Here is a 115343-nt window from a genome sequence, read left to right on the forward strand (position 1 = left end):
TTCCGTTCACCTTCGTTACGCTTCTTGGCATCTTTATTCATCTCCTAACCGATTTCACCGTCGTACGAATCCGTGTCTACATACAGCGTGCAGTCCGGATGCCGCCGGAGGATGGTCGAAGGGCATTCCGTCGAAATCGGGCCGCCGAGCGTTTGGCGCACGGCCGCGGTTTTCGTCGCGCCCGGCACCATGCAGTATAAATGAGCGCCCGAGAACAGGGTGGGGATCGTCAGCGTAAGGGCGTGCGTCGGCACGTCTTCCAGGCTGGCGAAGCAGCCGTCGTTGACCTGCTGCCGGCGGCACGGCATATCCAGCTCCACGCTCTTGACGAGCGCGCTGTCGTTAAAATCGGCGACAGGCGGATCGTTGAAGGCGATATGGCCGTTCTCTCCGATGCCCAGCGCCACGATGTCGACCGGTGCTTCGCCGAGCAGCGCCGCATAGCGCTTGCATTCGGCTTCAATGTCGCCGGAGCTGTCGATCAGATGAACTACGCCCGGATTCACCCGATCGAACAGCCGCTCGCTCAGAAACGAGCCGAACCGCTGCGGCGCTTGCGGGGCGAGCCCGATATATTCATCCATATGGAACACGGTGACGCGTTCCCAGTCGATGCCCTCAGCGCTGCATAAAGCTTGCAAAAATTCATTTTGCGAAGGCGCTGCGGCGAAGATCATCCGGATACGGTTTTTCGAGCTTAGCAGCTCTTTCATTTTATCCGCGACATGGCTTCCGGCGGCCGCTCCAAGCAGCTCTCTGTTTGCATATATGTTCACCTTCAGCCGATCGACGGTTTTCGTGTGCAGCGGTTGTACGGTTTCATTCATGATTCGGTTTCTCTCCTATCACTTGTAATATGGCGCTGCGGATGACGCCTTCCGTTCGGGGATGAAACGGCGACGGCAGGCCGAAATACGGGACCGAGTCTCGCGCTTCGTAGCCTCCCTGGACAAGCTGCTCTTCGGTGGGCACATAGCCGATCATGCCGTTCGTATAGCCGAGCGGGAGCGCCTTGCCAAAGGAGGCTTCCTTGACAAAGCGGCCGTAATCGGCGACCATCTCCGCATTAAAGGCGACAAGCGACAATTTTTCGGCCAGATCGAGCCGCGTAATTTCCAGCGGAATGCTCTCCTGCCTGCGCTGCGGCTCCCGCAGCAGGAGGCGGGCGCGTTCGCCGTATATATCGGTCTGCCGGGCCTCGGCTTCCAGCTCTTCGCTCGCTGGAACCGACTCGAAGGGCAGCGGCAGCTCTACGGTTCGGCTCCCGAGCCCGGCCGGCGTGAGCTGCCGCATAGGCAGGCTGCTCACGCGCAGCACTTCCTCGCTCAGCCAGCTTCCGAAGCGCTCCACCTCCATGCGGCAGCCTCGGTAAAATTCGCCGCCGCTGACGAGCGCGGGGCGAATATCCCCGCAGCAGCCTTGCAGGAAGGCGCCGACGGCCCCGCCGCCGAGCGCTTGCTCGACGCGCTCCAGCGCCGCCCCGCAGTACTCCGACGAAATTTCGTTATCGCCGGTCGTCGTCGGGTGGCATGTATAATGAACGAACAGCGCTTTGACCGCGCCGCCGGAGGCGCGAAACCGGATGACGGTAACGGCCGGATCGACAGGCCCGTTCACGTCGGGCGCCATCGCGATCTTCCCGCCGACGTTCTTGCGGCGGTTGACGCCGATCCGGCATTGCCCTGCGCCCCGTTCTATCGTGACCGGCTCCATCGTCCGCAGCGCCTGGCCGATCCCTTCGAACAGCCGCCGCTCCAATTCCGCCGTATATTCGGCGTCGGGCTTGCCGAGCGCATCCGTGAAGCGGCCGCTGGTTTGCGGCCCGCAATGGGTATGGGTCGCATGGAGCAGCACGGTATGAAAGCCCCAGCGTTCCTTAATCTTGGGAACCAGCTTCTCGACGAGATCGCTTCCCCACCAGATCAAATCCGCGGAGACCAGTAGGGCGGAGGCGGTGTGCCCCGAGCCGTCCGTCCGCTCGAAAGCGTGAATTCTGGCGAACAAGGGGCGGGCGATATGCTCGAACGGCCCTTGCCTATGCGCAAATCCGGCCAGCGGAACGGGCTTCGCCGGGGTGATGTCCGCTTTGGCGGAGCCGAGCTTGATTGGCGATGTCATCTCACCGGACACCTCCGCCGGCGGTTTCCGAATGGTTCGCATACAGCTCGATAATCAGCAGCACATTGCGGATAATATGGAACGGATCTTTGACCGGCAGCGCCACGACTTTGTCCAGCGGATGGCCTGCCCGGTCTCGAATCTGAATCCATTCACCGATGCGCCGGTCGGGCTGGGGGAAGGTCCGGAAGACGTATTCATGCGTTTTCAAATACAGCTCTTTCAACGCCGCTTTGTCTTCGGCTTTCCCGGCCAGCTCGTAAGCGAGCAGCGTGCTGTACAGCGCCTCGGAATGCGGCCACCACAGCTTGGAATCCCAGGTGTCCATAATGAGCGTTTCGTACGGATCGCCGGTGCGCTGTCCCGCGGGAGGCCCGCCGTCCCGATCGACAAAGCGCAGCAGGCCGCCGTGCTCCGTATCCCATCCGAGCTCGAACGCCCGGCGGATGACCGGCAGCGTCCGCACGGCCAAGTCGCTTTGTCCGAGAAGCCCTGCCGCATGAATGACGAACCACATGCTCTCGAGCGTATGCCCGGGATTGACATGGCGGCAAAGAACGGTTGACGGCGCCTCGCCGGGCTCAGCCGGAAGCAGCTCGGCGATACGCTGATCGGGCATAAGGAATTCATTCATGACGCTCTCGGCGTAGGCAAGGCAATCCTGCCGCACACGCTGACAGGCGGGATGGCGGAAATGCGCCAGCGTCTCTGTCAGCTGACCGGAAATGTTCAGCAGGATCATATGAACGGAGTGCGATTTCAGCCCTTCCGGTATCGGGTAAGGCTCGCTGCGGATACGCCCGCCGCTTAAGCGGGCATGAATCCGGTCGTACAAGGCGAGCGCTTCTTCAATCATGTCGTTACGCTCGTTCAGGAGGGCGAGCTCGGCCAAGCCCAGCACGACGAAGCAATCCGCATAGAAGCTCGTATCGAAGCCTTGCCCGGGAACGCTCTCCTTCTTCCGCCCGTCCTCCGTCAGCAGAAAGGCGCAGTTCCCGTTGTCCAAGTAGACGTGGTGCCGGAGAAAATCCGCGGCCTGCTCCGCCTCCCTCCGGAAAGCCGAAGCGTCCCCCGGCAGAACGCCTTGCCCGATCAAGCGCGCGATCCGCGACCATATCCATATATATCTGCCCTGCGACCAGGTGTATTTATCCGTGCTGATCCGCTCGTCCCCCGAGTTCGTGAAGCAGGTGAACATGCCGCCGTAGCGCCGGTCCACCGCCTTGCTCCAGAAGGGCAGCAAATCTTCCAGCAGATGACGTTGATAAAAAGCTTGCAGCGTTTGTGCGCCCCATATTTCGTGCATGATGTTCCTTCCTTTCCTTAAGGTTGCCGGACCTGCGGTCGATAGAAGTTTCCGCTCGCTGTTATAGCCGGATTTTTTTCATCTTGAACCGCTAAAGCGGAGAAAATCCGTCTATAAAGGCGACCGCTTACGCTTTTCCAGATTCAAATGGCCCCTCCGCTCTTTTTCAACACGCTTTTAAAGCCGTATTATGTTTCAGCTTTCATAGCGCCGATCGGTTATGCCTTGAATCCCTGCTGCGGGGAATTGGCATCTTGGGCGTCGGAGCTCAGCGAATCGAGCAGCTGCTCGACCTTCGGCGATACCGGCGTGCTGCCCTTCAGCCAGCCCATGCCGATAAACAGGATGGCCGACACGACGACAGGGGAAGCAACGAGTGTGGCCGTGCTGACGGTAAGCACATACTTGACGATTACGAACGTGACGATACCGGCAGCCCACGATACGATGGCCGCTGTGGAGTCGCTTCGCTTGAAGGCAGGAATCAGGCCGAGCAGCATCGGGATCGAGATCGGACCTACCAGAGCGCCGAACCAGACGATCAGCAGATTCAATATGCCGCCGAACGTGCTGGAGTAGACGGCGATGATCAAGGTAAGCACGACGAAGGTAATCATCGCCCCGCGGGCTACGCGCAGCGCGGTCTTTTCGCTGAGCGTACGGTACTTGGAGGAGATGACGGGCAAAATATCGCGCGTAATGACCGCCGTAATCGCATTGGCGTCCGAGGTGGTCATCGCCATCGTATGGGCGAACATGGACGCGAGCACCAGACCGATCAAGCCGTGCGGCAGCAAATCCATTGTCATCATCGAATACGATTGCGTCGGATCTTTCAAATCTTGATAGAAGAGAGGAGCGGCCCACATCGGGAAGAACAGAATCAGCGGCCAGATGAGATATAAAGCGCCGGAGAGAAGAGCGGCCTTGCGCGCTTCGGAACCGTTCGGAGAAGCGATGTAGCGCTGCGCCAGGTTCCAGGTGCCGCCGTTGTAGCTGAGAAAATCAATAAGGATGTAAGCAAGGACGAACCCCATCGTATACGGGCCGACCAGAGGCTGGCTGTGAGAGGCGGGGAGTTGATCCCAGATACCGGTAATCGAGCCGATGCCGCCCAATTTCATGACGACAATGACGAACATGGCGACTCCGGCGATCAATTGAACGATGAATTGGGCGAAATCCGTCCAGGCGTCGGCCCATAGGCCGCCGATAGCGGAGTACAGCAGGGAGATCGCGCCGGATAAGAAAATGCCTACGTTCAGCGGAACTCCCGCGAACACGTTTAGGATGACGGCGATGGCCGCCCATTTGGCCCCGACGTCGAAGAGCTTGAGCAGCACGCCGCTCCAAGCCATCAGCTGCTGCGTAGGCACGTTATACCTGGTAGACAGGTATTCCATAGGGGATTCGATGTTCATCCTCTGACGCAGCCGGGCCCAGCGCGGAGCGATCAGGGCGGCGCCGACAAAGACGGCGATGGACACCGGGATAGCCCACCATACATACAAGGTAAATCCGTAGGTGTAAGCGACGCCTGCATAGGCGACGAATACCGCCGCGCTGTAGCCGGACATATGGTGAGAGATGCCGGACAGCCACCAAGGCATTTTCCCGCCTGCCGCAAAAAAGTCCTGAGTACCGCTGATTTGGCGGAACGACCATACCCCGATACCCACCATAAGAAGGAAAAACAGCCCTAACACGATCCAGTCCAACATTGACATAATGGAGTTCACCCCTGCTTTGTAATGTGATTCGGATCAATTAATCCTAAACTAGGACTAATTGTTAATATTAAATTAACACGCCCATGTTTCGGGTGTCAATCGTCTATTCAAACTTTTGTCACATTTTATTCGGCGCAGAAAAAAAGCCGTCATTCTTTTTCAAAATCAAGAATAACGGCGAACGCAGCTCCGATGCTGGAGGCGTAGCGGCTTTTGATAAAGAGGATTTTCGTTTGCTCGGTCGGATATTTCAGCGCCCGGCTTTCCACTGTAGAAAGCACCGATTGCTTAAAGGCGTCCAGCTTGTCCAGCGGACTGTCGACGACGATATAGCCGGGATTGAGCAGCGCGATGACGGGCGCGAGCGCGATGCCGACATACCGTCCTGTTTGCCGCATAAGCTCGTCGGCGGAAGAGAGCCCGGCCGCGTCCTCTGTCCAATAAGCGTCAAAGTCGCCTTCGGCGCGGACTTCGGGATACAGCTCCCGGAGCTGCTTGGCCAGTGCGGGGAGGCTGACCATCGCTTCCAGACAACCTCTCTGACCGCAGGTGCAGAGCGGGCCGTTCGGCTCTACGCACAGATGGCCGACTTCCCCGGCCGTCCAGCTGGCGCCGTTATAAATGCTGCTGTCGATAATATGCGCCCCGCCGACGCCTTCGTCGATACGCAAATAAAAGGAGTTGGCGGCGTGCTCCGCCGGCATCCCGGAGGACGGAGCGAGCGCCGCGGCCTTCACCAGGTTCAGCACCTTCGTTGCAACCGGCAGCCGCGCGTCCATCCGGTCCTTGAGCCGGACATTCCGCCAGCTCAAATGGGACGAGAAGTGAACGACCCCTTCGATCGGATCGACCAGAGCCGGGACGGCGACGCCGATACCGAGCACCTCCGGATGCCGTCCGATCAGCTCGCCGCATAACCGAATCAGCGTGCCGATGCATCGGTCGGGGTCGTTGGCGTCCGTCACGATGCTGCCTTGGTCCAGAACGGCGGAGCAGTAATCCGTGACGACATATTGAATGTACGAGTGCTGGATCAGGATGCCGATGCTCTTGTACGCCTCCGTCTGCAAGCTCAGCTGAATCCGCGGCCGCCCGACGCTTCCTTGCTCATCCGATCCGACTTCTTTAATGACGCCTTCTTTTATAAATTTATCGACAATTAATGAAATCGTATTTTTACTTAAACCCAAGGCTGCGGCAATCTCTTGTCTGGAGCTGATTTTTCCTGCGCGAAGAAGCGCTAGCGTCCGCTTTTCATTTTGCTGCCTCAGCAGGGCCGTGCCTTTGCTCATGAATCGTGGCGCCCCTTCCGTCATTGTGTGCATCTATCATGCTCGCGAAAATCGAATCTCTGAATCTCATGATAGCATATTTCAAAATGACCTAGCCAATCTTCGCGCGGTCGGACCTCGAAGGGGCCCTGCATGTTTTCCGGCTTGCGCGGGGAACATTTGTATTGCCGATGAGAATGATTATCACTATAATGTTTTTATTCGGATACTACGCGCAAGGAATGGAAGAAGGGGAACGGATCATGCCATTTCAGGATCATATGCTGCTGTGGAATCATGCGGCTCTTCGGGTATTGGACGTCAGACATGCCGTCATAGAACCGGGCGGCCGCCTGCGTTCTTACCGGCTTCCGGCCAACGTATTTTTGTTTGCGCCGCGCGGCAAAGCCAGAGTATTGCTAGACGGGACCGAATATGCCGCGGACAAATGCTTCGTCTGCCATGCAGGCAAAGGCGCCTATTTGGACGTCGTTCAGGTGACGGAAGCCTTCGAATATTTTATGGTGTATTACAATGCCGTCCTGACGCTGCCATGCCGTAGAGAACTGGTCCGTCTATATAAGGAAAGCAGTCCGTTTCAGCTGCAATACGGATTGACGCCGCAATACCCGATTCCGCTTTTCAATACGATCGAGCAAATGGACCGGGAATGGCAGCAGGGCGGCCCTCTGCAGAAGTTTCGTGTCAAAGGATTGTTCCATCAGTTCGTTTACGAGCTGCTCGGCCAGCTGCAGGCGCAAGGCGGCCAGACCGCGCGGCCGAATGCGGCCGCTCAAGCCGTCCGGTATATCGACGAGCATTACGCCGAGCCGATCACGCTTCATTCCTTGGCGGCCTTGTTCCACTGCAGCGTGCGGCAGCTTCAGCGGCTGTTCAAAGCGAGACTGCAGATGGGGCCGATGGATTATCTGATCGAGGTCCGGATGCAAAAGGCTCAAGCGATGCTGCGGCATACGGACGCTTCGCTGCCGCATATCGCCGAATCGGTCGGCTATACGGACAGCTATTATTTCAGCCGGATGTTCAAGAAATATACCGGCGTTTCTCCGCTTCATTTTAAAGAGCGGGCAAGGCCCGCGGCAGGGACACGTCGCCTAAATCCATCCCGTCTGTCGCGATTTCCCATTGGCGCAGGGAGGCCGCGATTGTATAGTCGTATTGACGATGAAAATCATTATCAATACAAAGACGGAGGAATTACACCCATGTACAAAAATTTCATAGCGATGCCGACGGTGGGTTTTATGCTGGCATTACTGCTGCTGCTCGGAGCTTGCTCCAGCGCCGCTACAAGCAGCGCCGGGGCGGGAGGCGGAGGGGCGAGTCAGGTTGCGCCGCAATCGGCCGCTTCAGGGAGCGCAGATTCTCAAGGGGCCGCCAAGTTAAGCTCTCCCGTAACGATCAAGCATATGAAGGGTGAAGTAACGCTGGAGCGACGCCCCGAGAAGACGGCCGTTCTGGACGCCCAGTTTGTCGATCAGCTGATCGCTTTGAACGAGAAGCCTGCCGGCACGGTCATTACGACCGCCGATAAAGAGCAATTTCCCGACTACCTGAGCGATAAGCTGGGGGACGTCAAAGTACTTGGAACCAAGGACGAGCCTAATCTGGAGGCCATTATCGCGATGGAGCCGGATTTCATTATATGCACGGAGTTTCAGGAAAAAATTTATGACAGCCTCGTCAAGATCGCTCCGACGATCATGATGGACCGCAATGAAGATTGGCGCGATTCGCTGACGACGCTCGGGAAAATGTTCGGCAAAGAGAAGGAAGCGGAGAAAGTACGCAACGACTACGACCAGAAGGTCGGCAAGCTGAAAGCGGAGCTGACGGCCAAGCTGAACGGGCAGACCGTCGCTCTAATCCGTCCGCGGGATAACAATATCCGGCTGCATACGACGACGCATCGCACCGCATCCATTTTATACAAAGATTTGGGGCTGACCCCGCCGAAACAGGCCGTGAACGATAAGGATACGAGCATGATGATCACGCTGGAAGCTTTGACCGAGGTTAACGCGGATCACATGTTTTTCCTGACGGACGACCAGTTCCAGCGGCTGGCGGAACAGTTCCAAAGCACCGCCGTATGGAAAAACTTGAAGGCCGTCAAGGAAAATCACGTCTATCCGGTGAATGCGACCTTATGGATCGGCTATTACGGGCCTATCGCGATGAATATGGTCGTCGATCAGATTGCGAAAGCGTTTAACGTCGAGCTGAAGCTGTAGAAAGGTACCGGAGAAGCCGATGAAGGAATATAACGTACTGGAACCGCGGCAATGGGAATATTTGGACCGCCATTTTCAGTTGTCCGTCTGCGCGGATGCGGATTCGGCCGGCTTCATGGCTGTGGCCGGTTTGCTCGATGAAGGAGAGTGCGCGGCGTACTTGGACCGGCTGTCGGATAAAATGCAGGCCTCATCCAGAAGGGTTGCCGCCTCGCAGTTTGTCAAGCGGTACGCCTTCCTCTGCGCCGCTTCCGGCTTATATGCCATGACGATGTATAATCGGGGGCTGGATCTGTCGCTACAAAACAGCTTCCTTTCCGTCCCGGAAGGCGCTTGGGGCAAGTGGCAGCCGTCGTTAAGCTTCAAGAACGGCCGCATCACCTCGCCGGCTGAGGGGAAGCGGGGGGAATGGCGTGAGGAAGTGGTCGGAACTCTTTTCGGCGGGCATGTCGGTCCTTTGCTTCGCTCCATATCCCAAGCGGCGGCCATACCGCTGCCCGTCCTATGGGAGAACATCGCCGTCCGCATCTATTCGCTCTATGAGAAGCGGCTCGGCGAAGGATGCGGTTCCGAGGAAGCAGCCTGCATTAGCGACGACTACTATTATTTGGTGCATGAGGCCCGGCCGGATTTGTTCGGGGAGAAGGACAATCCGTTAGCCGTCTTCTACGGAAAGCCGTCCGGCGGCGCGTTTCCGGAGCCTGCGGTTCGAATGAGAAAAACATGCTGTCTGTACTACAAGATCGCCCCGGATCAAAGCTGCTGCGACGCCTGTCCTATCGGTTAGGACGGGCGCGTCTTAAGAAGGCTTCTCCGATTTTAGGAGAGTCTTCTTTGCCGTTTCCGAGATGTGGCGCCGCTTCTAATGCCGAAGCCATTACGTTTGGCACCGAATATGCTAGAATAGAGTCATACATAGGTTACTAGTTTTGGAGGCATACCATATGACGTTAATTAAAAGCCTGGTCAATCAGGATGAATTTGTCGGATTTTATTTGTTGAAAGAGCTGGAGGTCAAGCAGACGAACGGGACGCCGCCCAAAGATTATTTCGATATTGTCATGTGCGATTCGAGCGGTCAGCTGTCGGCCAAATATTGGGACGTTTCGGCGGCGGATAAAGAGACCTTTTTTCCGATGGGATTAGTTAAAATTCGGGGGATTGTTCAGACGTACCGCGAGAGGCTGCAGGTCAAAATCACCCGCATCCGCAAGGCGACGGAGAACGATGGCGTATCGCTCACCGATTTTATCCGTTCGGCGCCGATTCGTCCCGTCGATCTGGTCTATACGATCAAGCAGGTAATGGCGTCGATACAGGATGACGGGATCAAGACGCTCGTCTCTTACTGCGTGAATAAAGTAGACGAGAAATTAATGCACTACCCCGCGGCCAAAACCCATCACCATGCCTATTACGCCGGTTTGGCTTATCATATGGTCCGCATGCTTGAAATCGCCGATTTCGTATGCAAGCAGCGCCCGTTTTTGAACGCCGATCTGCTTAAGGCGGGCATCATATTGCATGATATCGCCAAGCCCGAGGAGATGATCGCCCAACTCGGCATCGTGACCGATTACAGCGTGCAGGGCAAGCTGCTCGGCCATATCTCGATGGCCTCGAATTGGATTACCGAGGCCGCCATTCACAGCGGTATCGATCTGCAGTCGGAGCGGGTCATTGCGCTTCAGCATCTCGTCTTGTCCCATCACAACCTGGGCGAGTGGGGCAGCCCCGTACAGCCGCAGACGGCGGAGGCCGTCGCGCTGCATCATATCGACGCGCTGGACGCCAAGCTGCAGATGGTCGAGGACGCGCTCGATTCCTTGCCGGAATCGGAAGCGTGGACGCCGATGATCCGCGGGCTGGAGAACAAGCCGATCTACCGGACGAAGCTGTAGCCGCCTTATTCGGATTCCGCTCCCGATGTACGGGGAATCCACCCGGTCAGCCTCGCGCCGCCTTGCGGATGGTTGTCCGCCGTCAAATCGCCGCCGTGCGCCCGGAAGATGCGTCTCGCTATCGTGAGTCCGAGGCCGGTTCCGCCGGACTCGCGGTTTCGCGACGACTCGCCGCGGTATAAGGGCTCGAACACGCGCTCAAGATCGGCCTCCGGAATACCCGGACCCGAATCCAGGACGGTCGCCGTCGCCTTGTCCGGCGTAGTGGAGCAGATCACTTCAATGACGCCGCCATGCGGCGTATGCCTGACGGCGTTATCGAGCAGGTTGTTGAACGCCCGTTCCAGCAAATAAGCGTCCCCGGTCACAAGTCCCGAACTGGCATCGGCCGGAGGGATTCGGAGGCGCAAGGCGATCGATTTGGCTTCGGCCGCATGACGCACGGTCTGAGCCGATTGTTGAACCATGTCCGCGAGCTCGATCGAATCTTGCCGGTGCAGGCTCTCCATATGATCCGTTTTGACGAAGGCGAGCAGATCGGAGACCAGACGGTCCAATTGCTCGGATTTTTGTTTGCATACCTTCACATAATGATTCCTCTGTTCAGGGCTGGAAGCGACGTTGCGCTCCAGCCCTTCCAAATACCCTCTGAGCGCAAACAGCGGCGTGCGCAAATCATGCGCGATGGCGCCGATGAAAAACCGCCGTTCTTCTTCCAGCGCGGATTGCTGCCGGACGGACTCGCGCAGCCCGGCCGCCATCTTATCGAAGCCGCGGCGAACCTCCGCAATCTCCCGGACCCCCGAAGGCGGCAGCTCAATATCCAAATTTCCCTCCGCAATTTGCCCGGCGGCTCTGCCCATCGCCTCCAAAGGCTCGATGATCCATTTGCGAAAGCCGTAACCGAACACGGCAATTGCGGCCAGAAAGCCGACGGACGCAGCCAGCCATATCCCGATTCGGCTCGGCCCTTGTTCCGCACCGATCTGTATCGATTTGGTTTCGATGAGATGAACGACGACGTAAACGATCCAAGCAAGGCTCGAGATCATAAACAGCGAGCCGAACAGCACCGTGCGAACCTTAAACGCCCTCATTGCGGTAGTCCCTCAAACCGGTATCCGATTCCCCAAACATTCGTGATGTACGGCGGCTGACCGGGTTCGGCCTCGATTTTTTCACGCATTCTCGCCATGAGCACCCGCACGGTATGTTTATCTCCGACCCCGTCCCAAAACTGGTCCAATAACTGTTCATAAGTAAATACTTGCCGGGGATGCTCGGCCAATAGTCGGAATACTTCAAATTCCTTGGGGGTCAAGAATACCTGTTCTCCGTTAACGCTGATTTCCCTCGTGGCGAAGTTTAGCTGAAGCCGCCCGTAATCGATGACCTTTCCGGCTGTCTGTCCGGTCCCCTGCCCGGACGCTGCGGCACGGCGCAGCACCGCCTTGACCCGGGCGATCACTTCAACGGGGGAAGCGGTTTTCACGATATAGTCGTCTCCCCCGATGCCGAGTCCCCGGATTTTGTGAATGTCGTCGTCCCGTGCGCTTAGAAACAGGATCGGGACATTGCTCGTCTCGCGGATTTTTCGGCACAGCTCGAATCCGTCTTGCCCCGGCATCATGACGTCCACAATGAGACAGTCCGCCGGTTGCCGGCGGAACGCGGCCAAGGCGGAGTTCGCATCATGGGCCGTGACGACCCGAAACCCGTCATTGATCAAAAAGTCTCTCATCAGTTCGACGATGCTGACATCGTCGTCGACGACCATAATTGTTTTCGGCTGATTCATGGAAACCACGACCTTTTCGGTACGACATAAGCGTGTCTACACACACTGACAGTATATCATGTTCCTTTGAGACGGCGCATACGATGACCGGTTAGAGACCGGTTAGAGACGGTTTTGTGACAGTTTCGGTCCCCGTTCTGCAACAGATTCGGGTTATGCTGGAAGCGCGGTGAAAAACGAGCGGAGGGGCCATTTGAATCTGGAAAAGCGATAGCGTTCGCCTTTGAAACCGGATGTTCTCCATGTAAAAAGAAAGTAACCATTTACAAAATCCGGTTTCAACAGCGATTGGAGGATCAAATGGGCGCAGCGGACTTTTTCACCACACTTCAAAGGCCGGATAGGAAATCGGTCAAGAAAGGAGCAGACATGTATGAAACAGGGAAAAGGTCCAAGCCGGGCCCATTTGAAGCAGACGGGAGAGGAGCCGGATGAGTAGGAAGCGCCTCTATCAAGCCGTGGCGGCGCTCGCGGTCGTTTCTATTGTATGGGCGCTCTTGAACCGGTATGTATCGGACCCGGGCGCAGCGGAATTCCTGGCCCGCAAGAGCGGCCTCAGGCGCGCGGTTCATGTACCGGCATGGCTCACCATGCTGGATGTGCATATTCTTTTTGCTTCCGTCGCTTTGCTGGCTGGCGCCGTGAATTTCTCGAATCGGCTGCTTCGGCAGTATCGGAGCGTGCATCGCTTGAACGGGTACGTTTATTTATTGAGCGTGCTTGCGGTGCTGCTGACATCCGGGTACTTGGCGCCGTATGCGACGGGAGGGAAAGCCGTCAGCGTCATGTTTAACTTGTGGAACATCGTTTGGTTTGCTGCGACGCTGACCGCATTTGTGTACATCAAACGGAAAAAGATAGCCGAGCACCGCCGTTGGATGATGCGAAGCTACGCCTTTTGTTTCACTAATCTGGCGATTCATTTATTTATGCTTTTGTTTGGCGACGGGCTTGGCTTGGAATATGAGACAGCCTATTCCTATAGCGTCATGGCGGCCATGCCGTCGCTGCTGCTGACCGCCGAAGCGGCTATCAGGACAGGCGGAGCCGGCGGTCATGCATGAAAGAAAAGGGGAGAGTAGCGATGTTCAATATTCAAATCGTTTTATTCGATGGCTTTGATCTTATGGATGCGATCGGTCCTTATGAAGTGTTTACGGCCGCGAACATGCTGAGCGGAAGCGATTTTCAAGTGAATTTCGTCAGTGCGGAAGGGACGAGAATCGTCCCGAGCGGCATGAACGGTCCCGGATTGCCCGCTTCAGGATTCATCGATCCGGATTGCGGCGGTATTCTGCTCATTCCGGGCGCTATGGGCAAGGTCGGGCCGGAAGATACGAGCGAGGATAGCGTAATGACGCAGCTGCTGCGGGCGAAGGAGAGCGCGCTTATGCCGATGCTGCGGCAAGCGGTAAGCAATGAGAAGATGACGGTCTCCACCGTATGCGGCGGAGCGATGCTGCTCGCCATGGACGGCCTGCTTGAGGACCGTTACGCCGTCACGCATGTTCTGGGGATGGAGGCGCTCCGCGCCATGGGGGCCAAGCCCGTATCCGCAAGAGTCGTCGTGGACGGCAGGCTCGTCACCGGCGGCGGGGTCACATCCGGACTCGATGTCGCCTTATACTTGGTCGAGCGGGAATGGGGGCCCCGAATCTCGCATGCGGTGGAGCAGCTGTTTGAATATGAGCGCAGGGGGACGGTATGGACCGAAGCGGGCATCGCGCCGCTGGAGCACTCGAAGCCGGGCGATCCGGGAGACGAGCGAGAGCTTGATCCTGTACGGCCGGAGAGGACGAAAGAATCGCTGCGGGCCATCGAAGGGATATGGGATTTGACGATCTCCACTCCGGTCGGCAAGCTTCCGGTCGTGATGACGATCTCCAAGGCGAACGGCACGGTTCGAGGCACGTTCCGGCAGGGCGACGAAATATCCGAATGCACGGACCTGCATATTCAGAACGGCAGCGAACTGACATGGTCGCTTCGCGTGAAAAAGCCGATGCGGCTGCAGTTGAAATTTGCCGTTACCGTAGACGGGGACCGGCTATCCGGTACGGCAACGGCGAAGATGCTGCCGTCTTCGAAAGTTCAAGGCATTCGCAGACGCGAACCGTCTTAGCGCGGAACGGCTGCGGTTACCCATGGCCGCATGCGGAGAAAGCGATGGCATCGGCGAGCGGACGCAGAAGGGCGCGCGTCCCGGACCGCCGCCGTCCGATCATCGGCCGTTCTCCGCAGTACAGGACTTGCCTTATAGCATGTCCGCGATGTCGCCGGCGAGCATCGAGCCCGTGGAGCGACGCTGCGCCTGCGCCCGGTCTCCTGCGGCGCCGTGGAGATAGACGCCGAGCCCGGCCGCCTGCTCCGCCGTAAAGCCTTGCGCCAGCAAGCTCGCAATGATGCCTGCCAGCACGTCTCCCGAGCCGCCCGTCGCCATTCCGGGATTGCCGTTCACGTTAATATAGACCGAGCCGGCGGCGGTTGCGACGACCGTGCGAGCGCCCTTCAGCACGAGCGTCACCCCGTGCTTCATCGCATAGCGGCGGGCGAGACCGATCCGGTCGTGCTGCACCTCAGGCGTGCTAACGCCGGCGAGCCGCGCCATTTCGCCGGGATGCGGCGTAAGCACCGTCGGCGACGGACGTCTCGGCCAGGCGGCGAAGTTCTGCGCATCCGCCAGCATATTCAACGCGTCCGCGTCGATAACGAGCGGCGACGCGACGGACTCCCATGCCGCGCGCAGCCAGGCGCTGTCGCCCGGAAAGCGGCCCATGCCGGGGCCGATCAGCATGGCCTGTTTGCCTTCGGCGAGGGAGAGCAGCGCTTGCTCCGCTGCGCCGATCGTTCTCTCGGACGGCCCGGCGTCGCTTCCGTCATGTGAGGCGGCCGGGGCAGTAGTGCCTTCTCCCAGCGAGCCCCATTCTCCCGTACCTCCGTCGGGCACGGCGGCCAACATCAGCTCGGGAATCTGCCCGATGAGCGAATCCAGCAGCCGGTCGGGCACCGCCAGGGTGACCAGGCCGCAGCCGGCGCGCAGCGCGGATTTGGCGCTGAGCAGGGCCGCGCCGCTCATACGGCGCGAGCCTGCGGCGATCAGCGCATGCCCGTAGGTCCCTTTATGCGTATTCTGCCGGCGCGGCATGGCGGGATCGACGCCAAGGATACGCCGCAATACGCTCTCGTTCAGCACGTACGTTTGCACGCCGAGCTCGTCGGCGAGCTTCGCGGGAATGCCGATGGGCGCGCAAACGACTTGGCCCGCGTAATCCGCGCCGGGGTACTGCATCAGCCCGCGCTTGAGAAACGCGAGAGCGACGGTTAGCTTGGCCCGGATGCACGGCTCATGGACGGCGCCGGTGTCGGCGTCAAGCCCGCTCGGCAGATCGACGGCGACGATCGGCAGACCGGAGGCGTTAGCCTCCCGGATGAGCGCCGCGTACGGCCCGCGCGGAGCGCCCGCCGCGCCTACGCCGAGCAGCGCGTCGACGATGCCGTCATACGCCCGCCAGTCGAGCGGTTCCGCGCCGTATACCCGAGCGGGTATCCCCAGGCGCTCGATAATGCGGCGCTGCGCGACGGCATCCGCCGAAGCCATCCGTTCGGGCGCTTCGGCGTAAACCACCTCCGCCTCGAAGCCGGCTTCGAGCAGATGGCGGGCGATCACCAGACCGTCGCCGCCGTTATTGCCTTTTCCGGCCAAGATGACCCAGCGGGCGGGGCCGTCTGCGGAGACCGTCCGGCTAAACAGCGTTTCAATGCGACGCGCAACCTCCCGTCCCGCATTTTCCATCAGCACATTGGCCGGAATACCGATAGTCTCTATCGTGTACCGGTCCAGATTCCGCATCTCATCGGAGTTTACGACATACATTGCTGTTCATCTCCTTGCAGGTGATAGGTTTATTTTAGGGACGGCTTGCCCGCGGGTTAGAAAAATTCATAAAGCCCGTTTTCAAAATATCGATATTCCCGCTCGCTTATGATCTTTCTTCCGTACCCTTCGAAGAAAGCTTCTCTCTCCGCATCCGTTTCCATAGCGCCGGGCTTCGGACGAACGGCCAAAGATACGTCATATCTCGGGTCGCCGAACGCCCCGCCGCTCCAGTCAATAATCCCCGTTATGCTTCCGTCATGAACCAGCGCGTTATCGAGGGTGAAATCGCCGTGAATTAGCGTGTTTTCGATGGGCGCAGGCTTGCTTCTCTTCAATAATTCCAGCAGCTCCGCCGTTCCGTCGGTAGCGTAACGGGCAAGGTTGAACTCCGCCTTGCGCAGCATGTCGTCCAGCCAATCGGCATCGCCCACGAGTGCTTCGGGGCAGAGAGCCGCATGAATTTGCGCCAAACTTGCGCCGAAACGGAAGATCAACTCCTGCTTCTTGTCCGCACTGTTCTCCTTGGTCAATGCCTCTCTTAACGTTTCGCCTTCAAAACATTGCAGCAAAGCCCACGACTGGCTCTCCTCTTTTTGTTCGACGAACCGGTATACGCGGGGAACGGGCAGCGCGGCACCGCTGTGCAAACAGGCCAGGACGCCGACTTCCTTGGATAACCAGGCGCAGTATTGCTCGCCTTTGGCTCTTTTGAGCACGAAGCGGCCGTGCGCGCATTCGATGATGCCTACATCTGACGTATGACCCTGGCGCGGAAAACGAATGCTTTTCACCGTTCCTGAATGCTCGATGATTTCCCGGGGAATTTCGCGTAAAAGGATGGGGGGCAAGGCGATCACCTCGGCGTTTTTTTCCTAATTTTAGCATGTTTGCCGCTTTTATTGAACCAAGCTTTTGGCGCCGGTATTGGAAGCGTAGAGCGGGCCGCTATGCTTCACCACACCTCGGAATAAAGTGGTGAAAAGGCAGATGGAGCAAGCGAGAACAGTCTGGAGAAGTAGCGTTCGTCTTTGAAATTGGATTCTCTCTATAAAAAAGCGAAAAAACAATCCAAAGCATCCGATTTCTCAATAGCAATTGGAAGATGCCCTTGCTTGCGCAGCGGGCGTTTTTAACTTCGCTTTCAAACACTGCTCCTCCGAGCATCGTTCTCAGGAGCGGGTAAACGCTCGAACGGCCTGGAAGGGAGATGCAGAAGGTGTAGCCTCCGGAACCGAGCATCGAATCGTTTCTAAGTCTAACGGACACCGGGGAGCTTATGTCGGCACAAACAGACGTTTTTTAAACGTAGCGGACGTCATGGCGCTTACTTAGCTGCGAATGGCTTTCAACGGAGGCTTTGTCAACAAATAGCTGCATCTGTGTCCGTTAGAAATCCCAGAAGGCCGATCGGGTTTATATAACGGCCACTGTGTCCGTTGCGAATATGCTGCGTTAGCGCTCGCTTTTGCAGTGGATTTTCCGTGCTATAGAAGGGGCGCCTACTGTGCGCATGCGAAAGCATCTTTCGATCGCTGCCCGCCCCGAATTTCTTGAATAATTGGCCCTTGAATGGGTTTGTGAATCGGTAGCAAAGACGAACGCTGGCACTTCTCCAGATTCAAATGGCCGGAGAGCCGATAGAGAGTTGGAACAGCGTTAGCGCTTGCCTTTACAGCGGATTTTCCCCGCTTGAGGGGGGTTCAACATGAAAGAACCCGGCTGCAACAGCGAGTGAAGCCTCTATCGACCGCAGGCCACGAATCAATCACCGAATGGATCTACAAAAGTCAATCCGCCGGACAGACTCATATAAGCCCGCCGATAAAGTGAGCGACGATTTCGTTATCGTAATACTTTCACCCTGTTCGCGAAGCCGGATTCGCGCGATGATAAGGCTATCTATTACAAGCACCGGCCAAGGAGAGGTGAACGATGGCTATAGTTCAATTGAAATCGACGAACCCCGAATTTTCTTTTATCATCAAAAAAAATCCGCAGTCGGGCATGCAGCTCCGCTCCGTACGCAAAGGGCTGGCCTACGGCTGGTATACGGACCCGTCCGCGTACAACGTCTATTTCAAGGATGCGGATAACGACATTTCCTATAAGCAGGATGCAGGCGAGCAATTCGAATATTTGAATGTGTCCCGCTACAACACGCCGCTTTTTCCGCTCAATGCGATCGGGGATTTTTTCTCCGCTCCGCTGAAAACCCAAGATCCGCGGGATACGGAAGGGTATGAGCATACGTTTTGGATCAATATGATTCATATTCCGTTAGCCCGCTATGTCGGCTTCTTCGACAAGCATTTTCCCGAACTGACTTTCGAGCTTCGGCATCATGCCCATCACAGCTATTCGCTTGCCGTCACAACCCGGCACAGCCTCTACCGGCTGCTTCACGCCGTCAGCGCATTATGTTTGTTTCTGGCGATGTTCGGCGAGGAGCAGCTCGATATTACGGAAGATATTCTGGACAAATACGTCCGCAGCATCCAGGTGATCGACGCTCCGTTCTATATCCGCAGTTTGTTCGCGCGCCATTTCCTGTCTTCGAAAGACCGCTTCAAGAAATATAGGGCGATGCTTGAGGACACCGGCCGCTACGCCATTCAACTTGATTTCGGCGGGACGGCGCATCAGCGGAGGCGTCATATCGGCAGCAGGCTTGCGTTCGACAAGTCGATTCTGGACATCGGCTGCGGGGAAGGCTTCTATGCCTCCGCATTCGCGGGCAAAACGAACGGCAGCTACTATGCCGTAGACATTAACGAAGAGGCGGTTGCCGCCGTCAACCGTAAAGCGCAGGCCAAGGAGCTCGACAATATCGTCACCTTCGGCTCGATAGAGCAGTTTCTCGAAACCTACAACGGCGAAGAGGTCGATATCATTGTGACCGAAGTCGTGGAGCATATGAGCGAGGAGGAAGCGGCCGCATTGATCCGCCTGATCGGCGAGCGCATCCGGTTCGGACAATGCATCATTACGACGCCGAACGCGGAATTCAACCGCTACTATGAATTGTCCGGGTTCCGCCATGAAGATCATAAGTGGGAGATGAGCCGGGAGCAGTTCAGCCGGTGGCTGTCGGAAGCCGCCGCGGGGCTCGATCTTGAATGCGAATGGATGGCGATAGGCGATCGGGTGAACGATGTGCCGACGACGCAGGGCGCGATTTTGAAGAAAAAGGAGGGGTAAGCTTATGGAGATGCGTACCCGTGTGCATACGATATTTATGTTGATCGGTTCTACGGAATGCGGCAAGACGACCTTCGCCAACGAAGTGCTGATGCCCGGGCTGAAGCGGGCTGCGGGAGAGACGCCGGGCAGAAGGCTGAACGTGCAGTATTTATCGTCCGACGATATTCGACAGGAGCTGCTCGGCTATGACTACGATAAGTACGATCAGGTGATGTTGGAGGCGAGCGAGCAGGCTTTCCGGCTGCTATTCGAAAAGCTGAAGCTGGTGACTTCCTTTCCGGTATCGGCCGAATTCGTTGTTATCGATACGACCGGTTTGTCCGAGGATTTCCGGGCTCAGGTGCGGGCCGTCGCGCGGGATCGGCAGTACCGCCTGGAGGCGGTCGTGTTCGACTATCGGCAAAGATCCGATTATTACGCTTCGGAACGGTCGAAAAAGCTGATCTCCCAGCATATTACAAGGCTGAAGCGGGAAGTGCTGGGAGCGCTGGCGCGCGAAGGCTACGATCAGGTGCATAAAATCCGCTGCAAAGATTTTTACTCGCCGGAAGAGAAGACGCCGAATGCCGCATATACGGTCGTTATCGACAATTGGGACGATTACGCGGCGACGATGCTCCCTCCGGATCAGAAATATATCGTCGTCGGCGACGTTCACGAATGCCTGAGCGATTTGAAGGGTCTTTTGCAAAGCTGCGGCTACAAGCTGGAGGACGGGCGGCTTGCGGCGACGGACAAAACGGCCGGCACCAAGATCATTTTGGCGGGAGACTGGATTGACAAGGGCGGCCATACGCGGGAAACGGTGGAATTTTTGTATGATAACCGCGAGCATTTTTTGTTCGTTAAAGGCAATCACGAGCATTTCGTCGATAAGTACACGAGGGGCGATATTCAGGGCGCCGATCCCGAACTGCTGAATTCTTACTTCGGCTCGACTCGGGTGCTGCTGCAGGATGAGGAGCTGCTGGGCAAATTCCGCTCGCTGATCGCGCTGTCCCGGCCGTTTTATTGGCGGAGCGGAGGGCAGGGCCCGTCGTTCTACGTCACTCATGCGCCCTGCCGCAGCAAGTACATCGGCAAGCTGGACGCCGACTCCTTGCGCCATCAGCGGAACCTGCGCATCGACCGCGAAGCGCCGCTGGAGGAGCAGCTCGCTTTTCTCAAGGAAGAGGCGGTGGTCAATCATCCGTATCATCTATTCGGCCATATCGCGGCCAAGCGGCCGGCGCGCATTCTGAACAAGCTTCATATCGATACCGGCGCCGTGCACGGCAATATGCTGACGGCGGTGAGCATGGCGCATCGGCCGTTCTATAAATCTCATCCTTCCGGGCAGACCGTGCTGGACGAACCGTTACAGGAGATTTTCCCGGCAGCGAGGTCCGTTTCGCTTCAGGATTTGGAGGAGGAGGACCTGCGGCGGCTGCGCTACTGCTCCCGCAACAAAGTCAATTTTATTTCCGGCACGATGTCGCCTGCGGATAAGGACGAGGCGGCGCAGGAGCTGGAGTCGCTGAAGCGCGGCTTAAGCTATTTTGCCGGACGCGGCGTCCGCGAGGTCGTGCTGCAGCCCAAATATATGGGCTCCCGCTGCAATATTTATTTGCATCGGGACGCGGAGCAATGCTTCGCCGTCAGCCGCAACGGGTACAAAATCGCCCGGCTCGACTTGTCCGCCGTCTACGGGAAGCTGCTGGACAAATTCGGCGCTTATATGGAGCGGAACCGGATCGCGATGCTCCTTCTGGACGGGGAGCTGATGCCCTGGAAATCGCTCGGCGACGGCTTGATTCAGAAGCAATTTATGCCTATCGGCAAAGCGCTGGAGAGCGAATTCGCCTTTCTCCAACAGAACGGATTCGAAGCGGCCTGGGAGGAGCTGCTCGCCCAATACGACGCAAGCGGCTTTGAGCAGGATCAATTCCATCTGTCCAAAAAAGCGCTGAACGACAAATACGGGAACGCGGCATATCATAATTACAAATATGTCCGCGAAGCCGCCGCCGCGCACGTCCCTTTGCAGGAGCATATCGACGCTTACCAGGTGTACAAAAAGCAGCTGGAGCTGTATGCCGGGGACGGCGAGCTGGATTACAAGCCGTTTGCGCTGCTGAAGACGGTGTGCGAGAACGGGGAGGAGCGCATTCCGGAAGGGTCGACATCGGAGATGTACCGTTTCGTATCGGATGACGATTATCTGCTGCTGGATCTGGCCGATCCCGGCTGTTATGCGCAAGCCGAGGCGTACTTCGCCCGTCTGACCGTCGCGAATCAGATGGAGGGCGTCGTCATCAAGCCGGAGCGGGCGGACGGTACGACCGTTCCTTATATGAAGGTGCGCAACGCGGAGTACTTGTCGATCATTTACGGCTATGATTACCGCTTTGCGCACAAATATAAAAAGCTGATCAAGCAGAAGAACATCGCGCCGAAGCTGCGTACGTCGCTGAACGAGTACCGGCTGGGGCAGGCGATGCTGGCAATCCCGTTCGACGCCATCGATGCGGACAACGAAGATTACCGGAACGCCGCCGCGAATTTACTGTTCGAGACGGCGCAGGAGAAGGTGATAGACCCGCGGCTGTGAGGCGGCTCCATCAGAGATACCGCTGTAGAGCGGCCCGTTATGGATCGATGAAGGTTTTTCGAGCAAGCGCAAACAGGCCGGAGCTTGGCAATCAAGCTTCGGCCTGTTTGTGCTGTTCTCATGGCTGAACGGGGGTGGAGATGGTATCGGGCGGATCGCGAGAATCACATTCGCCAATCGGCAAAAAGGAGATGTTGAAGCCATGTCATCGATAGAGCAAAAAAATACGGAAACGGCGGCCGCGCTAATCGGAGAGCTGATCCGCAAGGGCGTTTTGGAGCGGACGGATCAGTTTTTCGCCGGGCAACTTTGCGAGGCTTTTACAGAGCGCAGCTACGATATCGAAGAGACGCTGGAGCAAGGCGATAAGGTCGTAGCCCGAGTCGTCATTACAGCGGCGCACAGCGGAATGTTTGCGGGGGCGGCGCCTACGGGCAGGCGGGTGAAGATCACCCAGTTCCATGAATTTCGGATCGTGAGCGGCAACATAGAGGAACATCGCGGCTGGTTCGATACCGGGACGCTGCTGCCGCAGCTGCAGGCTAAGTAAAGGCTGTTATCTATAAAGCATGGTGAACAAAGAGCGGAGGGCCCATTTTGAATCTGGAAAGGCGTAGCGTTCTCCTAAGAAAAACGGATTTTCTCCTTGAAAAAAGGAAACAACTACCCAAAAATCCAATTTCGACAGCAAAAACAACCGGGCTGCGGCGTCATAGAGCCGACCCGGCGCATCATATCCGAAGGAGATGAACGTATGATGAAATCGATAGAGCAGCAAAATACGGAAACGGTAGCCGCGTTTATCGAGGCGTTTTGGAATGAGAGCCGTTTTGATTGTATGGATCGGTATTTGTCGCCGGATTACCAAGAGCATTCGTATCAATTGCGGGACGGCTTGAAGCAGTTTGCGGGCAAAATATTGGAGGCTTTTCCGGACAACGCCGTAGAGGAAAGCATAGCCCAAGAGGAGCAAGTTCTCGTCAGAATGACGGTGAAAGGCACGCATCAAGGGATGTTTTTTGGAACGGAGCCGACGGGGCGGACGATCGATGTCACGCTGTATCGCCAATACCGGGTTACCGGCGGCAAGATCGCCGAGCATCGCGGGCTGGATCGATATGGTGACGATGTGGAGCCAAATCCGCGGGGCTGTTTAGCAGTTCCGTTCCACTGCAGAACATAGCTGAGCGCAGCGAAGCCGGGCATCGTCCTCTCGAATAAGGGAGGGATGCCCGGCTTTATTCTTCTTCTTGCAGCAGCTGGTTTAATAGAGACATTCTCTCGGTCCAGAACTTCCTGTAAAACGATACCCAATCCTCAACTTCTCTTAACGGCGCCGCATGGAGACGATATCTCGTTTCTCTCCCGGCTTTTCGGCTGGTGACAAGTCCGGCATCCTTAAGAATGGTCAAATGCTTGGATACAGCCGTGCGGCCCATTTGAAAATGAGCGGTTAATTCGTTGAGAGGCAGCTCCTCTGCTCCCGCGAGCAGACGCAGCAGGGCGCGCCGGGTTGGATCGGCTATGGCAGAATAGACATCCCTCGATTGATCGTCTTCCATCGTCATTCTCTCCACTGAGCATTGTTGTTAAGTCACTAGAAGGTATTCTTTTTATATTAAGTAGCAATGGGTATCATGTCAAGTGCGAAAATGTAATTTTTAACCATATTGGAAACTATTAGTCCACGATGAAGCGTTGGAGAACCAATTCTCCTCGTGCCGCGCTCTCCGTCCCTGAAGCAGAGTGGGGATGAGGGTGTTTGCTTCGTATCGCGCCGTGGTCCCCTGGACCGCAAAATCGCATTTTAAAAGGAGATTCGGTATTTACAAACTTGTCGAACGGGTGTTAGACTTTATGTACACCGTTACCGTTTCAATCCCCGCCGGTCGTAGGAAGCGCCCCTTCCCACATCCCGCGCAGGGAGCAGGCGAAATGCTAATAAGGAGCTGGTCTTGTGCGGTATGACAAAGATACGGTCTATATTATCGGGGATGCCCAGGTTTCGGTGAACAATCCGATTACACAGCAGTTCAACGCCTTTTTTATCGGCTTGGTCGTCGATACGACGAATCATAAGATCGTCGATGCCGGCTGTTCGTCGATGATTCCGTTGACCTCGGAATTTGTCCGCTCGCTTTTGATCGGGCAGAATATGCTGCAGCTGGAGACTGCATCCGATGAAATTCGCCGCAGATATCACGGATCTTCGCAGAAGGCGCTGATCGTAGCGTTTAAGGATGCCCAGAAAAAATATAAATCGGCGCTTCAAGGTCGAGAAGAGACGAAGCTTTCGTCTTCCGGCCCGACAGTGTAGGCTGCTTTATTTACTACTTCATTCGTAAATAAAACCCAGCAGACGGTAGATTAGGACGATACAAGTTCTGACGCTGTTTGCTGGGTTTTTCTCTTTGTCATTTTTTACTATTCGCAGGGGAGGTTAGCCAAGCGATGAAACTGTATATATCCGTCGATATGGAAGGGATCACCGGGCTCGTCGATCCGACGTTCGTCGATTCCAGGCAGTACAATTATACCCGCGGGCAGCGCATCATGACGGAGGAGGCCAATCATGTCATCGAAGCCGCCTTCGGCGAAGGCTGCAGCGAAGTTGTCGTGAACGACAGCCATTCCAAAATGAACAATTTGCTGATCGAAAAGCTGCACCCCGAGACTCAGCTGATTACGGGCGACGTGAAGCCGCTTTCCATGGTCCAAGGCTTGGATTCCTCGTTCGCGGGCGCTGCGTTTCTCGGCTATCACACGCGGGCCGGGCGGAAAGGAGTGCTCAGCCATACGATGATCTTCGGCGTGCGCAATATGTACATTAACGGCCTTGAGGTCGGCGAGCTCGGGTTCAATGCGATGGTGGCGGGGTATTACGGCGTTCCGGTACTGCTTGTCGCCGGTGACGACGAGACGGCGCTCGAAGCGGAGGCGCTGATCCCGGGGGTGACGACCGCTGTCGTGAAGAAACGTGTCTCGCGCACGGCTGCGCTCAGCCTGACGCCGGAGAAGAGCGGCGAGCTGCTGCGGCAGAAAACCCGCGAGGCGCTGGCCGGACGCAGCCGCGTGAAGCCGCTTATCCCTCCGGAGAAGCCGGTGCTGTCCGTCGAATTTGCCAACTACGGGCAGGCCGAGTGGGCGCATCTGATCCCCGGGACGTCGATTGATGGAGGCAGTCCGGTGGTCACTTTTCAAGCCAAGGACATCTTGGAGGCTTACCGGGCGATGATAGCTATGACCGAATTGGCGATGAAAGCTGCATTTAGTTAGGAGAAGAGATGCAATTTATGTTAAAACGGCCTCCGGCGCATATAATGAACCGGATCAAGCGTGAGCAGCCCGATGGAGGACGAACGTCAGGCAAGCTGCAAGTGCGGCGGGCGGCAGACGAAAGGAGAGAACGGCGTCATGAAGAAACCGGTTAGGCCCGGGGCGCTAAGCCCTGGGGATACGGTAGGCATTACGGCTCCTGCGAGCTGGGGCGACAGGCAGCGGATGGAAGAGTCGGCGCGTTATTTGGAACGGCTCGGTCTGCGCGTGCGGATGGGGGAGACGCTTGTGAAGCGGCACGGTTATTTGGCGGGAACCGACGAAGAGCGGGCGCGCGAGCTAAACGGCATGTTCGCCGACCCGGAGATCAAGGCGATCCTCTGCGCGCGGGGCGGTTACGGCACGGGAAGAATCGCCGATCTGCTCGATTACGGTTTGATCAGGGCGAATCCGAAGGTGTTCTGGGGATATAGCGATATTACATTTTTGCATATGGCCATGCTGCGCTATGCGGAGCTGGTGACGTTCCACGGCCCGATGCTGATCGATTTGGAGGAAGAGGAGCCCGACCCGTTAACTTTGCAAAATTACGAAACGTTGTTGAACCCGTCCGCGCTTCGTTATACGGAGGAGATTTCTCCGTTACATACGCTGGTCGAAGGGGAAGCGGCGGGCCAGCTGGTCGGAGGCAATCTGTCGCTGTTGGTCAGCACGCTCGGGACGCCTTATGAGGTCGGCACGAAGGGGCGCCTCCTGTTCATCGAGGAGATCGACGAGGAGCCTTACCGAGTCGACCGGATGCTGAATCAGCTGCGGCTGGCAGGCAAGTTCAGCGATGCGGAGGGCATCCTCATCTGCGATTTCAACAACTGCGAACCGAACAAGCGCAAGCAGTCGCTTACGCTGGAGCAAGTGTTCGGCGATTATATCGTCCCGGCGGGCAAACCGGCGATGGCGGGATTCAAGATCGGCCACTGCTCCCCGAATATTGCCGTTCCTATCGGCATTGAAGCCAGAATGAGCACCTCAGATAAAGTATTGGAATGTATCGAACCCGGTGTAAGGGGATAAGGAGGCAGCAGCCATGTTTATTCAATCCATAGAAGTGATGAGACAATCGACCCCGCTCAAAAAGCCGTTCAAGACCGCTCTGCGCACCGTGCATCACGCGGAATCCGTTCTTGTGCGCATCCAGTCGGACGACGGCCGAGTCGGCTGGGGAGAAGCACCTGCGACCATCGTCATTACGGGAGATAGCCTGGACAGCATTCAATCGGCCGTGGAGAACGTATTCGCTCCTTTGCTGGTCGGACGCAGCCTGCTTGCCTACGAGCAAATACTGCAGACGATTCATCATGCGATGGTCGGCAGCAGCAGCGCCAAGGCGGCGGTCGACATGGCCGTCTACGATTTGGTCGCACAGCACTGCGGTTTGCCGCTCTATCAATTCCTCGGCGGTTATAGGGACCAGATCGAAACGGATTTTACTGTCAGCGTCAATTCGCCCCAGGAGATGGGAGAGGATGCGGTACGTTACGTGCAGGAAGGGTTTAACGTGCTGAAAATTAAGGTAGGCAAAGACGATATTCAGGAAGATCTCGCACGGATCAAGGAGGTTCGAGACCGCGTCGGCAGCGGCATTCGGCTGCGGGTTGATGCGAATCAGGGCTGGCTGGCCAAGGACGCCATCCGGGCTATCCGCCGTATGGAAGACTGGGGGCTGGACATCGAACTTGTGGAGCAGCCCGTCAAAGCTCACGACATCGACGGACTGAAGGCTGTTACCGACGCTGTAGAGACGCCGGTGATGGCCGACGAGAGCGTGTTCTCGCCTGCGCAAGCTATCGAGGTGCTGCAGCGCCGCGCCGCGGATATGATCAATATTAAGCTGATGAAGGCCGGCGGGATCTACAAAGCGCAAACGATTAATCATATCGCCGAAGAATTCGGCGTGGAATGCATGGTCGGCAGCATGATCGAATCGCGCGTCGCCATTACGGCGGCGGCTCACCTGGCGGCCAGCAAGAAAAATATTACGCGATGCGACTTCGACGCCCCGCTCATGATGCTCAGCGATATTGTGGACGGGGGCGTGCGGTACGACGGCCGGGTTATGACGTTCCCGCAAGAAGCGGGTCTGGGCATCCGCAGCGTCGCTTATAATCAAAGCGTGGGGGTGGGGATATGAGCCAGGGCGAACGCAAAATTGTCGCCGTCTCCGTCGCTTGCGTATGGACGAAGCCGGATTCCTCCCGCCTCGTAGATGAGCCCGCGCTGCAGCGGCCGGCCGGGATCAGAGCGTGGCTGGACGCCATGACGCTGGAGGAGAGGCTGGATTTGTGCAATGGAAACCGGCTCCAAACGCAAGTCTTGTACGGTACGGAGGTTATTGTTGCGGAGGTGCAGGGAGAATGGGCGAGAATATTTATCCCCAGCCAGAGTACGCGCAAAGAGGCCGCGGGTTATCCGGGCTGGGTCCGCTCGGCCCAATTAGCCGATCCAGCGGCGGATTCGGGGCTTCTTCCGCGGGCCGATGTCGTCTCCGCCGCCGCCTGGCTGCATACGGCCCCGGCTGCGGAGGCTCGCTCGCTGGAGCTGAGCTTTATGACGTCGCTTCCCGTTCTGGCGGAGGAGGCGTCCTGGGTGAAGGTGCGGACTCCGGACGGCATCGGTTATTTGCAAACCGGCGACGTGCGGATCACCGAATCGTCTCCGGCATCGGTTACCGCATCCTCAAACGGTCACGTTGGCGCCAGCATCCTCGAACAGGGGCGGCGTTTCCTGGGTCTTCCTTATCTGTGGGGAGGGCTGTCCTCCTTCGGATACGATTGCTCCGGTTTCGTATATTCCATGCACCGCTATGCGGGAATTACGATTCCCCGCGACGCCTCCGATCAGGCGCGGCACGGACTTTTGGTCGAGAAGGAGCGGCTCGAGCCCGGCGATCTGCTGTTCTTCGCATATGAGGAAGGGCGAGGGGCCGTCCATCATGTCGGCATGTATGCCGGACACGGCCGAATGATTCATTCCCCGGAGACGGGCAAAACGATAGAAATTGTCGAATTAAGCGGCTATAAGCTGGCGCTTGAACATTGCGTTTCCAGAAGATATTGGAGTTAAACTTTTCCATACGAGCTATCTGCCGAAAACAACCTTCTCCGTCGAGAGGGTTGTTTTTTTGTCGTAAAACCCCGGAGTATACGGGTTGCCAGGCTTTGGAACTGGTTAAATAAAGCTTATTGAGTGTTACGTTGGGCTGAAATACACTACAGGTAGCGCTGTCATTTCCTGTTGAGTCTGAAGTTTCAATCAGTTTAATAGGCAGTTTCAATAGGGTGATTAAACCTTCTTGCCGAATCAGAGGCGCTGGCGACTTGCGATGTGTAAATGCTTACATGGGGGAATGCGGATTTGGGAAATACCGGGCAAGAGAAGTACTGACAAAAAACAAGGTAAGGAGAAATGCGGATTGAAACGACAACGATGGTTTTCATTGATGATGTCGCTTGTGCTGCTGCTTTCATTGGTTCCGGCTCCGGCGTTTGCGGATTCGGAGGAAATGATAAGCATTTCCAGTGACTGGATAGGAAGGGTGTTTGGCAATCTTGGAGGGGACCCCTCATATCCTACCTATCAAATTGCAGAAAATGATAACGGATCGGTAACTCTTAAAAGCTCTGGAGGTAAGAGTAAAATTGATTCCAGTTCAGAGGGAATCGCCTATTACTTTAAGGAGGTTCCGGCCGACGGTAATTTTGAATTGTCTGCCACGGCCAGTGTAGAAACGATAGCAGCGGATAAACAAGCCTCGTTTGGGATTATGTTGCGTAATAAAGTTTTAGAAACATCTACAAATGACAAAGCCCATACAAGTGATTATGTCGCACTGGGGGCTTATGATCTAGTGATGAAAGGGTTCTATAAAAAAGGCGGATCTCAGGTAAAAACAGGTTACGAGTTCGATAAAGCAGCCGCTCCGAGCGCAGGACAAGTTTATGACTTAAGCATTAAGAAGTCAGGAAATGTGTATTTGCTCAAATGCGGAGATCAAACTCAAGTCATTGAAAATTTATCTGATAACTATCTATATGCCGGGCTTTATACGTCCAGAAACGCCACGGTTACGTTCAGCAATGTGACGCTGAAAATGGATACTCGCACAATTAAGGAGCTGAATCTGGATTACTCTTCTATGAAAACGACTTATATTGTCGGCGAAGAGCTTGATCTAAGCGGCTTAAAAGTAACGGCAGAGTACAATGATGGCACTATAGAATCGCTATCGAACAACGATTATGCCGTTTCTGGCTTTGATAGCAGCAAAGAAGGAATTAATACCATTACCATAAATTTTGGCGGCGTTACAAAAACGATTGATCTTAACATTGTTCCACTATACGTAAATAGAATGGAAATAAAGTATTTGCCTGCGCAGACGGTTTACTATAAAGGAGATGTTTTCGATCCTGAAGGGATCGTAATAAGTGCGGATTACAATACCGGGCAAACTTCCGAGCTCGAAGCGGACCAATACACCTTCGCCATTCCCGGCGCCGAAGCGACCGATGCGGGCTTTGTATTCAACAATCCCGGCACGTATACCGTTACGGTAAGCTCCGTGATAACTCCGGCGATGACGGCAAGCTTCGACGTTACGGTGAAGGATGCGAGCGTAACGGGGCTGGAGATTAAGCAGCTTCCAGCGAAAACGGCTTATTTTATCGGCGAAACATTGGATTTGGACGGGCTGGTCGTCTATGCCAAGTACAGCGATAACTCCTCGGTAAGATTGCTCAAAACCGAGTACACGGTAACCGGGCTGGACACAAGCTCGGCAGGCGAAAAGTATGTTACGCTAACTTATAAAGGAAAAACGGTCGACATTCCTCTTACCGTCAGAGTGAAGCAGCCTACGGGCATCGAAGTGACTAGCTACCCCAAAACCACTTATACCGTGGGCGAAGCGTTCGATGCTGCGGGACTGGAAGTATCCACGGTGTACGATAGCGGGGATAAAGAGGCTTTGAGCGGCGGGCAATACTCGGTCGATACAGCCGCTTATGACAGCAGCCGCGCAGGAACTTACGCGCTGTCGATTGTTCCGGCCGATACGGGCCTGGCCCCGATTTCTCTCAGCGTTACAGTGAGAGAAGCGAAGGAATACGCATGGAAGAGCATCCGTTTCGGGCAATCCACGTCCGATGCGAAGAATACGGTTACGGTCAATCCGGACGGATCGGTGAAGCTGGAAGCCAAGGACGGCGGCGGTAAAGTAACCGGAGACCACGACGGTATCTCGTTCTATTACACGGAGCTGGACGCTTCCAAGGATAACTTCGTTTTATCCGCCGACATTACAGTGACGGAGTTTGCCAAAGACTCGTATGACGGCCAGGAGTCGTTCGGCATTATGGCCAGAGACGTCAACGGGACGGCCAAGGATTCGTCCGTCTTCGCCTCCAATATCGCTGCCATAGGCGGCTTCAGCGGAGGAACGACCAAGCCGATCGGGACGCAGCTGTTCGTGAGAACCGGTGTAGCGAAGCCGGACGGCACGGGAAGCAAAGGCGTGCAGAGCATTATGCTCAAAAACGAGCGCCCTACGGCCAATAACACGTACCCTAAAGCCCCTTACCGGCTAACATTGTCCAAAACGAACAGCGGATATACAGGGAAGCTGAACGATGGGAACGAAGAGATTTTCTTTACACCGGATATTTTGAACGTCCAGGATTCCAAAATGTACGTAGGCTTCTTTACGGCGCGTCTTGCCACGATTGAAGTGAGCAATATCAGCTTGACGGTGACGGCGGCCGAGTCCGACGCGCCTAAGGTTGAGCCGAAGCCTCAGCCGGCAACGCCGACTTTCGATATCGTATCGCTGGATAAAACCTCCAACGCCGACTACGCGCTGCTGCTGAATTCGAATGTCGACGGTACCGTGACAGTGAAGCAGGGACAGCAGGTTATTGCCCAAGATGCGGCAATTGCGGGCGGTAAGACGCTTAAGATCCCGGCAACGCTCGCACGCAACAGCAATACGAATTTCAGCGTAACGTATTTGCCTAACGATACGGAGTATTTGACATCGTACGATAAGATCGTAAGAAACTTTACCGTAACGATGAAAACATATGCGGACAACGGCGATATTTACGTCACGCCTAACGGCTCCGACAGCGGACTGGGTACCGTAGAGAGCCCGCTCGATTTGGATACGGCGGTTCAATTCGTCAATCCGGGCCAGAAGATTATTCTGGCGGACGGCAGCTACGTTCGCAATGCGAAGCTTGAGATCAAGAAATACAATGACGGCACGGCCGAGGCGATGAAATATCTTGTTGCAGCACCCGGAGCCAAGCCTGTCATCGATTTCGACAAAAAATCCGAGGGCGTCGTGCTGAGCGGCAACTACTGGCATATCAAAGGTATCGATGTTGCCCGCTCGGCGGACAATACGAAGGGCTTCACCGTCGGCGGCAGCCACAACATCGTGGAAGGCAGCCGGTTCTATGAAAACGGCGATACCGGTCTGCAAATCAGCCGCACGGACAATTCCGACGATATCGCCGATTGGCCTTCTTATAACCTGATTCTTAACAGCGAATCGTTCGATAACCAAGATCCGTCCAATAATAATGCCGACGGCTTTGCCGCCAAATTAACGGCGGGCGTAGGCAATATTTTCCGCGGCTGCATTTCCCACAACAATATTGACGACGGTTGGGATTTGTATACCAAAGCAGGCTCCGGCGCTATCGGGCCGGTTACCATTGAGAACAGCATCGCGTACCATAACGGCACATTAACCAACGGTACGGTAGGCAGTGGCGACAAGAACGGATTTAAACTGGGCGGCGAAGGCATTCACGTTCCGCATTTGATCCGCAACAGCATCGCCTTCGGCAACGGCGCTTACGGGTTTACCAGCAACAGCAATCCGGGTGTCAAAGCGGAAAACAATATTTCTTTCAACAATGCGGGAGCGAATTTGAACTTCTCCACCTACACGGGGATTCAAACCGACTTTGAGATCAACGGTTTTGTTTCCTATCAGAAGGATTACACCAGCAAGGATAACTATCCGGAAGAACTGAATTCGGACATCAACTATATGTTCAACGGCACCGTATCCGCGAATCAATCCGGCGTCGTGCTTACGGATGCGAATTTCGTCAGCTTGACGGAAGCTTTGCCTTATCAAAGAGACGCGGAAGGAAATATTATTTGGGGCGATTTCCTGAAATTCATCGCTCCGAACACCGAGCCGGTAACGGTTCCGTCTGCTCCTACCGAATTGAAAGCAACAGCCGGAGATAGCCAAGCGGCTTTAAGCTGGACTACGGTAACAGGAGCAACCTATTACAACGTATACAGTGCGAAGTCGCAGGAAGGTCCGTTCACGAAGCTGGCTGCAAACTTGACGGACAGCAGCTACGTCGATACCGGCCTAACGAATGGAACGACGTACTATTACCAAGTGACAGCTGGAAATGCTAAGGGAGAAAGCGGCCGCTCCGCAACCGTGAGCGCAACGCCGCAGCAATCGATTCTAGCGCCTGCAGCGCCGACGGGCTTGAAAGCGACGGGAGGATACTACTCGGTAAGCTTGTCGTGGACGGGGTCGGCAGGAGCAAGCGGTTATCATATTTACCAAAGCACGGCAGCCGACGGCGCGTTCTCGAAGGTAGCTTCCACCGTAACGGAAGCAGCGTATACCTTAACCGGTTTGAATGCCAAGACGGCCTACTATTACAAAGTAACGGCATGGAATGCCGCGGGCGAGAGCGATTATTCCGCTCCAGCAAGCGCAATTCCGTCCGGCTCCAATAATAGCGGCTCCCGCGGGGGCGGCGGGGGAGCCGGGGCTCCATCGACGGGCAACAGCGTGGAAACATCGGACAGCGGCACGAAAATTGTCGGCACGCCAGTGATCGAGACTGTTAACGGGAAGAGCGTCGCCACGGTCAAACTGGATGCGGCTGCGTTGACGAAGGCTCTGGAAGCCGCCAAGAACGAAGCGGCTCCAACCATTATCGTCGAAGTGAAAACGACGGAGTCCGTCTCCAGAGTGCAGATTCCTGCAGATGCATTGGCCCAAGCGGCCAAGACGGCTCCTAATGCGGTGCTGTCGATACAAACGGCAAACGCAACCTATGAATTGCCGCTGAAGGTACTGGATGCGGCCGAACTGGCTAAGCAGCTTGGAACGGAAGCGGAGAAAGTAACGATTAACGTCACGATTGAAAAAGTATCCGGCAGTGCGCTCAGCGAAATGACAGCTAAAGCGAAGGAAGCGGGAGTGACGCTGCTGTCCGCTCCTATCGAATTTACGATTACGGCGGAAGCCGGAAACCAAACGGTTGCCGTCAGCGACTTCGGACGCACGTATGTGACAAGAACGATCGTTCTGACGCAGGCGCAAACGGGCGGGTTCGATGAAATTTCAGCGGTCATGTACAACCCGCAATCCGGGGAGTTCAGCTTCGTGCCTTCGGTCTTCAAGAACGCAGGAGGAGTGACGACGGCCGCTATCAAGCGGACGGGCAATAGCACGTATATGGTTGTTCAAGCAGCCAAAACCTTTGCCGATCTGAAAGGGCATTGGGCGCAAAAGGACGCCGAGCTGCTGGCATCCAAAGGATTGGTCAACGGCATGACGGCAACGACGTTTGCTCCGGATAACCGGATCACGCGTGCGGAATTCGCCGCGCTGCTGGTAAGAGCGGCAGGATTGACACCGCAGACGTCGTCTTCATTCTCCGATGTCAAAGCTTCCGACTGGTACGCAGGCGCTGTCGGCGCGGCTGCCAAGGCGGGATTGATCGACGGCTTCGAGAACGGAACGTTCCAGCCGAACGCAACGATTACCCGTGAACAAATGGCCGTCATGATCGACCGGACCCTCAAGTTCACAGGCAAACAAGGCAATACGAATACCGGCAAGCTTGCCGCATTCAAAGACAGCTCCACCATCTCGAGCTGGGCTCAAGATGCCGCAGCAGGAGCGGTCAATGCCGGAATCATTAACGGCTTGACCGACACCGAATTCGCGCCTCGCGAGCAGGCTTCCCGCGCAGAAGCGGCCGTTATGCTCAAGCGGCTGCTGCAATACGCGGAGCTGATGAACTAACCGGATCGCCTTACGAGCGAATAACCGGATGAACAAAAAAGAGTCTATCCCCCGAGAAAGAGGGATAGACTCTTTTGTTCTTAATAACAGAACCATTTCTTCCAAATGTCATACGATTCCTCAGGGGGGCAGTTGTCCTTATTTTTCTCGTACCAGTCCCGGAATTCATCTTCTTTTCCCCAATAATCATGGTATTCGTTATGCCCTTTGTTGCCGAAGATACGGGATAAGAAATCGTTGAACGACTGATTGATCTTGCTGTTGCTGTTATTATTGCTGTTCTTGTTGTTGTAACTGTTGTTATGGCCGCTGGAGTTGTAACCGTTTGAAGCGAAGGCGGAAGTCGGCAGTAACAGCGCGCTTACGACTAGAGCTGCGCATACTAATCTTTTGATAGGCGGCAAGGTGCGAAAGTCCTCCTTTGTTATGGGATTTAAGTAGGAAAAAAGTTCGTTATAAAGAATATACCTCATAATGAACATTTTGAGAACGAAAAATTTGCCGCTTAAGAAAATATAGCGATTCCTATTCGATAAGCGCTTTACGTGCCGATAAGTCCAAACGGTTTAAATACGGCCAGCAATCCGATTTCTTTCCACATCATATCGTTATCCGTGATCGTACCGCCCGAGGCGGTTGGAAATGCAGGGACCGCGGAGCCGGACGTTCCGTTATTTTGGGCTTCATACACATGCCCTGCCGCAACAATCCGGCTTCCTTTCGAATAAGCCTTGCCCGCCGACCATGACAAATTGCTCGCATATCCGGCCGTCGTGCAAATCCAACCCACATATCCGCCCGGAGCGGGGGAGGCGTTATAGATGATTTGGCCCAGAGCGTATTTACCGCTCACCGGCACGGCGTTCATCCGATTATCGGTCAAGCCCGAGTTGATATCGAGATTGCCCAGCAGGCGGACGGCGGCGCTCGCATCCATCGTTACGTTGTTGAACAAGCATTCGGCAATCGTCATCGCCCCATCGTATGTGAGCCAGTGGAGATTGATCGCCGTATTTTCCATATAGCTCTTTGTAATGGCCGCTGTGTTTGGACTGTCCGGTTTATAAATTTTGGCGTTAAGGAAGGTGCCATTGCTCAAATTAGCGGCCCCGAAATTGACCTGTACGCCTTGGAATAGCGCGCCGTCAAGGTTAACCTTGGAATAAACGTTATTGGTGCCGAGCGTAATGTCTCCGCCCATAGCGCCTGTCTTGGCTCGCATCGCTTTGAGATTGCTGATGTGGCTGCTTTGCAAATTTCCCGTGCCTTCAATAATGGTGAGTCCGTCGATTGTGTTGGGTCTTCCGACATAGTTATCCGGCGGCTTAATGGAGACGTCGCAGTTTTTGACCGTAATGTTTTTTAACGCAGCGCCGGCAACAAGGGGGATAAACCCCGTGCTTCCGTCGTAGTTGTTATTGTCTCTCCAGTCCTTTTCTACCGTTATATTGGAAATGTAACAGCGACCGTAGTTGTAACGGGATATGTTAAAGCCGCTTGTTCCTGCGTCCGTAATGGTAACTGGCTTTCCTCCCTTGGTCTCCGATACTTGAAAGCTAATGCTGGTTACATTGACCGTATAGTACAATTTATCGACGCTGATGCCTGAGGGCACCTTACCGAACCATTGCTCGAAGCTGATTTGGGCTCCGTTGCCCATGCCGTGAGGAGTGTTGTAGGTAAATGTACCCGTTGTGACGTCGACCGCAGCCGGCATGCCGAAGTAGCCGTATATGCTGGAGCCGTAGAACAGCCCGTCTTTAATCTGGCAGTTGTCGACAAAAGCCCCCTGGACATTGGACAAATTCAAATGTGCTTTGTTCAGCACAGCTCCGTTCACGAAATTATTGCCGGATACGGTGAGAGAGCCGCCGATAAACGTGTTGTTGATATATTTGACATACCACTGGTTTTGGTAAGAGCTGACGCCTCCGACTGTATAGCCTTCGAACGTATTGTTCTGCAGCGTAATGTAAGTACCGTCAGCATTGACGAAATGGCCGCGTGCGTTGTGATGAATATAATTATTGTATATATAAATTCGGTAGTTCGTTTCGAGCCCGGAAGTTTGGTTCAGATAGATGCTTTTGAACGGAATATTGCTTTCTCCGACCATCGATTCGATATCGATCCCGAACATCGGAGGTATGCCGTTACGAAAGTCGCTGGTCGTCCCGTCGTCGGCATAGCCGATATGATGGATCGTATTGTTCATGACGTAGACGTCGTTAGGTCCGCACAGGGACATTCCCTGTCTGCGGCAATGATGGATCGTGCAGTCGTGAATATAAATATGCTGCCCTATCTGTTCCTGGCTATATTGGGACGGATCGTCGTAATAGACCCCGATGCCCGTCAAAATGCCGTCGCCGGTGCAATTGGCAATCTCGACGCCGCTTACTTCCACATAGTTAGAACTCAGAATACCGATACCTAAGCCGCTTTCATGCGTGTAGTAGGAGTTATCGATTTTGGCGCTGATTTGTGCAATCTGCTCGTCGGTTAACGGGGAAGAGGAAATATCGATAACGAACACCATCTTGTTCGCGTTATCGATCGTATCGAACCACCCCCGCCCGGTCGGCGCGGCAGGCGCGAATCCGCCGTTATTGCGGAGATTGACGAACGTATCCTTGGACACCGTATCTTTGTATTGATAAAAGCTGTACGAGGTTGCGGCGATGCCGTCAATCGACCATAAACGGAAGTTGGACAGAAGTCCCGGATTGGCATAACGATCAATCACTTCGCTGCGAATGAAATTCGGATCGTCGTTCAGCGAGCCGTCCGCATTGACGCCGCCGCGCGTAAATTTGACAAAGATTTCGAACCAATGGTTCTGCTTGTCGCCGATCAGCGTTCCGCCGGAAATTTTGGCGTGCCGGACTCCTTTGACTTCAATTATGCGGTAGCTTGGCGAGGAATTGGCCTGCAGCTGCAGAACGCAATCTGCGTGCAGCTCCAGATGCATGCCGCCCGGCATGGAGATGGCGGTTCCATTCGAATCGATCTGCACGCTGTATGTCCCTCCGGGCAGCAGGACATGATTGTATCCTTTCTCCTTAGCCCACGCTAATGCATCGTTAATTCCTTTGGTCGTAGCTTCGGGTTCGGTCCCGTCATTGCGAATGCCCCAAGACTCCGCCTGGATGAGATAAGAAACAGGGGAGCCCATGCCTGCTTGCAACTGCCCGAGCAGCGTTTTCAGATTCGTGTTCGGGTCGACATACACGGCATCGGACACCGTAATCGGATATATATATTCGTTGTCGTCGGTTTTTAATTTTTTCAGCTTGCCCTGCATAGGTTGCACCTCCTAAATTAAAAATGGATTGCGCAAGCGGCGCGCTAATTGCTCACCCATGTGCCTCCTTGCAGCTTGGCCGTCTGATTGTTGCCGCTTCGATCCGGAACGTCCGGCCCGGTGAACGGTTTGGTGAAATCATAGTAAGCAATCACATGTCCATTCAACAAAAATTGCACGCTATACAGCAGCCCTTTCATGGGAATGGCTCCGAGCTGGTTGGAGAATAGAGCGACGGGGGCCTTTCCGGGAGAAACAAGAGATAGAACAACCACGGTGCGCTGTCCGCTCGGGAGCACGGTGGTTGTACCGACCAAGCTTGTTTTATCTATTCCGTCGACCATCACGGATTTCCAGCCGGACTGCAGGAAATCCCGGCCCGAGCTGTCTCTGCCGAAGGTCGTTAGCGCAATGCCTCTGGAAGCGTCGAGGTAGGCGGAATAACCTCCCGCTTTCGGAGATGCGTTCATATCCATAATGACGGTATCGAACGACAGCGGTGAAGTCAGAATATATTCGTTGACGCCGTTCATTGACAAGGCGTAGGTTTGCGCCAAAGTTGTAACCATAACGCTGACACCGCTGGAACTAAGACCGTCTTGACTTTTGGCTCTAACCGTGAAGGTATATGCGGTTTGCGGGCTTAGGCCGTCTACCGTATACGTCGTGGCGGCTGTTGTCCCTACCGGGGCCGAGCCGTTGTAAATGTCATAAGCCGCGATAGTCGGCGATGTGCTCGCTGTCCAGGATAAAGTAACCCGGGTAGCTCGTACATCCGCTACGATCAGCTGAGTCACTTCGTTCGGAGGAACGGTGTTGATGACGGTAACGCCTTCTCCTCCCGCCCAATCTTCGTAATAAACGGAATTGTCTGCTGGACTGTCATTTTCACCAGCCATGGACATCACCTCTTTATTTAATGTCGTAAAACCGGAGACAGAATCACAGAGGATAGGGGGATGCGAAATGCAGCCCCCTAAGCTAGCGGCCCAACCGCCGTTAGGCGATGCTTCAAGGAAGATCTCAAACCTCCCCCTAGTCGATAGAGTGTTTATTGCCATAAAGGAAAATATAAGTTATCGGGGGTCCCGCCAAGAATCAATTCAAATAGCACCGGACACGCAGGTTCATGCATCGTGGAAAGGCAACGAATATAAGCTGTTCTCAAAGTATAATATGTCCCAAAAATTGGAATTGTGAATAGGCATTTCATTCATCATTGTATGCTAAAGAGAACGAAGGCAGCGTTCGACGGTAAGTTTCAAGACGGTGATTTTAATTCTGTGAAATTTGATACAAAATGGATCAAACCCTAGGAAAACGCTGTTGACATGATACAAAAAGTGTCATAAAGTAGTATCTATAGCCAATGATACAAAAGGTATCAATGAAGCCGGGAGTTAGCTGAAAGAATACTTCCTACGGAGGAGAAGCATGGAGATTAATTTAAAAGAGTATATCATGATGATAAAAAAGCGGCTGTGGATTGTCGTACTATTCGTACTTGCCTCCACGATGTTGACCGCCTTCTACAGCACCGTCAACTATCAGCCCGTCTATATGGCCGCAACCAAATTGATCGTTAACAAAACGAGCGAAAAGGACATGACGGGCAAGGAGCAAATCGATTATGCGGCGATCGGCGTCAATATTGCTCTCATCAATACATATAAGGAAATTATTAAAACCCCCGCCATTATGGATAAAGTCGTGCAGCGCTATCCCGACCTGAACTTGTCCGCAGAACAACTCATCGCTATGACCAACGTATCCGATTTGCATGAAACCCAGGTTATGACGATCGTTGCCCAGAGCGGCTCCTATGAAAAAGCGGTCAAAATTGCCAATGCCGTCTCCGATGTGTTCCAGACGGAAATTCCCAAAATTATGAAGGTCGATAACGTAACGATATTAAATCGGGCCAAGATGCAAGACAACCCCGTCCCCATTAACAAAAAATCGAACCAATACATCGTATTAAGCTTCGCTGCCTCGCTGGTCATTTCTATCGGAATCATCTTTTTATTAGAAGCTTTGGACGATACGGTCAAGACGGAGGACGATGTGCGCGAAATGTTCGGAGCGTCGACTCTGGCTCTGATTCCCAAATTGAAGGATAAAGAGATAAATGCGGGCAAACGAAGCAAGTCCCGAAGGAAGGTAGGTGAGGTTGCACATGCCAAAACCATCCAATAGCGAGATTATAATGGAGCAAAATCCAAGTTCGGCCGCCTCGGAAGCATACCGTTCGTTACGGTTCAATGTCGAGGCATCGGCCTTCGATGACGGAATCAAGACCGTGACGATTACTTCCGCCGCAAGAGGCGAGGGCAAATCGACGACGGCGCTCAATCTGGCTTTCGCTTATGCTCAGATCGGCAAGAAGGTCGTGCTGGTCGATGCGGATATGCGCCAGCCTTCCCTGCACCGCACATTGGGCGAGGAGGGAAGCAGGGGGTTGTCGGGTTATTTATCCGCCTATTGTTCCATGAATGAGATTGTGCAGGAGACTCATGTCAAGAACTTGTCCGTTATCACGGCAGGCGCCGTTCCGCCGAGTCCCGCCGATCTGCTCGCATCCCATGAGATGGTCCTGCTGCTGGAAGCGCTGAAGAGAAACTACGATATGGTATTTATCGATACGCCTCCGGTACTTTCCTTAACGGACGCGAAAATTATGGCTTCGCAATGCGACGGCGTGCTGCTGGTCGTGGAATACGGCAAAGTGAAACGAAATGTAGCGAAGAAGGTGAAGGAAGAACTGGCACTAGCCAAAGCAAAGCTGCTCGGGATCGTCATGAACAAAATTAGCGGCCAGGCTGCGGAAGCGTACTGAGTGCGGAAGCTCTCCGCTATGCCGGGAATGATCGTGAAAAAACACTGAATCTCGGAAGAAAGAGGGACTTATAGTGAGAAGAAAAAGACATAGGCTGGTCCGCCGGAGGGTCAAAACGGTTGCCGTGCTGGCTCTCAGCTTCGCCATCATTGCCGGCTGCTCGGAGACGATCCCGCTTGAGCACAACGCAGCCGGCGCCGGCAGCGGTCAGGAGCAGTCGCAATCGCAGCAGCCGCTGAAGAACGTCAAGGTTATGAAGGTCGCCAAGCAAAAAATCGGAGATCCGCTTGTTCATGCCGGCGATGTGCAGTCTTCAGTACAGTACGACATTGCGGCCAAAGCGAGCGGAGACGTAGAGGCTATTCTGAAAGCCCGCGGAGATATGGTTCAAGAAGGAGAAGTCATTATCAGGCTTAATTCCACGGACGCCCAGTTTCAGAAGGAAAAGGCGGCCCTTGCCGTTCAGACGGTTCAAGACGCCATTGCGAAGGCCAAGGAACGGGCGAAGAAAGACATGGATAACCAGAAGCGGGAGCTTGCCAACTCCATTCAAAAGAGCGAGCAAAATTTGGTCGATCTGACCAAAACGTATAACAAGACCAAAAACGATTACGAGGTCGGGCTGGCTACGAAGCTGCAGGTGTACCAAATGGAGGTTCAGCTCCGCAACGCCCGCATGGATTTGGAGCAGCTGAAGCAGAAGTCGGATATGCTTGAGCCTATCGATGCGACTTCCGAATTGGAAACTCAGCTGAAAGGGGCTCAAATGACGCAGCTTCAGGTAGAGCAATCGATGAGTTACTTGGAGGTTAAGGCGCCGGCGAGCGGGATACTGACCGAGATGCCGCTCGAAACGGGGATGTCGCTGCAGCAAGGAGCCAAAATCGGCGTTATTCAGAAGCTGGACCCGATCAAGATCAAGGCCCAACTGAAGGAAGAGGAATATAAGTATGTCACGGGAAAATCCGAGCTGACCTATTATTTGCAGGGGGCGGCGCAGAAAAATAAAGGGAAAATCAGCTTCTTGGCCAAGGTAATCGATCCGGATACGAAAGCGTACGAAATCAATGTCGATGTACCGAACCAAAATATGGAGTTAAAGCCCGGAATGAAAGTATGGCTGCAATTGACGGAGGATCAGGATCAGATCGTCGTGGCGGTACCTACTTACAGCATCGTCAAGGAAGGCGACGACAACTATGTTTTCGTGCTGAATGGGGATACGGTCGAGAAGCGCAAAGTGCAGCTGGGCCGGCTCAACGATTCTATCCAGGAGATCACCTCCGGAGTGAATGAGGGCGAGCAAGTTGTCGTTGAAGGCATGAATCAGCTGAATGATAAGGAAAAAGTCAAGTCCGCTGCTGTGGAACAGCAAAAATAAAATTGGAGTGAACCGAATTGATAACGAAGTGGAAACGAATCTTGGTAGTATTCGCCTTGTTGGTCTCCTTGCTGATCCCTCCGATGCCTCCTCTCGCGACGGCTCAAGAGGGGGCGCCTGCACCTGCGGATTATTATGTGACGGAAACGGTGAAAGCATCGGTAAAAAATATTCTTAACGAGCAGGCGCCCGAAGGGGTGAGAATCGCCGCCGTCGTCAGACTGTATAACGAAGGCTCCCGTCTGACCCGGGTGCCGGATTATGAAGTGCGGGCAAAGACGGACGGTGGAATCGAGTATACGCTTCGGCCGAGCGCGGCCAACGCTATTGCGATACAGCCCAAGGAAACCGTCGAGCTGACTTACATGATTGTCGTCGACCGGGAGGACGCCTTCTCGGTATCACAAATCTCGTGGGTTGACGTGGATGAATTCGTCTCTCCGAGAAAAGAAACGACGATGCTGTCGATTCCCGTATCCTCGATTGAATGGAGAGGGGATCTCGGAGCATTCAGTGATCCGTCGGTTAATAAGCAGTGGGGTGAAGCCTTCACGATCGCCGAGCTGTCGCCGGTTATCGAATATAAGCCGATCAGTCTGATAGAGCAGAATACGCCCCAGGGACCGAAAAGCATTCTCACGCTGCTTGCTGAGAACAAAGGCGATAAGAAGAAAACGATCCCGGATTTCTTGATCAACGGCAAAGCCGAACAAAAAGTATTTACCGGCAAGAGGCTGGAGCAGGATGCGGTAGCTCTTGAACCGAACGAGCAGAAATATATTCATTACGCCATTCCCGCAGGAAAGAAGGAGGAAATGAAGAGTCTCACCGTTCTGACGCCGGAAAGCTTCGCGGTTGACGATAAGACGAAGATCGATTATTCCATCGGCCGGTTCAGCATCGCGCTTCCGGACGGCAATGCCGCCGCCGCTTCGGTTGAGCAGTCCGAACCTTATGAAATGAATCAATGGATTCGTTTCGATCCGTTAAACCGCGTCATTCAGCCCGAAATCGGCGTTGCGCTGGTAGATTTGCACATTCATGACAGCGTAGGCGGTGGCTTTAAGGCGGCAGTCGCCAAGTTCAAGCTGCAAAACCGCAGCGATCGCCCTATGCCCGTCCCCAAATTCCAGGCGCAGTTAGTCAGCGCGGCGGGCAACCAATATACGGGAAACCGGCAAACTACCGTAGTGGAGACATTAGCCCCGAATATCAGCTACGTCATCTATTATACGTTCGTGCTTCCCACGACGGAGAAAGGCGAACGGCTGACGATGGAAATTTTGGATGGTGACAGCGTTGCTCCCTATAATATCCCTATCGCCAGACTGAAGACGAAGGCTCAATCCGATCAAAGCGATGGAGATATCCAGTTTTACCCGTTCACGGTCAAATTCAACAGCTGGAAAGAAGAGGTGTTCTATGGCTCGGCGAAGTCCAGTCTGCCTTATTCTTACAAGCTGACCTTGGATTTGGACGTGAAGCTGCAAGATCAATCCGTCGTCGATCAGAGCTTCCCCAAATTAAAGGTCGAGCTCGTAGACGCAAGCGGCAATGTCATAGGCTCAAAGGCGCTTCCTTTCACCGGGGACAACCGCGTAGCCAGCGGCATACAAACGTTCAGCATGGATTCGACGCTGTTCGAATTTTCCAATACGCTGCGCGTGTATGAAACGGTCGACACGCCTTTCGGAGAAGCGGATCGGCTCGTTGCGACGCTCCAATAAAGATTCCTTTAGAATGGCTGCGGAAGCGCAAGAAACCGATTGACAGCTTTCGATGAAGATGCTATTCTGAGATCGTTCTTAATAAAGAACAATATTTGTTCGTTATGGATAATTCGAAATGACTAATTCATTATAACGAACTTCGCTCGGGCAGCGGAAGCCTGGAATCATGTCGGATTACGGAGGAACAGGATGAGCGCCATCGCTGGAATTTATCATTTAGACAACGAGCCGGTACTTGCCGAGCATGGCCGGACGATGATGCGAGAGCTTGAGAAATATCCTGCCGATGCGATCCGTACATGGAACAGCGGGGCGGTATTCCTGGGCTGCCATGTCCAGCACATTACCCCGGAAGCCGTCTATGAGCAGCTGCCCTACTATGACGCCGACAGGCAGATTGTCATTGCGGCGGATGCGATATTGGATAACCGGCCGGAGCTAGTTCGCTTGCTGGAAGTGGATTATGAGCGCAGGCGCAAGATTACCGACAGCGAGCTGATCCTGCTTGCTTACGAGAGGTGGGGCCAGGAGGCTCCGCAGCATTTGATCGGCGACTTCGCCTTTATGCTGTGGGATGCAAAAGCGAGGCAGCTCTTCGGGGCGAGAGATTTCTCCGGCTCGCGCACGCTGTACTACTGCCGCAGCGGCATGCGTTTCGCCTTCTGCACCGTGATCGGGCCGCTTCTGTCGCTCCCGCGCATGAAAGCGGAACTGAATGAAAGCTGGCTGGCGGAATATCTCGCCATATCGGGCATGATTGATGTTGTCGACACGGCGGCAACCGTCTATAAGGATATCGAGCAGCTGCCGCCTGCCCACAGCATCACGGTGACGTCATCCGGAGCGAGGCTCAGCCGTTACTGCACCTTGACTCCCGGGAAGCCGCTGCGGCTGAAATCGGACGGAGAATACGTCGAGGCGTTTCAAGCCGTGTTCGGCGAGGCCGTAACGAGCCGTTTGCGCACGCATCGTCAGGTAGGGGCCCAACTGAGCGGGGGATTGGATTCCGGCTCCATCGCCGGGTTTGCCGCAGGAGCGCTGCGCAAGGAGAACAAACCGCTGCATACGTTCAGCTATGTTCCTTCCGGCGACTTTCATGACTATACTTCCAAGCGGTATATGGCGAACGAGCGTCCGTTCATTGAAGCGACGGTCCGGCATGTCGGCAATATCCGAGACCATTATCTGGATTTCGAAGGGAGAAATTCCTTTCTGGAGGTGGAAGACTTCCTCGATTTGATGGAGATGCCCTACAAATTTTTTGAAAATTCCTTTTGGCTCAAAGGGATCTTCGAGAAAGCCCGCGACGAGCAGGTTGGGGTGCTGCTGAACGGCGGCCGGGGCAATCTGTCTATCTCCTGGGGATCGGCTAACGAGTACTACGCTATTCTTCTCAAAAGGCTGAAATGGGTCAAATTGTTCAAGGAACTGGACCAATACAGCACTAAAACCGGAGGAAGCCGCTACCGCCGACTGCCTCTCATAGCCCGAACGGCCTTCCCGTTTATCGATAGGATGGTCCCTCAGGCTGATGCTTACCCGTTCCCGCCGCTCATTCATCCGGAATTCGCCCGAAGGACCGGAGTATTTAAAAAGCTGCAGCGCTTCGACATCGACGAATCCGGCTGGTACGGCGGTATAGATGCTTACGAGATGAGAAAAAGGCATTTTGAAGAGCTGTTTCATTGGAATGCGAGCAATACGCTGGCCGCGAAGCTTTCGCTGCGCTACGGCTTATGGAAGAGAGATCCGACGAACGATCTGCGTGTGATCCGCTTTTGTCTGTCGGTTCCGGAGGAGCAGTATGTGCAAGGCGGGATGGACCGGGCGCTGATCCGAAGGGCTACGGAGAACGTGCTGCCCGATCAGGTCAGGCTGAATCAGAAGGTTCGGGGGGTACAGGGTGCGGATTGGGTTCACCGTATGATTCCGCATTGGAACGCATTTAGGGAAGAGCTTCATCGGCTCTGCGCCGACGAGAGGATGCGGCAAATATTAAACGTTCCTGCAATAGAGAAGGCGCTGCACAAGCTGCGGGAAGGGGTTCGTCCCGAACATGCGATCGACCCGGATTATAAAGTCCTCATGCGCAGCTTGATCGTCTACCGGTTTATAAGCCGATTAACATGAAGGGAGGTGAATAAAGCATGGTGAAAAAAGAGTGGCAGCAGCCTAAATTGGAAGTGCTGGATGTGAAGCAGACGATGGCTTCGACTCATAACGGGCCTCTTACCGATGAAGCTTACATACCGGGCAGAAACTCTGATGATCCTCGCTTCACTAGCTAATGCCTTATTTATAGCTTCAGCACTAAGGGCCCTTATACATCACCGAGAGTATAGGGGCTCTTCTCTTAGCTTAACCAACCGAACGTGTTTGGAGTGAGTACCATGATTCAGACGGAAAATAAGGTCGTATACAAAGCTTTTGACTTATCCATCGCAAGCGGCATGGAATTGCCGGAATTGCCTGTGATTCATCGCAGTACCGGGCGGGCCGATGTGGAAATCATAGTCGATCCTGCTGCGCGGTTCGGAGCCGGGCTCGAAAGCCGCCCTTATTACCATGACGTGCGGAACGGAGAAGTGACGTTCCATGTTCCCGGCAATGCGAATTACTCGATTCGGGAAGGAAGGGTCATTACGGTAGCGCCTCTGCCGTCGGCCGATGAAGGTCTGACACGGCTGTACGTGCTCGGAACCTGCATGGGCGCGCTGCTAATGCAAAGAAGAAAGTATCCGCTGCACGGAAGCGCCGTTGCTATCGGGGGCAAAGCCTATGCCATCGTAGGGGAATCGGGAGCGGGCAAATCGACCTTGGCTTCCGCCTTTATCCAGGCCGGCTATACGCTGGTAAGCGACGATCTGATCTCCGTATCGCTGTCTCCCGTGGACGAAACGGCTGTCATAACACCGTCGTTTCCGCAGCAAAAGCTGTGGCGGGAAAGTCTTGAGCAGTTCGGCATGGAAACCGGTACATACCGGTCGATCTACGGCAGGGAGACCAAGTACAGCGTGCCCGTCGCGACGCATTATTGCGCTCAGCCTTTGCCGCTCGGCGGCGTTATCGAACTGGTCAAAACGGAGGAGCCGGAGGTTTCCATCCATCCAATCTCCAAGCTGGACCGGCTTCAGACGCTTTTCCGGCATACGTTCCGCCATTTTCTAATCCCCCGTTTGGGCCTGATGGAATGGCATTTCCAAACTTCGGCCGCGATAGCGGGGCAGGCAGCTATGTTCCAATTGAGAAGACCTGCCGGCGGTTTTACCGCTCCTCAGTTAGTATCGCTGCTTTTAGAGAATTTGCGTATGGAGGAATAGAGCATGATTCCAAATCAAAGTATTGCTTTAACCGATCGTTTTGTGCAAGGAGCGGGAAATATCGTCAGCGACATGGACGGGGAGAAAGTAATGCTGAGCATTCATAACAGCAAGTATTACAACTTGGGCGAAGTCGGAGGCGACATCTGGGAGCAGCTGGCGCAGCCGGCCGAGGTAGAGCGTATCGTAGATTCGCTCATGCGGCAATATGAAGTGGAGCGGGACGATTGCGAGCATCAGGTCGTATCGTTTCTGCAGCATTTGCTGGAGGAAGGATTAATTCAGTGGGCGTAATACGCAAAGCTAGAAATTGGCTTTCTTTAGATTGGAAAACAATGCTTGCTTTTATCGAAGCTTATGTATATTTAGGCTGGGCGCGATTTCTCGTGTCACGGCCGTTTGCCGAAATAACGCCTTCGCTCGGCGAGGCGATGGAAGAGACTCCCGAGACGAGTCTACCGGAACAAGAAGGACGGTTAAGGGTCGTTTACGACGCGGTTCAGATTATGAGCCGGCATACGTTCTGGGAGAGCAAATGCCTCGTCAGGGCGATCGCCGCTTTGAAGATGCTGGAGAGGCGCCGTATCGAGAGCACGCTGTATCTGGGAACGGCCAAGGATGAAGCGGGCAAGCTGATCGCCCATGCCTGGCTGCGCAGCGGCCCTTACTATATTACAGGAGCGGAAGAAATGGGGCGGTTCCGGGTAGTCGGGAAATTCGCCAAACGGATAAGCGATAAAGGAAAATGAAGGTGAATACAATGAGTACTGATTTTCGTTTGGATACGGCGTCTTTCCCCGAGGAGCTGAACCTCATGCTTGCCCTGCTGGGCGGGGAAGCGGGCGATAAGCTGCAAGCGGCCGGGATCGACTGGGACTTGTTTCTGCAGCTGGCAAGACATCACCGGGTCTATCCTTCCCTGTACCATAAGCTGCAGCAGGCCGGAATAAGCGCGATTCCCGCGCATGTGATGCAAGCGCTGCGCGCCGATTACCAGCAAAACATATTCCGGATGCTGCAGCTGAGCGGGGAAATGGAGCAGATCTGCAGAACGCTCGGCGAAGCGAACATTCGCACGCTAGTATTGAAGGGACCCGTTCTGGCGGCCGATCTATACGGCGATCTGTCGCTTCGCACATGCGGAGACCTCGATCTGCTCGTCCCGATCGATGATCTGGACCGGGCGGAGCAGCTGCTCGGCCTGCTCGGCTATATCAAAGACGAATATATCCAAACCGTACTAAGCGACTGGAAATGGAGACATCATCATATCACCTTCTTTCACAGGCACATGGGAATCAAGATTGAGCTTCATTGGCGGCTCGGCCCGGGCCCCGGAAGCGAACCCGGCTTCTACTCCTTATGGCAAAGAAAGAGACTCAGCGCGATTACCCGGCATCCCGTTTATTACTTGGGGAGAGAGGATTTATTCCTGTTTCTGGTCTCCCACGGGGCGCGCCACGGATGGTCCCGGCTGCGCTGGCTGACGGACATTCATCAGCTGTGCCGGCAGCCGCTGGATGATAACAAGCTCCGCGGGCTGCTGGTCAAGTATCGTACTTCGCATATCGCGGCGCAGGCATGGATATTAACCTCGCAGCTGCTGCATACGCCGCTAAGCGAATCATGCCGCCGATGGTCGAAGGAGCAGCGGGCGCGAAGTCTCGCTCAAGGAGCGCTCTACTACATCGGGCAAATGATCAATCTGCACTCCGAGCCGCTGCCGGAAGACGTGTCCCGGTATCACAAACGCCATCTGTTCGCGCTCATGTCCTGTCAGACCAAGCTGCTGTTTATCATGAGCCTCTTGTATCCGTACCCGCATGACGCGGAGACGCTGGCGCTGCCCAAAGCTTTGCACTTTCTTTATTTCCCTCTGCGTCCTTTTCTGTGGGCTTGGAGAAAAACAAAGAAAGTACGCCTTATCGTAGCAAGGAGCGGAATAAAATGAAGCAGGTGCTGTACTTCGCCCGCAAGATGCATGCCTATGCCGGAAATATTTTATTTGTCAATCTGCTTGGGATGACGCTTGTCGGCTTTCTCGACGGAATAGGCATGTTCCTGCTGATTCCGCTGCTGAGTCTGATCGGCATCCTCCAAATCAACGCCGGAAGTATCCCTTTGGCGGGCGGCTTGGACTTGCTGAAGGAGCTGCCGGGACCGCTCAGCCTGCTGATCGTGCTTGCGATTTATGCCGCGCTCGTGATCGGGCAGGCCTTAATCCAGCGCAATTTAAGCCTCAGAGATATTCGAATCCACACCGGGTTTATCAACCACGTTCGGATGGAAACGTATCGATCCCTGCTGCAGGCCGATTGGGACTTCTTTATTAAACGGAGAAAGTCGGATTTCATCCATGCGATGACCGACGAGCTCGGGCGGGTGACGAACGGCACGTACGTATTTCTGCAGTTTGCGGCGTCGCTGGTGTTTACCCTCATCCAGATCGCCATTGCATTCTGGTTATCGGCCAAACTGACCTTGTTCGTGATAGGCTGCGGTCTGCTGCTCGCCTTCTTCTCCCGCGTGTTGATCCGGCGATCGAGAACGCTCGGCGGCCAAACGTCGGAGCTGGCCAGGAGCTATATCGCCGGGATTACGGATCATTTTAACGGAATTAAAGATATCAAGAGCAATATGCTGGAGGAATCCCGCAACCGCTGGCTTGCGGAGTGGTGCGAGCGAATCGGCGAGGAGAGGTACGGGCACGCCAAACTGCGCTCCGACTCCCAGTTGTACTATAAGGCGGCCTCCGCATTGATCATAGCGGCATTCGTCTACTTATCGAGCTACCTGTTTCATACGCAAGGGGGGCAATTGCTGCTCATCATGATGATCTTCTCGCGGCTGTGGCCGCGCTTCACCGGCATCCAGTCCAATCTGGAGCAGATCGCTTCGGCCCTCCCTGCGTTTGCCTCGCTGCTTCAGCTTCAAGAGCAGTGCCGGGCGTCAAGAGAAATCCGGGACGGCGAGCTTGCGCCGGAGGACGTAGCTCCGCTTGCCGTGGAGCGCGGCTTGGAATGCCGCGGCGTCAGCTTCCGCTATAACCGGCAGGAGCCGGTGCGGGCATTGGAGCGGATCGATCTGTACATTCCGGCGATGCGGATGACGGCGGTGATCGGACGGTCCGGCGCCGGGAAAAGCACCTTGATCGATATGCTGATGGGGCTGCTGCGGCCCGAAGAAGGGCAAGTGCTGGTTGACGGCGTTCCCTTAGGCGGCCGTCTTCTGCAGCGTCTCAGGAAGGCCGTCGGCTATGTGCCGCAGGACCCGCTGCTGTTCGGCGGCAGCATCAGGGAGAACCTGCTTCTGATCGATCCGGAAGCATCGGAACGTCAGCTGTGGGAGGCGCTGGAATTCGCGGCCGCCGACGAATTCGTCAGACGGCTGCCGCAAGGGCTGGATACGCTGATCGGAGACCGCGGAGTGCGGCTGTCGGGAGGGGAACGCCAGCGGCTTGTTCTCGCCAGAGCGATACTGCGCCGCCCTTCGATTCTCGTGCTGGATGAAGCGACCAGCGCGCTGGACGCCGAGAACGAAGCGCGGATTCAGGAGGCGCTGGAGAGGCTCAAGGGCAAGATGACGATCGTCGTTATCGCGCATCGCCTGTCGACCATTCGCAACGCCGACCAAGTCGTCGTGCTCGATCAGGGCAGGATCGTTCAGCAGGGCGGCTTTACGCAGCTGTCCAAGGAGCGGGGCAAGCTGTTCGCACATTTGCTGCGCAATCAGATGATGCCGGATGCCGAGAATAACGACTTGGAGCAGCTGCCTGTCTAGCTGGAGGAAGGAGGGAAGGAATGAAGGCGAAGGTAAGCGTAATTATACCCGTTTATAATGCCGAGCGGTACTTAGCCGAATGCATCGAGTCTCTAATGAAGCAGTCGCTTCAGGAATGCGAGTTTCTGTTTATTGACGACGGTTCAACGGATCGGAGCGCCGGCCTGATTGAGACATATGCCGGGCAGGATAGAAGAATCCAGCTCATCCGGCAGGACAACCAGGGTGTCAGCGCCGCGCGCAACACCGGTCTGCGGGTTGCGTCCGGCGAGTATGTCGGGTTCGTCGATGCGGATGATTATATTGAACCCGATATGATGGCCGTTCTATACGAAGCGGCCGGACAGTATGCCGGCGATGTTGTCATTTCCAACTTCGAAAGCGAGATCGAGGGCCATTGGGTGCAGACCAGCTATCCCTTTCTTACTAACAGGCTGCTTGACCGGGAGTTTGTCAGGAAGGAAATATTGCCTTATTTTTTAAGATCCGACCAATTGAACTCGGTGTGGAACAAGCTTTACAGAAATCAACTGATTCAAGATTGCGGCGCGGCCTTTCCGGATAAGGTAGCGCTTGGGGAAGACGGGATTTTTAATATGCGGGTATTCTGCCATGCCTCCAATGCCGTATATCTCGATTATTGCGGTTATCATTACCGCGAGGTCGACGGCAGCGCGACAAGGAATATCATCGGCAAAGATTACTTCCAGCGTGCGCTGGAGGTGTATCTTACGGATGTCCCCGAGATGAAAGCCATTCCGCTAAGCAGGGAAGAAATCCGTAAGCTGAAGGCGGTCCGGCTAGTACATAGCGTCATGTCGTATGTGTACCTTTATTTCCAAGCTGCGCAAAAAGTGAGTTTTAAGGCCAGGTTCGCTTATGTCAGCCGGATGATAGCGAATCCGCATGTGCAAGAAGCGCTGGCTTTTTACGCCGATGAAAAAGCCGGGAAATTGGGACGCTACGACCGGTGGCTGTTGGAGGCAATACGCGGGAGATCGGCGATAAGTCTCTACTGCATCACGTCTTATAGCAAATTGAGAAGCGCGGCGAATAAATAGAGTGATATCGTGAATGATCTGGCTAATTAACGGGAGGAATAAGGAAAATGAAGATTATGATGTTTGCTCATGGCGGAAGCTTGAACAGAGGCTGCGAGGCCATTGTGAGGTCCTCAACAAGTCTGATTAAAGAGCGAATCCGCGATGCGAAAGTATACTTGGCGTCCGGCAAGCCCGATACCGATCAGATCATCACAAAATTGGACGGCATTTATGACGGATCTGCCCGAGGCATCCGGAAATATTCCTATGACTGGTTTGTTTCCGCCGTTAAAATGAAGCTGTTTCAGGATGAAACGTATGCGCTCGGGAAAATTCACGATAACATTGTTAGACATATTCCCGGCATGGATGTCTGTTTATCGATTGGCGGAGACAATTACTGCTACGGGGAACAACCGGGGTGGTATGAGATTAACCGGAGAGTCAAAGCATCGGGGAAAAAATTGGTGTTATGGGGCTGCTCAATCGGTGAGGAGGATATGTCGGAAAAGAAACTTGAGGATTTAAAGCGATTCGACCTTATCTTGGCTCGGGAGACGCTGACCTATAATATGCTGGTTCAGAAAGGGCTGACTAACGTTCAATTATGCGCCGATCCGGCTTTTACGATGGAGAAAGAAGAGCTGGAACTGCCGTCGGGTTGGCAGGATGGCAATACGGTCGGTCTAAACTTTAGTCCGCTTGTATGGAAACGCAACGTTCAATCTCAGCAAGCAGTGCGGGAGCTGATTAGCCATATACTGACCACGACCGATATGACCATCGCGCTGACTCCGCATGTAATGGAGGGGGGCAATAACGATTATGAGATGCTTCGGCAGTATTATGAGGAATTCCGAGCTACAGACCGAGTGATTTTGCTGCCGGGAGATTTAAATGCCGTTCAGTATAAGGGCTATATTTCGAGAATGAGATTTTTTGTCGGCGCAAGAACTCATGCTACTATAGCGGCTTATTCCAATTTCGTTCCAACGATGGTATTGGGATACAGCATCAAATCCAAGGGGATTTCCAAAGATATTTTCGGTGAGGAAAAGCTGGTGCTCGGAATTAAGGAAATATCAGACGGTGTCCTTCTTAAAGCAAAATTCGACGAGATGATCCGGGAAGAGCGAGAATTGAGGCAGCGGCTGCAAACATCGATTCCGCACATAAAAAAAATGTCTTATAAAGCCGTTGAACATCTTGGCAAGCTGGTTCAGAGCCGTTGAGGTGGAGTATGAAAAAAAATCTGCTATTTATTATGCCGAGCCTAATGTCCGGCGGCGGGGAAAAAAGCCTGGTAACTCTGCTGAATCAAATTGATTTCCAACAATACAATGTCGATTTGTTTCTGTTGGATCATAACGGCCTGTTTATGGAACTGATCCCGGAGAAGGTTGAGCTGCTGCCTTTAACGGGAGTGTATCATGAGTTCAGGCTGCCTATGCTTAAGGCGTTCCGGAAGCTGTTGCGGCAAGGGTATATTGCACTTGCGTTTCACCGAATAGCATTTACTTTGAGTAATAGAGGCAAGCGCAACATATCACAAAGAGAACAGTACAGCTGGAGGCACATGGCTTCATTTTTAGACCGGCTGCCTAAAACTTATGATGCGGCTATAGGGTTTATGGAGAAAACATCCATCTACTTTTGCGTCGATAAAGTGAATGCGCATCAAAAAATAGGGTGGGTTCATACGGATTATGATCAAATGGGAATGGATTCGCGGTTCGATCACCATTATTACAAGCAACTGGACCGTATCGTAACGGTGTCGGAAGAGTGTGCCAACGTATTAAAAAGACGATTTCCCGATCAACAACATAAGGTGGAGGTAATATATAATATCGTATCTCCCGAATCTATCATCTCTCTGGCCAACCAATCGAAAACGGATGTATATCAAAAAAACAAAGATGAAACGATCATCGTCTCCGTGGGAAGGCTTCACGACCAGAAAGGCTTCGATATGGCCATTGAGTCATGCAGGAAACTGGTTGACCGGGGATATCGCATTAAATGGAATATTATAGGGGAGGGGGAAGAGAGAGGACGACTGGAGCATTTAATTCAAGAATACGATTTATGCGATTACGTTCGATTGCTGGGTTTAAGGTCGAATCCTTATCCCTATATTAAGCAGGCTGATATTTACGCGCAAACTTCCAAGTTTGAAGGCAAGTCCATTGCGATCGACGAGGCCAAAATACTAAACAAACCTATTCTGGTTACTAATTTCAGTACGGCTAGGGATCAGATCAGCGACGGCGTCGATGGGCTCATTGTAGACATGAACGCGGAGGCGATAGCGGAAGGTATTGAAATACTCATTAACGATAAGCAGTTAAGAACGAGATTAATCTATAACTTATCCCGAACGGCGTTAGGCACTGAGGGAGAGATAGAAAAGTTTTATCAATTGTTGACTTAGTACGGAAGCGATCTGCTCCGATTTCTATCATCAAGTTGCAGGAGGAAACGATGAAGCAGAAGATATTGTTTGTCATGAACAATTTGCAATGCGGAGGCGCGGAAAAAGCGCTGATTTCGCTGCTCGAGACGATCGATTACTCCTTGTATGAGGTCGATCTGTATTTGCTCAGGCACTCGGGAATTTTTATGAGCAAAATACCGGCAGCGGTGAAGCTACTGGGAGAACCGCAAGAATATCAGTATTACGATATGCCGATTCGCAAAGCGGTGCTCAACTGCTTAAAACGGGGCAGGATTAACATTGCTTCATTCAGACTGCGGGCGGGTGTTATCTATAAAACGGAAAAAAACAGCGTTCGATGTGAGCAGAGAGTGTGGAAGTATCTGTCGAAATCGTTGAAAAGCATAGATCAGGTCTACGATATTGCCATAGGCTACCTGGAAAAAAATCCGATTTATTTCTGTATTGACAAAGTGAAGGCACGTAAAAAAATCGGCTTTATTCACAATGATTATGACCGCTTGGGCATGGACCCTTCCTATGATAAGACCTACTTCGATAAGCTCGATCATCTAGTTACGGTGTCCGGGGAATGCGGCACTATTTTGAAGAAGCGGTTTCCGAAGTATGCGCACAAGGTAGAAGTCATGCATAATATCGTATCGCCGGCAGCGATTCGAAATTTGGCTATGGAAGATGCGGACTGGAACGCCGCAAACACGATACCCGATTCGCCCGTCGGGCAAACGCCGCCAATCAAGAAGGATTCCGCGATAAAGCTGGTTTCCATCGGCCGACTAAATTATCAGAAGGGCTTTGAAATGGCCGTACAAACCTGCAAGGAGCTTGTAGAAGGAGGATATCCTGTACAATGGTATGTCATTGGGGAAGGAGAGGAGCGGAAAACACTTGAGCGAATGATTAGCGAAAATGGGCTTCAAGACCGGTTTCACCTGCTTGGAGTGAAGGAAAATCCGTATCCTTATATCAGAGAGGCCGATATTTACGTGCAGCCTTCCAGATTTGAGGGGAAATCCATCGCGATAGACGAAGCCAAAATTTTGCATAAGCCAATTGTTGTCACCAATTTCAGTACGGCAAAGGATCAGATCACCGACAGACATAACGGATTGATCGTAGAGATGGATGCCCGGTCCATCGCTCAAGGAATCAAGGCGCTATTGGAAGATGCTTCGTTGCGACGGCAATTGTCGGTTAATTTAGAGAAGGAGCCGCTTGGCACCGAAACGGAAATCGAAAAGCTGTATGCGTTATTTGACTCAAAAAAATAAGCAAGGTAGAAAGGACAGATTCTGTGATAGCTCTCATCGTATGTCTACTGCTGTTTGCTCTCATCATTGTGGTCATATTGATCGACATTGTCCCTATCTTCAAAGATTGGCTGAGCCGGATTCATATTGGAAGATTCCAAGACAAGCAACTATGGAGCCGCTCGATCACGAACGTCGGAATTCAATGGCTCAATCATACTCCTCAAATTAAAGTGACTGATAATACGAGACTGGTCGCTATCGATATGCTGAAGGGCAACTATTCGAAGAACTCTATTCAGCATTGGCAGGAAGCTTCCCTGCTCATGGGTCTGGCCGAGTATGTGAAGCGAAGCGGCGATCAGGAAGTAAAGCGGGAAATTGAGAAGTTTTTGGCCTCCAAGTTTGACCGTGATGGCGAGTGGGTGGAAAAGCCCGAGCAAGTGGACGCGGCCATTTTGGCTTATGCCGTTATGAAGCTCGATTTCATCAATACTGATCATTACAAGAAGGCGCTCGAGACGACATGGGAACTTATTCGCGATCATCTAGGAACGGACGGCACGGTGGCTTACCGCAAATTTATGCCTAACTATCGGTATGTTGATACGATCGGTTTCATCTGCCCGTTTCTCGTTTGCTACGGTCTTCGTTACCGCCAGGAAGCTTGCGTGGATTTGGCTGTCAAGCAAATTTTATCTTATGAAAAGCACGGCATGCTGGAAGGGCATCATATCCCCAGCCACGCTTATCAAATCGATAACAAGCTGCCGCTCGGATTGTACGGCTGGGGGCGCGGGCTCGGCTGGTTCGCCATCGGGCTTGTCGATGCCTGGAATGAGCTTCCCGCAGGGCATAAGGCCAAGAAGACGCTGGAAAACAGTGTACGCAAATTCGCCGTCGCCGCGATGGCGTTCCAGCAAGCCGACGGAAATTGGAGCTGGACAGTAACGCGTCAAGAATGCAGAGCCGACTCTTCAACGACCGCGACGCTGGGCTGGTTTATGCAGCAGGCTTCCAGGATTGAGGATATATCGGCGGACTGCTTGGAGAGCGCGGAACGCGCCGTTCGTTATCTTATGAAGGCCACCCGCCGAAACGGGGCCGTCGATTTCTCGCAAGGCGACACGAAGGATATCGGGGTTTACTCGATGTTATTTAACATATTGCCGTTTACGCAAGGCTTTTGTATTAGGCTAATGAACTCCATTCATGTCGGACCTTAAGGTTATGAGGAATTCTATGTTAAAGAAGATCATTTGTTTTTTGAGGGCGCGTATTCGCAAGTGCTTATTGGAGGAATTGTGGCTAGAGGACTACATCCGAATGGGAATGAGAGTAGGCCAGAACTGTTCGATTCAGCCTGGAGTGGTGTTCGATTATTCGCACTGCTGGCTGATCCGTATCGGAGATAACGTCACGATTGCTCCCTACGCTTATCTGTTGACTCATGATGCAAGCACTAAGCAGTTGAACCAGTATACCAAAGTCGGCAGCATCACAGTAGAGGACGATGTATTTATAGGAGCTCGCGCTCTAATCATGCCCGGAGTTACTCTAGGGCGGGGATGTATTGTCGCTGCGGGCAGTATTGTTACCAAGTCTGTGCCTCCAGAGGTCATCGTTGGCGGTGCTCCGGCCAAGTTCATCTGCACAGTAGAGGAATATGCGCGTAAAAATAACGAGCTCTTGGAAAAGAAAACAGTGTATGATCGAGACTTCACGATCGGCGGCCGGATTTCAGCGGAAAAAAAACGCAAAATGTATGAAGAACTAATCAACGATATTGGCTATGTGGTCTAATCTTTAAATAATGGGGAAAATGATGCGAACAAAAAACTCGATCATCAACATATCGGTAGGGCTCGGCAACCAGCTCATCATTACGCTGCTCAGCTTTTTTTCCAGAACGGTGTTTATCCATACGCTGGGCTTGGATTATTTGGGAGTGAACGGACTGTTCACGAACATCCTGTCCATGCTCTCGCTCGCAGAAGCGGGAATCGGCTCCAGCATTATTTATCATCTGTACAAACCGGTGGCGGATCAGGACCGGCACAAAATCATTCTGCTGATGAAGCTGTATAAAAAGGCGTATTGGATCATAGCTATCATTGTATCGCTGCTGGGATTGTCGCTCATGCCGTTTCTCCCGCATGTCGTCAAAGATTCGAGCGTGGAGCATGTTCACCTGATCTATCTCGTATTTTTGATCAACACGGTCGCCCCCTATTTCTACCAGCATAAAAACTCGTTCTTAAGCGTTCAGCAAAAAGGATATATAGTAACCGGCCTGTATTCCGTCTCGTCCATCGTGTCGGCGGGCCTGAGAATAGGCATCTTGTACTATACGCAAAATTACATTTTGTATTTGGTTATAGACAGCTTTATCACGATCTCCAACAGCATCATTCTCTCGTTCATCGTCGATAAAATGTATCCGTATTTGAAAAATAAAGTGAACGACGTGCTGGATGCGGTTACCAAAAGCAGCATTTTCAAAAATGTTAAAGCGATCGTCCTGCAAAATGTCGGCACATATCTGATCTTCGGAACGGACAATATCATCATCTCGACTTATGTCAGTATAGCCGCGGTAGGGCTGTATTCGAATTACAATATGCTGATCGACATATGTCGTACGTTCGTCAACCAAGTATTCAACAATCTGTATCACAGCATCGGCAATTTGGTGGCCAAGGAGAGCAAGGATAAAATTTACAGCGTCTACAAGGTGACTATGCTGCTTAATTTCTGGCTGTATTCCTTTTGCGCGATAGGCATGTACGTGCTTATTGAACCGTTCATTACGCTGTGGATCGGCCCGAAGTTTCTCATGGGGCAGCTTGTGCTCATTGTTCTGATGGTGACGTTCTATGAGAGAGGGATGAGAAATTCGATCAGCACGGTCAAGACGACGGCAGGCATCTTCCATGAGGACCGGTATGCCCCTTTGGCGCAGGCCGCGATCAATCTGGGCTTCTCGCTCTGGCTGGTTCAATCGATAGGGATTGCCGGGGTGTTCATCGGAACGTTAATCAGCGCCGTATTGGTTCCGTTCTGGACGACGCCGTATCTCGTGTACAAGAAAGTGTTCCAAAGGCCTTTGTTCCATTACTATGCTCGCTATTTGGGCTATGCGGGAATCGGGGCGGCCGCTTGTTATGCGACCTATCTGTTATGCGGCTGGATTCCCGGCGGTACGATCACGGGATTCATGCTGAAGGCCATTGTATGTCTGACAATACCGAACTTGATTTATGTAATGCTGTTCTATAAAACGGATGAATTTCAATATGTATGGGGCATTGCGTCCGGACTCGTGCCGAAGCTGCTTAAGAGGGGGAGAAGGACGGCGCATCCCGAAGTAAGCTCGGGAAATTCATAAGGCGGGAGGGTTGACAAATTCTTTATAAAGAACTACAATAAATATATTGTCGATGAACCCAACAGTCTCGACGTTCTTTTTTACCAAATTTGTTCTTTATAAAGAATTTTTCGACGGAATTCTTTGAAATAGCGGAAAATTCTATGCCATTGTACCCGATAATCGCCTCTTAGGACCTACTACAAGAGAACTACCGCTTGTCCCGTTTTTCAAGCCGCTGATGGCGGCATTTCCTAATAGAGAATATTTTTTTTTGCTAAAGTGTTCTTTATAAAGAACATGTAAAGGAATGTACCAAGTTCCGGCGATGTCTCCTTGCCGTTATCGATGGAGGCACTCGGCCATGCTGTGGGTTAATGGCAACCTTAGACGCCAGTCGTCAAGGGTGTGGCGTGAGGAAGGGTTAGATGCCCTGCATTTCATTAAAGGGTTTAAATATATGGTCTTTGTTCCAAAGGCCGTATACTTAAGAACTTTATTGAGAGGGTGAGCTTTTTGTCATACCGTCAAAGATTATCGTTGCTCATTATCGTCGATTCGTGCATTGTGCTCAGCGCTATCTTTTTCAGCCGGTTTTTGCTCAGCGCGGATCTCCATGTTGTCACGTTTCCCCTTGTCGTTAGTGCCATTACGCTGCTGCTCAGCCACCATGCGTTTGCGATGGTTTACAAGCTTTATAAGAAAGCCTGGCAGTATGCCAGTATCGGCGAGCTGCTCTGCATCTTCAAGGCCGTGACGTTCTCGATTATCGCCGCCGCCTTGATTCAGGAAATTATCGTTCAGGATATTTACTTCCGGCTGCTCGCGGTGACCTGGATGCTGCACATGCTGCTGATCGGCGGCTCGCGCTTTTGCTGGCGGCTGTTCAGGGATTCGTACATCCCGCAAGCTGCGAATAAGAAGCGCACGCTCATTATCGGCGCCGGCTCGGCGGGGACGATGGTCGTCCGCCAGCTGATGAACAATCAGGAGGCGGAGCTGCAGCCGGTCGCTTTTATCGACGACAACGTGAAGATTCAGCAGCTCGATATTTTGGGCATTCCGGTCATCGGCGGCGTCGATCAGATCGAGCGGGCCGTCAAGGAGCTGCAGATCGACAGTATTATCATCGCGATTCCTTCGCTCGGCCGGAAAGGATTGAACACGATTTTCCAGGAATGCGCAAAAACCAAAGCCAAGACGCAAATTTTGCCGAGGCTGGAGGATCTGATGACCGGCAAGCTGTCCGTCAACCAGTTCCGCGACGTTCAGGTGGAGGATTTGCTGGGCCGGGAGCCGATTGAGCTCGATATCGACAGCATCTCCGATTACATAACCGGCAAGGTTGTGCTCGTCACAGGAGCCGGGGGCTCGATCGGGTCGGAAATTTGCCGGCAGATTACGAAGTTCAATCCGCTAAAGCTTGTTTTGCTCGGACACGGGGAGAACAGCATTTATTCCATCGAGATGGAATTGAAGGATCTATGCGAGCATACATCGATCGAGTTCATTACGGAAATTGCAGATATTCAAGACGGCAAGAAGATGATGTCGATTATGAGCAAGCATCGCCCGAACGTCGTGTATCACGCCGCCGCCCATAAGCATGTGCCGCTGATGGAGAAAAACCCGGAGGAAGCGGTCAAGAACAATGTGATCGGAACGATGAACGTCGCCAAGGCGGCAAGCAAATACGGAGTCAATACGTTCGTGATGATTTCTACCGACAAGGCGGTCAACCCGACCAGCGTTATGGGCGCAACCAAGCGGATGGCCGAAATGATCATCCAGCACATGGACAAAATTAGCGAAACCCGGTTCGTCGCCGTTCGCTTCGGCAATGTGCTCGGGAGCCGGGGCAGCGTCATCCCGCGCTTCAAGCAGCAGATTGAAAAGGGCGGGCCGGTGTCCGTCACGCATCCCGACATGATCCGCTATTTCATGACGATACCGGAAGCGTCGCGGCTTGTCATTCAAGCCGGCGCGCTGGCCCGGGGCGGAGAAATCTTCGTGCTGGACATGGGAGAGCCGGTAAAGATCGTCGATTTGGCCAAAAACTTAATCAAGCTGTCCGGCCATTCCGTGGAAGATATCGGCATCGAATTTACCGGCGTCCGTCCGGGGGAGAAGCTGTTTGAGGAGCTGTTGAAGGCGAACGAGATCGAAGAACAGCAAGTATATCCGAAAATTTATATCGGCAAGACGGCCGATCTGTACATGGATGAGATCAGAGATATGATATCGGTTTACTCTACTTTGGATAAAGCGAAGCTAAGAGAGCGGCTGCTCGACTTGGCGAACAGCAACAAGGTGATTCCGATGTCCAAAAAATTAATATCCATTGGTTAAAAAGGAGTGTTATGACGATGAAAGTTAGAAAAGCGATTATACCGGCCGCCGGGCTCGGCACCCGATTTCTTCCCGCCACGAAGGCGATGCCTAAAGAGATGCTGCCTATCGTCGATAAGCCGACCATTCAATATATCGTCGAAGAAGCGGTGGAATCCGGGATTGAGGATATTATTATTGTGACGGGCAAAGGCAAACGGGCGATTGAAGACCATTTCGACAGCTCCTTCGAATTGGAGCAAAATCTGCTGGAGAAGCAGAAGTTCGATCTGCTGAGCGAGGTTCAGAAGTCTACCAACATGGTCGACATTCACTATATCCGGCAAAAGGAGCCTAAAGGCCTGGGGCACGCGATCTGGTGCGCGCGCAAGTTCATCGGAGACGAACCGTTCGCCGTCCTGCTCGGCGACGATATCGTCCGCGCTCCGAAGCCGTGCTTGAAGCAGATGATCGAGCTGTACGATCATTACCGTTCCTCGATCATCGGGGTGAAGCATGTGTCCGATGCGGAAGTGTCGCGCTACGGGATCGTCGACGGCAATCCGATGGATGAGCGCTTCTACAAGGTGAAGCATCTGGTCGAGAAGCCGTCGCGGGAGAATGCGCCGTCGAATCTGGCGATCATGGGCCGCTACATATTAAGTCCTCGCATATTCGAGATTTTGCACGATCAGGCGCCGGGCGCAGGGTCCGAAATTCAGCTGACCGACGGCATCGCCGAGCTGAATAGGCGGGAAGCGGTATACGCCTATGAGTTTCACGGCACCCGCCACGATGTCGGCGAGAAGCTGGGCTTTATTCAGACGACGATCGAATTTGCGCTGCAGCGTGACGATCTGCGGTACGAACTGCTGGACTATATGTCCAAAGTGATGGAAAAAGAGCTGATTAAATAGGTGACGCATATGGCAAAAAAAGTGCTGTTCTGCGCAACGGTGGACTATCATTTCCAAGCGTTTCATCTTCCCTATATGAAGTGGTTCCAGGAGCAAGGGTGGGAGGTTCATGTTGCCGCCAGCGGGAAGCTGGAGCTCCCCTATACGGATAAGAAATTCGACATACCGTTTCGGCGTTCTCCGTTCAAGCTGGGCAATATCGACGTATACGCCAAGCTGAAATCTATTATCGACGATAACAATTATGAGCTGGTTCACTGCCACACGCCGATGGGAGGCGTGCTGGCCCGGCTGGCTGCGCGCGGGGCGCGCAGGCGCGGAACCCGAGTGCTGTATACCGCACACGGGTTTCATTTTTGCAAGGGGGCACCGCTCTTGAACTGGCTCGTTTACTATCCGATCGAGAAGATGCTGTCCCGCTATACGGACCGCCTGATCACCATTAACGAAGAAGATCACAGGCTGGCTGTGGAACGGCGGTTCAAGGCGGGACGCGTGGATCGCGTACATGGCGTCGGAGTCGACTTGGAGCGGTTCCGGCCGCTCGGCGATCAGGCGAGGCAGGAAGCGCGGGCGAAGCTGGGTTACGCCCCGGACGACTTCCTGATGTTTTATGCGGCGGAGTTCAACCGCAATAAAAATCAGCAGTGGCTGATCCGGGCGTTAGCCTTGGCCGGCAGCGACGCCCCCCGGGCTCGTCTGCTGCTGGCCGGAGAAGGCGAGCTCAAGGAAGCATGCGCCAACCTGGCGAGAGAGCTGGGCGTAGAACGGCAGGTCGAGTTTCTCGGCTACCGCAGCGATATCGCCGAGCTGCTGCCGCTATGCGACGCGGCCGTCGCTTCCAGTCTGAGGGAAGGGCTGCCCGTCAATATTATGGAGGCCATGGCCTGCGGGCTGCCCGTCATAGCGACGGAAAACCGCGGTCACTCCGAGCTGATCGCCGACGGCCTGAGCGGCTACGTAATCCGGGGACTGGATGAGCGGCAGTGCGCCGAGCGAATCGCGCAGCTGAGCCAATCCCGCGCGCTGCGCGAGCGGATGGGACGCGAGAGCAGAGACCGGATGCGCCACTATTCGCTGGAGCGGGTCGGGGTAGAATTAACCGGCATTTATGCCCATTACTTTCTGGAGGGCGGAGATGAAACCAAAAGTAAGTATAGTGGTGCCTATATATAATATGGAAGCTTATTTGGAGCGCTGTCTGGATGCGCTGCTGACGCAAACGCTGACCGCTATCGAGATTATCGCGGTAAACGACGGCTCCACCGACCGCTCCGGACATATTCTCGATCGTTATGCCCGGCAGGACAAGCGAATTATCGCGATTCACAAGAAGAACGGCGGCGTCTCCTCCGCTCGCAATGAAGGGATGAGGGCGGCTTCCGGGGAGTTCATCGGCTTCGTCGATCCCGACGATTGGGTCGACGGGCACATGTATGAGACCTTGTACGAACAGGCAGTCAGCGAGGATGCCGACATCGTGATGTGCACGTACATCCGCGAGTTCGGCACCCATGCCAAGGAGAAGATGTTCCAGCTTCCCGAGAAGGTCAGCTACGACGGACAGGAGGTGCGCGACCATCTTCTTAGACGTCTGATCGGTCCGCTGAACGAAGAGATCGCGAGCCCCGAGCTACTGGATGCATGGGGCACGGTGTGGTCCAAGCTGTACCGCGCCGATCTGCTTCAGCGGAACGGGCTCTCGTTCGTCGACCTTAAGATCGTCGGAACGAATGAAGATTCGCTGTTTAATATTCACGCTTGCTATCATGCGCGCAAATTCGTGTTTATCAATAAACCTTTTTACCATTATTGGAGGGTGAACGACAGCTCCGTCACCACCGGCTATAAGCCGGATTTGAAGGAACAATGGTTCAGCCTCTATCAGTTTATGGAAGATTTTATCGAAGCGAACGGGCTCCCCTCCGAATACCGGCAGGCGCTGCATAACCGGATCTGCCTGAATACGCTGGGACTCGGCTTGAATACGATAAGCCCCGGCAATAAAGCCCCGGCGTACAAGAAGGTTCAGAAGCTGTCGGCGATTTTGCGCGATCGGAGAATCCGGCAATCGTTCAGTCGGTTCGAGACCGGCCGCTGTTCGCATGTATGGAGAATCTTTTATTCCTTCGCCAAATTCCGCTTCGCAATCGGCTATTACTTGATGCTGTTAGCCGTGGAGCGGCTGAGAAAAATAGCAAGATAGGGGGGATCGGCGCTGAACGCGATCCGAGTGCTTCAAGTGGCTACCATTATGAACCGGGGCGGGCTGGAAACGATGCTCATGAACTATTACCGGCAAATGGACCGCAGCCGCATCCAATTCGATTTTATGGTGCATCGCGAGGAACAAGGCCATTACGATGAAGAAATTATGAAGCTGGGAGGACGCATCTTTCGGATGCCGCAGATCAAGCCCGGCAATTACAGGTTGTATTTTAAGCGATTGGATGCGTTCTTCGCCGAGCATTCGGAATACCGCGTCGTTCACTCGCACATCAACGAGAACAGCAGCTTTGTACTTCGCGCTGCGAAGCGGGCCGGCGTTCCTTGCCGCATAGCTCACAGTCATTTAAGCGATCTCGGGCTGGATTTGAAGCTGCCGTTTCGCTTATACGCGCGGTATGCAATGAAGGATAATCCGAATCAATATTTCGCCTGCTCCCGCAACGCCGGCCAATGGCTGTTCGGCAAAGACATCACATCTTCGGAGGGCATTACGGTTTTGAATAATGCCGTTCATGTCGAGCAGTTCCAATTCGACGCCTCCGTCCGCGATCGCATTAGAGGGGAACTGCAGGCCGGCGGCAAGCTGGTAATCGGGCATATCGGCCGATTCAATAAACAGAAAAATCACGGGTATCTGCTCGATATTTTTCAAGAGGTACACCGGCAGCGGCCTGATTCGATGCTCGTCATGGCAGGGGACGGTTATCTGCGCCCGGCCATCGAGAGAAAGGCAGCTGAGCTTGGACTCTCGCAGGCAGTCAGGTTTCTCGGCGTCAGGGAAGATGTCGCCGATCTGATGCAGGGGATGGACTGCTTCTTGTTCCCTTCGTTATTCGAAGGCTTGCCCGTCGTTATGGTCGAGGCCCAGGCCGCCGGACTGCGATGCTTCGCCTCCGATGCGATCACGCGGGATACGGATGTGACGGGGCGCGTGCAGTTCCTCAGTCTGAAGGCATCGCCGGAGGCTTGGGCTTCACGCATTCTTGCCTCGTCCTACGAGCATGCGGATACCTCGGAGCTGCTGCGTTCTCGCGGGTACGACGCCGCGTCGATGACCAAATGGCTTGCCGATTATTATTTGAAACATGTGGGGGGATAGATAGAGCATGTCTCCGACATTAACCGTATTTACGCCGACCTACAACCGCGCGTACACGCTTCATTTATGCTATGAAAGCTTGAAGAGGCAGACCAGCAGAGACTTCGTCTGGCTCATTATCGACGACGGCTCCTCGGATTCGACGCGGGAGCTGGTGCAGAGCTGGATTGATGAAGGAAGCGTGCCGATTCGCTACCATTACCAGGAAAATCAAGGCATGCACGGAGCGCATAACACCGCCTACGAACTGATCGACACGGAGCTTAATGTTTGCATCGATTCGGACGACTACATGGCGGACGACGCGGTCGAGAAGATCGTCTCCTTCTGGCGCAGCCACGGCAGCGCGAAGTATGCGGGTATTGTGGCGCTGGACGCTTCTGTGGACGGGACCATGATCGGAACCAGAATGCCGGATCATATCGAGGCCTCGACGCTGTCCGGCTTGTATGCCGTTCACAAGGTCAAAGGGGATAAGAAATTGGTGTATCGTTCGGAGCTGACGCGCAAATGTCCTCCGTATCCGATTTTTCCCGGTGAAAAATATTGCCCGTTGAGCTATAAATACGTCCTTATCGATCAAGAGTGCCCGCTGCTCATTATGAATGAGATCGTATGCTTTGTAGAATATTTGGCCGACGGGTCCAGCATGAATATGATCCATCAATATCGTCGAAACCCGAGAGGTTTCTTATTTTTTCGCCAGGTTGCAATGAAATTCGCTCCGACCTATAAGGATCGACTGCGGGAGATGATACATTACGTATCTGGGAATCTGATGATCCGCAATTACCGATTCCTCTTGGAATCGCCGTACAAATGGACGACACTGCTGGCGGTTCCCTTCGGGTTGGCGCTGTATGCTTACATCCAAAAGACGGGCAAATCCGCCATAATCAAAAATCATCTGTAGGTGCATGCCGCTTAAATTGAAGGGAATGAGGTATGTGGCGGTTTTATATGTGAATATAGCACTTGCCTACATCTTTAGCTTGTGCTCCAGGTGGTTCGTGAAGCCCTCCTCCGTCAAGGCGTTGAAGCCGAACATTTTGCTGGCTTTTTTCGCAGTAGCAACGCTGGTTCTGGTCTCCGGGCTGCGTAATAACATTGGCGACACGTACTACTATATGTACTCGTATCGCCTCAATAACTTTACTTGGGAGACTATCCGGGCGAACAAAGATATCGGTTTCGGTTTGTTTCAAATGGGTTTAAAACAAATTTCCGATAATCCGCAAATTCTCGTATTTTCTACGGCATTAATAACTAATGTTCTGATCATATGGGTTCTCTACCGATATTCGAAGCTATTTGAATTGAGCGTTTATTTATATATAGCTTGCGGGCTTTATACCGTATCAATGAACGGCATTAGACAGTTTATGGCCGGGGCTATCGTGTTCGCCGCAACCAAATACATCTATGAAGGCAATTGGAAAAAATATATTTGCGTCGTTTTGTTCGCGTCGACGATTCATCAAAGTGCGTTTATTTTGATCCCGATCTACTTTATCGTCAGAAGAAAAGCATGGACAGGGGCAACCTTCGTATTGCTTTTCTCCGCCGTTTTTTTGGCCATGGGGTACGGCCAGTTTTCGAATCTATTATTTTCCGCGATTCAAGATACTCAGTACAGCAATTATAAAGATTTTCAAGAAGGTGGGGCCAACATCATCAGGCTTGCCGTTCAAGCGGTGCCTGTCGTATTTGCCTTCTTGGGGCGGGACAAATTGCGGCAAATGGACCCCAGATTAGATTATATCGTAAATATGTGCATTCTCGGCGTCGTATTCATGGTCATTGCGACTCAGAACTGGATATTTGCCAGGTTCATCGTTTATTTCGGCTTATACAATTTGATCCTGCTTTCCTGGATTGTGCATCTCTTTGTCAAAAGAGAACAAAAGTTGATTTATTATTCCATTGTCGTGCTTTACTTTGGCTATTTTTATTATGAAAATGTGATCTCTTTACATATGTACTACAGCAGTGATTATTTGAAATGAAGAAAGCTCGGAAAGGGGCTGAGGAGTTGAATAGCGGCAAGGCGGAAATTCCCCGCGTCATACATTATTGCTGGTTCGGTAAAGGGAAGAAGAATCAAATTATCGTCAATTGCATGAAAAGCTGGGCGAAGCATCTGAAGCCGTATGAAATCGTCGAATGGAATGAGGATAATTTCGATATCTCTTCCAACCTGTACGTTAAGCAAGCGTACGAAGCCGGCAAGTATGCTTTTGTCAGCGATTATGTCAGGCTTTACGCACTGTATCATCATGGCGGCATTTATATGGATACGGACGTCGAGGTTTTAAAGTCTCTGGACCGGTTTAGGCATCATGAGGCCTTTTCCGGCTTTGAAGACGAGAGGCACGTTCCTACGGGAATTATGGGAGCCGTGCAAGGGCATCCGTGGATTAAAGAGCTGCTGGATCATTACAAGGATATCCGCTTTTTGCAGCCGGACGGTTCATTGGATTTGACGACGAATACGAGGGTAATTACAGATCATTGTTTGAACAACGGGCTTGTCCTCAACAACCAGTATCAAGTGCTGCGCAATGGGGTAGCTTTATATCCCCGCACTTATTTTTGCCCGTATGACTACATCAACGGCGCCAACTATATAACGGATGACAGCTATACGATCCACCATTTTGCCAAATCGTGGCTTCCCGCCCATGTTCGCTGGAGAAGCCGCGTTAAGAAAAGTGTAAGCAAGCTTATGGGTCCTGCGATGATCTCCAAGCTACGGAGTATCGTAAACAGGATGTGATCATCTTGATCTGTGAAGGGAAGGTTTGAACATTGAAGAAAAAACTATTGTTTGTTCTTCAGTATCTCCATACGGGGGGAGCGGAAAAAAGCTTAATCACGCTCCTGGAAAGCCTGGATTACCGGAAATATGAAGTGGATTTGCTGTTGTTCGATCATAGCGGAGCTTTGTTTACGATGATTCCGCCGCAAGTGAATGTACTTCCTCCGTTATTTCCATACTATTCGATGCCTTTGCGCGAGGCTTTCCCCGAATGATAACGGAAGGGCGAGTATCGCTAGCCGCCGGAAAGCTACTGGGATCGTTTGCGGGCAAGCTCAGCAAGGGCAAGGGGGTCGGCGCGAGGTGGGAGGTGTATCGCCGCTTCCTTCCGAAGCTAAAGTCCCGGTATGACGTTGCGATTAGCTATCTCGACTTCTTCTGCAACTATTACGTTGCCGAGAAAGTACATGCGGACAAAAAAATTATGTATAACCATATGGATTACGCTTACAGCCAGACACAAGGCTGGCCATGTCCGCGATTGGAGAGAAAAAGCTTCGTGTCCAGTGACTACATTGTTACCGTCGCCGATTCGGCCCGCCGATCGCTCGAATCCTTCTTTCCGGAGCATTCGGACAAAATCCGCGTGATACATAATCGAGTATCCAATGCGACGGTACAAAGGCTGTCGGAGGAGCCTGTCGATAACGACGGCTTTCAAGGCACGAGGGTAGCGACAGTAGCCAGGCTGTGTGATGAAAAAGGGGTCATGCTTGCGCTTGAGGCATGCTCGCAGATCGTATCGGAGGGCTATCCGATACGATGGTATTTGATCGGCACCGGGGGGCTGCAGGGGGAGTTGGAAGAGCGCCTGAAGAGGCTGGGCTTGGAACAGCATTTTATGCTCATGGGCGAAAAGCAAAATCCATATCCGTATGTCAAGGGGGCTGATATCTATGTTCAACCGTCAAAAACGGAAGCCCACTGTATCGCCGTCGAGGAAGCTATTGCGCTACAGCGTCCCATTGTTGTGACGGATATACCGTCGTTCAAGCAGCAAATCACAGATGGAGAAACAGGAATCGTTGTTCCTGCACATGCTCAGGGTCTGGCGGAAGGGATCACCAAGCTCGTTCGTTCCAAGGAACTGCGGGATAAGCTCACGGTGCAGCTTTCTTACGAGCAAAATCGGTATCAGGATGAACTGAACAAGTTTTACGAGCTGATAGAATGTTAACTAACTATGAACCATAACATGGAGGGATGATCCGGATGGCAATACTCGTCACAGGCGGTTCCGGTTATATCGGAAGCCACACTTGCGTGGAGCTGCTGAGTGCCGGCTACGACATCGTTGTCGTAGACAACCTGGCGAACAGCAGGCCCGAGTCGCTTAGAAGAGTAAGGGAATTGACGGGAAGAAACTTCAGGTTCTATAAGGCGGATTTATTGGACCAGGAAGAGCTGATGAAAATATTTGCGCAAAATAAGATCGAAGCGGTCATTCATTTCGCCGGTCATAAGTCGGTCGGGGAATCGGTGCAGCTGCCGCTCTGGTACTATCACAATAACATAACAGGGACGCTTGTCCTGTGCAAGGTGATGGAGAAGTACGGGGTCAAGAAGATCGTGTTCAGCTCATCGGCCACCGTATACGGATTGCAGGAGCGGGTTCCGATCCGGGAAGACTTGCCTCTGAGCGCAACCAATCCTTACGGCCGGACCAAGCTGATGATAGAGGAGATGCTGCGCGACCTGCACGCTTCCGATAACGGATGGGGCATTGCGCTGCTCCGCTATTTCAATCCGATCGGCGCGCATGAGAGCGGCCGGATCGGGGAAGATCCGAACGGGACGCCGAACAATCTGATGCCTTACATTACTCAGGTGGCGGCCGGCAGGCTGAAGGAGCTTCGCGTGTTCGGCAGCGATTATCCGACGGCGGACGGCACGGGGGTGCGCGATTATATTCATGTCGTCGATCTGGCCCGCGGACACTTGAAGGCGCTGGACAGGATCGTGAACACGCCCGGCGTAGAAGCCTATAACCTTGGAACGGGGCGGGGCTACAGCGTATTGGAGATCGTCGCGGCCTTCGAGACGGTCACCGGCTGCCGAATCCCTTACAAGATCGCCGAGCGCCGGCCGGGAGACATCGGCATCTGCTACGCCGATCCGGCCAAGGCGAAGCGGGAACTGGGCTGGACGGCCGAGAAGACGATCGAGGACATGTGCCGCGACTCTTGGCGCTGGCAATCGAGCAATCCGAACGGTTATGCGGAAGACAGCAGCTTCGCGGCCGGTTTCGGCGTGAAAGAACAACCTCGCAGCTACGGAAGAAGCGGCGGGGTTTTTGCCTATTCGAGCGGAGACATCTCTTGAAAAAGGGATGCCGTGCCGTTCAGTTCAAGAAAGCAGGGGCCTGATGTGAAATGAAACGAATGTTGGATGTGGTAACAGCTGCGGTGCTTTTGGTGTTTTTGTCTCTCCTGATCGGCGTCGTTGCGGTATTGGTCCGATGGAAGCTGGGCTCGCCCGTCGTCTTCCGGCAGCAGCGTCCCGGATTGCACGGCAAGCCTTTTATGCTGTACAAATTCAGAACGATGAACGATGCGAAGGACAGGGACGGGAATTTGCTGCCGGATTCGATCCGGCTCACGCCGTTCGGCCAGTTCTTGCGCAAATACAGTCTGGATGAGCTGCTGCAGCTCGTCAACGTGCTCAAAGGCGACTTGAGCCTGGTCGGCCCGCGGCCGCTGCTTATGGATTATTTGCCGCTGTACACGCAGGAGCAGTCAAGACGGCATGACGTGCGGCCCGGCATTACCGGCTGGGCTCAGGTGAACGGCAGAAACGGCATCTCGTGGGAGGAGAAATTCAAGCTGGATGTGTGGTATGTCGATCATCGCAGCTTTGCTCTCGATTTGAAAATATTGGCTTTAACGTTTCTCAAGGTTGTGAAATCGGAAGGAATCAGCCATGCCAATCATGTCACCATGGAGCGGTTCTCCGGCTCGAAATTCTCATGAAACGAGTGTGATGAACAATGGAGCTTGCCGTAATCGGCGAAGGCGGCCACAGTAAAGTCATTTTGGACCTGATTCGGGCGGAGGAGAGCTATGCCCTCACCGCTATACTTGATGACAAATACGATTCGCTGACGCTCCGGGACGGCGTATATGTCGGCCCTGTCGCTTCGGCTTCCCGCTTGCTCAAGCATATGGCGGGCCTCAAATTCGTGGTCGCGATCGGAAATAACGAGGTCCGCAAGTCCATCGTGTCGCGATTAGGCTTAACGAACGAGCACTACGTTTCTTTGGTTCATAGAACGGCCGTCGTCAGCAAGAGCGCATCCATTGGTCTTGGCACCGTCATCATGGCGAATACGATCGTCAATGCCGACGCCCATATCGGCAATCATTCGATTATTAATACCGGGGCGATTATCGAGCACGATAACCGGATCGGCGACTTCGTCCATGTGGCTCCGAAGGCGACCTTGACCGGGGCCGTCGTCGCTAGGGAAGGGACGATGATCGGGGCCGGAGCTACGATCATTCCCGGCAAGAACATCGGCGATTGGGCGGTGATCGGAGCGGGAGCTACCGTAATCAGCGATATTCCGTCGTATTGTACGGCGGTCGGCACGCCGGCCAAGGTGCTGACGAAGCCGATGTTTGCTGAAGGCCGGTTGAACTTAATTTGAAGAAAAGGGATGTGATTGGAAGCTATGGCAACGAATCCTAAGAAGATCTTTTTATCTCCTCCGCATATGAGCGGGAAAGAGCAAACCTATATTCAGGACGCTTTTGATACCAATTGGATCGCTCCCTTGGGCCCGAATGTGGATGCCTTCGAGCGCGAGCTGGCCGATTGCGTGGGAGTCCGCGATGCGGCGGCGGTTAGCTCGGGTACAGCGGCGCTTCATTTGGCGCTAAGGCTGCTGGACGTTCAGGAAGGAGACGCGGTATTCTGCTCCAGCTTCACTTTCGTAGCGAGCGCCAATCCGATTCGCTATCAAGGGGCGGAACCGGTGTTTATCGATTCCGAACCGGATACATGGAATATGTCTCCGCAGGCGCTGGAGCGGGCGCTGTGCGCTTCAGCTCAGGCAGGGAAGCTGCCCAAGGCGGTTATTGTGGTCCATCTGTACGGCCAAAGCGCCAAGATGGACGAGATCGCGGCTTTGTGCGAGCGCTATGGCGTTCCGATCATCGAGGATGCGGCGGAATCGCTGGGCTCCGCCTACAAAGGAAGAGCCAGCGGTTCCATCGGCCGGTACGGCGTATTTTCCTTTAACGGGAATAAGATCATTACGACCTCCGGCGGGGGCATGCTGGTGTCCAATGACGTTCAAGGCTTGCACAAAGCCCGCTTTCTGGCGACGCAGGCAAGGGATCAGGCCGCGCATTACCAGCATAGCGAGAGCGGTTATAATTACCGGATGAGCAATGTGCTGGCGGGCATCGGCAGAGCGCAGCTGGAAGTGCTGGAAGATCGCGTCCGGGCGAGAAGAAGCGTGTTCCGGCGTTACGCCGAGGAGCTGGCTTCCTTGCCGGGAATCCGCTTTATGCCGGAGCTGGAACAAACCCGTTCCAACCGCTGGCTGACCGCTTTAACGGTGGATGAGCGCGAGGCGGGAGTGACCGTATCCGAACTGCTGTCATCGCTGGCAGAGCAAAATATCGAGGCTCGTCCGGTATGGAAACCGCTCCATCTGCAGCCGCTGTTTGCCGGATGCGCTTATTATCCTCACAGCGAGAGAGAGAGCGTATCGGAGCGGTTATTCGCCGCGGGGATTTGTCTGCCTTCCGGTTCGGGCATGTCGGACGAGGAGCAGCTGCGGGTCATTGATTGCGTCAAAGCGTGCTGGGTGCGCAATAGCAGCATAAGCGCATAAAGATCAGGGCGTATCGCGCTGATCCGGCTTCTGCAGCTTTCGTTCATGATGCCGCAGCTTGCGCAGCAGCCGCGCTTTCATTGCCGGGTCAAGACAATCCCTATAAAGGATGCAGTTGTAAGCATGCATAGCTTTATGATACTTACGCTTCGCCTTGTGAAACGCCGTCAAAAGCGAATACATAATAGGATGACCCCCTTTGTAAACCTTATGTGCATACGGACGGATGTATTCAGCCGAGATCGTCCGAGAAAGCGCGGCCGTGATGTTCATCTTAACATAATGCGGCCCGGCTTTCGACTGCTGCACGATAAGGAGGTCGGATTGAGGGAGGTGATGCGCCGATAGCTTTGATCTTGACGGTTAGAAGCGCGGTGACAAACAAAATATGAACATGATTTCAGCCGCTTTCGCCCCGCTGTCTTAATCGGCGGAATCGACTAGGGGATGTAACAGACGGAGGATTCATACGTGGGAGGTTACGGTTTCATGATTTGTACCGAGGGTGTGATGTGGACAAACCAAGAAATTTTGCTCAATGTGTCGTTTTGGAGTGATGTAGATCATGATTGGTAACAATATTTCATCCATTCGGAAGCAAAGAGGCTTTACGCTATCCGAGCTTTCGGAGCGGACCGGCATATCGAAGTCGTATTTGAGCAATATCGAACGAAATCTGAAGCAAAATCCGTCGATCCACGTGATGGAGAAAATCGCCTCCGTCCTGAAGGTCGATCTCAAAACGCTGCTGAAAATCGCCTCGGATGGGGACGCGAAGCAAAGCCTTGACCAGGAATGGATGGATTTTGTTTGCGATTTGAAAAATTCAGGCATCGATAAAGAACGGATTCATGAATATAAAATCGTGATTGAATTTATGAAATGGCACAATGACAAAAGGAAGTAAATCAAAATCTTGGTTTTGGTGGGCGTTAGTTATCGGATCATTGGGATGCATGTTTGCCATGACGGCCATGCAGACGTTTACGGGTGAGCATACGAAGCTTATTATTCAGCGCTATATAGGCAATATGACGGAGGACCATCTTTATTGGGCCAATTCGTTTGTACGCAAAGGAGCGCATGTCGTCGCCTTCGGCCTGCTTGCTCTTGTATTCTACAAGGCGATAAGAAAAAGAACGATCGGGTATGCGCTATGTTGTACGCTTTTGGCCGCCATGCTGGATGAATGGCATCAGTCCTTCGTTCCGGACAGGTCTGCATCCTTCCGGGACGTTATGCTGGATACGTTGGCCGGGCTGCTCTTTCTGCTGGGCGCAGCCAAGTTCAGAGGCCGCAATGAGAAAGCCAAAGACGGCATCATGACGAAAAGCTCTTAAAAGCGTGGTGAAAAAGCGGACATCGCCAAGCGGGAACAGTTTATAGAAGCGGCACCGGTTCGCCTTTGTCTCCCGATTTTCAACCGTTTTACCGGTTCGCGATTCGAGAAATCGGGGGACAACAGCGATCGAAAGACGTTTTCGCATGGGCCGTCGGCGTTTTTCACCATACTTTTAACGGATACGGCGAATTGTTCGCTCCCTCTGTTTTTGATATAATGAAACCAATGTATGTTAGCTTTGATTACGGTATGTAAAGGAAGGGCTTGCATGATAGGAAAACGAGTTCAACAGCTTCGCAAAGAAAAGGGATTGTCGATCACCGAGCTGGCCGAGCGGGCTGGGGTCGCCAAATCCTACATCAGCAGCCTGGAACGGGATATTCAGAAAAATCCTTCGATTCAATTTCTGGAAAAAATCGCCGCGGTATTAAAGGTGCCCATCGACAGCCTGATCGAGCAGGAAGAGTCGTCTTACAAGGAACCCGAGCTGGACAAGGAATGGTACGACATGATTAAGGAAGCGATGGCTTCCGGAGTCGATAAGCAGCAATTCCGCGAATTCCTCGAATGGAGAGCTTACAATCGCAGCAATGCTAAGAAATAGTTTGCGTATGATTCCCTCTGCATTTCCCCAATAACAACCCTATTGAGCCGCGTTCAACAGCGCAGAGTGGTGCGGACTCCGTCCCGTTCCCGCCACTGCGTCGATAACGGACATCATCGGATTATGTAAAAATTCCCGAATTTCGTTCGTACTGAGCCCCAGACGACGTGCCGTCACTATGAGTTCGGTCCATTCCGCATCAAGCTCCTCAAAATTCAACTGCTTCGCTGTCTTCACGCTTACCCCTCCTGAATTGTATGTTTTTTTGATACAAAGTGTATCCTTGAATGTATTATTGCACGTTTTTATAGCAAAATCAATCGTCGCGAGTCGATAAATATACGAAATGTATCATATTTCACAGAAATGAAATTCCTCCTCTCTACATGCCCTCCGACGCTTTTTCCTCCGTTCCTTCTTCTGAATTTTAAAAATATTTAAAAAAATCTTCAAACTCCCATGTAGGATTCCGTAAGATTCAGTAGGTAATCTTTACAATCAAGTACATCAAATGTTATCAATTCTCACACATAGCTTGGACTGATAGAGGGGGGGGTTCTATGATCTCGTTTCAGCAAGTGGATAAGCATTATGGCGAGTTTCATGTTCTGAAAAACATTGAGCTTGAGATCGATCAGGGCGAAGTAGTCGTGGTCATCGGTCCTTCCGGCTCCGGCAAGAGCACGCTGCTTCGATGCATCAATCGATTGGAAGCGATTACAAGCGGCAGTCTGACCGTTAATCAGGTGCAGGTGAACGACAGCAAGACGGATATTAACAAGCTGCGCCGGGATATCGGCATGGTGTTTCAGCATTTTAACCTGTATCCGCACATGAAGGTGATCGACAACATCACGCTGGCGCCGATGAAGGTGCTCGGCATTTCCAAGTCGGAAGCGCAGCAGACCGCCATGTATTATTTGGAAAAAGTAGGGATCGAGGATAAGGCCGACCGGTTTCCGTCTCAATTGTCGGGGGGCCAGCAGCAGCGGGTAGCCATCGCCAGAGGGCTTGCCATGAAGCCGCAAATTATGCTGTTTGACGAGCCGACCTCGGCGCTGGACCCGGAGATGGTCGGCGAAGTGCTGGACGTTATGAAGACGCTCGCTACGGAAGGGATGACGATGGTCGTCGTGACCCATGAGATGGGATTCGCCAAAGAAGTGGCGGATCGGGTCGTATTTATGGACAAAGGAGAGATTCAGGAAGTGGCTCATCCTCATGAGTTTTTCTCCAATCCGCGTGAAGAGCGGGCGCGGCTGTTCCTGAACCGGGTATTGAATCATTAAGTAAAGCCTATTCCGAATATTGAGGGGAGTTTTGACCATGAAAGCAAAGAAATGGTTGGCAACCGGCGTTTCGATTATCGCTTTGTCCGCAATGATTTTGTCCGCCTGTGGAACGAAGGACGGTGGAGACGCAAGCACAGGGACGGGAGGCTCCAAACCGGCTGCGGCTTCGGTGCTCGATGAAATTAAGAGCCGCGGCAAGCTCGTTGTCGGCGTGAAATACGATACGAAGCTGTTCGGTCTGAAGGACCCGGCGAGCGGCAAGGTCGAAGGCTTCGACGTCGATATCGCCAAAGCGCTGGCCAAGCAAATCGTGGGCGACGAGAACAAGATCGAGTTGAAGGAAGTAACCTCCAAGACGCGCATTCCGATGCTGGACAATAAAGAGATCGATATGATTATCGCGACGATGACGATTAACGACGAGCGCAAGAAGCAGGTCGACTTCTCCGACATTTATTTCAAGGCGGGCCAATCGCTTCTCGTGAAGAAGGGCAGCCCGATCAAAACCATCGCCGACGTGAAAAAAGGCACGAAGGTGCTGGCCGTCAAAGGCTCGACCTCGGTGGACAACATTAAGCAAAAGTCCCCAGATGCCACCGTGCTGGAGTTTGACAATTACCAGGATGCGTTCAGCGCGCTCAAGGCCGGCCAAGGCGATACGCTGACGACCGACAATGCGATCTTGTACGGCATGGCCGCGCAGGATTCCAACTATGAGGTCGTCGGCGAGCCGTTCACCGACGAGCCGTACGGCATCGCGATCAAAAAGGGCGAATCCGCACTGCTGCAGGCGGTCAACGACGGACTCAAGACGCTGCAATCGAGCGGGGAGTACAACAAAATTTATGAGAAATGGATCGGCAAGGCGCCGTCCAAATAAGAATCGCGAGCGAAGAGGGAGACCGGTGCGTCTCCCGTCTTTCTTCCCGCATAGGGATGCGTTTTTACGCAATAACGAAAGGGGGATGAAGCATGCCCGACATCACGATTTTTACAGATTACTTCGGCACCTACATGAAGGGCTTCGGCAATACGATATTGTCGAGCGCCATCGCGCTGGTCGGAAGCTTCCTGCTCGGTACGATCATCGCCGTGTTCCGGATTACGCCGCTCAAGCCGCTGCAGTGGTTCGGAACGGCTTACGTCGAGTTTATCCGCAACATTCCGCTGCTGCTGGTCATCTTCGTATTCTTTTACGGGCTGCCGTCGATAGGCGTTACGCTGAGCGGCTTCGTCTGCGGCACGATCGGGCTGACGATCTATACGGCCGCCTTCGTGGCCGAGGCGATCCGCGCCGGCATTATGGCCGTTCCCAAAGGGCAGACGGAAGCCGCCAGAGCATCGGGTCTGGACTACATGCAGACGATGCGCCATGTCGTGCTGCCGCAGGCGATCAAGATCGTCATTCCGCCGCTCAGCAACCAATTCATTAATCTGGTGAAAAACTCATCCATTCTCGGCGCTTTCGCCGGACTCGATCTGATGTATTACGCCGATCAAGTAGCCAGCAAAACGTACGCCACGTTCGATACGTATATTTTCGTCGCCGTGCTGTATTTGGTATTGACCCTCCCTTTGAGCTACATGGCCTTACATTTAGAACGCAAATTGGCAAAAGCCGGATAGGAGGGAGTCTATGGATATCGCAGGCGCTTTTTCCGCCCATAATCTCGTATTTATACTCGAAGGCTTCGTCGTTACGCTGCGCGTGGCGTTCATCGCCATCGTGCTCAGCTTTATCATCGGCTGTATCGTCGGGACGCTTCGCTACACCCGAATGCCGGTGGTCGCTCCGGTGCTGGCCGTCGTCGTCGAGCTGGTCCGCAATCTGCCGCTGCTGCTGATTATTTTCTTCACCCGGTTTGCGCTGCCGGATATCGGCGTCAAGCTCGGCGTTGAAAACTCGGCGATCGTCGGGCTTGCCGTATTCGAAGCGGCGATGATCTCGGAAATCGTCCGCAGCGGTCTCGCCTCCATCGACAAGGGGCAGATCGAAGCTGCGCGCTCCTCCGGTCTGAACTATGTCCAGACCCTTTGGCATATCGTGCTGCCGCAAGGGCTGCGCCGGATGGTGCCGCCGATGGTCAGCCAGTTTATTTCGCTGCTGAAGGACACATCTCTGGCGATCGTTATCTCCTTGCCGGATTTGATGCATAACTCGAAGATCGTAATCGGTCAGAGCTACAACTACACGCTGCCGATTTTGGCGCTGGTGGCGCTGCTCTATTTTACCGTCAATTACGCTTTGTCGCTGGCGGCCAAACGATTGGAGAACCGGCTGATTTAACCGGACGGCATCACGGCTCCGTGCCGACCTCTGAATGCGTGTTCAGGAGGTTGGCTTTTTGCTCGCGCGTCCGAACCGTCAGGAAATGTTCTCCGCTACGCTAAAGCATGGCGAACGTGGTAAAATAGAAGATAGGTATAATCAGGATGAAGCGTCCATATAAGTGAATCATTCCCTTTCGGGCTGAGAGGAGGGGCAATCGTTGGAGTGGATGCAAAACCGGTTTAAGAGCACAGGCATGCAGATCCTGATTATCGCGCTGCTGGTGGCGATTGCCGGCGAATTCAAGATCACCCCTTTTAGCGGGGAAATTTTCCGGATTGGGCTCGGGAGCAGCGCCTTTTTGTTTTTTCTGCTGCTGATGCGGCACTTGCCTTATGTCAAAACCGGGGTAGCGGTCGGAGTGGCCGTGCTGCTGTTCCGTATGCTGGAGGACACTGCTTCGGCCGACCATCTGCTGATTTTGGAGAGCGTGCGCAAGCATTTCTCCGCGATGCTCTATTATATCGTGTTTTCCATCGGAATGAGCTGGATTCAGAAGCGGCTGCACGTGCTTCATCCGCTGCTTCTCGGCGCGTGTACGGCCGGGATCGATTTTCTGTCCAATGAAATGGAGCTGATTGCCCGCAGCACGCTGTTTCATCTGCCGTATGTCCAGCTGTCCCAATGGCTGCTCATTTCGGTGACCGCGGTGGTGCGCTGCTATTTTACCGTCGGGCTGTACAGCAGCCTTACGGTCAGTCAAATGCGAATCGTTCATGCCGAGCAGCAAAAGCGGATGGAGCAGATGCTGAAGATCGGCAGCGGGCTGTACGGCGAAGTGTTTTATTTGAAGAAGTCGATGGATACGATCGAGCAAATTACAGCCAAAAGCTACGATCTGTACTGCCGACTGAACGAGGCGAAGGAAGGCTGGGAATACAGCCGCTCGATTCTCGAAATTACGCAGCAAATCCACGAGGTAAAAAAAGATTCGCAGCGCATTCTCGCGGGCTTATTAAAGCTGTCCGACAGGGAAACCGCTTCCGAGATGAAGCTGTCGGAGATTGTCCAGTTCGTGATGCGGTCGAATGAAGAATACGGCAGGATGCTGCTCAAGGAAGCGAGCTTGGAGAAAGATGTGCGGTCCGATTATATTACGTCTCATTATATTCCGCTATTAACCGTGCTGAACAATTTGGCCGCCAATGCGGTCGAGGCGATCGAACGGAAGGGGACCGTGCGCATCCAAGTTTACGAGATGCACGAGGACACGGTATTTATCGTATCCGACTCGGGGAGCGGCATTTCGGAGCAGGACAAGGAGATGGTATTCGAGCCCGGCTTTACGACCAAGTACAGTCAGGAAGGCATTGCCGCGACGGGTATCGGGCTGTCGCACGTGCGGGACATTGTGCGTTCCTTCGGGGGGACGATACGGCTGAAGAGCCGCGATCAAACCGATGAGACGACATTCATTGTATCTCTTCCTACTACGGCATTGAAGTAAGGGGTGAACGGATGATGCTATCCTATTGTATTGTCGACGATGACGCCGTAAGCCGGCGAATGCTGCAGACCATTATTGAGAACGGCGGGCTGGGCGAGGTGATAGCTACGGCCGGCAGCGGGACGGACGGCACCCGAGCGGTGCTGGACGCGCATCCCGACGTGGTGCTCATCGATTTGCTCATGCCCGATCAAGACGGAATCGAGACGATTATTCGCTTGAAGCGCGAAGGCTATGCGGGCAAATACGTGATGATTTCCCAAATCGAGAACAAAGAGATGATCGGCAAAGCGTACCAGGCCGGAATCGAATACTATATTCAGAAGCCGATTAACCGGATCGAGGTCGAGGCGGTGCTGTCCCGGGTCGGAGAGCAGTGGAAAATCGGCCGTTACTTGCAGGAGATCAAAGAATCGCTGGCCAAGCTGGATATTATCGGCAGTCCGGACCGCAGCGCCGGCAAAAAAAAGCCGAGCGTCCGCGAAGTCGTTCAGCCGATATTGATGGATCTGGGCGTGATCGGCGATGCCGGAAGCCGCGACATCGTCGAGATTATCGACTACTTGGTGCAGGTACACAAATCGGAGGCGCTGCCGTCGCTCAAAGAGCTGTACGAGGTCGCCGCCCGCGCGCATAAGCCCGACGGAACCACCGATACGGATAAGGAAGGAAAGGCGGTCGAGCAGCGCATCCGCCGCGCCGTCCTGTCGGCGCTGAACCATCTGGCCAGCATCGGCCTTACCGATTACGGCAATCCGAAGTTCGAGCATTATGCGCCGCTTTACTTCGACTTCCAGGACGTCCGGCTGAAAATGAAAGAAATCGACGAGAACAAAACGCAGGATAAAGGGAAAGTAAATATCAAAAAGTTTTTGCAGGTGCTCTACTTGCAGACGCTCGATAAGATCAGAGAGTAGCGCAAATAACCTCGGCCGCATGACGCGGGCGGAGGTTATTTACGATTGGCTGTAAAAGCCCGGTGAGAAAAGAGCGGAGGGCCAGTTGTATCTGGAAAAGCGTCAGCGTTCGCCTAAGAAAAAAGGAACGTGAGCGGGAAGTCCCTACCGGGAAGCGTGAAGCCCGATTTGCGCTAAAATCGCGCTGCCCACATACATTCCGCTAAACACGAAGATAGCGACAATGGCGACCTTCCAAGACGTTTTGCGCAGATCGATCAAACGGTCGGCAACGGAAATGCCGGCGAAGGTCAGAATCGGCGTCGTGATCGACAGGAAGTCGACGGCCTGAATCATTTTGATGAAGGAATCGGAAATAAGACAAAAAACAAGAGATGTAATCGACACCCAGCCGAGCACGGGGAAATCTTGAATGATTTTGAGCGGCACCTTCTTCATGAGGCCGGAAATTAAAATACCGATGAAGGAAAACAGCCACAGCACGATCAATCCGTAGATCGTCGTCATGGAGATCGGTGTGCCGCCGGGATTTTTAAGCAGCTTGATTTCCTGCGTGAACAGGATGAGACCTATGCTGAGCAACAAGACCAAAGCGTATTTTGCGTATTTATTTAATCCGCCGTCCATTATTTCGCACCTCTAACCAGTAGTTTGTACATAAAGCGTTGAATAGGAACTGCAAGGAAAACCATCGTATAGGTGCCCATGAAGCTGGTCAATAGCTGGCTTGCCGACGCGTAGGCCGTAATGGTGTCCGCTTTGGCCGGGATTCCCGCCACCAGGGCCGATGAAGCGGCCGTCATCATACTCGCGGAGCCGACGCCCGCCGACATCGCCAATGCTTCTACGTCGAAGCCGAACGACAGCAGAATCGGGGTCACGATGCTGAAGAACAGCGTTCCGAACAGTGTCCCGATAATGTACAGCGACAATACGCCGCGGCCTTCATCCGAATCGAGCGTATATTTCTCGGAGATGTAGGCGAGTTCCCCTTCGCGGCCGATACCAAGCGTCGCGCCGATGGCTTCTCTCCTCAGACCGATCAGAATGGCGATCGGCAGCCCGATAAGCACGGTGCACAGATGACCGAACTCCTGAATGACGAAGATCCAGCCGACTTGCAAAATCTCATGAATTTTGGGAGCGACGTCCGCTCCGTATCTGGCCATCAAGGGCAGCATGATGAAGATCAAATATTTGCCCGAAAAGTTCACGTTATCCTTGCTGTAAACTTTCTTCAGGATGCCTTTGCGCACTACGGTGATCCCGAGAATCATCGTGATGAGGATCGCGTAGACGAGCGGCAGAAAGCTGATTTTGATCGAACCGATCTTAACGGCTTGGATGCCGATAAACTCTGACACGGTAATGACCAAAAGCGCGAATACGAGCAGAAGTATAAATTGGGACTTGGAAGCCGTCGATTTCATGATAATCCTCTTTTCCGTTAATTACTGTTGCGCGATCGATAAGATCAGTTTCTCATAGTCTTCATAGGATCTCCGGTACAGCTTGGAACGGTCGATTCTCCCGTTGAAGCGCTCGAACACCTGGGCGAGAAATCTCGGAAACACTTCATAGATGAACTCGGGATCGATGTCCTTGAAGTCGTCTCCATGGATCGTTCCGGTAAATCCGCTGTAGCCGATCTGGATGCAAGGGATCATGTAAGACAAATCCCCGATGTCGCCCGCGGCGCTGATCGGCGTTTCGTTCCGGAAGGCGGCGATTTCATCGCTCTCGTGGAACGCCTCGATGACGAAGTCGGACAAATAGCGGTCCTGCACAAACGGCAAGTAGCCCATCTGCGTTTCGATCGATACGGTTCCCTGCAGAGCCAGCGCGCTTCCTTTTGCCGCATCGTCCATTTTGACCGCCGCTTCCTTCATGTAATCGACCGTCAGCGTTCTCAGGTCCGATCCGACCTTGATCCGGTTCGGAATGACGTTGGTGGACATATCGGATTCCATCACAATCGGATTCATCCGCACCTTCTCCGAATCTTTCATTTGCTGGCGGGCCAGGCCGAGCGCGACATTGAACAGCGTGGACATGCTGTAGGCGTTTTTCGCCGAGAACGGGTCGAAGCCGGCATGAGTCGCCTTGCCCTCGAACGTATACCGCTTGTACAGAAATCCGGCCAGGTCGCAGTTCGTTTCGATCGTCCGCACCGGAAATTCGCCGCCCATGGCATGAACGCATACGCCGATGTCGATATCGTCGAACACGCCGAGCTTCATCGCCTCCGGCTTGCCGCCGTAATACGAAATCCGCTTGTTTCTCAGCAGCTCGTCCCGGTAGGCGAGATCCAGGTACTCTTCCGCAGGCACGAAAATGAACGTCAGCGTATAATCCCAAGCTTGGTACGCGCCGGTCGTATAGAAATACTTGTACAGCGCCAGCGCGATGGCGACCTGGGTGTAGTGGCCGCAGTTATGCGCCGCGCCCGTCGCTTGATCCGCGCGCCAATGCGAGGGAGCATAGACGGCGTCGAGCTCCGCGATGAAGGCGATGCGCAGCTTCTTGCCGCTGCCGAGCGACGTTTTGATCCCCGTCGTGCTGAAGGTTTCGAGCTGTATCCCGGGATGGATACGGTTCAAGAAATCGACGACCGTCTGCCGGGTCTTCACTTCTTTATAGCCCAATTCAGGGTTGTCGAAGATCGTCCGCGCAATGCTCTGAATTTCCTCGAATTGCTCTTTGAACAGCATAATAACCTCCTGATGTCTATTATTTTTCCGCTATATAATATTACTTAATTTAAGTGTGAAAATACATAGCTTTTTTGTATTCCTATGAAAAAAACGTCTATCGGCGTCTTTTGGTAGAGCCAGCTAGGGAATACGGCGCTTCATATGCGCGCCTGTGCGCGGACGTTAAGCGGCGAAAAACGTCTGATGAAAGAGGATTTGTGCGTTTTGCGTAGAACTTTATATCCTTAAGCAAGGGCTCGATCTTTTTTTTCGTTTGGATATGCCGGATCATTTCGAAAGAAAGGACGGGAAGCATGATGAGCATGCAGGAGTTGCGGCGGATCGCCGCAGCGAGCGGCAATATCGTCTTTTTCGGCGGGGCCGGCGTCTCCACGGAGAGCCGAATCCCCGATTTTCGCTCGGCCGGAGGACTGTACGAAAGCGGGAGCGGCAGCGGACATTCTTATCCGCCGGAGACGATACTCAGCCGGAGCTTTTTTATGGAACATCCGGAGCTTTTTTACGAATTTTACAAGTCGAAAATGATTTATCCGGACGCCCGGCCAAACGCGGCTCATACCGCCCTGGCGCATATGGAACGGGAAGGCCGTCTGCGGGCGGTCGTCACGCAAAATATCGACGGGCTGCATCAGGCGGCGGGAAGCCGCTGCGTACTGGAGCTGCACGGCTCCGTTCATCGAAATCATTGCATGAATTGCGGCAAATTTTTTGATTTGCCACATATCGTTAGTTGTAAGGATGCGGTGCCTGCATGCGATGTCTGCGGGGAAATCGTTAAACCCGATGTGGTGCTGTACGAGGAGACGCTCGACATGAATGTGCTGGAGCGCGCGGCGGAAGCGATCGCCTCGGCGGAAATGCTGATTGTCGGCGGCACTTCGCTGACGGTTCATCCGGCGGCCGGATTAATCCGGTATTATACGGGCAATAAGCTATTATTGATCAATCAGTCTCCGACGCCTTACGACGGCCGTGCCGATTACTTGATTCAAGACAGCGTCGGCAAGGTATTGTCGGAGCTAAGCGGGTTATCCTGATAACAGGAGGTGTGGCGCAACTTGTTGACTACGCTTGTTGAGAGAGCTATCGAATTTGCGGCGCGTGCCCATCAAGGCCAGGTGCGTAAAGGGACGGACATCCCGTACATTTCCCACCCTTATGCCGTAGGCATGATCCTGCTTGACGCGGGCTGCGACGATGAAGTGGTGGCGGCCGGCATATTGCACGATACGCTGGAAGATACGGACGCTACGTATGAGGAGCTGGTTCGCAAGTTCGGGCAGCGGGTGGCGGATATCGTTCTCGGCTGCTCGGAGCCGGATAAAACCTTGTCTTGGGAGGAACGGAAGGACCATACGATTAACTCCTTGAAGACGGCTTCCCGGGACGTTCGGATGGTCGCCTGCGCAGACAAAATTCATAATGTCCGCAGCACGCTAAGAGCGATTGAAGCCGAGGGGGAAGAGGCGGTATGGCGCCGCTTCAAGCGGGGCAAGGAGCCGCAGGAATGGTATTTTCGGCAGCTGATCGAAAGCTTGAAAGAACGGGAGCCGTTCCCGCTGCTTCAGACGCTGGAGCAGGAGGTCGCGCGGCTGTTCGGCCCGCCTTCGTCGGGATAGCCGGTTTAGCTTAGCCAAGCCCGAGTGCATTCGGAGCTTGGTTTTTTTGTCCCTAATAAAATGTATGGATTTCGATTAAGAAGCAGCAGGAAAGGAAGAGCTTAAGATGGTGCGATTCGGAATTATCGGAACGAATAAAATTACGGAAGAGCTGATTGCGGCAGCCCGCCAGGCGGAGGATTTCGCCTTGACGGCCGTCTATTCGCGAACCGCCGACCGGGCTACGGAGTTTGCCGCCATGCACGGGATTTCTCATACGTTTACCGATCTGGAGAAGATGGCGTCGAGCGCGGAGCTGGATGCCGTGTACATCGCCAGCCCGAACAGCTTGCACGCCGAGCAGGCGATCTTGTGCATGAAGGGCGGCAAGCATGTGCTGTGCGAGAAGCCGATCGCTTCCAATACGGCCGAGCTTGAGGCAATGATCCGGACGGCGCGGGATAACGGCGTTCTCCTGATGGAGGCGATGAAGTCTACGCTTTTGCCCAATTTTGCGGCGATTCGCTCGAATCTTCACAAGATCGGACCGGTGCGGAGGTATTTCGCGAGCTATTGCCAATATTCTTCCCGCTATGACGCCTACAAGCAGGGAACGGTGCTGAACGCGTTCAATCCCGCGTTGTCGAACGGTTCGCTGATGGACATCGGAGTGTACTGCCTATATCCGCTCGTCGCATTATTCGGCAAGCCGTCCCGCGTTCAAGCAAACGGGATCATGCTGGAATCGGGCGTAGACGGGCAAGGGAGCATGCTGCTGTCGTATGAAGAGATGGACGGCATGGTGATGTATTCCAAAATCACATCGTCGTACGCGCCCTCCGAGATTCAAGGAGAAGGCGGCACGATGATCATCGACAAGATCAACCAGCCCGAACAGGTGCATATCCGCTATAGAGACGGCAGCGTAGAGGAGCTGACGCAGTCTCAAGCGGCCCGCAACATGATATATGAGGTAGAGGAGTTTATCCGGCTGCTGCACAGCGGCCAGCGGGAATCGGCCGTCAACTCCCACGCGAATTCGCTAACGACGATGGAAATTATGGATGAAGCGAGAAGGCAGCTGGGGCTCGTCTTTCCGGCCGACCGCAAGATACTGTAATGCACAATAACGGAGCCGCTCTCTGCGCCAGGCGCTTAAGGGCGGCTCCGCATCGTACGGGCGAAGCGTTCAACTTTAACCCGCGGAGACTTCGGCCAACGTTTTCTCGTAGCACAGGCTGAGCTCGTAGTTAACGTACTCGCCGAATTTATCGATCGCACGCCGGAATGCTCGCTTCGCTGTAGCGACCCAGCGCTTTCGTCGCGGATTCCAGCATGCGGCGGCGCAGCTTGTCGCTGCGGATTACGCGGACCCGCTTGCCGAGAAAGCGGATTTTGGACAGCACGTAGTCGCTCTCGTCGCCGAGGAACGTCAGCGTAATCCGGTACGTATCCGTGTCCGCGGCGTAGGAGACTTCCTTCTCGAAGCAGGAGAAGGCGTACAATATTCTCGACAGCTCCGGATTGTATTCGCGAACGACCTCGATATCGGCGGTTTCCTTGCGCCGCTCAAGGATGGAGGAGATGGAGGCTCTCAAGGCTTCGGCTTTGGCGGCCGGGAACGGCTGCCCGGTTACGGACAAAATATTGCCGAGCGGCGTCGACATGAACGCGCGCCTCCCCAGATGATGCCAGAGCAAGTACCATTCCCGCTTGATCATGGAGTATTCGAGCCGGAACGGAAAGCCGGGCTGTCGGTCGAAGATGCTTCCGTCCTTGATGCGGTACGTGACGCGCAGCGACTCCCGGTTCATAATAAGCCGCCGGAGCGGGCGAAGCAGCGGATGGTACACCTGCTTCTCCGCGCTTTTCGCCTTCTCGATCAGGCTGCCCGCATGTTCCAGCAGCGGCGTGTCCCGGGTCAGGCTGCGCAGCTTCTGCAGCGTCTCCGGCGTAAAGGCCGCCTCCGCTGCGGGATGGGCCAGCATCGTCTTCAGCCAGATGCGCTCATGCTGCGTCACGGCGAACGCGCCGGCATCCTCCAGCCGCGACATAACCTGGTAATTGAAGATTTTTTCAAACAGATTCATAGTACGCCTGAATCTCCTTCCATTCCTCCATAATTTCGCGCCGCAGCTTGGCAGGCTCGAGCACTTCGCAGCTGGAGCCGAAGCTGCGCAGCCAAGGCTTGATTTCGGTCGTGCCGTTTACCTCGATTTCGTAGACGAAGCTTTCCTCGTCTTCCTCCGTAATCCGTCCCCATTGTCCTTGCAGCAGCACGCGCTCCTTGACGAAGTTAGGTCCTCCGGACTGCGGGTGGAAGAAGCGCGCCTTCACCGTCACTTGGCGGCCGGTATCGATCAGCCAGCTGAAGCGGGTGTGCTCCTCCAGCGCCCGGCGCTTGGCCTCGAACAGCTCCTCGGAGACGGGCTTGCCCTCTTCGATCTGGGTGATCCCTTCCAGCCGGTATTTTTTGATGCTGTGACGGGCGCTGGAGCCGAGCAAATACCAGCGGCCGTACTGATGATCGTAGACGACCTGCAGCGGCAAGACGAGTTCATGCTTGCCCTCGGTTTCCCGCTCGAACAACGGATTCGTATTTTGGGAGGCATAGCTTTTTCCTGTCTTGGGGGAAAAATACAAGAAACCGACCAAACGCCGCTGCCGGATCGCGCCGAGCAGGGTGAACAAATGCGCTTCGTCCAAAATGCGCGAATGGTAATGATATTTGTATAGAAAAGGCTCGGCGAGCGCCGCCTCCTTGGCTTGCTTACGCAAAGCCTTCTTCAGTACGTCCCGCAGCAGATAGCCCTGCACCGAAGGCACCTGAGTACCTGCCATGACGTCGACGAAATCGTACAGATCGATGAGCTCGTCGTCGGTCAGCGCTTTAAGCAGGCCGTCCTGCATGCTGTAACGATAAGGCCTTCCTCCCGGCTCGCGGGCTATGGCGCCGACCTCCTCCAAATATTTGAGATCCGAGCGGATCGTTTTCTCGTCGGGGAGCGGGAGGCCTTCGGGCATTCGCTCGCAGCAAGCGTCAAGCAGCTCCATCGCCGTCATGGGAGACGACTGCATCGCGCTGAGCAGCAGCGATAGCCTGTGGCTCTCCGAATCTTTAAGCGATTTGGCACGGTACAAGAACAGCAGCATCGGGTCCGCCGATTCGTAATAATTGAAACGGAGCGTTTCGGCGAACTCCTTTCCCTGCTCGGCGGGAAGCTGCTGGTATACCGCTTGGACGATGTCTTTAAGCCGGCGGATCGTCTTGTCGTATGTATGAATCGAGATGCCGAGCCGCTCGGCGAACTGCTGCCGGCTGTAAGCGCCGCTCGTCAGCGCAAGCATCCGCAGAAACTGGATTTCTTTGTCAAAGCTTTCTCTGGCCATGATCCTCCCCCGTTTCGTTACAGGCTGTTCCTTTTATTGTAACAGGGGAGGGGATAGGGTGAAAATGGAAAAATGTTTCAACCGCTCGTAATAGTTTCGCCGTGTTCATACGGCGCCGAATCAGCGATGATAGACGCATGAAGAGGCGGCGAGAGATTTGCGTGCAGCCGCCGCAAACGACAGGAGGAATGGATAGTGACGCAGCGCATCATAGATCGGTCAACGATTATCGGGGAGCTCGAACGAATCGAGCGGGAGGAAGGCGTGCGGGTTCTGTACGCGTGCGAATCGGGCAGCCGGGCATGGGGGTTCCCATCCAAGGACAGCGATTACGACGTCCGGTTTCTGTACATCCGGCCGCTGGAATGGTACGTGTCGATTTTTGAGTGGAGGGATGTCATCGAACGGCCGATCAGCGATCAGCTGGATATAAGCGGCTGGGATTTGAAGAAGGCGCTGAATTTGTTCCGCAAGTCGAACCCGCCGCTGCTCGAATGGCTGCAGTCGCCGATCCGGTACGCCGAGAACTATTCGGTGGCCGAGCGAATCCGCAGCCTGTCGCCGCTCGCTTTTTCTCCGAAGTCGTGCGCCTATCATTATCTGCATATGGCCAAAAGAAACTACCGCGATTATCTCCAGGGGGAACGCGTCAAGATCAAAAAATATTTTTACGTGCTGCGTCCGGTATTCGCCTGCGAATGGATCGAGCGTTACGGCACGATGCCGCCGATGGAATTCGACCGGCTGACGGATCGGCTTCTTGCCGAAGACAGCAGGCTAAAGCAGGCCGTTGATGCGCTGCTCGTCCGCAAAAAAGCGGGAGACGAGCTTGATCTGGAGCCGCGGATTCAGCCGATCAACGATTACTTGGAGGAGCGGATCGCCCACTTCGAGCAGAGCGCGCGCCATATGGCCGACAATGAAGGGAGCCGGGACCGGCAGCTCGACGAGCTGTTCCGCTCGGCGCTCCGGGAAGTGTGGGGGATAGAGGCGCTGTGAGACTTTTTCGCCAGACTCCTAAGAGGATGGTGAACGCCTTTGAAAACGGATTCTCTCCGCAGAAAAACGAGAAAATAATCCAAAGAATCCGATTTCAACAGCGATTGGAGGATCAAATGGACGCCGCAGCGGACTTTTTCACCACTCTTCTAAAAGTGTGGTGAAAAAGTCCCTGTTATTACAAAATGAAGCCGTCAAAGTTACCAAAAAAACGGAACCCTGAGCATGTAGTGGAGCAAAGATACTGGGGACAGCCTGTTATCTTGGCGAGGACGGTGCAGGAAAGTGCACCGGCCCGTGGCCTTCTGGCTTTGAATCGGCACAGTCGCTTTAAATTCTGGACCATGGCCGTAAGTGTAGCTTGCTCTTGCATGCGATCAAGACCGCGGCTGCGGGCTCGATCGAGTCCATGTCTTCCTTTGGCCTCCGCAAAGGCATGTTCAATACGCGCACGCAGGGCTTGGATGTGCCGGTATGCACCATGACGCTGAATACTTTTTGCAAAATTGTAAGCCTGGATCTCCTTCTGTTTGAGACGGCGTTTGGCTTTTCGAACGGGATGCAATGCTCGGGTCTTGTAAACCGGGAATTCTTGCAGCTTGAGACTACGCAACCGGATGAGTGGGATGATGCCAAGTTCATGGAGCTGAACCAGATAGTCTGCTGACTCATACCCTTTATCTGCCGAAAGCGTTCGGATTTGGAGATGAGGATGACGAAATCGAATCGCTTGCACTTGCTTCAGGCTGACTTCTCTTTCTGCTGTACCGGATGCTAAAGAAGCCCGGGTGTCCAGGATCACGCCGGAGTGAACATCGATCAGATCATGCACCAAATAACGCAGATGAGCTTCCTGCCCTTTGCTTTTCTTATACAAACGGGCATCGGGGTCGCTGGTACTACGGTGCGTACGGTTGGAAAAGGTTTTGCCATGAAAATCTTCGTGAACAGCCTGTTCCTCTACCTCCGAATGATCGTTCCTCGTAGAGGGAGGTTTAGGGGCATCCTCCTTGTCGGTTTTCGTGTCTTCGGTATCCTCCTTGGCTTGGCGTACTAAATACGCCTCGATAGATTCGACAGGGGCCAGTTGGATTTCTGCCAAACTGTGAATGGACGCATTCGCGCGTACTTGTGTTCCGTCCACGGCCGCATCCATTTGCGGCTTAACGAGTCCTGCGATGATGCACTGGTCAACAATGTCGCGCATCAGGTCGTCAAACACCTGATGGTCCCGCCAAAACTTTCGGGTTTTCACCAGAGTGGTCCGATCCGGCAAGGCCAGCTCGGCTTCTTCGGGATGCAGAACGGCTTCAAAGTCGAGGCCGCAAAACCACAAGTAGCCCGCATGCATAGGCAGCAAATTGTACAGAGCACGCTCACTGTGGTTGAACAGATAACAAAGAACCATCAAGCGTAGCTGAAGTTCAGGATCGCTCACGGGACGACCCATATTTTCGGAATACAGAGCACGTGTACGTTCGTGAATCATGCTCCAATCAATAACACGATCCAGTTGACGAAGAAGATGGTTTTGGGGAACAAGCGCCTCCATCTCGACCATTTGAAATAGTCGAGGTTGGGTGCCTTGGCGTTTGGAAACTAGCATAAGTTTTGGCCTCATTTCTCATCGATCAGTTCCATTTATTTTACCATTTCTATTGTGTCATGACTGTACAATGCCACTTTTTCACCACGCTTCTAAAAAGGTGGTGAAAAACAAGCAGCCTGCGGTCGATAGAAGTTTCCACCCGCTCTTGCAGCCGGATTTTTTTCATTTTAAACCACTAAAGCGGGAAAATCCGTCTACAAAAGCGACCGCTCACGCTACTCCAACTTTTTATCGACTCTTCGGTCACTTTTTCACCACGTTTCTAAAAGTGTGGTGAAAAAGTAGACTTCACTAGTCGAAGGCAATCTGGAGAAGCGCAGCTGTTGTCTTTGTTCCCGAATTATTTAACCCATTGAAGGGCTAATTATTCAAGAAATTCGGGATGGGCAGCGATCGGAAGAGGCTTTCGCCTGCGCAGAAGGCGACCCTTCAGAGGCGCAGTACACTCACAACGGACACAGCGGCCGTTATATCAACCCTATCGGCCATTTTGGAATTCTAACGGACACAGATGCAGCTATTAGTTGGCAGAGCCTCCATAGAAAGCGATTCGGAGCTATGTAAGCGCCATGACGTCCGTTACGTTGAAAAAGCGTCTGTTTGCGACGACTTTAGCTCTCCTGTGTCCGTTACACTTAGAAACGGTTCGATGCTCGGTTCCGGGGGCTACATCTCCTGCAGCTCCCTTCCAGAGCGTTCGGGCGCGTTCCCGTTCCTAAAAAAAAGCTTGGGCGAGCAGCGTTTGAAGGCGCTCAAACCAAGCCTGCAGCCAAGCCAATGTCTAAACAGATACGTTGGAGCATGAAGAGGGAATGGGATACCGGATTCCAAACGCTGTGAACATGACTTTAAAAGCGTGGTGAAAACGGATTTTCTCCATAGAAAAAAGGAAATAACCATCCGAAAAATCCGGTTTCAATAGCGATTGGAGGATCAAATGGACGCCGCAGCGGACTTTTTCACCACCCTTCTAAGAGTCTGTCCGACGGAGTTACTTTTGTAGGTCCCTTCGGAGTAAGACTCGGTTTTCAAATGATTTTTCATCACGATTTGAGTATAATCACTGTGTCTTTCTTTGCCTTTGTGGGAGTTACGCCGCTTTTTTACGTTTTTGGGCAGACCTCTCCCGTTTATACACCGTGGATGGTTTGGGATATCTGGCAGAATGAAGCTTTCTTAAATTATAGCTTAAAGCCAAAAGGACGAACTCACCCTCAACCTTATCTTCGCCACGGAGGTGAAACTGACGAAAGCCCTGACATTCTTTCATTTGCCCCCACGCGGGTTCCACGATGGCTTTACGTAACCGGTAAATGTCTTTACCGGCATCGCTTTGCACTTTGGTTCTCATGGCTTCTCGGATCGGATCGCCTTCATTGCGTTTGACCCTTCGTTTACCGGATCCGGACTTAACGCAGTCCTTTTGAAACGGGCAGGTCAGGCAGGCATCGCTCATATACACCCATTGAGTCGCTTTTTGAGGATCCTTTTCATAGTATGTGTACTTGTGGATCAGCGTTTGTCCCGCTGGGCACACATAGGTATCCGTTTCCGGGATATACGTAAAGTTGGTTTTATCGTACGGATTCCCGTGCTGCTTGTTTTCACGGGTTGCCGCGATGTAGGCGTCGGTCTCGGCCTTCGTCGCCGCCTGAATGTTGTCCGCACTAAAGTACCCTGCGTCCGCACTCACTTTCTCGGGCACCTTTCCCGTTATGTTGCGGATGGAACCGAGCACCGGCTGGAATTGGTGTTGGTCGCTGCTGCTAGGGTTCATCTGCAGTCCGACGATGAATCCCTGATCCGCATCTACGGCAATTTGCGGATTATATCCTTGGATGACGCCTTGGGTTTTCGTATCCATGATTTGGGAATCTGGATCGGTAAAGTTAAATTGATCTTTGTCCGGTGTCTTCGATTCCTCTACCGGTTTGCGAGTTTCCAACTGTCTGAGCGCCTCTCTGATTTTTTCAAGTCGGGATTGGCGATTGGTCACCGATTCCGGCAACAGCGAAAGGGGCTCTTCGTTCTCTTGGTCGTCTATCTGGCCGGCTTGCTCGAGAGCTTCGCGGATTTCCTTTTCCAGACGCTCGATTTCCTGGTTCATCCGATCTCGCGACATCGACTTATGCTTCGATGCATGGGCTTTCAGCTTCGAACCATCGATGCTGACATGACCGAGGGACACGTACCCTAGCTGTATGGCGATGTGTACCACTTGTTTGAAAAGTCCCGGTAATGATTCGAGGTGATCCTTTCGAAAATCGCTGAGCGTACGGAAATCCGGTCGATGGCCGCCACATAGCCAACGAAAAGGAATATTTTCATCCATAGCCTGACGAAGGGTCCGGGAGGTGAACACACCCGTAGCATAGCCATAGAACCATAACTTCAAAAGCATGGCGGGGTGATAGGCTTCTTCTCCGCGATGGGAATACCGATTTGTCATGACCGTGAGATCCAACTGATCCACGATGTCGCTAACAAGCCGCACTAAATGATCTTCAGGGATCCAATCGCTCAAATACATCGGAAACAATTCACCTTGTTCCGTGGAGTAAGATTTAAATTTTGCCATAAACCACACACCCTTTTTTACCAGATAAACAGATTACAGTTAAGTTTCGCGACGAAACTATGCTTTTCCTGTTTCGTCGGACAGACTCCTAAAAGCTCGGTGAAAAAGCAAACTTCGCTAAGCGAGAGCAATCTGAAGAAGCGTCAGCGTTCGCCTTTGTTCTCGGATTTCCCCCGTTACACGGGCTTACTTATTCAAGAAATCCGGGAACAAGAGCGATCGGAAGATGCTTTCGCATGCGAAGTGGGCGTTTTTCACCATCCTCCTAAAAGCCCGGTGGAAAAGTGGCCGGAGAGTCGGTAGAGAGTTGGAACAGCGTCAGCGTTCGACTAAGAAAAACGGACTTTCTCATAAAAAAAGGAAACAACATTCAAAAAAATCCGATTTCAATAGCAATTGGAAGATTAAATGGGCGCCGCACGCATCCTTGAAAAGGCGCAGATAGAATTTTTCTCACAGCCAAACTTTCCCGTTGCATTCCTCTGTGAGCCGGTATAATGGATGTAAGTCACAGCAGCAAAGGAAGTGAAAGCAATGGTAAACAAACATTGGGAAACGAGTCTGAGCAAATTTATGACCAAAATTCTCCGGCATACGCCTGAAGCGTTCGGAGTGACCTTGGACCCGCAAGACGGCTCTTGTCCGATAGAAGACCTGCTGAAGGCGGTTCAGACAGAACCGAAGTGGTCGCATATTACCGCAGACGATATTCGCGGAGTCGTCGACCGGTCGGAGAAGCAGCGCTTCGAGATTCGCGCGGGGCGCATCCGGGCCAGATACGGGCATAGTCATGATAAAGTCCAATACGAGCGGGGGACGCCGCCGCTCATTCTATATCACGGCACGAACGAGAGGGCGCTGCCCTCGATTATGGAGGAAGGCATCCGGCCGATGGGAAGAAAATACGTTCATCTCTCGGAAGGAACGCAATTTGCTGCGATGGCGGGCAGCCGCCGGGGCGAGCTCGTCATTTTGCAAGTGCGCACCCGGGAGGCTGCGGTAGCCGGGGTCGAGTTCTATTATGCCGGCAATGAAGTATGGCTGGCCGAACGGATTCCGGCGGATTGCTGCACGTTGTTGGCGGCGGATTGAACAAGTCCCGGCGGCCTATTCTGCTATTGTGTGTCAAACTTAACAAGGCAGTATTTCCATTCCGTGCTATACTGAAATCAACAAGAACAGACGGAGGGAAATCCATTGAATAAGAAACATGCATTGTCCTTGATCGGCGCTTTGGTAGTGGGAGTGGTCGGCGGCGTAGGTCTGATGATGAACGATTCGGCGTACGGTTCGGTGAAGGAAGCTCTTGGAGGTCAAGCGACGCAAAATGCCATCGGCAAGGTAGATGCGAACGGCACGCTGACGGTTCAGGTATCGAATATGGATTTGGAGACGGCGTTAATGCAGGTCCAGTCCCAGCGCGCCGATCTGTTGGATCAGCAGTTGAAGCAGCAGATGGAAGAGGTACAGAAGCGGAACGAATTGATCATGAAGATGAACGATATGCTTAGCGAGCTGCGGTCGCTGCGGCCGCAAAAAGCGGGAGATACGGCGGCCGTTCCGGCCGGCCTGAAAAGCAAGCTGGCCGAAGCAAGCATAACCGTTTCCGGCGATAAGCTGACCCAGGCGGAGTTCGACGCACTGCTGGATAAGCTCCGCGGCTCTATCGATTCGGCGAGCAATTCTCAACAGATGGATATGCTGCGCCTGCAGAGCTTGACGAACAAACGCAATGAAGCTTTCGATACCATGTCGAATTTTATTAAAAAAATGCAAGATTCCCGCAGCAGCATCATTGGAAATATGCGATAATAGAAGCAGTACGGGGAACCTGTCGCTCGGCAGGTTTCTTTTTTTCGTCGTAATTCCTTATAGAGGCTGGGGAGAATGGCAATGTCCGTCAACATGGTTGAATTTTTGAAACATCATACGCTGCTGCACGGCGTTCCGGAGGAAGAGCTGGAGAAAGCCGCTGTCACGATGCAGTCGGCTTCTTTTGCTGACGGGGAATGGCTGATGCATGAGGGGATGGAAGGCGACGATTGCTTCTTCATTGCAGAAGGTCGGGTGCAGGTCATCTCCCGCAGCTTGACAGGCAGAGCGGTGATGCTGGCCGAGCTCGGTCCCGGTGCATTAATAGGCGAGATCGCTTTGATCCGCAACGAAAAACGAACGGCAGGCATTAAAGCGGCGGGCGATGTCATGACGCTGCGCCTTGACCGGGCCGCGTTCGAGCGGCTTGCCGAAGCAAGCCCGTACTTTCACGAAAGCCTCTCCTTCGCCGCGGAGCTGCGTTACGTTCACGGGCTTCTGCGCAAAGCCTCGATCTGGTCGGCCATTCCCGATTCAGAGCTGCGGGGGCTTGCGGAAATAACGGTCAGACGCAAGGTGAGCCGGGGACAGACCGTCGTTCGGGAAGGGGATACGGCCCAATGGTTTTATATGGTCGCAAGCGGCAGGCTGGAGGCGTATACTACCCCCCAGCGGGCGCATGCGTTCGAGACCGGCGATTATTTCGGCGAGACGGCGCTTTTGACCGATACGACGCAGAGCGGTACCGTAACGGCCGTCGAGGATAGCGAGCTGCTTGTGATGGGCAAGACGGAGTTTCTGGCGATATTGCAGCATTATGCCCCGGTGCGGCGACAGTTCGCCGAGGTGCTGCGCATTCGCCGTCCGGATTTGACTGCGGCCGCGGAGCAGCTATTGGCCGAGGAGCCGGGGAACGCGCCCGCGGAAACCGCGTCGGACGCCTTAACGGCGGCGGCCGAGAGTCCGGCGGGGAGCGGACAGCCGAAGCCGTCGCGATGGATGGATACGCTGCTTGCGATCGGCGGCGGTTTCGTCTTGTTCACCCTGCTAGCGGCTTGGCTGCAAAGTCCGTTATGGTCTGCAGCGGCCTTGACCGCCGGCTCTCTGGTAGGGCCGGTCACGTTCGTTGCCTTCGTCAGAGGCTCGCAGCTGCTCGGCTTCCGGGCTTCACGGCTTGCCTGGGTGTTCGTCTCCTCGGCGGCCGTCGCCGTTCCGCTCGCCTGGATCGTGGAGCGGGCCTGGTTGTTCGGTCCCGGCGGCGCATCGTTCGCGCAGCTGGATATTCCCGCGGCGGTCGCGCTGATCGAAGAAGCGGCGAAGCTGATCATTTGCACGGCGCTGCTGCGGAGCAGCCGCATGCGCTTCCTCATGGACGCCGTCGTCTTCGGGGCGGCGGCCGGAATGGGCTTCGCGGCCGTAGAGAGCCTGATCTACGGCTGGACGTATTTGCAGCAGAGCTCTACGGGCAGCATGCTCGCCGTGCTATGGGTGCGGGCGCTCCTGTCGCCGCTCGGACACGGCACCTGGACGGCAATTGCCGCCACGGGCGTCTGGTACGGGCTCTCGGCGGGAGCGGGACGCCGGACGGCGGCGGCTCCGGCCATCCGCTGGCTTAAGGCCGCCGGGCTGCTGATCGTCGCCGTCGTGCTGCACGCCGTGTGGGATTACCACGGCTTGGAGGGAGCCGCGCGATTCGCGTCGATGATTGCCGTCGGCGCGGCCGGGCTGCTCATTCTGTACGGGCTCATCCGTACGGGAACGAAGGAGGAGCGCCATGCCGTGGCGGCGCTGAACCCGACGCTGCCCGGCGAGCTTCGGGAGCTTACAGGCGAAGGGTCCGGCGTTAAGCAGCTGCCGCTCGTGTGCGCGGCCTGCGGCACGCAATCTCCGCCGCATGCCCGCTATTGCGCCCGCTGCGGACAAGCGCTGCGGGCGCGCCCGGACGCTTAAGGCGGCTGCCGCGCCAGAAGCGCGGGATTCCCGGCCGCACCGGAAGGCGGTATTTCCAAGATGGAGCTTGATGTTTGCGTGCAAAAGCGGGATAATTAACCATTGGATAAAAATATGCAAAGGGGTTATAACGCATGGATACGCATGAAACGAATCTGGAAAAATACGCCGAGCTTGTCGTCAAGGTAGGGGTCAACATTCAACCGGGGCAGGTGCTGTTCGTCGAGTCGCCGCTCGAAGCCGCGCCGTTTACCCGGAAGGTCGTGCAAAAAGCATACGAGGCGGGAGCGAAATACGTTCAAGTCGCATGGGACGACGAAGCGGTCACCCGCACCCGGTTCGAATACGCGCCGGACGACTCGTTCGGATTTTATCCCGAATGGACGGCGCGAATGATGGAGCAGCTGGCCGAGGGCGGCGGAGCGCTGCTGAATATTAAGGTGCCGAATCCGGATTTGTATCAAGGGATCGATGCCGCGAAAGTATCGGCCGCTACCCGTGCCGCTTCGCGGGCCAGGCAGAAATTCCAAGGCTATGTGCGCAACAAGACGTTCAGCTGGTGTCTGGTGAAGGCTCCGACCCGGGCTTGGGCGGCCAAAGTATTCCCCGAGCTGCCGCCGGAGCGGCAGGTCGAGGCTATGTGGGAGACGCTGTTTAAGATCAACCGGGTCGACGCCGCCGATCCTGTAGCCGCCTGGCACGAGCATATTGCCAAGCTGAAGAGCATGAGAGAGCGGCTCAATCATAAAAAGTACAAGCGGCTGCATTACAAAGCGCCCGGCACCGACTTATCCGTCGAGCTGCCGGAAGGGCATGTGTGGTACGGCGGAGCCGGCTTGAACGATCAGGGCGTGTCCTTCGTCGCCAATATGCCGACCGAGGAAGTTTACACGCTGCCGAAGCGCGACGGCGTCAACGGGACCGTTCGCAGCACCAAGCCGCTCAATTTGAACGGCCGCCTGGTCGACCGGTTCTCCTTCCGCTTTGAGAACGGACGGATCGTCGACTATGCGGCCGAGGTCGGACAGGAGCATTTGGCCGATTTGCTGTCGACGGACGAAGGCGCCGAATATTTGGGCGAAGTTGCGCTCGTTCCTTACGACTCGCCGATTTCCAACTTGAACCGCATTTTCTACAATACCGGCGTCGATGAGAACGCCTCATGCCATCTGGCCATCGGCAGCGCTTATCCGTTCACCCTGGAGAACGGAACGAAGCTGTCGAAGGAAGAGTTGGTGCAACGGGGCGCGAACGTCAGCTTGACGCATGTCGACTTTATGATCGGATCGGCGGAGCTAGACATCGACGGAGAATTGGCGGACGGCACGCTGGAGCCGGTCTTCCGAAAAGGCAACTGGGCTTTGTAACAACAGATACGAACGGACGGATCGAAAAACGGGAGGGGAGCGGATTGACGGCCAAAACGAATGCCAGCCGCATGCTCGACAAGCTGCGCGTCCCCTACACGCTGCATGAATACGATTGGGACGAGAATCAGCTGGATGCGGCGACCGTAGCGGGCAAGGTCGGGATTGATTGCGAGCGGCTGTACAAGACGCTGGTGCTGCGGGGGGATAAGACGGGCGTCATTATGGCCTGCATTCCCGGCCATCGCGAGCTTGATCTAAAGCGCCTCGCCGCGGCCAGCGGCAACAAGAAGGTCGAGATGACGCCGGTCAAGGACATCGCTGCGCTGACAGGCTACATCCGCGGCGGGGTATCTCCGCTCGGAGTGAAGAAGAAATACCCTCTGTATATCGACCGCTCGGTGCTGCCGCTTGACGTCGTCAGCATTAGCGCCGGCCGGCGGGGACTGCAGATTTTTCTGAAGGGCGAAGATTTGGTCAGCGCCTGCGAAGGAATCGTCAGCGATATTGTGCAGTGAAAAGCGGAGGCCGCATCATGGAAAGACAGGCGGAAGGGACCCGGGGAGAGACGATTAGTCTCTCGCGGGTCCCTTTTTGCCGTACGTTTCGTCAAGCAGCATCCGCTCGAAACGCTCGTCCGGTCTGTGTGAGCATTGCAGTAAATCAGCGAGGGCGGAGCGGCGCGATCCGCTGATGCCAACGGGGCCTTTTAAGCTCGGCGCTAGCTGCCGGGGACAGCGGTAAGCGGTGCTGTTCGCGAACGGCGCAGCGGCTTGCAGCGGCGGCGAAGCCGAACTGCGGCCGGCGATCAATTGCTGCCCGCCGCTTGCAAGCAGGGCCGGACGTCTTCGGCGTGCGCGAGGGAGGGGAGCTTCCGTTTCTCCATCTCTCTCCGGAGCAAAGCGATAAATTCGTCGTCCAATTGAAGCTCGAGTGCTTCCATGTAGCAGTGCATCAATTCCTGGTCTCCAAGGTTGTACATTCCAACGGCTCTCCTTTTACTTCATAGGCTTGCAGATCGAAGCATTTGGCCGCCGACTCGGCAATATGCTTGAATTTGCGGGCTCTGCGCACGATTTCATCGGACATTTCCTGAAGAAACTGTTCATCGGACAAGGCGTCTGCCAGCAGACGGATTTGATCCTTGTTATTGAACAGGACTGTCTGGATGGCCAGCGTCAAATATTCCTGATCATCGTTATCAGGTATTTGAAAAGAATGTTTTAAATTAGAAAGGTTGTTCATGTTTTCTCCACAATTGCCATATTTATACTATTTATTATAACTCAAGCTCCATTCACCATCAGCGCAAAAGTTTTGCATAAGTGTACAAATATTTTTGCATTTTCGCTAATTTTTTTGAGAAAAAACGAAAAGAGATTGCATATTTGGACAAGTCCATAATATACAATCTCTTTTCAATTTGGTAAAATAATGAAAAAGAATTAATACCAAGTTTCGCTAATGCTGTTGTTTTTTCTTATGTAGTCGCTTGCTGTTTTGGCGAACATTTTCATAACGGCTTGTCCTTCGGAGGCGGATAAGGAATGGGATTCAAACCATTTCTGATCCTTGAAAAGATTCAGAACGTCTTGCGCATCCATTTGTTTCAATGAACGCACCACATGATGCAAACCAGGAGAATAAGTTACAGCTACCATGCATGTTTCACCTCTTTCCCGACAATTATTTACATTTGTTACATCCTTTATTATATCAGAAAAATGGAAAAATCAAGGGGGATTTTGGTGAAATCCAAAATTTTTTTTCGAATTGTCGTACTGGCCCTGATTGCAATGCATGCTTGGTTCGGATATGTGACATTTCATTATCCTTACTTGGGGATTTTGTTGAAACAAAGCAGCTCCGGAGAGTGGATCGTTCGACAATTGGAGACCGATAGCGCCAGTTTGAAGCTGAACGTGCGTCCGGGCGATGTCGTTCGGGAAATCGACGGACAGGCTCCGGATGAACATCTGACGATCCGGCATTGGAGAATCCTGGAGCAAGCCGAGGATATCGTGCTGAACCGCAGCGGAGAACTCATCCCCATCGATACCAGAAACGTGAGTGACGGCGCCTCCACCGATATTTCGCCGGTATTCGGAGAGCTGCTGTGCCTGGCCTTCGCGCTGCTGCTGTACGTCAAGGCGGGCCATTCCTTATCTTCCCGGATGTTTGCGCTCGTATTTTTAAACATCGGCTTCATGTTTGCCTGCCTGGGCGCTTCCCAGAGGGGAGACATACTCGGGAAGATCGCGATCAGCTCCTTGATGATCGCTTTGCCGGTTATATTTCTGCACTTTTTGATCGCTTTCCTGGAGGAGAAGGGCGAGATCCGGTTTGAATTCATCCGTTCGCTGCTGCGTTATTTGTACGGTTTTGTCGCAATGTCGTTTTTGCTCCGGCTGCCTTTTTATATCCCGGCCGTGTCCAATTATTTGTACGCTTCTTCCATCAAGTGGGTCATCGGATTTTTCTTGCTGGGGCTTTCGCTCAACTTCGTTTTTCTCGCTTATGTCTATTTGAAATTCCGCAAGCAGAACTCTTACTTATCCGTTATTATCAAGACCATCCTGTGGACATTGACCATTTCCTTTTTTCCGTTTGCTTTCCTGTCGTTCGTCCCTCAGCTGCTGTTCGGACAAGACGGCGTCAGCTCCTTGTACACGTCATGGTTCGTCTTGTTTTTCCCGATATCGTTCACTTATCTGATCATGTCCAAGCAGCTGTACGACATCGATCTGGTGCTGCGCCGAATTGTCTTCACGACGGTCATCTCGGTAATTCCGAGCGGGGCGATCGTCGGCTTGAACGCGATGGTGTTTCAGCAAGCGGCGAGCTTGGGGCATTTGCTGGTCAGCTTTATTTTCATCCTGATGCTGCTTTCCTTCGTCATGTATTCACTGGAATATTTTGCTACCAAGCTGGAAGCCGTCATGTTTCCGCGCAAATATCAGCTGCAGAACGCGCTGAAGAAGATTGCCTTCAATCTGCAGTCCATTTCGAGCTTCCGGGAATTGAAGGAGATTATTCTGGTCGACATCGTGCATACGCTGCAGGTGTTCGGAGCGGCCATCGTATTCAAATACAACGACAGGCTGGAGACGGTCATCGAGGGAGAGCTGCAGCAGGCTGAGGTGGAGAGGCTCGCTTCGATGGATCATCCGGAGCATCCGTCTCTGCTGCGGTTTGAGGTGAACCGGCATGAGGAATACACGAGCTATCTGATCATTTCCCGCAAAAGAATGAATACGTTTCTCGGCATGGAGGAGGTGCATTGGCTCAAGCTGATCATCTCGTATCTGGCGGTCAGTCTGGAAAATATGCATTTGATAGGGAAGCTGCACGTGCGCTTGCAGCGGCTCGCCTCCCAACTGCCTAACGAGGACGCCTCCAAAGACTTCATCTGGTTCCGCAAGCTGATGTTCGAGCTGCAGGAAGCCGAACGCAAGCGGATTGCCACCGATCTGCACGACACGACGCTGCAGGATCTGTTCTTCCTGAAGAAGCGGTTCGCGGCGATCGCAGAGAGGGGGATATTCCAGGCGGAGGATGAGGAGACGATGCGAAATATCATCGATTACGTCGAGATTATTAATACGAATCTTCGCCAAAGCTGCTTCGAGCTTCATCCGCATTTGCTGTACGAGGTGGGGCTGATTCGCACGATTCAGAAGGTGGTTGAGCACGAAGCTCCGCTCTGCCCGTTCCAGCTGAATTTCAGCGCCAAGGGGGCGGAGCGGATCGAGGGCTGGGACCTGGATACGAAAAGGCATTTTTTCCGCGTCGTTCAGGAGCTGCTGAACAATGCCAAGAAGCATTCGCAGGCTACGCGGGTGGGCCTTAAGATTACCGCCGAGAACGAGAACATTTTGCTGTTCTATGAAGACGACGGAATCGGCTTTAACGTGCTGCGGGCCAGCGAAGCCGAGCTTGAAATCGGCGCTTCCGGAACGGGCATGGAGCAGATGAAGAGCCGCGTGCTGTATTTGGACGGGCAGATGAATGTGAGAACGGGCAGGGGCAAGGGGCTGCAAATTTGGATAACGGTGCCGATAAGGGAGGTGTTAACCGCATGAATTATACGATGAGTGTCCTGATCGTTGACGATCATCCGGTTATGGCAAAGGCGACGAAGGGAATTCTGGAGCAAATACCGGGAATCGAGGTGATCGGGATCGCGGGCAGCGGAGCGGCTTGCCTCGATTTTGTCGATATGCATCGGCCGGACATCGTCTTCCTCGATTATCATTTGCCGGATCAGTTCGGAAGCGCCGTGGCGAAGGACATTAAGGAGAGCTACCCGCAGACGCATGTCGTTATTTTTACGGGGATCGATATTGCGGATATGTATAACCATCTCCTGGAGATCGGGGTCAGCGGCATTATTTCCAAAGAAGCGGGGGAGAGCGTCGTGCAGACGATGGCCAGAGCGCTGATGGACGGGTGCACGGTGCTTCCTTTGCCGCTGTACCGCAGCATGAGGCTGGTAACGGGGGCGGCCTCCCAAGAGGTGGTGCTGACGAGCGATGAGGTGCAGATTATGTCCATGCTGGTCAAAGGCGCTACGCACGAGCAGATCGCCAATGAAATCTATGTAAGCAAGCGTTCCGTAGACAATTATTTGAAAAAAATTTACAACAAGCTTGGCGTGAAAACCAAGGTGCAGGCGCTGGAGCAGTTCGTTCAAAGCAAATATTATTCGGAATCGGTCAGGGGGGAGTAGCGTGAAGCGGGATGTGCTGGAACATATGCTGGCTTTGGTTGACCGTTACGTTTCAACCGACGATCTGAATCGGCTGCTCAAGCGGTTTATCGGAGCGAGAGCGGAGGGAGGCAGCCGCTGGAGCGAGCTGACGGAATCCGCTTACAGGATGATGGGCGGGAAGTCCGCCGCCGATATGACGGAGGCAGCCGCGCTATCGGAGCTGATCATGCTGACGCTGGATATCGTCGACGATTTGCAGGACCGCGACAAGCCGCATAAGGCATGGATGACTTGCCCCGAGCCGTTCACGCTCAATGCGGTGCTTGCTCTGCTGGCGGCGTTTATGGGCGAGGTCGGGCGGCTGCAGCGCCGGTACGCTTCGTTTTCCCCGTACATGGCGACAACTGTGAGCGAGCTGATCGCCGCCGCCGTGAGCGGCCAGCAGAAGGATTTGAATCCTGCGGCCAATATCGCCGATGAAGCGGATTATTTCGCTATGGTGCAGCTCAAATCGGGCTCGCTCATCCGGCTTGCTTGTTATATGGGCTATGCTTTGGCGGAGAACGTGCCCGAAGCGGCGGCGAAGCGGCTCGACGAGCTGTGTTATTGCCTCGGCGTCGTAGCGCAGATTGAGAACGACGTGAAAAATATGCTCGCTCTCGATGTGCGCGGCGATCTGATCCAGCGCAAACGAACGCTGCCGATTCTGCATTTGCTCTCGAACGGTGCGGAGGAGTTTCCGGCGCTGCAAGAGCTGTACGAGGGCCGGCTGGAGGAGCGGGAGTTTGCGGAGCGGCATAGGGAGGAATGCATGCGCTATATTGAAGCGTCCGGGTGCATTGAATATTCGCGAATCGTGCAGTCCTTGTATTACGACAAGGCGGTCGAGCTGTACGAATCGATAGACGCTGCGCCGGCGGAGAAGGAACGCTTCAGGCTCGCCGCCCTGGCGCCTTATGAAGCGGCAGGCTTAGGAAAAAACGTTTGACATTTCGTCATGATCGAAGTAGTATAATGACGACAAGTTCATCTATTGTGTAGGAGTTAATGGAGAGATACACATGAATTGCTGACTTTACGGTCAAGCAGTTTATGTGTTTTTTTGTGTTTCGGGGGCGGTTCGACCGAAAACGCTGCATCGCTGTCTGCAATGCTAATTCATACGTCTAATGGGAGACGGGAGAGGAATGATTGTATGCAAACCGAGAAACCGATCATTATTGCCCACCGCGGAGCGAAAGGAATGGCCCCGGAGAATACTTTGGGAGCTTTCAGGCTGGGTGTGGAGCAAGGCTGCGAGGCTATCGAGCTCGACGTTCATTTGTCGGCGGACGGGGAAATCATCGTATGCCACGACGAGACGCTCGATCGGACGACCAACGGCAAAGGAATGATTTGCGAGAAGACGCTGGCCGAGATCAAGAGTCTGGACGCCGGTTCCTGGCATTCCGAGGCGTACCGGGGCGAGACCGTGCCGACGCTTGGCGAAGTGTTCGATGCCGTGCCCGGCTCCTTGATGATTAACGTGGAAGTGAAGCAATCGTATGACGGGAATATGGACCGCAAGCTGGTGCAGTTTTTGCGCGAGCGCGATCTGTTCGACCGCGTCGTCGTCTCTTCCTTCGACCATCAATGTCTGCATCGTATTAAGGTGCTGGAGCCGAAGACGAAGATCGGTCTGCTATATCAGCTCAGATTATACAATCCCGCCGCTTATGCCAAGACGTTCGGCGTCGACGTCTATTCCCTGCATCCGTACCATCGTCTGATAGACCGCGAAGAAGTGGAGCAGGCGATCCGGGCGGGCTTGCACATGTATCCGTACACGGCGAACGAAGAGCAGGACCTCAAGGCGCTGATCGACTGGGGCGTCTCCGGCATTATTACCGATTATCCGGGCCGATTGAAAGATTTGCTGGCCCTCGGCGGCGTATAGGCTGCTTTTGTTGACGAGCGGCCGGAGCGCGGACGCATTTGCCAGTGGGGAGCGGTTAGCGGTACACTACATCTTATGAAAGGAGATGGAGTATGCCGCAGCTCATCGTTAGAGGCATCGCAGCAGAGCAAATGTGCAAGATCAGCGAATCGTTAGTGAAGGAATTGGCGGAGATTTGCGAATGCGGGACGGATAATTTTGTGATCGACTGCCTCCATGTGACATCCGTGTTTGACGGCAGCGTGGTCGAGACGTTCCCGTTTATCGAGATCGCCTGGTTCGAACGGGGGCTTCAGACAAGAGACCGCTTCGCCAAAGCGGTGGCCGATCATGTAAAGGCGCTGGGCATCCCGGAAGTGGAAATGGCGTTTACGACCTACCGGGAGGACAGCTACTACTTGAACGGCGAGCGCCGCTTTGATTCGGCGGAATAAGAGGAGATGGCAAGATGCCGGCGTTTCTTAACGGAAGCGCGCGGCATCTTGTTCGTTCCGGCGGCCGTATACCGGCTAAACAAGCCATTGCCGCTCCGCCTTGGGCAGCTTGGCGACGACGAGCTCATACGATTCGCGGAACATCGTGACGAGGACGTCATCCGGCACCGTTCCGCTCAGGATGACGGTATTCCAATGTTTTTTGTTCATATGATACCCGGGAATGACGGCACCGGGATACGTTTCGCGCTGCAGCCACGCTTCGTCCGGCAGCGTCTTCAAATTGACGCTTTCTACGCCCTGCTGTTTGCCGAGCAAGGCGAATATTTTGTTGCGAACGTAGAGCACCGGCATATCCGGATCGAACGGGTACCGCAAGCTGGTGCCGTAATAGGTAAGACCGAGCTCGATTAATCGTTCATGATTCATATTCATGTTCGGTTTGTTCCCTGCCCTTGATATTAGATTTTTGGTGCAATTTGCGGATTGCCCGCAATCTAAAAACAGGACAGCCGGCCCGGCTGTCCTGTTTTAGCATACGGCACGGTTAAATGTGCATCGTATCCACATAGTTCGGACTTCCGCTCAGTAGCCAGTTGCGATGGCGCACGGCGGTTTCGTCCCGTTCCGGTTCGCCGTAAGACCACGTTTCTCCGGAGCCTTCTACATACTCTTTGATCAGCATCAGCAGAGCGGCGCTCCATTGCCGCGCTCCTTTGATACCCGGAACGAGCGGATAATATTTGTCGTAAGCGGCCCGGATCAGGGCGTGAGCGACTTCCTGAAGCACGCTCGGAACGTCCGCTTTTTCCAGCTTGGCGGCCAGCGTTTCGGGCATGTCGAGCTGATCCGTGGCCGCGTGGCTCTCGTATTCGAATTCCGTGATGACGCCCTGCTCTTTGGCCATCCACAGCTTCATCCGGTCGAGAGCCGGCTTGAATGCCGCAGGCACCGATACGGTCAGCTCCGGTTCCGGCTGGTCGAGGTTGATCACGAACGATTCCCCGAATTTGTTCAGCCTGGCGTTGCCGCGGACACCGAGCCAGCGAAGAGCGAGCAGCGCGTGAGTTCTCACCTTGCCGTCCACTTCCTCGTTGCGGCATACTCTCCGCAGCAGCTTCTCGCTGCGCGGATCGGGCACCATGCAGAGCAGACGTACGGCCGTCAGAACGGCTTCCGGATCTTCTATCCATTTATTGACATGCTCGAATATCGCATCGAACGATTCTTCCATCAGCCAGTCCAGTTCGATCCGGCGGGCGGCATATTCGGGCAGCGTAAGCAGACCTTGCTCCTTCAACGTGTCGATGCCGTGCTTCTCGACCAGTTCATCGTAAGCTTTGTGCATATCTGCGGCCATTTCTTCAAATAGCGGCTTGTCCTTCTCGCTGACGCCTTTCATTTGCGAAATAAGCTGCATCCATTCGCCCAGCGCGCCGGGATTTTGCTGCCACAGCATCATTGAGAACGTTATCAAATCGCGGTCGAATTCCAGCAATTCATGATGCAGCGCATAGCGTGCGAGCACCGTTTGGGCGTCATGTTCTTTACGCATAAGACTCAGAGCCAGAATCAGGCCGTTCCACGCATTTCCGTTCGCCCGATCCTCCAGGATTGCGCGATAAAAGCAAAAGGCGGCGGCGCCGTAAGAGTCTGCTTGCAAGTAATGTCGGCCCAGTCCGCCGATATCTTGGTATTGGCTCATTCATTTTACCCCCATGACTTAATTGACTATAAATAGAAGTATACCTTATATGTTCGTCCGTTGAAATCATTTTTGCAAAGAACAAGCTCCGGGCTGCGGGCGCAAGCGAAGGCAGGGCGGCATCGGGCCAGGTTTAGCCCAGCGCGGCGGACACTTGCCGCCGCAGCGAATCCAAATGCTCCTCCAGCTGCTTATGTCTGTGGCCGTTCGCTCCGGACGGATGCGGGAAACCGCGCAAGCACGCTTGATGCGGGATCGAGCCCTCGGCTTCGAGCAAAGCGAGCGCGGCCTCCACGGTTTGACCCAGCGGAATGACGAGCAGCGGTTTTCCCAGCAGAGCCAGCTCCCGCGGGAAAGCGCCGCGCACTAGCTTCATAAGATAAGCCGATTTGTCGAGCCGCGGCGTATGACCCGTGTAGTTGCTTCCTCTGCGGAACAGCGGATACCGGAGCAGCGAGGTCGTATGCAGCAGCTTCTCGTGAGGGCCTTCGAACAGCTCGGCGCAGGAAGAGAGGCCCAGCGCCTCCTTCAAACCGAGCTGATCGAGCATGCCGGTCAGATTGCTGCGCATCGAGCCGGAGAACCTGGCGGCGAGCTTGGCGCTGCGGGCCGCTTCGGCGAGCGGCATTCCTGCTTGCAGAGCGTCTCTCGCCTGCCGGAAAGCAAGCTCCATCTGCGTCCATCCCGGGGTGATCCCGACAATAAGGAGCCGTGCTCCCGTTTGAACATATTCGTTATGCGGAGCATAGTACATTTCCAGATCGCCTTGTCCGGACAGCAGGAAATCGGGCGTGAACAGATCGGTTTTCGTCAAAGGCCGACCGGGAGGAAGAGCCCGAATCCGCTCTTCGTACTCTTTCAGCTTCGTCCATTCGTCCATAGTTTACACCGCCGTTGATCGATTATTTATTTAACGTTTTGAGTTTATGACAATACCTGTCACTATTATATTGTATAGTTGGATTCAGTCCTGGTGAAACTCAGCCTGCGGCCCCATATTTTAAAATGAAGGAGCGGACCAATCATGACATTTCAAGTGACTCCCTTTATCATGCTCGATGGAAATGCAAAGGAGGCTATCCGATTTTACGAAAGCTCATTAGAAGCAAAAATCGTGTTTACGCAAACATTCGGAGAAGGACCGCAGAACCCCGAGCACCCCTTGCCGAATGAAGCCAAAGACCGTTTGGCCCATTCCATACTAAAAATCGGCGATGCCGACCTGTTCGTTGCCGATCATTTCCCGGGGGAGCCCTACCAAAGCGGCAATCGCGTCCAGATCTGCATCACAACTCCCGATACCGGAACCTCCGAACGATTTTTCAATGCTCTGCAGCAGGACGGTCAAGTCATCATGCCTCTGCAAAAAGTGCACTTCAGCCCGGCATACGGCATGGTTAAGGATCGCTTCGGCGTTACCTTCCAAATCTTTACTCAGAGAAAATAAGCCATCTTCATAGAAGGCTGCCATGTCCGTTGATCGCGTTGACGGGCAGGCGGCTTGGGCCCAGCGCCGAAAACATTACCGGGGAAGACCCGGCTTTTTTGTTGTTTAGGAAATGATGCGCAGCCATTTCCTGTGGATATCCGTGGGCTCCCCCGAAAGGAAAGTCTACCCATAGAACGATCCCAGAGGAAGGGTTAGACGCCGATCCAGCTTAGGCTAGATGCGGACGGAATAAGCTTCAGAGCATCACGTCACTACCCTGGAAATTACTCTTGGTACCCCATTTCCATTGTCTGTGGTGCCGCGTAGCGGCATGGATGGCTTTTGGGGGATTTGTTCTTTGCACGGACAGCTGCGGCTTCATGGACTCATCTTTTATTTCGGCGCTATCTTAGTCATACTGGGCGTTTTGACAGCCTCGGAAGCTTTTAATTTCGCTTCCGCACAGGCCGGCAAAAACCGCTAGTAGCGGGCCAGCAGCTCAGAGAGTCTGCTGCGGATCGAATCCTTCAATTCCGCCGGCTCCTGCAAAGCGGTCTCATCGCCCAGCGCAATGAAAAATTCCGTAAAAAAAGGAATGTCGGCGCGGGACACATCCGTATCGATGGAGCCGCTTCCGTCTTCTCGAACGAGCAGCATCGGAGCGAGCCAGAGCTCGCCTTCGCATCGCTGAACCCCGGCGCGGGTCAATTCGGCGCGAAGACGGATAGGCTCTTTGGGCGCCGCCGCTTCCTTCCGGCTCAGGCGTATGTCGCCTAAGTCGAGCGGCTCCGTTCCTGAGGTGTCGTAAGCCGCTTCCCTGATGCGGTCGCAGCGGAAGACGCGAAAGCCTTGGCGCAGGAAGCAGTAAGCCGTACAATACCAGAATCCGTTGCTCGCATAGATGCATACCGGCTGGATCAAGCGGGTTCTCGCGCCATCTTCCCTCGATTCGTATTCGATCGAGAGCACTTGCTGACGCACGGCCGCGTCCAGCAGGATGGGCAAACACGGGGCGTCGCCGCGCCGCGTCGCAGCAATGAAGTCGACTCTGTCCTTCATGCTGTCGATCCGGTCCCGAACGTCTCCGGGCAGATGCAAATAAAACTTGCTCAGCGCGGAAGCGGACTCCGCTTCGAAGGGCAGCGAAGAATAATGCCGCAGCGCATGCACCGCAAAGAACATGGCCACGGCCTCTCCCTCCGTAAAAGCAATGGGAGGAAGCACTCTCTCCCTGATTACTTGATAGCCGCCGTGCGGTCCCACTTCCGAGTATAAAGGGACTCCCAGCTCGCTTAGCTCCTGCAAATCCCGCAAAATCGTACGCGTGGAGACGCCGAATTCGTCGGCAAGCTCCTGGACCTTGAACCGGCGTTTTCGGTTAACGGTCATCATCAGCTCCATCAGCCGCTTCGACTTGGACATCCCGGTCAGCTCCTTAGGAAGATGTCATTTAATTTACGACAAGTTTTGTCACTATTATCTCATAAGATAAACATGTCAAGCAACAATAAACTTTAGGAGTAATGATGGAGGCGAAAATTTGCCGCGCTGTTTCGTGCCATTATGTTTGTGATCGGAACGGATACGTTTCTGTGTCGCTTACTTGGCGGCGTCGGTGCGGCGTTCACGGCGCCTCAAGCCAGCTCGGCGGGTACCCGTCGATCGGCGTCTTCGCGGCGGTCTGCTTGACGCTCTCGCAGGGGAGCTTCTTAATTCGGAGACGTGCTTGAGGAGAAATGCCTCGCGTACAGAGCGAAAACCGGCATCCGCCTTTTAAGATGTATCGAACCTGCGGGCGAAGGCTTTATAATGAATGATAGTAAGCAATTATCCAAGCAGGAGGAGCCCATGAACATGATACAACGGCCTGATCGCGGAGCAGGCGCTACAGAAGAGCATGCCCGGTTAATCTTGAACAGCTACAAGCGGCTGATCGGCCGGGATTTGATCCCCGTCGATCCGGGAAGCAGCTTGGCGGAGCAGTTGTTCGAATCCGCTATCGTCGTGCTTTCGCACGGCACCGAGGCCGATCCGGTCTTGAATTACGGCAACCGCGCCGCGCTGACGCTATGGGAAATGGATTGGGAGACGTTTACTCAGACTCCGTCCCGTTATACGGCGGAGCCGATGGAGCGCTCGGAGCGCGACCGGTTTCTGCAGGCGGTAGCGGAGAAAGGCTACGTGGACCATTACACGGGCATACGGATTTCGAGCGGCGGGCGCAGATTTTACATTCAGCAGGCGATCGTCTGGAATTTGCGGGATGAAGCCGGGCGTTATGCCGGGCAGGCCGCTTCTTTCGGCTCTTACAAGGACTGCTGATCGCTCCCTGAACAGCGGCGTTTCGGCCTCGGGTACCGGAGGACCGGATGGGGCTCAGGCAGGCTCATGAGGAAAATCGTCTCTGCCGCCGGCATAAGCGGAAGCCGTAAGGACCGCCGGTCCATACAATAATAGAAGCATACATCGAATGAAAGGGCTGGCGGCGATGAACAACACCTTTAAACAGGGCTTCAAATTTATGATGGAAAACAAAGATATTCAGAAGATGTTCAAGGATATGGCCAAAGCTCAGAAACAGGTGGACGCGGCGGTCAAGGCGGCGGAGAAGCTGAAGAAGAAGTGGGGCTGAAGCAGAAGCGGGGCTGAAACAGAAGCGGGGCTAAAGAAGAAGCGGGACTGAAGCAGAAGTGGAGTTAAAGCAGAAGCGGGGCTGACGCAGCGGCCTGTTGCACGCACTGTTCGAGACGGATAAGGAGGGTTCTCCTGTCAGTCTCTTTTTTTTGCAGGCGGCAAGGGCAAATACAATCAAAATTTCGGGGTTGCGCTAAGGCGCGGCGAGCGGAGCGGGCTCTGACCAAATCAGCTTCTCGCTCCGGCCGTCCTCTCCTTGCAGATAGACATGGCTAATATTGGCGTCAGGCAGCGAGGCGGCGATATCGAAATCGCCGGAACGGGCAAGCAAGCTGTAGCGCAGCCGGACATACAGATGTCCGCCGTCCTGCGCCAGATTGTAGCCGCTGTAGCCCGTGCCGCTGCCGGTGGTCGTTCCGTTCAGCAGCAGCTTGCCGCCGGTCACGTGGACTTCCTTCACGATAATGGCGTCGGGATGAGCGGGAGAGCCGTATCCTGCATAGCCGTATACTCCTAAGGCAGCGGCTGAAATCAGGAGCGCGGTCAGGATCAGCGTCCTTCTCCCGCCTGCTTTGCGCAACATCATGACGATGCTCCCCTTTCTCGAAAAGAATGGTATGGAAAAAACAAAGATACTACAATAATAAATGGAAACGGATTACGGTTCAACATAGAGCCACGGACTACGGATGAAACGGCTTTCAAAACGAACGAATTTTTGATACATTATTAGCACTAAAAGCATGGTGAACAAAGAGCGGAGGGGCCATTTGAATCCGGAAAAGCGTTCAGCGTTCGCCTAAGAATAACGGAGTCTCTCCATAGAAAAAGGAATCAACACCTTAAACATCCGATTTCAACGTGGTGAACAATCGACCGCAAAGGATGCTCGTTTTTTACCACTCCATTAAAATCAACTTCACAGCATTTGGAATCCGGTATCCTACATCTTTCTCAGGAGCGGGCAAGCGTTCGAACGGCCTGGAAAGGGGGCTGCAGCAGGTGCAGCCCCCGGAACCGGGGGATCGAACCGTTTCTAAATTTAACGGACATGAGGGAGCTAAATTCGTCGCAAACAGACGCTTTTTCAACGTAACGGTCATGACGGCGCTTACATAGCTCCGAATTGCTTTCTAAGGCGGCGTTGTCAACAAATAGCTGCATCTGTGTCCGTTAGAAATCCAAGATGGCCGATAGGGTTTATATAACGGCCGCTGTGTCCGTTACGAGTGTATTGCGTATCGCTCACATTTACAGCGGATTTCCCCTGCTATAGAAGGGTAGCCGACTGCGCATGCGAGAGCATCTTCCGATCGCACCCATCTTGAATTTCTTGAATAATCGGCCCTTAAATGGGCTGCAATTCGGGAACAAAGGCGAACGAGCCTGGCGCTTCTCCAGATTGCACTCGTGTAGCGATGGCTGCTTGTTCACCGCCCTTTTAAAAGCCCGGTGAACAAAGAGCGGAGGGGCCAATCCGGAAAAGCGTTCAGCGTTCGCCTTTGAAAGCAGATCTTATCTATAAAAAAGAGGAAACAACGATCCAAAAATCCGATTTCAACAGTTATCATGAACGAGACAGACTCCCCGTCAGTGCAACGTCTTAGGTTAATTTTGGGAATAATGGTGTAGTAGAAGCTAAACCAAAACCAAAATCAGAGCTAAATTGCAAAGGAGAGTCTGTACTATGAAGGATACCATAAAATACGTAGGCTTAGACGTATCGAAGGAAAAAATTGCTGTATCTGTAGCAGATCCAGGTAGAGAAGGCGCTCGGTATTTGGGTACGATTCCTCATACGGAGTATCACATCTTGAAAACATTGAGAAAGTTAGGCGAACCCAATGAGTTAAGCATTTGTTACGAGGCAGGACCAACAGGATATCCTTTAGTTCGTTTGCTAACCGCACACGGATATGACTGTATAGTTATCGCCCCTTCACTCATGCCGAGTCGTCCAGGAGAACGGGTAAAAACGGATCGCAGGGATTCGATGCGTCTGGCACAATTACTTCGAGCAGGTGAATTAACCCGTGTGCATGTACCTAGCCAAGAGGAAGAAGCACTTCGTGATCTGGTACGGATGCGTGAAGATGTCAAGGAAGATCGGGCTCGAATCCGGCAGCGGATCGGGAAGTTTCTTCTTCGTCATCAGATTGCACCTAAAGAGCGGCTTCGCCGCTGGACGGCAAAGTATCGGTTGTGGTTAGGACGTATTCCATTGGAGTCTGCTACTCAGCGTTTGGTTCTGCAGGAAATGCTGCATCAGATGGATGAAAATGAAGAACGTCTGAAACGTATAGAAGCAGCCATTCACGAGGAAGCGACGAAAGGGCACCACGCTCCATTAATACAAGCCCTTCAAACCTTACGTGGCGTAGCTGAAACGACCGCAACAGGTATCGTAGCCGAAGTATGTTCATTTACCCGGTTTGGAAATGCGAAGGCTTTTATGGGGTACACAGGTTTGGTGCCGCGGGAATACTCAAGTGGTCAAAGCCGATGGCAGGGAAGTATTACGAAATCAGGGAATACCCACCTTCGCCGTTTGCTGGTCGAATCCGCTTGGAGTTATCGCTATACACCTGCGTTGAAAGGAGAGTTAAAGAAACGTCAACAAGGAAAAACACCTGAAATACAGGCCATATCCTGGAAGGCACAGCATCGGTTACATCGAAAATATACGAAAATGCTGTCAAAGGGGAAGCCAAGTGGCAAAGCAGTTGTGGCTGTGGCGCGAGAATTAAGTGGATTTATTTGGTCGATTGCCAGAGAACTTGAAGAAAAAAGAATACATGGATGAATCGCCTGTTTTACAGGACGCTTGTTATATCAAAGTTCAATTTTGTTGATTCAAGGTAGTCCCATGCCCCCTCCAATGCAAGTGAGATGAAAAGCTGAGTTAGAAGGCAAAGGGAAAAGCCGTAAGAGAGAATCCACGTAATCGCTATGTGCCAACCCTAAAAGGGAAAGATGCACGACAACAGTTCGTGGTGCCACTCTCTATAACGGAGAGAAAACATGCGGTATATCCGAACCCGCGAATATCAGACTGCTCACCGTTGATAGCTTTTGCCTTCTAGTTCAGCTTGTTCACCCCTCTTGTATAAAAAGGGGCAAGGGAAAACCAAGGGGAGTTACAAACTGCCTATTGACAGTCTCGTTCATATCAGCGATTGGAGGATCAAATGGACGCCGCAGCGGACTTTTTCACCACTCTTCTAACGGCCGTTTGCAAAACAGGCAGCTAGGGAGAGACGCATACCGTCCTATACAGGAGGAGTAATCATGTACAAGCTTATTTTGGTAGAAGACGAGGAGGAAGTCAGGGAAAGCGTCGTGCAGGAGATCGATTGGGCCTCCTGCGGCTTCGAGGTCGCCGATACGGCG

At 53.7% G+C, this 115343-nt stretch carries 107 protein-coding genes (2 of these 107 only partly in view); 75 read left to right on the top strand and 32 right to left on the bottom strand.

The genetic code is table 11. The features are described 5' to 3' along the window. The 6 genes from SK3146_RS24690 to SK3146_RS24715 all read right to left on the bottom strand — a co-directional run. On the bottom strand, positions 1–31 hold the start of the coding sequence (locus SK3146_RS24690; protein WP_249861256.1) for an N-acetylglucosamine-6-phosphate deacetylase. Its footprint begins 1166 nt before the window's first position; the window shows 31 of its 1197 coding nt (coding positions 1–31); the start codon lies at positions 29–31; its stop codon lies off the left edge, out of view. A 13-nt stretch (positions 32–44) separates the two neighbouring features. Further along, entirely contained in the window at positions 45–827 is a 783-nt protein-coding gene (locus SK3146_RS24695; protein ID WP_249861257.1) for a glucosamine-6-phosphate deaminase, read from the bottom strand. After that, positions 820–2118 (bottom strand): neutral/alkaline non-lysosomal ceramidase N-terminal domain-containing protein, encoded by a 1299-nt coding sequence (locus SK3146_RS24700; RefSeq protein WP_249861258.1) that lies wholly within the window; start codon positions 2116–2118, stop codon positions 820–822. Before SK3146_RS24700 ends, SK3146_RS24695 begins: the two co-directional genes overlap by 8 nt. A gap of 1 nt (position 2119) precedes the next feature. After that, the gene (locus SK3146_RS24705) at positions 2120–3424 is read right to left on the bottom strand and encodes an AGE family epimerase/isomerase (protein WP_249861259.1); all 1305 of its coding nucleotides are present in this window, start codon (positions 3422–3424) and stop codon (positions 2120–2122) included. 218 nt (positions 3425–3642) lie between these two features. Then, complete coding sequence (locus tag SK3146_RS24710) at positions 3643–5151, bottom strand: sodium:solute symporter family protein (RefSeq protein WP_249861260.1); 1509 nt, start codon at positions 5149–5151, stop codon at positions 3643–3645. Positions 5152–5303: 152 nt separating this feature from the next. Further along, a complete protein-coding gene (locus SK3146_RS24715; protein ID WP_249861261.1) occupies positions 5304–6446 on the bottom strand; it encodes an ROK family transcriptional regulator in 1143 nt (380 codons plus the stop codon). Between the two features lie 242 nt (positions 6447–6688). On the opposite strand from SK3146_RS24715, the gene SK3146_RS24720 reads away from it, so the two are divergent. The 3 genes from SK3146_RS24720 (at position 6689) to SK3146_RS24730 (ending at position 10581) form a co-directional block, all read left to right on the top strand. After that, positions 6689–8680 (top strand): AraC family transcriptional regulator, encoded by a 1992-nt coding sequence (locus SK3146_RS24720; RefSeq protein WP_249861262.1) that lies wholly within the window; start codon positions 6689–6691, stop codon positions 8678–8680. A 19-nt stretch (positions 8681–8699) separates the two neighbouring features. Beyond that, a complete protein-coding gene (locus tag SK3146_RS24725) occupies positions 8700–9467 on the top strand; it encodes an IucA/IucC family C-terminal-domain containing protein (RefSeq protein ID WP_249861263.1) in 768 nt (255 codons plus the stop codon). Between the two features lie 157 nt (positions 9468–9624). Next, the gene (locus SK3146_RS24730) at positions 9625–10581 is read left to right on the top strand and encodes a 3'-5' exoribonuclease YhaM family protein (RefSeq protein WP_249861264.1); all 957 of its coding nucleotides are present in this window, start codon (positions 9625–9627) and stop codon (positions 10579–10581) included. A 5-nt stretch (positions 10582–10586) separates the two neighbouring features. On the opposite strand, the gene SK3146_RS24735 is transcribed toward SK3146_RS24730, so the two are convergent. Next, positions 10587–11678 carry a sensor histidine kinase gene (locus SK3146_RS24735; RefSeq protein WP_249861265.1) on the bottom strand — a complete coding sequence of 364 codons (1092 nt, stop codon included), beginning with the start codon at positions 11676–11678 and terminating at the stop codon, positions 10587–10589. Beyond that, positions 11675–12379, bottom strand: coding sequence for a response regulator transcription factor (locus tag SK3146_RS24740; RefSeq protein ID WP_249861266.1), 705 nt, complete (start codon positions 12377–12379; stop codon positions 11675–11677). Before SK3146_RS24740 ends, SK3146_RS24735 begins: the two co-directional genes overlap by 4 nt. 431 nt (positions 12380–12810) lie before the next feature. Between SK3146_RS24740 and SK3146_RS24745 the strand changes: the two genes are divergently transcribed. Together SK3146_RS24745 and SK3146_RS24750 are read left to right on the top strand one after the other, a co-directional pair. Beyond that, the gene (locus SK3146_RS24745; RefSeq protein WP_249861267.1) at positions 12811–13443 is read left to right on the top strand and encodes a DUF2306 domain-containing protein; all 633 of its coding nucleotides are present in this window, start codon (positions 12811–12813) and stop codon (positions 13441–13443) included. 20 nt (positions 13444–13463) lie between these two features. Further along, on the top strand, positions 13464–14501 hold the full coding sequence (locus tag SK3146_RS24750; RefSeq protein WP_249861268.1) for a DJ-1/PfpI family protein: 1038 nt from the start codon (positions 13464–13466) through the stop codon (positions 14499–14501). 132 nt (positions 14502–14633) lie between these two features. Here SK3146_RS24750 and SK3146_RS24755 read toward each other — a convergent pair whose 3' ends face one another. Both SK3146_RS24755 and SK3146_RS24760 read right to left on the bottom strand, forming a co-directional pair. Then, positions 14634–16253 (bottom strand): NAD(P)H-hydrate dehydratase, encoded by a 1620-nt coding sequence (locus tag SK3146_RS24755; protein WP_249861269.1) that lies wholly within the window; start codon positions 16251–16253, stop codon positions 14634–14636. A 56-nt stretch (positions 16254–16309) separates the two neighbouring features. Beyond that, the gene (locus SK3146_RS24760; RefSeq protein WP_349655162.1) at positions 16310–17047 is read right to left on the bottom strand and encodes a phosphotransferase family protein; all 738 of its coding nucleotides are present in this window, start codon (positions 17045–17047) and stop codon (positions 16310–16312) included. Positions 17048–18188: 1141 nt separating this feature from the next. Here SK3146_RS24760 and SK3146_RS24765 point away from each other — a divergent pair. The 4 genes from SK3146_RS24765 to SK3146_RS24780 all read left to right on the top strand — a co-directional run bounded on the left by SK3146_RS24765 (position 18189) and on the right by SK3146_RS24780 (position 23230). Beyond that, entirely contained in the window at positions 18189–19454 is a 1266-nt protein-coding gene (locus SK3146_RS24765; RefSeq protein WP_249861270.1) for a class I SAM-dependent methyltransferase, read from the top strand. A gap of 4 nt (positions 19455–19458) precedes the next feature. Then, entirely contained in the window at positions 19459–22047 is a 2589-nt protein-coding gene (locus SK3146_RS24770; RefSeq protein ID WP_249861271.1) for a metallophosphoesterase, read from the top strand. 202 nt (positions 22048–22249) lie between these two features. After that, positions 22250–22597: an ester cyclase gene (locus tag SK3146_RS24775; RefSeq protein WP_249861272.1), complete on the top strand. Its 348-nt coding sequence runs from the start codon at positions 22250–22252 to the stop codon at positions 22595–22597. A gap of 204 nt (positions 22598–22801) precedes the next feature. Next, positions 22802–23230: an ester cyclase gene (locus tag SK3146_RS24780; protein WP_249861273.1), complete on the top strand. Its 429-nt coding sequence runs from the start codon at positions 22802–22804 to the stop codon at positions 23228–23230. Between the two features lie 55 nt (positions 23231–23285). Here SK3146_RS24780 and SK3146_RS24785 read toward each other — a convergent pair whose 3' ends face one another. After that, positions 23286–23609 carry an ArsR/SmtB family transcription factor gene (locus SK3146_RS24785; protein WP_375295480.1) on the bottom strand — a complete coding sequence of 108 codons (324 nt, stop codon included), beginning with the start codon at positions 23607–23609 and terminating at the stop codon, positions 23286–23288. Positions 23610–24004: 395 nt separating this feature from the next. On the opposite strand from SK3146_RS24785, the gene SK3146_RS24790 reads away from it, so the two are divergent. The 5 genes from SK3146_RS24790 (at position 24005) to SK3146_RS24810 (ending at position 28443) form a co-directional block, all read left to right on the top strand. Further along, entirely contained in the window at positions 24005–24364 is a 360-nt protein-coding gene (locus SK3146_RS24790) for a DUF3870 domain-containing protein (protein ID WP_249861274.1), read from the top strand. A gap of 134 nt (positions 24365–24498) precedes the next feature. Continuing rightward, entirely contained in the window at positions 24499–25323 is an 825-nt protein-coding gene (locus tag SK3146_RS24795; protein WP_249861275.1) for a M55 family metallopeptidase, read from the top strand. A gap of 138 nt (positions 25324–25461) precedes the next feature. After that, positions 25462–26394 carry a S66 peptidase family protein gene (locus SK3146_RS24800; RefSeq protein WP_249866428.1) on the top strand — a complete coding sequence of 311 codons (933 nt, stop codon included), beginning with the start codon at positions 25462–25464 and terminating at the stop codon, positions 26392–26394. 13 nt (positions 26395–26407) lie between these two features. After that, a complete protein-coding gene (locus tag SK3146_RS24805) occupies positions 26408–27511 on the top strand; it encodes a dipeptide epimerase (RefSeq protein WP_249861276.1) in 1104 nt (367 codons plus the stop codon). Next, positions 27508–28443 (top strand): C40 family peptidase, encoded by a 936-nt coding sequence (locus SK3146_RS24810; RefSeq protein WP_249861277.1) that lies wholly within the window; start codon positions 27508–27510, stop codon positions 28441–28443. Before SK3146_RS24805 ends, SK3146_RS24810 begins: the two co-directional genes overlap by 4 nt. Before the next feature lie 194 nt (positions 28444–28637). Here the strand turns inward: SK3146_RS24810 and SK3146_RS24815 are convergent, their stop codons facing one another. After that, positions 28638–28847: a hypothetical protein gene (locus SK3146_RS24815; RefSeq protein WP_249861278.1), complete on the bottom strand. Its 210-nt coding sequence runs from the start codon at positions 28845–28847 to the stop codon at positions 28638–28640. 383 nt (positions 28848–29230) lie between these two features. Between SK3146_RS24815 and SK3146_RS24820 the strand changes: the two genes are divergently transcribed. Further along, positions 29231–34456: a bacterial Ig-like domain-containing protein gene (locus tag SK3146_RS24820; RefSeq protein ID WP_249866429.1), complete on the top strand. Its 5226-nt coding sequence runs from the start codon at positions 29231–29233 to the stop codon at positions 34454–34456. 80 nt (positions 34457–34536) lie between these two features. Here the strand turns inward: SK3146_RS24820 and SK3146_RS24825 are convergent, their stop codons facing one another. The 3 genes from SK3146_RS24825 to SK3146_RS24835 form a co-directional block, all read right to left on the bottom strand. Further along, positions 34537–34860 (bottom strand): hypothetical protein, encoded by a 324-nt coding sequence (locus SK3146_RS24825; protein ID WP_249861279.1) that lies wholly within the window; start codon positions 34858–34860, stop codon positions 34537–34539. A 137-nt stretch (positions 34861–34997) separates the two neighbouring features. Further along, positions 34998–37760: a right-handed parallel beta-helix repeat-containing protein gene (locus SK3146_RS24830; RefSeq protein ID WP_249861280.1), complete on the bottom strand. Its 2763-nt coding sequence runs from the start codon at positions 37758–37760 to the stop codon at positions 34998–35000. Positions 37761–37804: 44 nt separating this feature from the next. Next, complete coding sequence (locus SK3146_RS24835; RefSeq protein WP_249861281.1) at positions 37805–38659, bottom strand: fibronectin type III domain-containing protein; 855 nt, start codon at positions 38657–38659, stop codon at positions 37805–37807. Positions 38660–39221: 562 nt separating this feature from the next. On the opposite strand from SK3146_RS24835, the gene SK3146_RS24840 reads away from it, so the two are divergent. From SK3146_RS24840 to SK3146_RS24995, 32 genes are all read left to right on the top strand, one after another. Then, positions 39222–39956 (top strand): YveK family protein, encoded by a 735-nt coding sequence (locus SK3146_RS24840; protein ID WP_249861282.1) that lies wholly within the window; start codon positions 39222–39224, stop codon positions 39954–39956. Continuing rightward, the gene (locus tag SK3146_RS24845; protein ID WP_249861283.1) at positions 39937–40596 is read left to right on the top strand and encodes a CpsD/CapB family tyrosine-protein kinase; all 660 of its coding nucleotides are present in this window, start codon (positions 39937–39939) and stop codon (positions 40594–40596) included. The genes SK3146_RS24840 and SK3146_RS24845 overlap by 20 nt, the downstream gene beginning before the upstream one ends. A 73-nt stretch (positions 40597–40669) precedes the next feature. Then, a complete protein-coding gene (locus SK3146_RS24850; RefSeq protein ID WP_249861284.1) occupies positions 40670–41977 on the top strand; it encodes an efflux RND transporter periplasmic adaptor subunit in 1308 nt (435 codons plus the stop codon). Positions 41978–41994: 17 nt separating this feature from the next. Continuing rightward, the gene (locus SK3146_RS24855; RefSeq protein ID WP_249861285.1) at positions 41995–43704 is read left to right on the top strand and encodes a hypothetical protein; all 1710 of its coding nucleotides are present in this window, start codon (positions 41995–41997) and stop codon (positions 43702–43704) included. 192 nt (positions 43705–43896) lie between these two features. Next, on the top strand, positions 43897–45837 hold the full coding sequence (locus SK3146_RS24860) for an asparagine synthase-related protein (RefSeq protein ID WP_249861286.1): 1941 nt from the start codon (positions 43897–43899) through the stop codon (positions 45835–45837). Between the two features lie 17 nt (positions 45838–45854). Then, complete coding sequence (locus tag SK3146_RS24865; RefSeq protein ID WP_249861287.1) at positions 45855–45995, top strand: paeninodin family lasso peptide; 141 nt, start codon at positions 45855–45857, stop codon at positions 45993–45995. 102 nt (positions 45996–46097) lie between these two features. Next, on the top strand, positions 46098–47027 hold the full coding sequence (locus SK3146_RS24870) for a phosphoenolpyruvate carboxykinase (ATP) (protein WP_249861288.1): 930 nt from the start codon (positions 46098–46100) through the stop codon (positions 47025–47027). A 3-nt stretch (positions 47028–47030) separates the two neighbouring features. After that, positions 47031–47321 (top strand): lasso peptide biosynthesis PqqD family chaperone, encoded by a 291-nt coding sequence (locus SK3146_RS24875; RefSeq protein ID WP_249861289.1) that lies wholly within the window; start codon positions 47031–47033, stop codon positions 47319–47321. Further along, a complete protein-coding gene (locus SK3146_RS24880) occupies positions 47312–47776 on the top strand; it encodes a lasso peptide biosynthesis B2 protein (RefSeq protein WP_249861290.1) in 465 nt (154 codons plus the stop codon). The genes SK3146_RS24875 and SK3146_RS24880 overlap by 10 nt, the downstream gene beginning before the upstream one ends. Positions 47777–47787: 11 nt before the next feature. Further along, positions 47788–48978, top strand: coding sequence for a nucleotidyltransferase domain-containing protein (locus SK3146_RS24885; protein WP_434006820.1), 1191 nt, complete (start codon positions 47788–47790; stop codon positions 48976–48978). Then, positions 48975–50807, top strand: a complete 1833-nt coding sequence (locus tag SK3146_RS24890) for an ABC transporter ATP-binding protein (RefSeq protein ID WP_249861292.1) — start codon at positions 48975–48977, stop codon at positions 50805–50807. The genes SK3146_RS24885 and SK3146_RS24890 overlap by 4 nt, the downstream gene beginning before the upstream one ends. 20 nt (positions 50808–50827) lie before the next feature. After that, on the top strand, positions 50828–51868 hold the full coding sequence (locus tag SK3146_RS24895; protein WP_249861293.1) for a glycosyltransferase family 2 protein: 1041 nt from the start codon (positions 50828–50830) through the stop codon (positions 51866–51868). Positions 51869–51915: 47 nt separating this feature from the next. Then, positions 51916–53082 (top strand): polysaccharide pyruvyl transferase family protein, encoded by a 1167-nt coding sequence (locus SK3146_RS24900; protein ID WP_249861294.1) that lies wholly within the window; start codon positions 51916–51918, stop codon positions 53080–53082. 8 nt (positions 53083–53090) lie between these two features. After that, entirely contained in the window at positions 53091–54284 is a 1194-nt protein-coding gene (locus SK3146_RS24905; protein WP_249861295.1) for a glycosyltransferase, read from the top strand. Positions 54285–54334: 50 nt separating this feature from the next. Continuing rightward, a complete protein-coding gene (locus tag SK3146_RS24910; protein ID WP_249861296.1) occupies positions 54335–55579 on the top strand; it encodes a glycosyltransferase in 1245 nt (414 codons plus the stop codon). A gap of 23 nt (positions 55580–55602) precedes the next feature. Continuing rightward, on the top strand, positions 55603–56784 hold the full coding sequence (locus tag SK3146_RS24915; protein WP_249861297.1) for a glycoside hydrolase family 88 protein: 1182 nt from the start codon (positions 55603–55605) through the stop codon (positions 56782–56784). 16 nt (positions 56785–56800) lie between these two features. Continuing rightward, a complete protein-coding gene (locus SK3146_RS24920) occupies positions 56801–57361 on the top strand; it encodes an acyltransferase (protein WP_249861298.1) in 561 nt (186 codons plus the stop codon). Between the two features lie 22 nt (positions 57362–57383). Further along, the gene (locus tag SK3146_RS24925) at positions 57384–58946 is read left to right on the top strand and encodes a lipopolysaccharide biosynthesis protein (RefSeq protein WP_249866430.1); all 1563 of its coding nucleotides are present in this window, start codon (positions 57384–57386) and stop codon (positions 58944–58946) included. Positions 58947–59441: 495 nt separating this feature from the next. Beyond that, positions 59442–61274, top strand: coding sequence for a polysaccharide biosynthesis protein (locus tag SK3146_RS24930; RefSeq protein ID WP_283942783.1), 1833 nt, complete (start codon positions 59442–59444; stop codon positions 61272–61274). Between the two features lie 17 nt (positions 61275–61291). Further along, positions 61292–62170, top strand: coding sequence for a UTP--glucose-1-phosphate uridylyltransferase GalU (gene galU / locus SK3146_RS24935; RefSeq protein WP_283942784.1), 879 nt, complete (start codon positions 61292–61294; stop codon positions 62168–62170). A 9-nt stretch (positions 62171–62179) separates the two neighbouring features. After that, the gene (locus tag SK3146_RS24940; protein WP_249861301.1) at positions 62180–63346 is read left to right on the top strand and encodes a glycosyltransferase family 4 protein; all 1167 of its coding nucleotides are present in this window, start codon (positions 62180–62182) and stop codon (positions 63344–63346) included. Further along, the gene (locus tag SK3146_RS24945; RefSeq protein WP_249861302.1) at positions 63309–64376 is read left to right on the top strand and encodes a glycosyltransferase; all 1068 of its coding nucleotides are present in this window, start codon (positions 63309–63311) and stop codon (positions 64374–64376) included. The genes SK3146_RS24940 and SK3146_RS24945 overlap by 38 nt, the downstream gene beginning before the upstream one ends. Before the next feature lie 36 nt (positions 64377–64412). Further along, the gene (locus SK3146_RS24950) at positions 64413–65498 is read left to right on the top strand and encodes a glycosyltransferase family 1 protein (RefSeq protein WP_249861303.1); all 1086 of its coding nucleotides are present in this window, start codon (positions 64413–64415) and stop codon (positions 65496–65498) included. 7 nt (positions 65499–65505) lie between these two features. Next, positions 65506–66411 (top strand): glycosyltransferase family 2 protein, encoded by a 906-nt coding sequence (locus SK3146_RS24955; protein WP_249861304.1) that lies wholly within the window; start codon positions 65506–65508, stop codon positions 66409–66411. 34 nt (positions 66412–66445) lie between these two features. Continuing rightward, on the top strand, positions 66446–67504 hold the full coding sequence (locus SK3146_RS24960) for an EpsG family protein (RefSeq protein WP_249866431.1): 1059 nt from the start codon (positions 66446–66448) through the stop codon (positions 67502–67504). Positions 67505–67530: 26 nt separating this feature from the next. Continuing rightward, the gene (locus SK3146_RS24965; RefSeq protein WP_249861305.1) at positions 67531–68274 is read left to right on the top strand and encodes a glycosyltransferase family 32 protein; all 744 of its coding nucleotides are present in this window, start codon (positions 67531–67533) and stop codon (positions 68272–68274) included. A 32-nt stretch (positions 68275–68306) separates the two neighbouring features. Then, entirely contained in the window at positions 68307–68531 is a 225-nt protein-coding gene (locus SK3146_RS24970; protein WP_249861306.1) for a hypothetical protein, read from the top strand. Then, positions 68528–69493 carry a glycosyltransferase gene (locus SK3146_RS24975; RefSeq protein ID WP_249861307.1) on the top strand — a complete coding sequence of 322 codons (966 nt, stop codon included), beginning with the start codon at positions 68528–68530 and terminating at the stop codon, positions 69491–69493. Before SK3146_RS24970 ends, SK3146_RS24975 begins: the two co-directional genes overlap by 4 nt. Before the next feature lie 35 nt (positions 69494–69528). Then, positions 69529–70638: a UDP-glucose 4-epimerase GalE gene (gene galE / locus SK3146_RS24980; RefSeq protein ID WP_249861308.1), complete on the top strand. Its 1110-nt coding sequence runs from the start codon at positions 69529–69531 to the stop codon at positions 70636–70638. A gap of 50 nt (positions 70639–70688) precedes the next feature. Beyond that, on the top strand, positions 70689–71285 hold the full coding sequence (locus tag SK3146_RS24985; protein ID WP_249861309.1) for a sugar transferase: 597 nt from the start codon (positions 70689–70691) through the stop codon (positions 71283–71285). A gap of 17 nt (positions 71286–71302) precedes the next feature. Further along, positions 71303–71962, top strand: a complete 660-nt coding sequence (locus SK3146_RS24990) for an acetyltransferase (protein WP_249861310.1) — start codon at positions 71303–71305, stop codon at positions 71960–71962. A 66-nt stretch (positions 71963–72028) separates the two neighbouring features. Next, positions 72029–73156, top strand: coding sequence for a DegT/DnrJ/EryC1/StrS family aminotransferase (locus SK3146_RS24995; protein ID WP_434006821.1), 1128 nt, complete (start codon positions 72029–72031; stop codon positions 73154–73156). A 3-nt stretch (positions 73157–73159) separates the two neighbouring features. On the opposite strand, the gene SK3146_RS25000 is transcribed toward SK3146_RS24995, so the two are convergent. Continuing rightward, positions 73160–73339 carry a hypothetical protein gene (locus tag SK3146_RS25000; RefSeq protein ID WP_249861312.1) on the bottom strand — a complete coding sequence of 60 codons (180 nt, stop codon included), beginning with the start codon at positions 73337–73339 and terminating at the stop codon, positions 73160–73162. A gap of 382 nt (positions 73340–73721) precedes the next feature. Here SK3146_RS25000 and SK3146_RS25005 point away from each other — a divergent pair, with 382 nt between their 5' ends. The 3 genes from SK3146_RS25005 to SK3146_RS25015 all read left to right on the top strand — a co-directional run bounded on the left by SK3146_RS25005 (position 73722) and on the right by SK3146_RS25015 (position 75102). Then, a complete protein-coding gene (locus SK3146_RS25005) occupies positions 73722–74063 on the top strand; it encodes a helix-turn-helix domain-containing protein (RefSeq protein WP_249861313.1) in 342 nt (113 codons plus the stop codon). A gap of 58 nt (positions 74064–74121) precedes the next feature. Then, complete coding sequence (locus SK3146_RS25010) at positions 74122–74496, top strand: VanZ family protein (protein WP_249861314.1); 375 nt, start codon at positions 74122–74124, stop codon at positions 74494–74496. Positions 74497–74766: 270 nt separating this feature from the next. Next, a complete protein-coding gene (locus SK3146_RS25015; protein WP_249861315.1) occupies positions 74767–75102 on the top strand; it encodes a helix-turn-helix domain-containing protein in 336 nt (111 codons plus the stop codon). Between the two features lie 39 nt (positions 75103–75141). On the opposite strand, the gene SK3146_RS35160 is transcribed toward SK3146_RS25015, so the two are convergent. After that, complete coding sequence (locus tag SK3146_RS35160; protein WP_349655163.1) at positions 75142–75339, bottom strand: anti-repressor SinI family protein; 198 nt, start codon at positions 75337–75339, stop codon at positions 75142–75144. A gap of 323 nt (positions 75340–75662) precedes the next feature. Here SK3146_RS35160 and SK3146_RS25025 point away from each other — a divergent pair, with 323 nt between their 5' ends. The 6 genes from SK3146_RS25025 to SK3146_RS25050 all read left to right on the top strand — a co-directional run bounded on the left by SK3146_RS25025 (position 75663) and on the right by SK3146_RS25050 (position 81087). Continuing rightward, entirely contained in the window at positions 75663–76391 is a 729-nt protein-coding gene (locus tag SK3146_RS25025) for an amino acid ABC transporter ATP-binding protein (RefSeq protein ID WP_249861316.1), read from the top strand. A gap of 37 nt (positions 76392–76428) precedes the next feature. Beyond that, positions 76429–77274, top strand: a complete 846-nt coding sequence (locus SK3146_RS25030; protein WP_249861317.1) for a transporter substrate-binding domain-containing protein — start codon at positions 76429–76431, stop codon at positions 77272–77274. A 92-nt stretch (positions 77275–77366) separates the two neighbouring features. Further along, positions 77367–78020, top strand: coding sequence for an amino acid ABC transporter permease (locus tag SK3146_RS25035; protein WP_249861318.1), 654 nt, complete (start codon positions 77367–77369; stop codon positions 78018–78020). Between the two features lie 10 nt (positions 78021–78030). Beyond that, positions 78031–78681, top strand: a complete 651-nt coding sequence (locus SK3146_RS25040) for an amino acid ABC transporter permease (protein ID WP_249861319.1) — start codon at positions 78031–78033, stop codon at positions 78679–78681. A 211-nt stretch (positions 78682–78892) separates the two neighbouring features. Further along, positions 78893–80170, top strand: coding sequence for an ATP-binding protein (locus tag SK3146_RS25045; protein ID WP_249866432.1), 1278 nt, complete (start codon positions 78893–78895; stop codon positions 80168–80170). Between the two features lie 11 nt (positions 80171–80181). Next, positions 80182–81087, top strand: a complete 906-nt coding sequence (locus SK3146_RS25050) for a response regulator (RefSeq protein WP_249861320.1) — start codon at positions 80182–80184, stop codon at positions 81085–81087. Positions 81088–81231: 144 nt separating this feature from the next. On the opposite strand, the gene SK3146_RS25055 is transcribed toward SK3146_RS25050, so the two are convergent. Genes SK3146_RS25055 through SK3146_RS25065 form a run of 3 tightly spaced genes read right to left on the bottom strand, consistent with a single transcriptional unit; the run spans position 81232 to position 83798 of the window. Continuing rightward, positions 81232–81714, bottom strand: coding sequence for a hypothetical protein (locus SK3146_RS25055; RefSeq protein WP_249861321.1), 483 nt, complete (start codon positions 81712–81714; stop codon positions 81232–81234). Beyond that, the gene (locus SK3146_RS25060) at positions 81714–82517 is read right to left on the bottom strand and encodes a DUF3100 domain-containing protein (protein ID WP_249861322.1); all 804 of its coding nucleotides are present in this window, start codon (positions 82515–82517) and stop codon (positions 81714–81716) included. Before SK3146_RS25060 ends, SK3146_RS25055 begins: the two co-directional genes overlap by 1 nt. A 21-nt stretch (positions 82518–82538) precedes the next feature. Beyond that, positions 82539–83798: a M20/M25/M40 family metallo-hydrolase gene (locus tag SK3146_RS25065; protein ID WP_249861323.1), complete on the bottom strand. Its 1260-nt coding sequence runs from the start codon at positions 83796–83798 to the stop codon at positions 82539–82541. A 296-nt stretch (positions 83799–84094) separates the two neighbouring features. Here SK3146_RS25065 and SK3146_RS25070 point away from each other — a divergent pair, with 296 nt between their 5' ends. From SK3146_RS25070 to SK3146_RS25080, 3 genes are all read left to right on the top strand, one after another. Then, positions 84095–84838 carry an NAD-dependent protein deacylase gene (locus SK3146_RS25070; protein ID WP_249861324.1) on the top strand — a complete coding sequence of 248 codons (744 nt, stop codon included), beginning with the start codon at positions 84095–84097 and terminating at the stop codon, positions 84836–84838. Positions 84839–84859: 21 nt separating this feature from the next. Beyond that, positions 84860–85420 carry an HD domain-containing protein gene (locus tag SK3146_RS25075; RefSeq protein WP_249861325.1) on the top strand — a complete coding sequence of 187 codons (561 nt, stop codon included), beginning with the start codon at positions 84860–84862 and terminating at the stop codon, positions 85418–85420. A 106-nt stretch (positions 85421–85526) separates the two neighbouring features. Further along, a complete protein-coding gene (locus SK3146_RS25080) occupies positions 85527–86519 on the top strand; it encodes a Gfo/Idh/MocA family protein (RefSeq protein ID WP_249861326.1) in 993 nt (330 codons plus the stop codon). A gap of 148 nt (positions 86520–86667) precedes the next feature. Here SK3146_RS25080 and SK3146_RS25085 read toward each other — a convergent pair whose 3' ends face one another. Together SK3146_RS25085 and SK3146_RS25090 are read right to left on the bottom strand one after the other, a co-directional pair. Further along, positions 86668–87489: a WYL domain-containing protein gene (locus SK3146_RS25085; RefSeq protein WP_249861327.1), complete on the bottom strand. Its 822-nt coding sequence runs from the start codon at positions 87487–87489 to the stop codon at positions 86668–86670. Next, positions 87476–88789, bottom strand: coding sequence for a helix-turn-helix transcriptional regulator (locus SK3146_RS25090; protein WP_249861328.1), 1314 nt, complete (start codon positions 88787–88789; stop codon positions 87476–87478). The genes SK3146_RS25085 and SK3146_RS25090 overlap by 14 nt, the downstream gene beginning before the upstream one ends. 195 nt (positions 88790–88984) lie before the next feature. Here SK3146_RS25090 and SK3146_RS25095 point away from each other — a divergent pair, with 195 nt between their 5' ends. Beyond that, positions 88985–89788: a nucleotidyltransferase domain-containing protein gene (locus tag SK3146_RS25095; RefSeq protein WP_249861329.1), complete on the top strand. Its 804-nt coding sequence runs from the start codon at positions 88985–88987 to the stop codon at positions 89786–89788. A gap of 178 nt (positions 89789–89966) precedes the next feature. On the opposite strand, the gene SK3146_RS25100 is transcribed toward SK3146_RS25095, so the two are convergent. Both SK3146_RS25100 and SK3146_RS25105 read right to left on the bottom strand, forming a co-directional pair. Next, on the bottom strand, positions 89967–91394 hold the full coding sequence (locus SK3146_RS25100; RefSeq protein WP_434006817.1) for a transposase: 1428 nt from the start codon (positions 91392–91394) through the stop codon (positions 89967–89969). Positions 91395–92487: 1093 nt separating this feature from the next. Next, entirely contained in the window at positions 92488–93975 is a 1488-nt protein-coding gene (locus tag SK3146_RS25105; RefSeq protein ID WP_249861330.1) for an IS1182 family transposase, read from the bottom strand. A gap of 534 nt (positions 93976–94509) precedes the next feature. On the opposite strand from SK3146_RS25105, the gene SK3146_RS25110 reads away from it, so the two are divergent. From SK3146_RS25110 to ybaK, 5 genes are all read left to right on the top strand, one after another. Then, a complete protein-coding gene (locus SK3146_RS25110) occupies positions 94510–95067 on the top strand; it encodes an RNA 2'-phosphotransferase (RefSeq protein WP_249861331.1) in 558 nt (185 codons plus the stop codon). Positions 95068–95172: 105 nt separating this feature from the next. Continuing rightward, positions 95173–95787, top strand: coding sequence for a hypothetical protein (locus SK3146_RS25115; protein ID WP_249861332.1), 615 nt, complete (start codon positions 95173–95175; stop codon positions 95785–95787). An 81-nt stretch (positions 95788–95868) separates the two neighbouring features. Further along, on the top strand, positions 95869–97737 hold the full coding sequence (locus SK3146_RS25120) for a cyclic nucleotide-binding domain-containing protein (protein ID WP_249861333.1): 1869 nt from the start codon (positions 95869–95871) through the stop codon (positions 97735–97737). Positions 97738–97871: 134 nt separating this feature from the next. Further along, a complete protein-coding gene (locus tag SK3146_RS25125) occupies positions 97872–99104 on the top strand; it encodes an aminopeptidase (RefSeq protein ID WP_249861334.1) in 1233 nt (410 codons plus the stop codon). Between the two features lie 44 nt (positions 99105–99148). Then, positions 99149–99622 carry a Cys-tRNA(Pro) deacylase gene (ybaK, locus tag SK3146_RS25130; RefSeq protein WP_249861335.1) on the top strand — a complete coding sequence of 158 codons (474 nt, stop codon included), beginning with the start codon at positions 99149–99151 and terminating at the stop codon, positions 99620–99622. A 290-nt stretch (positions 99623–99912) separates the two neighbouring features. Here the strand turns inward: ybaK and SK3146_RS25135 are convergent, their stop codons facing one another. The 3 genes from SK3146_RS25135 to SK3146_RS25145 all read right to left on the bottom strand — a co-directional run bounded on the left by SK3146_RS25135 (position 99913) and on the right by SK3146_RS25145 (position 100765). Beyond that, positions 99913–100086 carry a sporulation histidine kinase inhibitor Sda gene (locus tag SK3146_RS25135; RefSeq protein ID WP_249861336.1) on the bottom strand — a complete coding sequence of 58 codons (174 nt, stop codon included), beginning with the start codon at positions 100084–100086 and terminating at the stop codon, positions 99913–99915. Then, complete coding sequence (locus SK3146_RS25140; RefSeq protein WP_249861337.1) at positions 100059–100286, bottom strand: hypothetical protein; 228 nt, start codon at positions 100284–100286, stop codon at positions 100059–100061. Before SK3146_RS25140 ends, SK3146_RS25135 begins: the two co-directional genes overlap by 28 nt. Positions 100287–100549: 263 nt before the next feature. Beyond that, a complete protein-coding gene (locus tag SK3146_RS25145; protein ID WP_249861338.1) occupies positions 100550–100765 on the bottom strand; it encodes a hypothetical protein in 216 nt (71 codons plus the stop codon). An 87-nt stretch (positions 100766–100852) separates the two neighbouring features. Here SK3146_RS25145 and SK3146_RS25150 point away from each other — a divergent pair, with 87 nt between their 5' ends. The 5 genes from SK3146_RS25150 (at position 100853) to SK3146_RS25170 (ending at position 106185) form a co-directional block, all read left to right on the top strand. Next, complete coding sequence (locus tag SK3146_RS25150) at positions 100853–103186, top strand: ATP-binding protein (RefSeq protein WP_249861339.1); 2334 nt, start codon at positions 100853–100855, stop codon at positions 103184–103186. Continuing rightward, positions 103183–103833, top strand: coding sequence for a response regulator transcription factor (locus tag SK3146_RS25155; protein ID WP_249861340.1), 651 nt, complete (start codon positions 103183–103185; stop codon positions 103831–103833). The genes SK3146_RS25150 and SK3146_RS25155 overlap by 4 nt, the downstream gene beginning before the upstream one ends. 1 nt (position 103834) lies before the next feature. After that, positions 103835–104803, top strand: a complete 969-nt coding sequence (locus SK3146_RS25160; RefSeq protein WP_249861341.1) for a polyprenyl synthetase family protein — start codon at positions 103835–103837, stop codon at positions 104801–104803. Between the two features lie 207 nt (positions 104804–105010). Continuing rightward, a complete protein-coding gene (locus tag SK3146_RS25165; protein WP_249861342.1) occupies positions 105011–105751 on the top strand; it encodes a glycerophosphodiester phosphodiesterase in 741 nt (246 codons plus the stop codon). Positions 105752–105843: 92 nt separating this feature from the next. Next, positions 105844–106185: a DUF1904 family protein gene (locus SK3146_RS25170; protein WP_249861343.1), complete on the top strand. Its 342-nt coding sequence runs from the start codon at positions 105844–105846 to the stop codon at positions 106183–106185. 75 nt (positions 106186–106260) lie between these two features. On the opposite strand, the gene SK3146_RS25175 is transcribed toward SK3146_RS25170, so the two are convergent. The 3 genes from SK3146_RS25175 to SK3146_RS25185 all read right to left on the bottom strand — a co-directional run bounded on the left by SK3146_RS25175 (position 106261) and on the right by SK3146_RS25185 (position 108770). Next, positions 106261–106620 carry an MmcQ/YjbR family DNA-binding protein gene (locus SK3146_RS25175; RefSeq protein WP_249861344.1) on the bottom strand — a complete coding sequence of 120 codons (360 nt, stop codon included), beginning with the start codon at positions 106618–106620 and terminating at the stop codon, positions 106261–106263. A 112-nt stretch (positions 106621–106732) separates the two neighbouring features. Beyond that, entirely contained in the window at positions 106733–107890 is a 1158-nt protein-coding gene (locus SK3146_RS25180; RefSeq protein WP_249861345.1) for a HEAT repeat domain-containing protein, read from the bottom strand. 133 nt (positions 107891–108023) lie between these two features. Beyond that, the gene (locus SK3146_RS25185) at positions 108024–108770 is read right to left on the bottom strand and encodes a hypothetical protein (RefSeq protein ID WP_249861346.1); all 747 of its coding nucleotides are present in this window, start codon (positions 108768–108770) and stop codon (positions 108024–108026) included. A gap of 144 nt (positions 108771–108914) precedes the next feature. Here SK3146_RS25185 and SK3146_RS25190 point away from each other — a divergent pair, with 144 nt between their 5' ends. Further along, complete coding sequence (locus SK3146_RS25190; protein ID WP_249861347.1) at positions 108915–109337, top strand: VOC family protein; 423 nt, start codon at positions 108915–108917, stop codon at positions 109335–109337. 462 nt (positions 109338–109799) lie between these two features. Here the strand turns inward: SK3146_RS25190 and SK3146_RS25195 are convergent, their stop codons facing one another. Beyond that, positions 109800–110741, bottom strand: a complete 942-nt coding sequence (locus SK3146_RS25195; protein ID WP_249861348.1) for a helix-turn-helix transcriptional regulator — start codon at positions 110739–110741, stop codon at positions 109800–109802. Positions 110742–111167: 426 nt separating this feature from the next. On the opposite strand from SK3146_RS25195, the gene SK3146_RS25200 reads away from it, so the two are divergent. Further along, a complete protein-coding gene (locus tag SK3146_RS25200; protein ID WP_249861349.1) occupies positions 111168–111641 on the top strand; it encodes an MEKHLA domain-containing protein in 474 nt (157 codons plus the stop codon). Between the two features lie 148 nt (positions 111642–111789). Then, positions 111790–111951 (top strand): hypothetical protein, encoded by a 162-nt coding sequence (locus tag SK3146_RS25205; RefSeq protein WP_249861350.1) that lies wholly within the window; start codon positions 111790–111792, stop codon positions 111949–111951. A 195-nt stretch (positions 111952–112146) separates the two neighbouring features. On the opposite strand, the gene SK3146_RS25210 is transcribed toward SK3146_RS25205, so the two are convergent. Beyond that, complete coding sequence (locus tag SK3146_RS25210; protein WP_249861351.1) at positions 112147–112539, bottom strand: hypothetical protein; 393 nt, start codon at positions 112537–112539, stop codon at positions 112147–112149. A gap of 1101 nt (positions 112540–113640) precedes the next feature. On the opposite strand from SK3146_RS25210, the gene SK3146_RS25215 reads away from it, so the two are divergent. Together SK3146_RS25215 and SK3146_RS25220 are read left to right on the top strand one after the other, a co-directional pair. Beyond that, positions 113641–114756 (top strand): IS110 family RNA-guided transposase, encoded by a 1116-nt coding sequence (locus SK3146_RS25215; protein WP_249861352.1) that lies wholly within the window; start codon positions 113641–113643, stop codon positions 114754–114756. 485 nt (positions 114757–115241) lie between these two features. Then, positions 115242–115343: the start of a response regulator gene (locus SK3146_RS25220; RefSeq protein WP_249861353.1), read on the top strand. The gene runs 1554 nt beyond the window's last position; the window shows 102 of its 1656 coding nt (coding positions 1–102); it begins with the start codon at positions 115242–115244; its stop codon lies off the right edge, out of view.

Origin of the sequence: Paenibacillus konkukensis, from assembly GCF_023523925.1 — a bacterium.
GTDB classification, from domain to species: Bacteria; Bacillota; Bacilli; order Paenibacillales; family NBRC-103111; genus Paenibacillus_S; species Paenibacillus_S doosanensis.

Coding starts and splice junctions, on each gene's coding strand:
- SK3146_RS24695 (WP_249861257.1), bottom strand. CDS start 827: ATGAATGAAACCGTACAACCGCTGCACACGAAAACCGTCGATCGGCTG.
- SK3146_RS24700 (WP_249861258.1), bottom strand. CDS start 2,118: ATGACATCGCCAATCAAGCTCGGCTCCGCCAAAGCGGACATCACCCCG.
- SK3146_RS24705 (WP_249861259.1), bottom strand. CDS start 3,424: ATGCACGAAATATGGGGCGCACAAACGCTGCAAGCTTTTTATCAACGT.
- SK3146_RS24710 (WP_249861260.1), bottom strand. CDS start 5,151: ATGTCAATGTTGGACTGGATCGTGTTAGGGCTGTTTTTCCTTCTTATG.
- SK3146_RS24715 (WP_249861261.1), bottom strand. CDS start 6,446: ATGAGCAAAGGCACGGCCCTGCTGAGGCAGCAAAATGAAAAGCGGACG.
- SK3146_RS24720 (WP_249861262.1), top strand. CDS start 6,689: ATGCCATTTCAGGATCATATGCTGCTGTGGAATCATGCGGCTCTTCGG.
- SK3146_RS24725 (WP_249861263.1), top strand. CDS start 8,700: ATGAAGGAATATAACGTACTGGAACCGCGGCAATGGGAATATTTGGAC.
- SK3146_RS24730 (WP_249861264.1), top strand. CDS start 9,625: ATGACGTTAATTAAAAGCCTGGTCAATCAGGATGAATTTGTCGGATTT.
- SK3146_RS24735 (WP_249861265.1), bottom strand. CDS start 11,678: ATGAGGGCGTTTAAGGTTCGCACGGTGCTGTTCGGCTCGCTGTTTATG.
- SK3146_RS24740 (WP_249861266.1), bottom strand. CDS start 12,379: ATGAATCAGCCGAAAACAATTATGGTCGTCGACGACGATGTCAGCATC.
- SK3146_RS24745 (WP_249861267.1), top strand. CDS start 12,811: ATGAGTAGGAAGCGCCTCTATCAAGCCGTGGCGGCGCTCGCGGTCGTT.
- SK3146_RS24750 (WP_249861268.1), top strand. CDS start 13,464: ATGTTCAATATTCAAATCGTTTTATTCGATGGCTTTGATCTTATGGAT.
- SK3146_RS24755 (WP_249861269.1), bottom strand. CDS start 16,253: ATGTATGTCGTAAACTCCGATGAGATGCGGAATCTGGACCGGTACACG.
- SK3146_RS24765 (WP_249861270.1), top strand. CDS start 18,189: ATGGCTATAGTTCAATTGAAATCGACGAACCCCGAATTTTCTTTTATC.
- SK3146_RS24770 (WP_249861271.1), top strand. CDS start 19,459: ATGGAGATGCGTACCCGTGTGCATACGATATTTATGTTGATCGGTTCT.
- SK3146_RS24775 (WP_249861272.1), top strand. CDS start 22,250: ATGTCATCGATAGAGCAAAAAAATACGGAAACGGCGGCCGCGCTAATC.
- SK3146_RS24780 (WP_249861273.1), top strand. CDS start 22,802: ATGATGAAATCGATAGAGCAGCAAAATACGGAAACGGTAGCCGCGTTT.
- SK3146_RS24785 (WP_375295480.1), bottom strand. CDS start 23,609: ATGGAAGACGATCAATCGAGGGATGTCTATTCTGCCATAGCCGATCCA.
- SK3146_RS24795 (WP_249861275.1), top strand. CDS start 24,499: ATGAAACTGTATATATCCGTCGATATGGAAGGGATCACCGGGCTCGTC.
- SK3146_RS24800 (WP_249866428.1), top strand. CDS start 25,462: ATGAAGAAACCGGTTAGGCCCGGGGCGCTAAGCCCTGGGGATACGGTA.
- SK3146_RS24805 (WP_249861276.1), top strand. CDS start 26,408: ATGTTTATTCAATCCATAGAAGTGATGAGACAATCGACCCCGCTCAAA.
- SK3146_RS24810 (WP_249861277.1), top strand. CDS start 27,508: ATGAGCCAGGGCGAACGCAAAATTGTCGCCGTCTCCGTCGCTTGCGTA.
- SK3146_RS24815 (WP_249861278.1), bottom strand. CDS start 28,847: ATGAAAGCAGCAGCACAAGCGACATCATCAATGAAAACCATCGTTGTC.
- SK3146_RS24820 (WP_249866429.1), top strand. CDS start 29,231: ATGAAAGGGTTCTATAAAAAAGGCGGATCTCAGGTAAAAACAGGTTAC.
- SK3146_RS24830 (WP_249861280.1), bottom strand. CDS start 37,760: ATGCAGGGCAAGCTGAAAAAATTAAAAACCGACGACAACGAATATATA.
- SK3146_RS24835 (WP_249861281.1), bottom strand. CDS start 38,659: ATGGCTGGTGAAAATGACAGTCCAGCAGACAATTCCGTTTATTACGAA.
- SK3146_RS24840 (WP_249861282.1), top strand. CDS start 39,222: ATGATGATAAAAAAGCGGCTGTGGATTGTCGTACTATTCGTACTTGCC.
- SK3146_RS24845 (WP_249861283.1), top strand. CDS start 39,937: ATGCCAAAACCATCCAATAGCGAGATTATAATGGAGCAAAATCCAAGT.
- SK3146_RS24860 (WP_249861286.1), top strand. CDS start 43,897: ATGAGCGCCATCGCTGGAATTTATCATTTAGACAACGAGCCGGTACTT.
- SK3146_RS24865 (WP_249861287.1), top strand. CDS start 45,855: ATGGTGAAAAAAGAGTGGCAGCAGCCTAAATTGGAAGTGCTGGATGTG.
- SK3146_RS24870 (WP_249861288.1), top strand. CDS start 46,098: ATGATTCAGACGGAAAATAAGGTCGTATACAAAGCTTTTGACTTATCC.
- SK3146_RS24875 (WP_249861289.1), top strand. CDS start 47,031: ATGATTCCAAATCAAAGTATTGCTTTAACCGATCGTTTTGTGCAAGGA.
- SK3146_RS24885 (WP_434006820.1), top strand. CDS start 47,788: ATGAGTACTGATTTTCGTTTGGATACGGCGTCTTTCCCCGAGGAGCTG.
- SK3146_RS24890 (WP_249861292.1), top strand. CDS start 48,975: ATGAAGCAGGTGCTGTACTTCGCCCGCAAGATGCATGCCTATGCCGGA.
- SK3146_RS24895 (WP_249861293.1), top strand. CDS start 50,828: ATGAAGGCGAAGGTAAGCGTAATTATACCCGTTTATAATGCCGAGCGG.
- SK3146_RS24900 (WP_249861294.1), top strand. CDS start 51,916: ATGAAGATTATGATGTTTGCTCATGGCGGAAGCTTGAACAGAGGCTGC.
- SK3146_RS24905 (WP_249861295.1), top strand. CDS start 53,091: ATGAAAAAAAATCTGCTATTTATTATGCCGAGCCTAATGTCCGGCGGC.
- SK3146_RS24910 (WP_249861296.1), top strand. CDS start 54,335: ATGAAGCAGAAGATATTGTTTGTCATGAACAATTTGCAATGCGGAGGC.
- SK3146_RS24920 (WP_249861298.1), top strand. CDS start 56,801: ATGTTAAAGAAGATCATTTGTTTTTTGAGGGCGCGTATTCGCAAGTGC.
- SK3146_RS24925 (WP_249866430.1), top strand. CDS start 57,384: ATGCGAACAAAAAACTCGATCATCAACATATCGGTAGGGCTCGGCAAC.
- galU (WP_283942784.1), top strand. CDS start 61,292: ATGAAAGTTAGAAAAGCGATTATACCGGCCGCCGGGCTCGGCACCCGA.
- SK3146_RS24940 (WP_249861301.1), top strand. CDS start 62,180: ATGGCAAAAAAAGTGCTGTTCTGCGCAACGGTGGACTATCATTTCCAA.
- SK3146_RS24945 (WP_249861302.1), top strand. CDS start 63,309: ATGAAACCAAAAGTAAGTATAGTGGTGCCTATATATAATATGGAAGCT.
- SK3146_RS24955 (WP_249861304.1), top strand. CDS start 65,506: ATGTCTCCGACATTAACCGTATTTACGCCGACCTACAACCGCGCGTAC.
- SK3146_RS24975 (WP_249861307.1), top strand. CDS start 68,528: ATGATAACGGAAGGGCGAGTATCGCTAGCCGCCGGAAAGCTACTGGGA.
- galE (WP_249861308.1), top strand. CDS start 69,529: ATGGCAATACTCGTCACAGGCGGTTCCGGTTATATCGGAAGCCACACT.
- SK3146_RS24985 (WP_249861309.1), top strand. CDS start 70,689: ATGAAACGAATGTTGGATGTGGTAACAGCTGCGGTGCTTTTGGTGTTT.
- SK3146_RS24990 (WP_249861310.1), top strand. CDS start 71,303: ATGGAGCTTGCCGTAATCGGCGAAGGCGGCCACAGTAAAGTCATTTTG.
- SK3146_RS24995 (WP_434006821.1), top strand. CDS start 72,029: ATGAGCGGGAAAGAGCAAACCTATATTCAGGACGCTTTTGATACCAAT.
- SK3146_RS25000 (WP_249861312.1), bottom strand. CDS start 73,339: ATGTATTCGCTTTTGACGGCGTTTCACAAGGCGAAGCGTAAGTATCAT.
- SK3146_RS25005 (WP_249861313.1), top strand. CDS start 73,722: ATGATTGGTAACAATATTTCATCCATTCGGAAGCAAAGAGGCTTTACG.
- SK3146_RS25010 (WP_249861314.1), top strand. CDS start 74,122: ATGACGGCCATGCAGACGTTTACGGGTGAGCATACGAAGCTTATTATT.
- SK3146_RS25015 (WP_249861315.1), top strand. CDS start 74,767: ATGATAGGAAAACGAGTTCAACAGCTTCGCAAAGAAAAGGGATTGTCG.
- SK3146_RS25025 (WP_249861316.1), top strand. CDS start 75,663: ATGATCTCGTTTCAGCAAGTGGATAAGCATTATGGCGAGTTTCATGTT.
- SK3146_RS25030 (WP_249861317.1), top strand. CDS start 76,429: ATGAAAGCAAAGAAATGGTTGGCAACCGGCGTTTCGATTATCGCTTTG.
- SK3146_RS25035 (WP_249861318.1), top strand. CDS start 77,367: ATGCCCGACATCACGATTTTTACAGATTACTTCGGCACCTACATGAAG.
- SK3146_RS25040 (WP_249861319.1), top strand. CDS start 78,031: ATGGATATCGCAGGCGCTTTTTCCGCCCATAATCTCGTATTTATACTC.
- SK3146_RS25045 (WP_249866432.1), top strand. CDS start 78,893: ATGCAAAACCGGTTTAAGAGCACAGGCATGCAGATCCTGATTATCGCG.
- SK3146_RS25050 (WP_249861320.1), top strand. CDS start 80,182: ATGATGCTATCCTATTGTATTGTCGACGATGACGCCGTAAGCCGGCGA.
- SK3146_RS25055 (WP_249861321.1), bottom strand. CDS start 81,714: ATGGACGGCGGATTAAATAAATACGCAAAATACGCTTTGGTCTTGTTG.
- SK3146_RS25060 (WP_249861322.1), bottom strand. CDS start 82,517: ATGAAATCGACGGCTTCCAAGTCCCAATTTATACTTCTGCTCGTATTC.
- SK3146_RS25065 (WP_249861323.1), bottom strand. CDS start 83,798: ATGCTGTTCAAAGAGCAATTCGAGGAAATTCAGAGCATTGCGCGGACG.
- SK3146_RS25070 (WP_249861324.1), top strand. CDS start 84,095: ATGATGAGCATGCAGGAGTTGCGGCGGATCGCCGCAGCGAGCGGCAAT.
- SK3146_RS25080 (WP_249861326.1), top strand. CDS start 85,527: ATGGTGCGATTCGGAATTATCGGAACGAATAAAATTACGGAAGAGCTG.
- SK3146_RS25085 (WP_249861327.1), bottom strand. CDS start 87,489: ATGAATCTGTTTGAAAAAATCTTCAATTACCAGGTTATGTCGCGGCTG.
- SK3146_RS25090 (WP_249861328.1), bottom strand. CDS start 88,789: ATGGCCAGAGAAAGCTTTGACAAAGAAATCCAGTTTCTGCGGATGCTT.
- SK3146_RS25100 (WP_434006817.1), bottom strand. CDS start 91,394: ATGCTAGTTTCCAAACGCCAAGGCACCCAACCTCGACTATTTCAAATG.
- SK3146_RS25105 (WP_249861330.1), bottom strand. CDS start 93,975: ATGGCAAAATTTAAATCTTACTCCACGGAACAAGGTGAATTGTTTCCG.
- SK3146_RS25110 (WP_249861331.1), top strand. CDS start 94,510: ATGGTAAACAAACATTGGGAAACGAGTCTGAGCAAATTTATGACCAAA.
- SK3146_RS25120 (WP_249861333.1), top strand. CDS start 95,869: ATGTCCGTCAACATGGTTGAATTTTTGAAACATCATACGCTGCTGCAC.
- SK3146_RS25125 (WP_249861334.1), top strand. CDS start 97,872: ATGGATACGCATGAAACGAATCTGGAAAAATACGCCGAGCTTGTCGTC.
- SK3146_RS25135 (WP_249861336.1), bottom strand. CDS start 100,086: ATGTACAACCTTGGAGACCAGGAATTGATGCACTGCTACATGGAAGCA.
- SK3146_RS25145 (WP_249861338.1), bottom strand. CDS start 100,765: ATGGTAGCTGTAACTTATTCTCCTGGTTTGCATCATGTGGTGCGTTCA.
- SK3146_RS25155 (WP_249861340.1), top strand. CDS start 103,183: ATGAATTATACGATGAGTGTCCTGATCGTTGACGATCATCCGGTTATG.
- SK3146_RS25165 (WP_249861342.1), top strand. CDS start 105,011: ATGCAAACCGAGAAACCGATCATTATTGCCCACCGCGGAGCGAAAGGA.
- SK3146_RS25170 (WP_249861343.1), top strand. CDS start 105,844: ATGCCGCAGCTCATCGTTAGAGGCATCGCAGCAGAGCAAATGTGCAAG.
- SK3146_RS25175 (WP_249861344.1), bottom strand. CDS start 106,620: ATGAATATGAATCATGAACGATTAATCGAGCTCGGTCTTACCTATTAC.
- SK3146_RS25180 (WP_249861345.1), bottom strand. CDS start 107,890: ATGAGCCAATACCAAGATATCGGCGGACTGGGCCGACATTACTTGCAA.
- SK3146_RS25185 (WP_249861346.1), bottom strand. CDS start 108,770: ATGGACGAATGGACGAAGCTGAAAGAGTACGAAGAGCGGATTCGGGCT.
- SK3146_RS25190 (WP_249861347.1), top strand. CDS start 108,915: ATGACATTTCAAGTGACTCCCTTTATCATGCTCGATGGAAATGCAAAG.
- SK3146_RS25195 (WP_249861348.1), bottom strand. CDS start 110,741: ATGTCCAAGTCGAAGCGGCTGATGGAGCTGATGATGACCGTTAACCGA.
- SK3146_RS25200 (WP_249861349.1), top strand. CDS start 111,168: ATGAACATGATACAACGGCCTGATCGCGGAGCAGGCGCTACAGAAGAG.
- SK3146_RS25205 (WP_249861350.1), top strand. CDS start 111,790: ATGAAAGGGCTGGCGGCGATGAACAACACCTTTAAACAGGGCTTCAAA.
- SK3146_RS25210 (WP_249861351.1), bottom strand. CDS start 112,539: ATGATGTTGCGCAAAGCAGGCGGGAGAAGGACGCTGATCCTGACCGCG.
- SK3146_RS25215 (WP_249861352.1), top strand. CDS start 113,641: ATGAAGGATACCATAAAATACGTAGGCTTAGACGTATCGAAGGAAAAA.